At 59.6% G+C, this 109,323-nt stretch carries 112 protein-coding genes, 2 tRNA genes, 2 pseudogenes and 1 riboswitch (1 of these 117 only partly in view); of the genes and pseudogenes, 76 read left to right on the forward strand and 40 right to left on the reverse strand.

Annotated features, from left to right (window positions below; translation table 11 throughout):
• Together HBN63_RS05515 and HBN63_RS05520 are read left to right on the forward strand one after the other, a co-directional pair.
• Positions 1–793: hypothetical protein (locus HBN63_RS05515; protein ID WP_170048698.1), on the forward strand; the 793-nt coding region annotated here is incomplete at its 5' end.
• 367 nt (positions 794–1,160) lie between these two features.
• Positions 1,161–1,772, forward strand: a complete 612-nt coding sequence (locus HBN63_RS05520) for a hypothetical protein (protein WP_170048699.1) — start codon at positions 1,161–1,163, stop codon at positions 1,770–1,772.
• Positions 1,773–2,087: 315 nt separating this feature from the next.
• Here HBN63_RS05520 and HBN63_RS05525 read toward each other — a convergent pair whose 3' ends face one another.
• From HBN63_RS05525 to HBN63_RS05535, 3 genes are all read right to left on the reverse strand, one after another.
• Positions 2,088–3,233 (reverse strand): relaxase/mobilization nuclease domain-containing protein, encoded by a 1,146-nt coding sequence (locus HBN63_RS05525; RefSeq protein WP_170048700.1) that lies wholly within the window; start codon positions 3,231–3,233, stop codon positions 2,088–2,090.
• Positions 3,230–3,520: a hypothetical protein gene (locus HBN63_RS05530; protein ID WP_170048701.1), complete on the reverse strand. Its 291-nt coding sequence runs from the start codon at positions 3,518–3,520 to the stop codon at positions 3,230–3,232. Before HBN63_RS05530 ends, HBN63_RS05525 begins: the two co-directional genes overlap by 4 nt.
• Positions 3,521–4,632: 1,112 nt before the next feature.
• On the reverse strand, positions 4,633–5,169 hold the full coding sequence (locus HBN63_RS05535) for a DUF3087 domain-containing protein (RefSeq protein WP_170048888.1): 537 nt from the start codon (positions 5,167–5,169) through the stop codon (positions 4,633–4,635).
• Between the two features lie 173 nt (positions 5,170–5,342).
• Here HBN63_RS05535 and HBN63_RS05540 point away from each other — a divergent pair, with 173 nt between their 5' ends.
• Positions 5,343–5,915 (forward strand): hypothetical protein, encoded by a 573-nt coding sequence (locus tag HBN63_RS05540; protein WP_167144868.1) that lies wholly within the window; start codon positions 5,343–5,345, stop codon positions 5,913–5,915.
• A gap of 33 nt (positions 5,916–5,948) precedes the next feature.
• On the opposite strand, the gene HBN63_RS05545 is transcribed toward HBN63_RS05540, so the two are convergent.
• Entirely contained in the window at positions 5,949–6,164 is a 216-nt protein-coding gene (locus tag HBN63_RS05545) for a general stress protein CsbD (RefSeq protein WP_090252854.1), read from the reverse strand.
• Positions 6,165–6,417: 253 nt separating this feature from the next.
• Here HBN63_RS05545 and HBN63_RS05550 point away from each other — a divergent pair, with 253 nt between their 5' ends.
• A complete protein-coding gene (locus HBN63_RS05550) occupies positions 6,418–7,146 on the forward strand; it encodes a serine protease (protein WP_262498891.1) in 729 nt (242 codons plus the stop codon).
• 10 nt (positions 7,147–7,156) lie between these two features.
• On the opposite strand, the gene HBN63_RS05555 is transcribed toward HBN63_RS05550, so the two are convergent.
• Entirely contained in the window at positions 7,157–7,711 is a 555-nt protein-coding gene (locus HBN63_RS05555) for a hypothetical protein (RefSeq protein ID WP_170048702.1), read from the reverse strand.
• A gap of 497 nt (positions 7,712–8,208) precedes the next feature.
• Between HBN63_RS05555 and HBN63_RS05560 the strand changes: the two genes are divergently transcribed.
• Together HBN63_RS05560 and HBN63_RS05565 are read left to right on the forward strand one after the other, a co-directional pair.
• On the forward strand, positions 8,209–8,613 hold the full coding sequence (locus HBN63_RS05560; protein WP_241693772.1) for a DUF4398 domain-containing protein: 405 nt from the start codon (positions 8,209–8,211) through the stop codon (positions 8,611–8,613).
• Entirely contained in the window at positions 8,610–9,422 is an 813-nt protein-coding gene (locus HBN63_RS05565) for an OmpA family protein (protein WP_170048703.1), read from the forward strand. Before HBN63_RS05560 ends, HBN63_RS05565 begins: the two co-directional genes overlap by 4 nt.
• Positions 9,423–9,525: 103 nt before the next feature.
• Here HBN63_RS05565 and HBN63_RS05570 read toward each other — a convergent pair whose 3' ends face one another.
• From HBN63_RS05570 to betC, 3 genes are all read right to left on the reverse strand, one after another.
• Positions 9,526–11,091, reverse strand: a complete 1,566-nt coding sequence (locus HBN63_RS05570) for a SulP family inorganic anion transporter (RefSeq protein WP_170048704.1) — start codon at positions 11,089–11,091, stop codon at positions 9,526–9,528.
• Between the two features lie 81 nt (positions 11,092–11,172).
• Entirely contained in the window at positions 11,173–12,096 is a 924-nt protein-coding gene (gene choX, locus HBN63_RS05575) for a choline ABC transporter substrate-binding protein (RefSeq protein WP_170048705.1), read from the reverse strand.
• Positions 12,097–12,149: 53 nt separating this feature from the next.
• Positions 12,150–13,658 carry a choline-sulfatase gene (betC, locus tag HBN63_RS05580; RefSeq protein WP_170048706.1) on the reverse strand — a complete coding sequence of 503 codons (1,509 nt, stop codon included), beginning with the start codon at positions 13,656–13,658 and terminating at the stop codon, positions 12,150–12,152.
• Between the two features lie 112 nt (positions 13,659–13,770).
• On the opposite strand from betC, the gene HBN63_RS05585 reads away from it, so the two are divergent.
• A complete protein-coding gene (locus tag HBN63_RS05585; RefSeq protein ID WP_170048707.1) occupies positions 13,771–14,688 on the forward strand; it encodes a LysR family transcriptional regulator in 918 nt (305 codons plus the stop codon).
• Positions 14,689–14,701: 13 nt separating this feature from the next.
• Here HBN63_RS05585 and HBN63_RS05590 read toward each other — a convergent pair whose 3' ends face one another.
• Complete coding sequence (locus HBN63_RS05590) at positions 14,702–15,283, reverse strand: alpha/beta hydrolase (protein WP_170048708.1); 582 nt, start codon at positions 15,281–15,283, stop codon at positions 14,702–14,704.
• A gap of 259 nt (positions 15,284–15,542) precedes the next feature.
• On the opposite strand from HBN63_RS05590, the gene oscA reads away from it, so the two are divergent.
• The 5 genes from oscA (at position 15,543) to HBN63_RS05615 (ending at position 19,797) form a co-directional block, all read left to right on the forward strand.
• Complete coding sequence (oscA, locus tag HBN63_RS05595; RefSeq protein ID WP_170048709.1) at positions 15,543–15,725, forward strand: sulfur starvation response protein OscA; 183 nt, start codon at positions 15,543–15,545, stop codon at positions 15,723–15,725.
• A gap of 165 nt (positions 15,726–15,890) precedes the next feature.
• Positions 15,891–16,889, forward strand: coding sequence for a sulfate ABC transporter substrate-binding protein (locus HBN63_RS05600; protein ID WP_170048710.1), 999 nt, complete (start codon positions 15,891–15,893; stop codon positions 16,887–16,889).
• A 210-nt stretch (positions 16,890–17,099) separates the two neighbouring features.
• On the forward strand, positions 17,100–17,918 hold the full coding sequence (cysT, locus tag HBN63_RS05605; RefSeq protein WP_090252916.1) for a sulfate ABC transporter permease subunit CysT: 819 nt from the start codon (positions 17,100–17,102) through the stop codon (positions 17,916–17,918).
• Positions 17,919–17,928: 10 nt separating this feature from the next.
• The gene (gene cysW / locus HBN63_RS05610; protein WP_090252919.1) at positions 17,929–18,801 is read left to right on the forward strand and encodes a sulfate ABC transporter permease subunit CysW; all 873 of its coding nucleotides are present in this window, start codon (positions 17,929–17,931) and stop codon (positions 18,799–18,801) included.
• A 3-nt stretch (positions 18,802–18,804) separates the two neighbouring features.
• Positions 18,805–19,797, forward strand: coding sequence for a sulfate ABC transporter ATP-binding protein (locus HBN63_RS05615; protein WP_170048711.1), 993 nt, complete (start codon positions 18,805–18,807; stop codon positions 19,795–19,797).
• An 81-nt stretch (positions 19,798–19,878) separates the two neighbouring features.
• On the opposite strand, the gene HBN63_RS05620 is transcribed toward HBN63_RS05615, so the two are convergent.
• From HBN63_RS05620 to HBN63_RS05630, 3 genes are read right to left on the reverse strand one after another with little or no spacing between them, the layout of a single operon-like run.
• On the reverse strand, positions 19,879–20,223 hold the full coding sequence (locus HBN63_RS05620; RefSeq protein ID WP_170048712.1) for a YdbL family protein: 345 nt from the start codon (positions 20,221–20,223) through the stop codon (positions 19,879–19,881).
• Positions 20,224–20,234: 11 nt separating this feature from the next.
• Positions 20,235–20,426, reverse strand: coding sequence for a YnbE family lipoprotein (locus HBN63_RS05625; RefSeq protein ID WP_090252927.1), 192 nt, complete (start codon positions 20,424–20,426; stop codon positions 20,235–20,237).
• A gap of 15 nt (positions 20,427–20,441) precedes the next feature.
• Entirely contained in the window at positions 20,442–23,030 is a 2,589-nt protein-coding gene (locus HBN63_RS05630) for a YdbH domain-containing protein (RefSeq protein WP_170048713.1), read from the reverse strand.
• A 148-nt stretch (positions 23,031–23,178) separates the two neighbouring features.
• Here HBN63_RS05630 and HBN63_RS05635 point away from each other — a divergent pair, with 148 nt between their 5' ends.
• The 4 genes from HBN63_RS05635 to rmuC all read left to right on the forward strand — a co-directional run bounded on the left by HBN63_RS05635 (position 23,179) and on the right by rmuC (position 26,745).
• The gene (locus HBN63_RS05635) at positions 23,179–23,547 is read left to right on the forward strand and encodes an antitoxin Xre/MbcA/ParS toxin-binding domain-containing protein (RefSeq protein WP_170048714.1); all 369 of its coding nucleotides are present in this window, start codon (positions 23,179–23,181) and stop codon (positions 23,545–23,547) included.
• Positions 23,548–23,603: 56 nt separating this feature from the next.
• On the forward strand, positions 23,604–24,356 hold the full coding sequence (locus tag HBN63_RS05640) for an RES family NAD+ phosphorylase (protein WP_170048715.1): 753 nt from the start codon (positions 23,604–23,606) through the stop codon (positions 24,354–24,356).
• 381 nt (positions 24,357–24,737) lie between these two features.
• On the forward strand, positions 24,738–25,142 hold the full coding sequence (locus HBN63_RS05645; protein ID WP_170048716.1) for an SEL1-like repeat protein: 405 nt from the start codon (positions 24,738–24,740) through the stop codon (positions 25,140–25,142).
• A 241-nt stretch (positions 25,143–25,383) separates the two neighbouring features.
• Positions 25,384–26,745, forward strand: a complete 1,362-nt coding sequence (gene rmuC / locus HBN63_RS05650; protein ID WP_170048890.1) for a DNA recombination protein RmuC — start codon at positions 25,384–25,386, stop codon at positions 26,743–26,745.
• Between the two features lie 83 nt (positions 26,746–26,828).
• On the opposite strand, the gene HBN63_RS05655 is transcribed toward rmuC, so the two are convergent.
• Complete coding sequence (locus HBN63_RS05655) at positions 26,829–27,770, reverse strand: alpha/beta fold hydrolase (protein WP_170048717.1); 942 nt, start codon at positions 27,768–27,770, stop codon at positions 26,829–26,831.
• Between the two features lie 314 nt (positions 27,771–28,084).
• Complete coding sequence (locus HBN63_RS05660; protein ID WP_170048718.1) at positions 28,085–29,344, reverse strand: MgtC/SapB family protein; 1,260 nt, start codon at positions 29,342–29,344, stop codon at positions 28,085–28,087.
• A 148-nt stretch (positions 29,345–29,492) separates the two neighbouring features.
• Between HBN63_RS05660 and HBN63_RS05665 the strand changes: the two genes are divergently transcribed.
• The 3 genes from HBN63_RS05665 (at position 29,493) to HBN63_RS05675 (ending at position 32,533) form a co-directional block, all read left to right on the forward strand.
• The gene (locus HBN63_RS05665; RefSeq protein ID WP_170048719.1) at positions 29,493–30,206 is read left to right on the forward strand and encodes an AzlC family ABC transporter permease; all 714 of its coding nucleotides are present in this window, start codon (positions 29,493–29,495) and stop codon (positions 30,204–30,206) included.
• Entirely contained in the window at positions 30,206–30,535 is a 330-nt protein-coding gene (locus tag HBN63_RS05670) for an AzlD domain-containing protein (protein ID WP_160087466.1), read from the forward strand. Before HBN63_RS05665 ends, HBN63_RS05670 begins: the two co-directional genes overlap by 1 nt.
• A 123-nt stretch (positions 30,536–30,658) precedes the next feature.
• A complete protein-coding gene (locus HBN63_RS05675) occupies positions 30,659–32,533 on the forward strand; it encodes an MFS transporter (RefSeq protein WP_170048720.1) in 1,875 nt (624 codons plus the stop codon).
• 58 nt (positions 32,534–32,591) lie between these two features.
• Here the strand turns inward: HBN63_RS05675 and sugE are convergent, their stop codons facing one another.
• Together sugE and rdgC are read right to left on the reverse strand one after the other, a co-directional pair.
• Positions 32,592–32,906, reverse strand: a complete 315-nt coding sequence (gene sugE / locus HBN63_RS05680) for a quaternary ammonium compound efflux SMR transporter SugE (protein ID WP_090387039.1) — start codon at positions 32,904–32,906, stop codon at positions 32,592–32,594.
• A 153-nt stretch (positions 32,907–33,059) separates the two neighbouring features.
• Complete coding sequence (rdgC, locus tag HBN63_RS05685) at positions 33,060–33,980, reverse strand: recombination-associated protein RdgC (protein ID WP_160087462.1); 921 nt, start codon at positions 33,978–33,980, stop codon at positions 33,060–33,062.
• A 266-nt stretch (positions 33,981–34,246) separates the two neighbouring features.
• On the opposite strand from rdgC, the gene HBN63_RS05690 reads away from it, so the two are divergent.
• From HBN63_RS05690 to HBN63_RS05705, 4 genes are all read left to right on the forward strand, one after another.
• Positions 34,247–34,322, forward strand: a tRNA-Val gene (locus tag HBN63_RS05690).
• 21 nt (positions 34,323–34,343) lie between these two features.
• Positions 34,344–34,420: transfer RNA gene (locus tag HBN63_RS05695), tRNA-Asp, on the forward strand.
• Positions 34,421–34,610: 190 nt separating this feature from the next.
• The gene (locus HBN63_RS05700; protein WP_090252963.1) at positions 34,611–35,318 is read left to right on the forward strand and encodes an FKBP-type peptidyl-prolyl cis-trans isomerase; all 708 of its coding nucleotides are present in this window, start codon (positions 34,611–34,613) and stop codon (positions 35,316–35,318) included.
• 370 nt (positions 35,319–35,688) lie between these two features.
• Positions 35,689–36,144, forward strand: a complete 456-nt coding sequence (locus HBN63_RS05705) for a DUF1232 domain-containing protein (protein WP_170048891.1) — start codon at positions 35,689–35,691, stop codon at positions 36,142–36,144.
• A gap of 18 nt (positions 36,145–36,162) precedes the next feature.
• Here the strand turns inward: HBN63_RS05705 and HBN63_RS21845 are convergent, their stop codons facing one another.
• Entirely contained in the window at positions 36,163–36,459 is a 297-nt protein-coding gene (locus tag HBN63_RS21845; protein ID WP_262498892.1) for a hypothetical protein, read from the reverse strand.
• A gap of 558 nt (positions 36,460–37,017) precedes the next feature.
• Here HBN63_RS21845 and HBN63_RS05715 point away from each other — a divergent pair.
• The 3 genes from HBN63_RS05715 to HBN63_RS05725 are packed head-to-tail and all read left to right on the forward strand — an operon-like array spanning position 37,018 to position 38,170.
• Entirely contained in the window at positions 37,018–37,338 is a 321-nt protein-coding gene (locus HBN63_RS05715) for a helix-turn-helix transcriptional regulator (RefSeq protein WP_170048722.1), read from the forward strand.
• Positions 37,335–37,700, forward strand: coding sequence for a hypothetical protein (locus tag HBN63_RS05720; protein ID WP_170048723.1), 366 nt, complete (start codon positions 37,335–37,337; stop codon positions 37,698–37,700). Before HBN63_RS05715 ends, HBN63_RS05720 begins: the two co-directional genes overlap by 4 nt.
• Complete coding sequence (locus HBN63_RS05725; protein ID WP_170048724.1) at positions 37,700–38,170, forward strand: SEL1-like repeat protein; 471 nt, start codon at positions 37,700–37,702, stop codon at positions 38,168–38,170. Before HBN63_RS05720 ends, HBN63_RS05725 begins: the two co-directional genes overlap by 1 nt.
• 21 nt (positions 38,171–38,191) lie before the next feature.
• Here the strand turns inward: HBN63_RS05725 and HBN63_RS05730 are convergent, their stop codons facing one another.
• Both HBN63_RS05730 and HBN63_RS05735 read right to left on the reverse strand, forming a co-directional pair.
• Positions 38,192–39,952, reverse strand: a complete 1,761-nt coding sequence (locus tag HBN63_RS05730) for a bifunctional diguanylate cyclase/phosphodiesterase (RefSeq protein WP_170048725.1) — start codon at positions 39,950–39,952, stop codon at positions 38,192–38,194.
• Positions 39,953–40,047: 95 nt separating this feature from the next.
• On the reverse strand, positions 40,048–42,129 hold the full coding sequence (locus HBN63_RS05735; protein WP_160087452.1) for a carboxy terminal-processing peptidase: 2,082 nt from the start codon (positions 42,127–42,129) through the stop codon (positions 40,048–40,050).
• Positions 42,130–42,257: 128 nt separating this feature from the next.
• Here HBN63_RS05735 and HBN63_RS05740 point away from each other — a divergent pair, with 128 nt between their 5' ends.
• The 4 genes from HBN63_RS05740 to HBN63_RS05755 all read left to right on the forward strand — a co-directional run bounded on the left by HBN63_RS05740 (position 42,258) and on the right by HBN63_RS05755 (position 46,649).
• Positions 42,258–43,223: an NAD(P)H-quinone oxidoreductase gene (locus HBN63_RS05740; RefSeq protein ID WP_170048726.1), complete on the forward strand. Its 966-nt coding sequence runs from the start codon at positions 42,258–42,260 to the stop codon at positions 43,221–43,223.
• A 116-nt stretch (positions 43,224–43,339) separates the two neighbouring features.
• Positions 43,340–43,903 carry an alkyl hydroperoxide reductase subunit C gene (gene ahpC / locus HBN63_RS05745; protein WP_090252986.1) on the forward strand — a complete coding sequence of 188 codons (564 nt, stop codon included), beginning with the start codon at positions 43,340–43,342 and terminating at the stop codon, positions 43,901–43,903.
• 152 nt (positions 43,904–44,055) lie between these two features.
• Positions 44,056–45,609 (forward strand): alkyl hydroperoxide reductase subunit F, encoded by a 1,554-nt coding sequence (gene ahpF / locus HBN63_RS05750; RefSeq protein WP_090252989.1) that lies wholly within the window; start codon positions 44,056–44,058, stop codon positions 45,607–45,609.
• A 245-nt stretch (positions 45,610–45,854) separates the two neighbouring features.
• Entirely contained in the window at positions 45,855–46,649 is a 795-nt protein-coding gene (locus HBN63_RS05755) for an SDR family oxidoreductase (protein WP_160087448.1), read from the forward strand.
• A 75-nt stretch (positions 46,650–46,724) separates the two neighbouring features.
• Here the strand turns inward: HBN63_RS05755 and HBN63_RS05760 are convergent, their stop codons facing one another.
• Both HBN63_RS05760 and HBN63_RS05765 read right to left on the reverse strand, forming a co-directional pair.
• A complete protein-coding gene (locus tag HBN63_RS05760) occupies positions 46,725–47,303 on the reverse strand; it encodes a TetR/AcrR family transcriptional regulator (protein WP_170048727.1) in 579 nt (192 codons plus the stop codon).
• Positions 47,304–47,342: 39 nt separating this feature from the next.
• The gene (locus HBN63_RS05765) at positions 47,343–47,882 is read right to left on the reverse strand and encodes a PaaI family thioesterase (protein WP_170048728.1); all 540 of its coding nucleotides are present in this window, start codon (positions 47,880–47,882) and stop codon (positions 47,343–47,345) included.
• 120 nt (positions 47,883–48,002) lie between these two features.
• Between HBN63_RS05765 and HBN63_RS05770 the strand changes: the two genes are divergently transcribed.
• Together HBN63_RS05770 and lpdA are read left to right on the forward strand one after the other, a co-directional pair.
• Entirely contained in the window at positions 48,003–49,211 is a 1,209-nt protein-coding gene (locus tag HBN63_RS05770) for an MFS transporter (protein ID WP_170048729.1), read from the forward strand.
• Between the two features lie 16 nt (positions 49,212–49,227).
• Complete coding sequence (gene lpdA, locus HBN63_RS05775) at positions 49,228–50,628, forward strand: dihydrolipoyl dehydrogenase (RefSeq protein WP_170048730.1); 1,401 nt, start codon at positions 49,228–49,230, stop codon at positions 50,626–50,628.
• Between the two features lie 180 nt (positions 50,629–50,808).
• On the opposite strand, the gene zapE is transcribed toward lpdA, so the two are convergent.
• The 7 genes from zapE to HBN63_RS05810 form a co-directional block, all read right to left on the reverse strand.
• Positions 50,809–51,930: a cell division protein ZapE gene (gene zapE, locus HBN63_RS05780; RefSeq protein WP_170048731.1), complete on the reverse strand. Its 1,122-nt coding sequence runs from the start codon at positions 51,928–51,930 to the stop codon at positions 50,809–50,811.
• Positions 51,931–52,003: 73 nt separating this feature from the next.
• Complete coding sequence (locus HBN63_RS05785) at positions 52,004–52,657, reverse strand: HAD family hydrolase (protein ID WP_160087436.1); 654 nt, start codon at positions 52,655–52,657, stop codon at positions 52,004–52,006.
• Positions 52,657–53,646 carry an ABC transporter ATP-binding protein gene (locus HBN63_RS05790; protein ID WP_170048732.1) on the reverse strand — a complete coding sequence of 330 codons (990 nt, stop codon included), beginning with the start codon at positions 53,644–53,646 and terminating at the stop codon, positions 52,657–52,659. The genes HBN63_RS05785 and HBN63_RS05790 overlap by 1 nt, the downstream gene beginning before the upstream one ends.
• Entirely contained in the window at positions 53,643–54,437 is a 795-nt protein-coding gene (locus HBN63_RS05795; RefSeq protein WP_090387003.1) for an ABC transporter permease subunit, read from the reverse strand. Before HBN63_RS05795 ends, HBN63_RS05790 begins: the two co-directional genes overlap by 4 nt.
• Positions 54,424–55,263 carry an ABC transporter permease subunit gene (locus HBN63_RS05800; protein WP_167145738.1) on the reverse strand — a complete coding sequence of 280 codons (840 nt, stop codon included), beginning with the start codon at positions 55,261–55,263 and terminating at the stop codon, positions 54,424–54,426. Before HBN63_RS05800 ends, HBN63_RS05795 begins: the two co-directional genes overlap by 14 nt.
• On the reverse strand, positions 55,263–56,069 hold the full coding sequence (locus HBN63_RS05805) for an alkaline phosphatase family protein (RefSeq protein ID WP_170048733.1): 807 nt from the start codon (positions 56,067–56,069) through the stop codon (positions 55,263–55,265). Before HBN63_RS05805 ends, HBN63_RS05800 begins: the two co-directional genes overlap by 1 nt.
• A gap of 56 nt (positions 56,070–56,125) precedes the next feature.
• Entirely contained in the window at positions 56,126–57,184 is a 1,059-nt protein-coding gene (locus HBN63_RS05810) for an ABC transporter substrate-binding protein (protein ID WP_170048734.1), read from the reverse strand.
• 342 nt (positions 57,185–57,526) lie between these two features.
• Between HBN63_RS05810 and HBN63_RS05815 the strand changes: the two genes are divergently transcribed.
• Positions 57,527–58,243, forward strand: a complete 717-nt coding sequence (locus HBN63_RS05815; protein WP_160015038.1) for a UTRA domain-containing protein — start codon at positions 57,527–57,529, stop codon at positions 58,241–58,243.
• 71 nt (positions 58,244–58,314) lie between these two features.
• On the opposite strand, the gene HBN63_RS05820 is transcribed toward HBN63_RS05815, so the two are convergent.
• Positions 58,315–59,604: a M18 family aminopeptidase gene (locus tag HBN63_RS05820; RefSeq protein WP_170048735.1), complete on the reverse strand. Its 1,290-nt coding sequence runs from the start codon at positions 59,602–59,604 to the stop codon at positions 58,315–58,317.
• Positions 59,605–59,676: 72 nt separating this feature from the next.
• A complete protein-coding gene (locus HBN63_RS05825) occupies positions 59,677–60,387 on the reverse strand; it encodes a 4'-phosphopantetheinyl transferase superfamily protein (protein WP_170048736.1) in 711 nt (236 codons plus the stop codon).
• 368 nt (positions 60,388–60,755) lie between these two features.
• Here HBN63_RS05825 and HBN63_RS05830 point away from each other — a divergent pair, with 368 nt between their 5' ends.
• The 6 genes from HBN63_RS05830 to HBN63_RS05855 all read left to right on the forward strand — a co-directional run bounded on the left by HBN63_RS05830 (position 60,756) and on the right by HBN63_RS05855 (position 66,274).
• The gene (locus HBN63_RS05830; protein WP_170048737.1) at positions 60,756–61,940 is read left to right on the forward strand and encodes an MFS transporter; all 1,185 of its coding nucleotides are present in this window, start codon (positions 60,756–60,758) and stop codon (positions 61,938–61,940) included.
• A 106-nt stretch (positions 61,941–62,046) separates the two neighbouring features.
• Entirely contained in the window at positions 62,047–62,652 is a 606-nt protein-coding gene (locus HBN63_RS05835; protein WP_170048738.1) for an outer membrane beta-barrel protein, read from the forward strand.
• Positions 62,653–62,885: 233 nt separating this feature from the next.
• Positions 62,886–63,563 (forward strand): response regulator, encoded by a 678-nt coding sequence (locus HBN63_RS05840; RefSeq protein ID WP_167144827.1) that lies wholly within the window; start codon positions 62,886–62,888, stop codon positions 63,561–63,563.
• Complete coding sequence (locus HBN63_RS05845) at positions 63,560–64,942, forward strand: ATP-binding protein (protein WP_170048739.1); 1,383 nt, start codon at positions 63,560–63,562, stop codon at positions 64,940–64,942. The genes HBN63_RS05840 and HBN63_RS05845 overlap by 4 nt, the downstream gene beginning before the upstream one ends.
• A gap of 144 nt (positions 64,943–65,086) precedes the next feature.
• Positions 65,087–65,737 (forward strand): hypothetical protein, encoded by a 651-nt coding sequence (locus HBN63_RS05850; RefSeq protein WP_170048740.1) that lies wholly within the window; start codon positions 65,087–65,089, stop codon positions 65,735–65,737.
• Entirely contained in the window at positions 65,738–66,274 is a 537-nt protein-coding gene (locus tag HBN63_RS05855) for a GGDEF domain-containing protein (protein WP_170048741.1), read from the forward strand.
• Positions 66,275–66,494: 220 nt separating this feature from the next.
• Here HBN63_RS05855 and HBN63_RS05860 read toward each other — a convergent pair whose 3' ends face one another.
• Positions 66,495–67,493, reverse strand: a complete 999-nt coding sequence (locus tag HBN63_RS05860; RefSeq protein WP_160087412.1) for an AraC family transcriptional regulator — start codon at positions 67,491–67,493, stop codon at positions 66,495–66,497.
• Positions 67,494–67,863: 370 nt separating this feature from the next.
• On the opposite strand from HBN63_RS05860, the gene HBN63_RS05865 reads away from it, so the two are divergent.
• The 5 genes from HBN63_RS05865 (at position 67,864) to HBN63_RS05885 (ending at position 74,294) form a co-directional block, all read left to right on the forward strand.
• Positions 67,864–69,186 (forward strand): dicarboxylate/amino acid:cation symporter, encoded by a 1,323-nt coding sequence (locus tag HBN63_RS05865; protein WP_170048742.1) that lies wholly within the window; start codon positions 67,864–67,866, stop codon positions 69,184–69,186.
• A gap of 179 nt (positions 69,187–69,365) precedes the next feature.
• A complete protein-coding gene (locus tag HBN63_RS05870) occupies positions 69,366–70,505 on the forward strand; it encodes an acyl-CoA dehydrogenase family protein (RefSeq protein ID WP_170048743.1) in 1,140 nt (379 codons plus the stop codon).
• 135 nt (positions 70,506–70,640) lie between these two features.
• Positions 70,641–72,278: an AMP-binding protein gene (locus HBN63_RS05875; protein ID WP_170048744.1), complete on the forward strand. Its 1,638-nt coding sequence runs from the start codon at positions 70,641–70,643 to the stop codon at positions 72,276–72,278.
• 90 nt (positions 72,279–72,368) lie between these two features.
• Complete coding sequence (locus tag HBN63_RS05880; protein ID WP_170048745.1) at positions 72,369–73,550, forward strand: CaiB/BaiF CoA-transferase family protein; 1,182 nt, start codon at positions 72,369–72,371, stop codon at positions 73,548–73,550.
• Positions 73,551–73,676: 126 nt separating this feature from the next.
• Positions 73,677–74,294 (forward strand): hemolysin III family protein, encoded by a 618-nt coding sequence (locus HBN63_RS05885; protein ID WP_090253058.1) that lies wholly within the window; start codon positions 73,677–73,679, stop codon positions 74,292–74,294.
• Positions 74,295–74,307: 13 nt separating this feature from the next.
• Here HBN63_RS05885 and HBN63_RS05890 read toward each other — a convergent pair whose 3' ends face one another.
• The 3 genes from HBN63_RS05890 to HBN63_RS05900 all read right to left on the reverse strand — a co-directional run bounded on the left by HBN63_RS05890 (position 74,308) and on the right by HBN63_RS05900 (position 76,277).
• On the reverse strand, positions 74,308–74,802 hold the full coding sequence (locus HBN63_RS05890) for a SprT family zinc-dependent metalloprotease (protein WP_170048746.1): 495 nt from the start codon (positions 74,800–74,802) through the stop codon (positions 74,308–74,310).
• 114 nt (positions 74,803–74,916) lie between these two features.
• Complete coding sequence (locus HBN63_RS05895; RefSeq protein ID WP_090253063.1) at positions 74,917–75,516, reverse strand: Yip1 family protein; 600 nt, start codon at positions 75,514–75,516, stop codon at positions 74,917–74,919.
• Between the two features lie 158 nt (positions 75,517–75,674).
• Entirely contained in the window at positions 75,675–76,277 is a 603-nt protein-coding gene (locus HBN63_RS05900) for a DNA-J related domain-containing protein (RefSeq protein ID WP_170048747.1), read from the reverse strand.
• 97 nt (positions 76,278–76,374) lie between these two features.
• Between HBN63_RS05900 and ttcA the strand changes: the two genes are divergently transcribed.
• The 26 genes from ttcA to HBN63_RS06025 all read left to right on the forward strand — a co-directional run bounded on the left by ttcA (position 76,375) and on the right by HBN63_RS06025 (position 99,213).
• Positions 76,375–77,199 (forward strand): tRNA 2-thiocytidine(32) synthetase TtcA, encoded by an 825-nt coding sequence (gene ttcA / locus HBN63_RS05905; protein WP_090253070.1) that lies wholly within the window; start codon positions 76,375–76,377, stop codon positions 77,197–77,199.
• A 31-nt stretch (positions 77,200–77,230) separates the two neighbouring features.
• A complete protein-coding gene (locus tag HBN63_RS05910; protein ID WP_160087402.1) occupies positions 77,231–77,902 on the forward strand; it encodes a DNA-3-methyladenine glycosylase I in 672 nt (223 codons plus the stop codon).
• Between the two features lie 10 nt (positions 77,903–77,912).
• Positions 77,913–78,671: an NAD-dependent deacylase gene (locus tag HBN63_RS05915; protein WP_170048748.1), complete on the forward strand. Its 759-nt coding sequence runs from the start codon at positions 77,913–77,915 to the stop codon at positions 78,669–78,671.
• 76 nt (positions 78,672–78,747) lie between these two features.
• Positions 78,748–79,362 (forward strand): NlpC/P60 family protein, encoded by a 615-nt coding sequence (locus HBN63_RS05920; RefSeq protein ID WP_160087398.1) that lies wholly within the window; start codon positions 78,748–78,750, stop codon positions 79,360–79,362.
• A 160-nt stretch (positions 79,363–79,522) separates the two neighbouring features.
• Complete coding sequence (locus HBN63_RS05925) at positions 79,523–80,047, forward strand: C40 family peptidase (protein WP_167144815.1); 525 nt, start codon at positions 79,523–79,525, stop codon at positions 80,045–80,047.
• A gap of 26 nt (positions 80,048–80,073) precedes the next feature.
• Positions 80,074–80,736 carry a class I SAM-dependent methyltransferase gene (locus tag HBN63_RS05930; RefSeq protein WP_170048749.1) on the forward strand — a complete coding sequence of 221 codons (663 nt, stop codon included), beginning with the start codon at positions 80,074–80,076 and terminating at the stop codon, positions 80,734–80,736.
• A 6-nt stretch (positions 80,737–80,742) separates the two neighbouring features.
• Entirely contained in the window at positions 80,743–81,063 is a 321-nt protein-coding gene (locus tag HBN63_RS05935) for a hypothetical protein (protein WP_170048750.1), read from the forward strand.
• 64 nt (positions 81,064–81,127) lie between these two features.
• The gene (locus HBN63_RS05940; RefSeq protein ID WP_170048751.1) at positions 81,128–82,393 is read left to right on the forward strand and encodes an alpha/beta hydrolase; all 1,266 of its coding nucleotides are present in this window, start codon (positions 81,128–81,130) and stop codon (positions 82,391–82,393) included.
• 106 nt (positions 82,394–82,499) lie between these two features.
• Entirely contained in the window at positions 82,500–83,093 is a 594-nt protein-coding gene (locus tag HBN63_RS05945) for an MliC family protein (RefSeq protein ID WP_170048752.1), read from the forward strand.
• Between the two features lie 67 nt (positions 83,094–83,160).
• Positions 83,161–83,386, forward strand: a riboswitch (cobalamin riboswitch).
• A 108-nt stretch (positions 83,387–83,494) separates the two neighbouring features.
• Entirely contained in the window at positions 83,495–84,106 is a 612-nt protein-coding gene (gene cobO, locus HBN63_RS05950) for a cob(I)yrinic acid a,c-diamide adenosyltransferase (RefSeq protein WP_090253090.1), read from the forward strand.
• Positions 84,103–85,410 (forward strand): cobyrinate a,c-diamide synthase, encoded by a 1,308-nt coding sequence (locus HBN63_RS05955; protein ID WP_170048753.1) that lies wholly within the window; start codon positions 84,103–84,105, stop codon positions 85,408–85,410. Before cobO ends, HBN63_RS05955 begins: the two co-directional genes overlap by 4 nt.
• Complete coding sequence (gene bluB, locus HBN63_RS05960) at positions 85,407–86,054, forward strand: 5,6-dimethylbenzimidazole synthase (RefSeq protein WP_160087384.1); 648 nt, start codon at positions 85,407–85,409, stop codon at positions 86,052–86,054. The genes HBN63_RS05955 and bluB overlap by 4 nt, the downstream gene beginning before the upstream one ends.
• On the forward strand, positions 86,051–86,959 hold the full coding sequence (gene cbiB, locus HBN63_RS05965) for an adenosylcobinamide-phosphate synthase CbiB (RefSeq protein ID WP_170048754.1): 909 nt from the start codon (positions 86,051–86,053) through the stop codon (positions 86,957–86,959). Before bluB ends, cbiB begins: the two co-directional genes overlap by 4 nt.
• Positions 86,952–87,944: a threonine-phosphate decarboxylase CobD gene (gene cobD / locus HBN63_RS05970; RefSeq protein WP_170048755.1), complete on the forward strand. Its 993-nt coding sequence runs from the start codon at positions 86,952–86,954 to the stop codon at positions 87,942–87,944. Before cbiB ends, cobD begins: the two co-directional genes overlap by 8 nt.
• Positions 87,941–89,398 carry a cobyric acid synthase gene (locus tag HBN63_RS05975; RefSeq protein WP_170048756.1) on the forward strand — a complete coding sequence of 486 codons (1,458 nt, stop codon included), beginning with the start codon at positions 87,941–87,943 and terminating at the stop codon, positions 89,396–89,398. The genes cobD and HBN63_RS05975 overlap by 4 nt, the downstream gene beginning before the upstream one ends.
• Complete coding sequence (cobU, locus tag HBN63_RS05980) at positions 89,391–89,912, forward strand: bifunctional adenosylcobinamide kinase/adenosylcobinamide-phosphate guanylyltransferase (protein WP_170048757.1); 522 nt, start codon at positions 89,391–89,393, stop codon at positions 89,910–89,912. The genes HBN63_RS05975 and cobU overlap by 8 nt, the downstream gene beginning before the upstream one ends.
• Positions 89,909–90,964, forward strand: a complete 1,056-nt coding sequence (gene cobT, locus HBN63_RS05985; protein WP_090253108.1) for a nicotinate-nucleotide--dimethylbenzimidazole phosphoribosyltransferase — start codon at positions 89,909–89,911, stop codon at positions 90,962–90,964. The genes cobU and cobT overlap by 4 nt, the downstream gene beginning before the upstream one ends.
• On the forward strand, positions 90,961–91,536 hold the full coding sequence (cobC, locus tag HBN63_RS05990; protein WP_170048758.1) for an alpha-ribazole phosphatase family protein: 576 nt from the start codon (positions 90,961–90,963) through the stop codon (positions 91,534–91,536). Before cobT ends, cobC begins: the two co-directional genes overlap by 4 nt.
• On the forward strand, positions 91,533–92,258 hold the full coding sequence (locus HBN63_RS05995; protein ID WP_170048759.1) for an adenosylcobinamide-GDP ribazoletransferase: 726 nt from the start codon (positions 91,533–91,535) through the stop codon (positions 92,256–92,258). The genes cobC and HBN63_RS05995 overlap by 4 nt, the downstream gene beginning before the upstream one ends.
• Positions 92,259–92,292: 34 nt before the next feature.
• Positions 92,293–93,183, forward strand: coding sequence for a hypothetical protein (locus HBN63_RS06000; RefSeq protein ID WP_170048760.1), 891 nt, complete (start codon positions 92,293–92,295; stop codon positions 93,181–93,183).
• A gap of 155 nt (positions 93,184–93,338) precedes the next feature.
• The gene (locus HBN63_RS06005) at positions 93,339–94,547 is read left to right on the forward strand and encodes an MFS transporter (RefSeq protein ID WP_167144802.1); all 1,209 of its coding nucleotides are present in this window, start codon (positions 93,339–93,341) and stop codon (positions 94,545–94,547) included.
• Positions 94,544–94,669 (forward strand): hypothetical protein, encoded by a 126-nt coding sequence (locus HBN63_RS21850; RefSeq protein ID WP_256665152.1) that lies wholly within the window; start codon positions 94,544–94,546, stop codon positions 94,667–94,669. The genes HBN63_RS06005 and HBN63_RS21850 overlap by 4 nt, the downstream gene beginning before the upstream one ends.
• Before the next feature lie 40 nt (positions 94,670–94,709).
• Entirely contained in the window at positions 94,710–95,261 is a 552-nt protein-coding gene (locus tag HBN63_RS06010; protein WP_170048761.1) for a redoxin domain-containing protein, read from the forward strand.
• Between the two features lie 124 nt (positions 95,262–95,385).
• The gene (locus tag HBN63_RS06015) at positions 95,386–96,312 is read left to right on the forward strand and encodes a triacylglycerol lipase (protein WP_090253124.1); all 927 of its coding nucleotides are present in this window, start codon (positions 95,386–95,388) and stop codon (positions 96,310–96,312) included.
• Positions 96,313–96,360: 48 nt separating this feature from the next.
• Positions 96,361–97,431 (forward strand): lipase secretion chaperone, encoded by a 1,071-nt coding sequence (locus HBN63_RS06020; RefSeq protein ID WP_170048762.1) that lies wholly within the window; start codon positions 96,361–96,363, stop codon positions 97,429–97,431.
• Between the two features lie 3 nt (positions 97,432–97,434).
• The gene (locus HBN63_RS06025) at positions 97,435–99,213 is read left to right on the forward strand and encodes a hybrid sensor histidine kinase/response regulator (RefSeq protein ID WP_167144800.1); all 1,779 of its coding nucleotides are present in this window, start codon (positions 97,435–97,437) and stop codon (positions 99,211–99,213) included.
• Here the strand turns inward: HBN63_RS06025 and HBN63_RS06030 are convergent.
• The 4 genes and pseudogenes from HBN63_RS06030 to HBN63_RS06045 form a co-directional block, all read right to left on the reverse strand.
• Entirely contained in the window at positions 99,182–99,823 is a 642-nt protein-coding gene (locus tag HBN63_RS06030; protein WP_170048763.1) for a response regulator transcription factor, read from the reverse strand. The genes HBN63_RS06025 and HBN63_RS06030 overlap by 32 nt on opposite strands.
• A gap of 118 nt (positions 99,824–99,941) precedes the next feature.
• A pseudogene (locus HBN63_RS06035) lies at positions 99,942–101,185 on the reverse strand (outer membrane protein transport protein).
• Between the two features lie 163 nt (positions 101,186–101,348).
• On the reverse strand, positions 101,349–101,828 hold the full coding sequence (locus HBN63_RS06040; protein WP_167144798.1) for a hypothetical protein: 480 nt from the start codon (positions 101,826–101,828) through the stop codon (positions 101,349–101,351).
• 236 nt (positions 101,829–102,064) lie between these two features.
• Positions 102,065–102,919, reverse strand: coding sequence for a sulfurtransferase (locus HBN63_RS06045; protein WP_170048764.1), 855 nt, complete (start codon positions 102,917–102,919; stop codon positions 102,065–102,067).
• A gap of 306 nt (positions 102,920–103,225) precedes the next feature.
• Between HBN63_RS06045 and HBN63_RS06050 the strand changes: the two genes are divergently transcribed.
• A complete protein-coding gene (locus HBN63_RS06050) occupies positions 103,226–103,903 on the forward strand; it encodes an MnmC family methyltransferase (protein ID WP_170048765.1) in 678 nt (225 codons plus the stop codon).
• A 45-nt stretch (positions 103,904–103,948) separates the two neighbouring features.
• On the opposite strand, the pseudogene HBN63_RS06055 reads toward HBN63_RS06050, so the two are convergent.
• Together HBN63_RS06055 and HBN63_RS06060 are read right to left on the reverse strand one after the other, a co-directional pair.
• A pseudogene (locus HBN63_RS06055) lies at positions 103,949–104,777 on the reverse strand (HDOD domain-containing protein).
• 198 nt (positions 104,778–104,975) lie between these two features.
• Positions 104,976–106,037, reverse strand: a complete 1,062-nt coding sequence (locus HBN63_RS06060; RefSeq protein ID WP_170048766.1) for an SMP-30/gluconolactonase/LRE family protein — start codon at positions 106,035–106,037, stop codon at positions 104,976–104,978.
• Between the two features lie 156 nt (positions 106,038–106,193).
• Between HBN63_RS06060 and rnd the strand changes: the two genes are divergently transcribed.
• From rnd to HBN63_RS06085, 5 genes are all read left to right on the forward strand, one after another.
• Positions 106,194–107,327, forward strand: coding sequence for a ribonuclease D (gene rnd, locus HBN63_RS06065; protein WP_170048767.1), 1,134 nt, complete (start codon positions 106,194–106,196; stop codon positions 107,325–107,327).
• The gene (locus tag HBN63_RS06070; RefSeq protein WP_170048768.1) at positions 107,324–107,617 is read left to right on the forward strand and encodes a YcgL domain-containing protein; all 294 of its coding nucleotides are present in this window, start codon (positions 107,324–107,326) and stop codon (positions 107,615–107,617) included. The genes rnd and HBN63_RS06070 overlap by 4 nt, the downstream gene beginning before the upstream one ends.
• 29 nt (positions 107,618–107,646) lie before the next feature.
• Entirely contained in the window at positions 107,647–108,579 is a 933-nt protein-coding gene (locus tag HBN63_RS06075; protein WP_170048892.1) for a D-2-hydroxyacid dehydrogenase, read from the forward strand.
• A gap of 84 nt (positions 108,580–108,663) precedes the next feature.
• Complete coding sequence (locus tag HBN63_RS06080) at positions 108,664–109,113, forward strand: YcgN family cysteine cluster protein (RefSeq protein WP_160087331.1); 450 nt, start codon at positions 108,664–108,666, stop codon at positions 109,111–109,113.
• Between the two features lie 64 nt (positions 109,114–109,177).
• A protein-coding gene (locus tag HBN63_RS06085) for a hypothetical protein (RefSeq protein ID WP_170048769.1) crosses the window boundary here: on the forward strand, positions 109,178–109,323 show its 5' end (the start). The gene runs 1,081 nt beyond the window's last position; only the first 146 of its 1,227 coding nucleotides appear in the window; it begins with the start codon at positions 109,178–109,180; its stop codon lies off the right edge, out of view.

Here is a 109,323-nt window from a genome sequence, read left to right on the forward strand (position 1 = left end):
CTTGCGGGTTTGCTTGCGCTTGCCAGCGTACTCGGCGTCGGCGAAGGTCATCTGCTTCATCGGGAAACTCGGTGGGTGGGGTCGCGGTATTTTGCCAAATCAGAAAGTCTTTTTCAGAGTTTCCCTAACGCCACGTACGGCAGATGTCGATCAAGCACTTGCAGAGTGCCGATTTCATAAAATTAAGCAGTACCAGTGGATACTTGCCGAAGCTTACGAGGGGTTTGAAGACTTTCTCGAAGAAGCCTATGCGGCAGCTGCGATGCGGAAGCCGAGTGTCTGGTGGATGGCAGATTTCGGGAATGTTACGCCAGGTGAGGTGGATGAAACGGACTTTGAATGGTTGCTGGATCGCGCTCGCCGAAAGAAAGATCGCCCATACAGCATTACTGAAAGGTTCAGAGCCAGCTCAGAGGACTTTAAGAAATTTGAGTGTGGGAATAAAAGGGGGACTAACTTTCGGGTTGGACTAGTAGTGATTGAAAAGCTGCGGCACATTATAGTTCACAACAACGGTTATATCGATGACATTGAATCAGTCGTCTCCAAGTCTGTTGGGCAGGCAGGCAAGGACGGTCGATTCAAAGTTTCGATGAGGGAAATTTTTGATACGTATTGTGAGCTGCATGACGGGCGAAATTTAATTAGCTTGTTAGAGGTGTCGGTTGGTACAGATGATCCTTTGTATCGGTTGAATGCGGTCAACGACACGCTAGATCAGTTGTTAAGAGTTCTAGTTGAGTACGCGGCCCTCATCACCAATACGGTCGAGAAATTTGCTCGTCCGGCTTGATGGCAAACAGTCGTTCCTGCCCGCTCGATAGCTGTCTCATCATGCTGGTGATCCCCCTCCGGCCAATGAAACAATTTTGCCGCAGACCAGGCAGATGAGCTATTTTTTCAACAGAATCGGTCGACTTAGGTCGCTCAAGACCAGCAAGCGTGCGGGGCAAATCCGGCTCTGCCGACAAGTCAAATAAAAGATAAGTGGTCAAGTCAGTTCAACTACGCACTTATCACTTTTCAATAATTTTCTTTTAGGTATATAGGAGTTAAGTGTATAGGTGGTTCTGTCGCTGAGTTGATATAATTAAAATATAAGCGCCCAAAAATAAGAAATGTAAAATAGCAAAAAAACAATAAGAATAAAAGTGATTAGCATGAAAGAAAGGCAATTATTAAAAGACGCATACGACCGGAATCGATGGAAATCTGTCATTACTATCGCAAACTCAATGTCAAACTTGGAAAGAGTTTGCGCGATAGTTGAACTGTCTATGCACATCAAAAGCCGTAGAGCTGATCTAGATTTTGAGCACAAACTTACAGCAGAAGATAAGAGAACACTTGTGGCAACAGCCAGATTCATCGGATATGAATGTGTGCTTTTCGATATCAGTCAGACTCCGGTAATAAATGACATGGAGCTGGTCGCCCATTTGTTGTCAAACCTTGATGAGCGGCATGGATTTAAAGCTCACAAGGCATGCATTGACGCTATCAAAGCTGGACAACACGACATAGCCATCATGCTTGTTGAGTGGCTTATTCGGATTAAATATAGTCACGTTGAAGTATATGGAATCTTCATTTCTGCGTATTCCTCCAGGATAATGTCACGCAAAATATTCGACATCATCGTTATGTCAGGGTATATCGTCCCGATTCTGAATCAAGCTCGCGTTGGTTTGATGGATCTCCATTCTAATTTCATAGAGTTGGTCGCTGGACTTGACGATGAAACGAAGATAAAAGTATTTGAAAAATTGTGAGCAGTAATCTTGGAATTACCCATTCTACGTTTTAGCTGGTTTAGAGGGCGGAACACTTTAATTTATGCTTCACTGGAGTTTCAGGAAGCTTTGTAAGTGATTTTATTCAGGCCGTAGAAAATAAAAAGCTGGTCTAAGTTCGCTGTAGAAAGCCCTTTGAGGCTGTGGTTGATGGAAAGCTTCATTTCGGTAGCGTAACAGCTTTATATGAAGTGGAACTGGCTGGAAAATTCGTAAGCCGGGATATTAAAATCATCTGATTTATGATTTTAAGTGGGTTCTAGTGTGAGTATTAGGCCCGCGCGAGGGCCTTTTTTATGGCTGTGGATTTTGAAAGGTCGGGGTGAAGGGCTTTCCGGGCGTGTAGCGCTGATACCAAGTGCCTTTAGGGGATTCTTCCGGGATGAAAATAATGCCAAAAAGTAGCAGGAGTATCTGGAGAAGGGCATTGATTATGTCCTGTATTTCCTCTTCTTTGGATTTGAAGCTGATGTAGATTCTGCGCCTGCTTGCGACAAAGACGTAGTATCGAGTTCTGACTGTAGTGACTTCATATTCGCCTTCAATTCGTCTTGCAATCTCAGCCTCAAGCTCTGAAATGGTTTCTGGATCATATTCAATACCTTCTTGTGTCGTTAGTTTCTGCCATGTGAGGCGTGATCTTTTTAACTGTCGGCCACTGATTAGCTTGCCGTTGTGCTCAAAAGTTACGCCTTTGGGTTGGCCGTTTTCGTCTTTTGTGAGATGTATATAAACCTTTTGTTGTCTTAATAAGCGTACAAACATAAACATATCACCACTGTGTTCAGTGGTTTTTTCGATGGCGCCTGCAATTTTGGCGATCATTTTGTGTTTAAAAGGCAAGTCGTTATTTGCAATGGCTGACTGCATTTCCGCGTGAGTAATGGCAGTGCCCCAGGTTTCTGTTGGTTTTGGGGCTTTATGAAGACAGTATTCATCTTCAATTTCGGATACTGAGTTGACGTTTTTCTTGCGCTCGTTGCTATCGCTTGTCATGCGAAAGCCGTCTTCAAGTCGAATGCGATTTGCCACGATATGGACGTGTTGGTGATCAGTGTCCTCGTGCAAAACTGCCACATATTTGTTAGTGCCGGTAAAGCCAAGATCACGCATGTATTTTTTAATGGCGTTGTCCCACTGTATTTTCGTCAGTTTTTCGCCGGGGCGCAGTGAAAGCATTGCGTGAAATACGGGCTTAATGTCTTGATTGGAGTCGATAGAAGACTTACGCAGTTTCTCTACTTCGTCGAATTCGGAAATAACGGCTTTGATCTCATCTTTATTTCCGGTCTGAATTTCCGGCAGAGGGTCTCTGGCAAAGAAGTTTCCGCCGACTGTTTTAATCAAAGAAATCGCATGATCGTGCTTAGAGAGACCGAAAATATATTTAATTCGGTTCTCAAAACTGCCAGTGCTCTTTGGGAAGATTTTACCAATCATGACTTCACCGCCATTAAAATGCGGGTGAGTCTCAACAAAAGCGGTTGGGATTCGCGAGAATGACTAGTGTTGTTAAGCATGCCGCTCAAAGTCGAAGCGATGGCAAGGCCTTCAAAAGACTCAGGAGATAGAACTAACTTGTCTTTTGGAGTGCCATTTATAACGTGATCACGAACGTAAGCACTGATGGTGTCATAGCCAGCAGCTTCTGCTTTCTTCTCGGTCTTTTCTTTTTCTTCTGATGAGAGACGGAAAGTTACTGATGAGCTTTTGTTTGCGTGTGCCATGGTAGTACCTTTTTATTATTGTTTTAATAGCGCAACCCACGAAGTGGAGTGAGCAGGCCAGTTGATATTTGGCCAGGGGGCCTTAATATTCGTCTTACATAGACACAACTGGCTAAGAAGATCTTATAGATGTATTATTACATATGAGATGCAGGTTATTCAGGTTTTTTATTGACATATAACCGAAAATAGTTTGCCGTCAATAGCATGAGGGCTCTATCGATATTATTATCCTGCGCGTTTAAATGCCATATGATTCTAGTATCGCAAGCATACTAGCAATATTGATTGTTTTATCGCTATGATCCTGCATGTCTTAATGTCATACGTTTCTAGTATCGCAAGTATACTGGTCATATTCAGCGTTTTATCGTTATCGTCCTGTGCGCTTAAATGTCATACGCTTCTAGTATCGCAAACATACTAGGCTTTTTAAGTGCTTTATCGTTATCATCCTTGTATGTTGGCATGCGATACGATCTTGGTTATAAATAACTAACAAAAGTAGCAATAAAAACACTTGACCTAAGCATTAATATTAGTTGCATTATTTGCCACCTTAATCACCTACACCCCTTGATTTCAGCGGGTTTTGTGTGATTTTAGGGCTCAAAAACACCCCAAAAAGCAGTGCCTCACCGGGCTCTCTGAGTGGCACGTTGGGCATTTTAAGTGGCATTTTGGGCTCTCATAGAGGCAGAATGGGCACTGAAATGACTACTGAACCAGCTGGTCATGCCGCGAGAGCTTTCACCGAAAAGCGGCGTGGGGAGCGCGGGGAGTGTGGGGGAATTTTGGGGGAGCGTTCCCCCATAAGCATGTTGAAGCCTGACGTGTCATGCTTGGTCAAGTCATTGAAAAATAAGGGAAATATTTCTACAGGCCAGTGGTTACGGGGGCTAAAAACGGATTCGAAATCCGTTGTATCAGCGATGGTACCTAGGGTTCAAATCCCTATCTTCCCGCCATATTGAAGTAAGCAAAGCCCGCTGAAGTCTTGATAGATTCCAGCGGGCTTTTTTGTGGGGCGCAGGTTTAGGGTAAAACTGTCCTAAAAATGCTCCATGTCCTTCTTTTTTATGCTGTTCCCTTCGGCAGCGCTTACTTGCAGGTTAGCGGGGCAGGGGCTGGATCTTTTTCACAGCTTCAAGCCAGTCAGCATTGAGTTGCAGTTGGTCAATATCCATATCCAGTTCTTCCATACGTTCCTGGTGTTGGTTGATTTCCGCCACCGCTTCACTCAGGGCGCTGGAGTTGCCATCCAACTGGTGCATTTGGGTCAGGCCCAGGTGGTAGAAGCGCAGGAGCTGCATGGCGGCTGGGTCGCGGGCGGCGACGCCAGCTTTGACGTGGTGCATCAGGTTGGTCACGCGCATCAGGCTGCGTTTCAGGCGCCAGCCGTACACGGCAGCGGCCATAAAGGGCTGTGGCCACAGCACTACGCGCACCAAGACCACGGTCAGAGCTAATGCGGCGATAACCCCACCAAGGTTCCAGCGGAAGTTGTCACCGCCTGGGGTGCCGAATAGCAGCACAGCGCTGCTCGACAGCAGCATGGCCAGGGCGACGAAGATCGCCGCGATAGTCAGGGTGCTGCGGCGGGTTTGCTGACGGTAGATTTCAGGAGTGCGGTGCTGGATTTTGAACATCGGGGCCACGGTAATTCTCACTTGAGCAGGTGGTAGCGGCGTTGCTTACGGGTTGGGGCGGGCAGGCCGGGTTGTCGAGGCATGCTCCCAATGCTGCAAATTATGCGCGATTGCTCGGCAACAGGTATCTTCGCCCATACGTTGACCGCATCGCTTAAGGATTTACCGGGTTTATGAGTCGTACTGTGTTTCAGGTTGTGATTATCTGCGTGGCAGCGCTGTGTTCGAGCACCGCGTTGGCCAAGGTCGAGGTGCAGGCCGGGCAGCACAAGACGCTCGGGCGGGTTTTGCTGGCCAAGGTCTCCGAGGATATTGCGCCGGGCGATTACGAGGCGCTGCTCAAGGGCATCAAAGCCAACCCGGGCAAGTACGCGAAGAAAATCGTCATGCTCGACAGCATCGGCGGCAGCGTATCCGAGGCCATTCGCATGGGGCGTTTGCTGCGTGAAACCGGCTTCGACGCTTTGGTGCCGTCCACCGGGGTGTGCCAGGGCAGTTGCGTGTACCTGCTGGCGGCGGGGCATGGCAAAAGCGTGCGCGGTTATGTGGGGATTCACAGGCCGTATTATGCGGGCAGTGATTCGGTGCATTCGGCATCTGCCTTCGGGCCGAGCCGCGCCACTCAAACCGCCTATTTCAAGGAAATGCAGATTCCGCCGGAACTGCTTGCGGCGATCAACAGCACCGAGCCGCGGCGCATGCGCGTGCTGACGCCGGCTGAGCTGGCGCGCTATCGCTTGAAGTGAGGCGGTCGCTTGCTTGCCAGCGTTGGCGCGCTGTCAGCTGGTGCGGTGCCTTTCGAAGAAGCTCATGACCTGCTTGCTGGCGTCCTCGCGGGGCATGTCGTAGCGCTGCTGCACCAGGTTGGTCAGTTTCTGCGCGTCGCCTTCGGATTTGATCAGTTCATCCAGGGTCAGCTCGTCCCAGACAATCAGGGCGAGGCCGGCCAGTTTGCGCCAGTTTTTCTGGATGATTTCGGCAAGGGGTCTGCTCATGTGTGGTGCTCCTGAGTTTACCGCGCTGGGCCGGTTGCGCGGTCAGAGCGGAATTGTGCTGATGCCAGCCTGTCAAAGCTGAGGTCGTCAGTCGGTGCGCTACAGCGCTTATGCGGGTTTGCGTACCGACGCCATGGCGCTGCGCCGATAGCCTGATTGCCGCGCCGTAGGTGAAATGGCGTGGCAATTGCTCTATTTAGAGCCTCATGGGCCTGTTCTGGCATGCCTGCAGTCAATTCAAGGATATGCCGCAATGTCGATGATCGAACCTGTGCTGCTGACGGCTGCACGCGTCTGTACCTTTGCCGGGGAGCAGTTGCTGACCAACGCCAGCGGCTTTTACTTCGCCCGCGATGAGCGTCTGTTCTTGGTAACCAGTCGGCACGTGATGATTGATGAGCCGAGCCAGCATTTTCCCGATCGTATCGAGATCGAAGTGCACACCGATTTGCACAATGTGGCGCAGACCACCGGCTTCTCCATGCTGCTCTATCGCGATGGCCAGAGCCTCTGGCGGCAGGGCTGCGATGGCGCCGGTGATGTGGATGTGGCGGTGCTGGAGATCGAGCGCGCGGCGCTGCCAGAGAGCATGGTCTATCACGCCTTTACTCCGGAGCATCTGCTGCAGCCGCAAACCCCGGTCGAGGTTGGCACATCCTTGCTGGTGGTGGGTTTCCCACTGGGTTTTCACGACACCCTGCACCATATCGCGGTGGTGCGGCATGCCGTGGTGGCGTCGTCATTCGGCCTGCGTTTTCAGGGCCAGGGGTACTTTCTGACCGATGCCCGCACACACCGCGGTACCAGTGGTGCGCCAGTGGTAATGCGCATACCGGACAGCGAGACAGATGAGTTGCCATGGGTGCTGCTGGGCGTGCATTCGGCGCGGCTTGATCTGGGTAGCCGGGATCTAGAGGTGGACGAGGCCCTAGGGCTCAATTGCACCTGGTATGCCGATATTCTGCTGACCCTGACTCAGTAAGGACCTGGGCTCAACGTTGCTGCTGCAGCTCGGGTGCAGCGGCCATGTTGATGTCCTTGACCAGGCCGGATGTGGCCCTGATCACCTCGCGTGCCATGCGGGTCTCCTGCTCGTTGTGGGTCTGTGCCACTAGCACCACATCACCGTGAGTAATCGCCTTGCTCACCAGCTTGGCAAGGCGTCCGTGATGCTGGCCAGCGCCGGATGAGGCGCCGATCACACTGCCGAGAAAACCGCCGATAAAGCCCCCCATGCCCATCAGGGAGAAGGGCGCAAGGATCGGGCTGGCGTGGAACAGGCTGACTTCACTGACGATCAACGCCACCGCGATCAAGGCACCAATGCCGATACCAATACCGGTATCAATAGCGATGTCGACCAGCATGTCCTTGAGCACCTTGTTGCTTTTCGCCTGCGGTGCAGGAGCGGGTGGGGCATCGGCATTGCCTGCAACGATCTCCAGCTGTTCGTGGTGCATGCCGCGCTGAATCAGCTGGGCAAGCGCCTGTTCAGCAGTGCTGCGTTGGGTAAAGAAGCCTGAAACGTGGTGGCGATAGAGGTCCATCTTGCTGCTCCTGATCGTGAGCTGTCATCGACGACCGAACGCAAGCTTAAGTCGCGTAAATGGGCGTGTCTGTGCGCCTGCGTACGCAGGGCGCATCGCGACACCCGCGATTGTGCGGTCTATGCGCGCCAGCGTACCGACAGGACTGTGCCGAGCTGCGATTGTCGCTCCAGGCGAGCTGCAGCCGTGGCGTAAATGCCGTGTTTCAAGGTGGCGTTTAGCCTGCAGTTGCCTGTGCATTAATCGTCGGAGATGCGCCATGAAAATTCACTACCGCCCGCTCTTGCTGGCGTTTGCCATTGCCTATGCCGTCCTTGCCGTGAGCAGTCTGCTGATTGCCATGAGCCTGGCGCAGAGCGCCATGCCATAGGTCATTGATCTGGCGACCGAGAATGCTGTCTGCCGCGCTGATCGAGCGCTGTGGCTTAGCCCACCTGGGCCCGTGTGCGGCGAAAGCTGTGGCGTGCTTACCCGTAATTGTTTTTGAGGACATTCCTATGAACAGGACTTCATCCATCGTTGATGGCATGGCTGCGTTGCGTTTTGCCGGCCTTTGCGCCGGGCTGCTGATGCTCAGCGCCTGCGCTTCACCGCCCCTGCCGCCAAGCCAGGCGTTGCAAGCTGCCGAATCGGCGATCAGCAATGCCGAACAGGCCCGTGTGGCCGATTACGCCTCACCAGAGCTGGGTGTCGCTCGGGAAAAACTGACCGCCGCCAATATGGCTGTGCAGCGTGAGGAGATGCTGCTCGCCGAGCGCCTGGCAGACCAGTCGCGGGTAGAAGCCGAGCTGGCCCTGGCCAAGTCACAGGCGACCAAAGCCAAGGTAGTCAATGACGAAATGCAGAAAAGCACCAACAGCCTGAAACAGGAAATGCAACGCAACACGGGAGCTCAACAATGAACCTTGCTCATAACGCGAAGCACCTGCTGCTGGTCAGCGCAATCAGCCTTGCGCTGGCCGGCTGCGCCGCTAAACCGAGCATGCCGGAAGGCGCCGCCGATGTGCGCGGCAAACTCACCCGCTTGCAAGCCGATCCACAGCTGAATACTCGCGCGCCTGTCGCGCTCAAGGCTGCTGAAGATGCGGTGATCGTCGCCGAGCAGCCGCGCAAGGATCAGGACGCAGAGCAGGCCCTGGGCCAGCATCTGGTGGTGATGGCTGACCGCAAAGTGGAAATTGCCACGGCGCTGGCGCAGACACGCTTCTACGAGGATCAGCGCAAAATCCTCAGCCAGCAGCGTGAAGGCGCGCGTCTGGATTCGCGCACCCGCGAGGCCGATCAGGCGCAGCTGCAGAACAGCCAGTTGCAGCAACAGATTGATGAGCTGAATGCCAAGCAAACCGAACGTGGCTTGGTCATGACCCTGGGTGATCTGCTATTCGCTACCGGGCGCTCGGAGTTGCGTGCGGGTACGGCCAATAACCTCGGCAAGCTGGCGATTTTTCTCGGCCAGCATCCTGAGCGCCAAGTACTGATTGAAGGGCATACCGATAACGTCGGCAGCGAAGAAATGAACCTGAGCCTGTCGCAACGTCGCGCCGACTCGGTGATGCATTACCTGACCAATCAGGGCGTTTCCCCAAGCCGCCTGGGTGCTTCGGGTAAGGGCGAGAGCATGCCAGTTGCCGGTAATGAGTCGGCTTCAGGTCGGCAGATGAACCGGCGGGTGGAAATCATCATCAGCCATGACATGGCATCACAACGCTGATGCCATGTTCTGACCTGCAGCCTTTGTAGGTCAGCTAAGCGCAGGTCGGAGCCCTTCCGACCTGCACGGCTGTACACCACTGTCTGGCAGCTTTTCCAGGCGGCTAGGCGAACTGCACCGGGCAGCGCTCCGGGCCTTCCAGCTTACGAATTTCGTCGATCACTTGTGGCCGTGCGTAGTGCAACACCAGATGCCGCTGCTGGCTGTGCAGGCGGCGTGCTTCCTGGTGCAGCATGGTGACGCCGGCGTAGTCGATAAAGTTGATATGCCGCGCATCGATCATCACCCACGCTGCGCCGCTACGTTGCAGGCGTTGCTGCAGGTAATGACAGGCACCGAAGAAGATCGAACCTTCGATACACAGCCATTCCTGCTCGCCGTCCTGCCACTGGCGCACGCGCGGCTGTGAAGTGCGCTTGAGGTAGACGATCAGTGAGGCCAGTACGCCGGCGTAGATGGCGCTTTGCAGCTCCAGTACCAGGGTCGCCAGCACGGTCAGCAGCATCACCAGAAACTCACTGCGGCTCACGCGCTTCAGGGCTTTAACGGCCGTGAGGTCGAACAGTCCCCAGCAGATCAGCAGAATGCTCGCCGCCATGGCGGGAATCGGCACATAGGCAAACAGGCGGCTGCCATACAAGGCGAACAATGCCACTAGCAGGGCAGCGAACACCCCGGCCATAGGCGAGCAGGCGCCGGCTTGCTGGTTGAGTGCTGAGCGGGTGAAGGAGCCGGCCGACAGCGAACCGCCGAACCAGGGACCGATGATATTCGACAGGCCCTGGGCACGGACTTCCTGATTGGCATCGAACAGTTGCTGGGATTTATCTGCCAGGGCGCGGGCAATCGACAGGCTGGTGACCAGCCCGAGTAAACCGCAGGCCACTGCCGCGGGCAGCAGTTGCAGGATGTGGGTGAGGTTGAACTCCAGCAGCGCGAAGGGCGGCAGGCTGCCTACAAAACGGCTGACCAGTGCAACGTGGCCAAGCTGCCCCGGCCAGGCCATGACCAGCAGGCTGGCGGCCACAATCCCGATCAGTAAAGCCGGCGCCCGCGGCCACAAGCGCCTGCACAACAGGCTGATGGCCAAGGTGAACAGCGCTACGACCAGGGTGCGCCAGTCACTCTCGGCCAGGTGCTCGCCGAGGCTGAGCAGGCTCGTGAGCGCGGTGGCTTGGCTGGTGACGGTGAGGCCGAGCAGGTTGGGCAACTGGCCGATGCCGATCACCAGTGCGGCGCCCAGGGTGAAGCCGAGCACCACCGAGTGCGAAACGAAATTCACCAGTGCGCCGAAGCGCAGCAGCCCGAGTAGCCATTGGCACACACCGGCTAACAGGGTCAGCAGCAGTATCAGGGCAATAAAGTGGTCGCTGCCCGGTGTCGCCATCGGGCTGACACTGCTGAACAGCACGATGGAGATCGCGGCGGTGGGGCCGCAGATCAGAAAGCTAGAGGAGCCCCACAGGCAGGCGATCAGCACCGGCACGATGGCCGCGTACAAGCCGTATTGCGGCGGTAGCCCGGCGATCAGGGCGTAGGCGATGGATTGCGGCAGCGCGAGAATGGCGCCGTTGAGTCCCACCAGCAGGTCTTTACCGAGGCTGCGTTTGCTGCAATGCGGCAGCCAGCGCAAAAAGGGCAACAGGGTCTGAAGGCGGAGCAAGGGCATGCGTGAGCTTCTTTTGCAGGCGATGGACAAGGCCGCTGCACAGCAGCGGCTCGTCTACTTTAGGGAATCAAGCCGGCCGATTCAAAGCTTGGCGTTAACTGCCGCCAGACCATCACCGCCAGTGCGGCTGGTTACGCCCTCAAGCCAACCGGCAACCACCGCTGGATTGGCCTTGAGCCACGTCTTGATTGCTTCATCGTTGCTGGCTTGCTTGCTCAGCACTTTATCCATGATGGCGTTCTCCATTTCCTGGGTGAATTTCAGGTTGCTCAGCAGCTTGCCGACATTCGGGCACTGCGCGGCATAGCCTTTGCGGGCCAGGGTGTTGACGCTGCCGCTGGCACCGAAGTACTTCTCGCCGCCCTTGAGGTAGCGCATGTCGTATTGCACGTTCATCGGGTGCGGGGTCCAGCCCAGGAACACCACAAATTGCTCGCGCTTCACTGCGCGGCCAACCTGCACCAACATGGCCTGTTCACTGGATTCGACCAGGCTCCAGTCCTTGAGACCGAATTCGTCGGCGGCGATCATCTTCTGGATGGATTCGTTGGCCGGTGCGCCGGAACCGATGCCATAGATCTTGCGGCTGAACTTGTCGGCATGCTGATCGAGGTCAGCAAAGGTTTTCACCCCAGCCTCATAGGCGTAGGTGGGCACGGCCAGGGTGTACTCGGTGCCGCCGAGGTTTTCCACCAGTTGCTCGACTTCACCGCTGCTGACGAACTTGTCGTAGTTGCTCTGCTGCGCGGGCATCCAGTTGCCGAGAAACACATCCACCTGACCTTTCTGCAGCCCGGCGAAAATGATCGGCACGGCCAGGGTCTGCGGCTGCGCCTTGTAGCCCAGGCCGTCGAGCAGGAAGCTGGCGATGCCATTGGTCACGGCAATATCACTCCAACCCGGATCACCGAGTTTCACCGTGGCGCAACTGGCGTCTTCGGCGAAGGTATAGCTGCTGGCGGCCAGTAACAGGCCACCGATAAGTGCTGTGCGAAGTGTGTGCATGGCAATGTCCTCTTGAATTATTAGTTTTGGATCAACGCGGCAGTGGCTTGCAATCAGGGTTGCGGAAAACGGGCGCGACGTTCGAGGTCGTCGAGATCAATGTGGTTGCGCATGTACTGTTGGCTGGCATCGACCATTGGCTGATGGTCCCAGCTGGTCAGGTGCCCCTGGGTCAGGGCGCTGGCAACAAAACGCCGGCGACGCTGGCTGGCCAGAGTGGCCTGATGAATCGCCTGCATGTCCCAGCGCGCCTGGGCCTGGTTGATAAAGTCAGCCAGCCGGCTTTGGTGCTCAGCGGACTCTGCCAGGTTTTCGCGCTCTTGCGGGTCGTGGCGCAGGTTGAACAGCAGCAGGGGGTCGTGTTCTGAATAGATAAATTTCCACTCGCCCTGGCGGATCATCATCAGCGGGCTGATGCTGCCTTCGGCCATGTATTCGCCAATCACTTCATCGTGGCCCTGGCGCCCTTCGAGGTGTGCCAGCAGCGAGCGGCCATCCAGCGGCAGGTCGGTTTGCAGCGTGCCACCAGCCAGTTCTACCAGGGTCGGCAGCAGGTCCATGGTCGAGACGTTCTGGCTTACCCGGCGCGCAGCAAACTGCTTGGGTGCATGCACCAGCAACGGCACGCGGGCGGCCATTTCAAACCAATGCATTTTGTACCAGAGGCCACGCTCACCCAGCATGTCGCCGTGGTCGCCGGAGAACACGATGATGGTGTTGTCGCTCAGGTTGCAGTCCTTGAGGGTTTTCAGCAGCTTGCCGATGTTGCTGTCGATATAGCTGCAGGCACCGAAGTAGGCGCGGCGCGCGTCCTTAATCTTCTGTTCGGGCAGCGGCTTGTCCCACAGGTCGATGACTTTCATCAGGCGTTGCGAATGTGGGTCTTGCTCATTCTGCGCGATGGTGTGGCGCGGCAGAGGAATGTCCTCATCGCGGTAGAGGTCCCAAAACTCGGCCGGGATGGTGTAGGGGTCATGCGGGTGGGTCATCGACACGGTCAGGCAGAAAGGCTGATCACCGTCGCGGCGCACGTGGTCATACAGATACTGCTGGGCCTTGAACACCACCTCTTCATCAAAATCCAGCTGGTTGGTGCGCACGCATGGTCCGGCTTGCAGCACCGACGACATGTTGTGGTACCAGCTGGCGCGCACATCCGGCTCATCCCAGTTCACCGCCCAGCCGTAGTCGGCGGGGTAGATGTCGCTGGTCAGGCGCTCTTCATAGCCATGCAGCTGATCCGGGCCGCAGAAATGCATCTTGCCCGACAGCGCGGTGCGATAACCCAGACGGCGCAGGTAATGGGCGTAGGTCGGTACATCAGCGGGGAAGTCGGCAGCGTTGTCATAAGCGCCGATCTTCGAGGGCAGTTGGCCGCTGACCAGGGTAAAGCGCGACGGCGCGCACAGTGGGCTGTTGCAATAGGCCGCATCGAACACCACAGCCTCGGCGGCCAGGCGCATCAGGTTGGGCATCTGGATCGGTGAGGCGGCATCGTGCAGCGGCAGAATCGGCGCGGCCATCTGATCGGCCATGATAAAGAGGATATTCGGGCGTTTCATGGCAGCCGGTATTCCATATAAAAGATTTATGCGACAGTGCTGGCTTGATCATCCGGCTTAGCAAAAGCTGGGTAAACCTGCTGCCAGTAGATGCATTGGATAACCTGAGCTTATGTTTGAACGCATCGATGGGGTGTCGCTGGATGTGCTGCGGGTGTTCGAGTCCGCCGCCCGCCAGCTGAGCTTTACCGCCGCCGCCAGCGAGCTGGGCACCAGCCAACCGGCCATCAGCCAGCAGATCAAACGGCTAGAGCAGCAGCTAGCCACGCGGCTGTTCGACCGGGTGTACCGGGGCATTGCCCTGACCGATGCCGGTGAGCTTTTGTTGAGTTATGTGCAGGATGGCCTGCAGAGTCTGGATGCCGGGCTGCTGGCGGTTACCGCGCAACAGCAGCATGAGGTGCTGCAGGTGGCGACTGACTTTGCTTTTGCCGCCTACTGGTTGATGCCGCGCTTGCAGCGCTTCCACCAGTTGCATCCGGAGGTGGATGTCAGCCTGATTACCAGCGAGCGTGATCAGGGCACGTTGCCGGCGGAGATTGATGTGGCGATCAACTTCGGCGACGGGCGCTTCAAGCACGCCGAGGCGCAGCTGATGTTTCGCGAAGAGGTGTTCCCGGTGTGCAGCCCGCAGTTGCTCAAGGGGCAAGCATTGCCTTTGCCAGCGGCTGCACTGGCCAGCCTGCCGTTGCTGCACCTGCGCCCGGAAAATCGTTCGCGCTGGTTCGACTGGGCCGGGCTGTTTCGCGCGTTTGGTCTGCAGCAAACCCCAAGCCCCGGCAGCCTACGTTTCGATAACTACACACTGCTGATTCAGGCGGCCATCGCAGGGCAGGGTGTGGCCATCGGCTGGCGGCATCTGGTCGATGAACTGCTGACGCAGAACCTGCTGTGCCGTGTGGGCGATGAAGTCGCGCATTCGGAGCTGGGCTACTACCTGGTACTGCCCGAGCGTAAACGTCGCCAGCGTTTGACCCAGGTATTTGTCGATTGGCTGCAAGCCGAACTGGCCAAGGGGCCTGGGGTTTAACTAGCCGTGACTCTTAGGCAGTTCGGCGCGCGTGCCGCTCGATAAGGCTTTGCAAGCGATACAGGTAGGCAAAGCCCTGTTCCCAGCGCTGATGCCCGGACGCCACGTTGATATGCCCGACGCCGCTGAGGACCACCGCCTCGCTGCCCCAGTTACGGGCCAGTTCGCCAGCACGCGCAGCGCTGGCGGCGGTGTCGTTGTCCGAGCCGAGCAACAGGCTGGGGAAGGGCAATAAGTGCTGCGGAATCGGCGCAAAGTTCTGTAGCGCTGGCGGGCAGTTGGTCCGTTCGACATCGGCTGGGGCGACCAGCAATGCCGCGCGCACCCGGCGCAGCGACTCCACAGGGGCATGAGCTGCCCAATGCGCCACGGTGATGCAGCCCAGGCTATGGGCAATCAGGATGGTCGGGCGCGGATCGCTGGCGATGCTGCGCTGCAGTTCGGCGACCCAGTCTTCACGTTTAGGGTTTAGCCAGTCGGCCTGTTCCACCCGAGCGCTGTTCGGCAGGCTGCGCTGCCAGTGGCTCTGCCAATGGTCGTCGGCCGATCCTTGCCAGCCCGGCACTATCAGATAGCGGATAGCTTGGTTGCGCATCGTGCGCCCTCCTGCAGATGTGAATGGCTGCAGTGTAGGGAGGGCTTTTGAATATCAAAAAGAATAAGAAATTATTTGCTTATGCCTGAAGCTCTTTTTTCGGTGAGCAGAGGGTGCGACTCTTTATATTCTTAAAAGATATATAAATGTTATTAAATGGTATTTTTAAGAATATAAAAGCCTCTCTACTATCCGCTCCACGCCTACTGACTACGGCTGTTCTTCGCCGCTTATAGGGGCTATTTCATGGAGCATCAACATGACCTCAACCCTGCAGAACCTTGAAGAGCAGTACGACGCCAGCATCCTGCGTGAGATCCAGGCTGCGCTGAATGGCCTGAAGTTCGGCTCGGTGGAAATCACCGTGCACAATGGTCAGGTCGTGCAGATCGAGCGTAAAGAGAAGTTTCGCCCGCACGCTCAGAGCAATACGAGCAGCTAACTGACACACCGAACGCTACACGCCGCAAAGCCCGACCGGACCACCGGAGGGCGTGCAATGAAAAGAGTCGAGCCCGCGCGCACCACGCCGGATAGCCACGGCAGGTGGCGAGAGCATCGACCCATTGAACGCCAACCCCGTATTTGTCCCAGTAGGAGCCGCATCATGTCCATTCGTCATTTCGCCCTCGCTGCCCTGGCTAGCGCCATTTTTGCAGGCCCGGTGGCCGCCGCTGAAACCCTGCTCAACGTGTCTTACGACCCGACCCGCGAGCTGTACAGTGAATTCAACGCTGCGTTCAACAAGCACTGGCAAGCCCAGGGCAATGAAGCTGTGACCATTCAGCAATCCCACGGTGGCTCGGGCAAGCAGGCCCGTGCGGTAATCGATGGCCTGCGTGCTGACGTGGTAACCCTGGCCCTGGCCGGTGATATCGATGAGCTGTACAAGCTCGGCAAGCTGATCCCGGAGAACTGGCAGGAGCGTCTGCCGCAATCGAGCACGCCGTACACCTCGACCATCGTGTTCCTGGTGCGCAAGGGTAACCCGGAAGGCATCAAGGACTGGGATGACCTGGTCAAGCCGGGCGTGGAAGTCATCACCCCGAACCCGAAAACCTCCGGCGGTGCGCGCTGGAACTTCCTCGCCGCCTGGGCCTACGCCCAGCAGAAGTACGGCAGCGAAGCGAAAGCCCAAGAGTTCGTCGAGAAGCTCTACAAGAACGTGCCAGTACTCGACACCGGTGCCCGTGGTTCGACAATCACCTTCGTCAACAACCAGATCGGCGACGTGCTGCTGGCCTGGGAAAACGAAGCCTTCCTGGCATTGAAAGAAGAGGGCGGCGACAACTTCGAAATCGTCGCACCGTCGCTGTCGATTCTGGCCGAGCCGCCGGTGGCTGTAGTCGATGAAAACGTCGACAAGAAGGGCACGCGCAAAGTGGCTGAGGCCTACCTCAACTACCTGTATAGCGATGAAGGTCAGCGTCTGGCCGCCAAGCACTTCTACCGTCCGCGTAACCAGGCCATTGCCGGTGAGTTCGCCAAGCAGTTCCCGGAACTGAAGCTGGTGACCATCGACAAGGACTTCAACGGTTGGAAAACCGCACAGCCGAAGTTCTTCAATGATGGTGGGGTGTTCGATCAGATCTATCAGGCGCAGTGACGCTACTGCGCTCGGTCATACTGCGTTGAAAGCCGGCTCGGGACTGCTCATTTACAGCCCGTAAACTCCGCGTCCCTCGCCGGCTTTATTCGCAGGCGCTCACCCTACGGGCCAGCCTCTGGCTGTTACTCCCGTCGGTCGTTGCGCCTTGTCTGACCTTCGCTCGCAACGCGTCATTAGCTCGTCGCTTAACAAGCACAAGGCCAAACCATGTCTCGTCGTACTTCCCCCGTCATACCCGGCTTCGGGCTGACGCTGGGTTACACCCTGGTGTACCTCAGCCTGTTGGTGCTGATTCCTCTGGGTGCCATGTTTGTTCACGCCGCTCAGCTTACCTGGGCTGAATTCTGGGCGATTATTTCAGCACCGCGGGTACTGGCAGCGCTCAAATTGAGCTTTGCTACTGCCTTCGCGGCCGCCGTGATCAACGGCATTATCGGTACATTACTGGCCTGGACGCTGGTGCGTTACACCTTCCCAGGCCGCAAGGTGATAGAGGCGATGATCGACCTGCCTTTTGCCTTGCCCACCGCCGTTGCCGGTATCGCCCTGACCGCCTTGTATGCCCCGAGCGGCCTGGTTGGTCAGTTTGCTACCGACCTGGGCTTCAAGATTGCCTACACGCCCATCGGCATCACCCTGGCGCTGACCTTTGTCACCCTGCCGTTTGTGGTGCGCACCATCCAGCCGGTGCTGGCTGATATCCCACGCGAGGTCGAAGAGGCTGCGGCCTGCCTCGGTGCCAAACCACTGCAGGTGTTTCGCCATGTGCTGCTGCCAGCGTTGCTGCCAGCTTGGCTTACAGGCTTCTCGCTGGCCTTTGCCCGTGGTGTCGGTGAGTACGGTTCGGTGATCTTTATCGCTGGCAATATGCCGATGAAAACCGAAATTCTGCCGCTGCTGATCATGGTCAAGCTTGACCAGTACGACTACACCGGTGCCACCGCGATTGGCGTGTTGATGCTGGTGGTCTCCTTCATTCTGCTGCTGCTGATCAACCTGCTGCAGCGCCAGATTGCCAAGTCCTGAGGAGGTCGCCATGTCTTCTGTAACCCTAAGCGCGTCAGCCTCGGCCAACGCCGCACGACGCGGCAATGTGTTGGGTCGCCGGCTGCTGATCATCAGCGCCTGGCTGGTGTTTGTGCTGTTCCTCGTGTTGCCGCTGTTTATCGTACTGAGTGAGGCGTTAAAGCACGGCTTTGGCACCTTCTTTGGTGCGATCTTCGAGCCCGACGCGATCAGTGCGCTGAAGCTGACCCTGCTCGCGGTGGGCATTTCGGTGCCGCTCAACCTGGTGTTCGGCGTGGCCGCCGCCTGGTGCGTGAGCAAGTACGAGTTCCGCGGCAAGAGCATTCTGGTCACCCTGATCGACCTGCCGTTCTCTGTATCGCCAGTGATCGCCGGTCTGATCTACGTGCTGCTGTTCGGCGCCCAGGGCTTTTTCGGCCCGTGGCTGCGCGAGCACGATATTCAGATCATCTTCGCCTTACCGGGCATCGTCTTAGCCACGGTGTTTGTCACCGTGCCCTTTGTTGCCCGCGAGCTGATCCCGCTGATGCAGGAGCAGGGCACCCAGGAAGAGGAGGCCGCGCGCCTGCTTGGTGCCAATGGCTGGCAGATGTTCTGGCACGTGACCCTGCCCAATATCAAATGGGGGCTGATCTATGGCGTGGTGCTGTGTACCGCGCGGGCCATGGGCGAGTTCGGCGCGGTGTCGGTGGTCTCCGGGCATATCCGTGGTTACACCAATACGCTGCCGCTGCATGTCGAAATTCTCTACAACGAATACAACCACGTCGCCGCCTTCAGCGTCGCCAGCCTGCTGCTGTTGCTGGCGGTGTTTATCCTGCTGCTCAAGCAGTGGAGCGAGTCCCGTATCAACCGCCTGAAAGCCAGTGCTGGCGAGGAATAAGTCATGTCGATTGCAATCTCTAACGTCAGCAAGAATTTCAATGCGTTCAAAGCGCTGAACGATATCAATCTGAATATCCAGAGTGGCGAACTAGTCGCTTTGCTTGGCCCGTCCGGCTGCGGCAAGACCACGTTGCTGCGCATCATCGCCGGCCTGGAAACGCCGGACAGCGGCAGCATCGAGTTCCACGGCGAAGATGTCTCCAACCACGACGTGCGCGACCGTAACGTCGGTTTCGTGTTCCAGCACTACGCGCTGTTTCGCCATATGACCGTGTTCGACAACGTTGCCTTTGGCCTGCGCATGAAGCCCAAGGGCGAGCGGCCGAACGAGAATGCGATCAAGAAGAAGGTTCACGATCTGCTTGATCTGGTGCAGCTTGACTGGTTGGCGGATCGCTACCCCGAGCAGCTTTCCGGTGGCCAGCGTCAGCGTATCGCCCTGGCCCGTGCCCTGGCGGTAGAGCCGAAAGTGCTGCTGCTTGATGAGCCTTTCGGCGCACTGGATGCCAAGGTGCGTAAAGAGCTGCGCCGCTGGCTGGCGCGCCTGCACGAAGAAGTGCACCTGACCTCGGTATTCGTCACCCATGACCAGGAAGAAGCCATGGAAGTGGCCGACCGCATCGTGGTGATGAACAAGGGTGTGGTCGAGCAGATCGGCTCGCCGGGCGAGGTGTATGAGAAGCCGGCCAGCGATTTCGTCTATCACTTCCTCGGTGATGCCAACCGCTTGTACGTCGGCAACGACACCCACGTGCTGTTCCGCCCGCACGAGATTCACCTCTCGCGCCAAGCCGAAGCAGGCCACCAGGCCGGTGAAGTACGCGACATCCGCCCGCTCGGCGCAATCACCCGCGTAACCCTTAAAGTTGCCGGGCAGAGCGAGCCGATCGAAGCTGAAGTGGCTAAGGATCACCTTAGCCTGGCCAACCTCACTCGCGGTGAAACGCTGTACTTCAAACCCAAGGCGGGACAACCGGTGATTCAGCAGCGCTGAGTTCAGGCTGTAAAACAACAAGGAGCGCATTGCGCTCCTTGTTGTTTTTAACACCTAGGCTGCGGCGCGCAGCAGGTCGTGTTATTTGCGCTGCCACTTACCTTCAAGCTGGATGTATTGCCCAGCCGGGGTCTTGTCGATAGCTTTCTGCCCGGCAATCGCTTCCACATCACTGAGCTGGATGCCGTTCTGCGCTGCCAGCTTCTGGTATTCAGCGCGCCGCGCTTGGTTGATCAACTGGGCGATTTCGGCGGCCTGGCCGCCGTTACTCACTACGCCGAGATAGCCATTGGGCATTTCGCCCAACTGGCCGCTGGCTTTGGCGTCGCTCAGTGCGGACATGGCTTCGTTAAGGTTCAGGGCTACGGCCGGCAGGCTCAGGCTGAGCAGCAGTAACAGGCTGGCAAGGCGCTTATAGATATTCATGTTCGGGCTCCTTAGAACAATCCGCTGGATTCGCTGAACATGCTGTCCAGGGCTTTATCCACCTTGATATAGATTTCGTGCTCGATCTTCACATTGAGGTTGATGTTGATCGGCTCATTGGGCATCGCCAGCTGTACGGTCGGGGTGCAGGCCGTACTGAGCAGCCCTAGTAGCAGGACGGCGAAACAACTACGCAAGCGCATGGCGCTTCTCCTTGGTCATGGCTCTGTCGGGGCCGTTTTGGCATTGCGTTCCAGCATACGCTGTTGCACACGCTGCTTGATGATGTCGCTGACCTTATCGGTCAGTTGCAGGCTGGCCAGCAGGGTCGGAATGTCTTCTTCCAGGTTGATATTGAAGTGGATCGGTCGGCCCTGTTCGATGGCCGGGTTCTGTCCCTCCAGGCGCATGGCCAGAGCCAACTTGCCTTGCTGATCGTAGTTGACCTGGCTGCTCAGGGTCGTAAAGCGAAAATCCTCCAGCGATTGGGTCACCAGCTGCATCGCCGGGTTGCTGCGGCCGAGGGCGCGGATGCGCTCGGAGTGGAACTGCAGTTTGCCGCCCGGTGCGCGTGCGCTGAGTTGGCCTTGTTCGATGGTCACGCCCTGGCTGCTGATCTGCAGCGGCAATTCGCCATCCAGGGTGCCTGTGCCGGCCAGGCCCTCTGTGGGATAGAGGATAAACAGCTGCTCAAGTTCCAGGCCCTGCACCTGCACAGGGAACAGCAGCGGTTCGGCGGCCAGGCTCCATTGTCCGGGTGCCAGTTGCAGCTTACCGCCCATCAGCGCTGCTTCGGCCTGGCGCAGCTGTAGCTGGCCTTGGGTCGGTGTTTGCAGGGCTGCGTTGTAGCGGCCGCTGAGCTGCAGCGGCCCCAGCGGTATGCCGGGGTTGGCCTGGGCCAGGCGCAGCTCGCTCAACTCAAGCTGCAGCTGTTTGGGGTCGATTCGCACATTGATGTGGCTGTCCAGGCCCTCCAGCGCGGTGCGGTCATAAATCCCGCCCAGGCCCTTGCCGGTAAGTTCGAGTTTGACCGTGGGCAGCTGTTGATCGCTGGCGAGGGTCAGGCTGGCATTGGCATTCAGGCGACCGTTATTCAGCTCCAGCAGGGCTGGCCATGCCGTGAAGCTGCCTTTTATGGGGTTGCCGCTGCGCAGAAACAGTTCCGCCAGTTGTGCTTGCAGGGTTAGGCCCTTGGCGCTGCTGTGTTGCGCCTGCAGCTTGAGTTGCAGCCCGGCATCGTTGCGCAGTGTGCCGTTCACCTCCGCTTGCTGTTGGCTGGCATTCACAGGGCCTTGCCAGTACCAGCGCTGGGGTTGCAATTGGCTATGTTGCAGCTGCGCACTGAGGTCGAGCGGGCCTTTTAGTTGCCAGTCGAGCAGTGCGCCTGCCGCCAGTTTTGCCTGCAGTTGCAGCTCACTGCTGCTGGCTTTGAGTTGTTGCGCCTTCAAATCCGCACTGCGCAGATGCTGCAGGTTGAGCTGTGAGCCTTTGCCCAGGGCGAGATCCAGCTGCTGTGCATCCAGAAAAGCGTCGAGTTGCAACTGCGTCTGCAGCGCGCCGATTTCCCAGCCCTCCAGCCGAAATGCTGGGGTGGATGCGCTTAGGCGGCCGTCCAGCAATTGCAAACCCCAGGGCAAGCCATTGGCCAGGGCCAGCGTACCCTGCAGCTCGAATTGGCTGCGCCCTTGGCCCTTTAGCAGCAGTTGCAGGGGCAGGGCGCGCTCAACCAGTTGTGGAGCAAGGTTGTCGGGCGTTTGCGTGGCCTGGATCGTCAGCTGCAGCGCTTCGGGGTACAGCTCTGCCGGTACGCCACTGATAAGGTCATTGGCAATCTGCTGGAGGTTGAGGTCGGCGCTCAGGCTATCGGCCAGCCACTGGCCATCCAACGCCTGGGCGGACACATCGAAGCTGCCCTGCAATTGACCGATAGCGGGAATGGGCCAGGGCTCTGGCAGGTTGGCGCTGGCTTGCAACTGGCCGCTGGCCTGCTGCAGTTGCGCCAGGTTAAGTGGGCCAGGGGCAAGCTGCAGTTGCCAGCTTGCCTTCAGCTGCGCTGCCGCCGGAGCCTCAGGCAGTGTGCCTGCGGCGTTGGGCAGCCATTGGCTGAGCCAGCTTTGCAGCACCGCGCTTTGCTGCAAATCACCGGTGAAATCGCCTTGCCAGAGTTGCCCGGCGGCGCTCTGTTGCAGGCTACTGCTGAGCTGCAATTGCCGTTGCTGATTGATCGTAAGGCTTAGCTGCAGCGCTGCAGTTGTGGCGTCACCCTGTAGTTGCGCATGCCAACTCAGTTGGTCCTGCTGATGTTGCAGGTTGAGCTGTGCATCAAGCTGCGCGGCGTCTTTGCGTAGCAGCAGATCGCCGAGCAGCTGGCAGCGCGTGTCGGCGCAGGGCAGCTCGATCTGCAGCGCATCAATCTGAACGCGTTGCGGCAAGAGGCTGATAACGGCTGTGAGCTGTTCAAGCGGCACCTGAAAATCCGTGCTGTCTTCAGATGCAGGCTCGGCTTGAGAGGGCAGATTTAGTTGCAGGCTGGTGATATGCACCTGCTGCCAGAAGGGCAGCGCCAGGCTAAAGCCGCGCCAGTGCAATTGCACCTGTTGCAGCTGCACTGCGCCGCTGGGGTGCTGCAGGCTGAGCTGGTCAAGCTGGATGCCCTGGGTGGATATTCCCAGGCCCTGCCACTCGAAGTTATCGATCTGCTCGCGTTCGAGCAGACGGCTCAGACTTAGATAGCCGTAAGAACCAAGCAGTACGAGCAGTAGAACCAGGCAACTGATAAGTCGCAGCCAGGTGCGCCGGCTGGGCATAAGCACTGATCCATAGTGGGGGAGTTGCGTGGCAGGACGTTAACCCATGTCTGGCAGGCTGCCAATCACAGGTTATTCTCTTCTGTGTAATTGCAGCATTTAGTGGTAGTTTTGCTGTAAACAGACATTGTGAAAGTAGGAGGCCGTGATGAGCGCATTGATTCGACTGGTTGCCGACGCTGATGCGGTGCTGGCCAAAGCGCTACTCAATACCCGTGAACAGTTGGGGCTGACCCAGCAGGAACTGGCGGACATTATTGGCGTACACCGTACGGCCATCTCGCGCTGGGCTGAGGGTGGCCTGCGCGTGCACAGTAAGACCGGTGAGCTGGCCTTGTTGCTGGTGCGTGTATACCGCTCACTGTTTGCCCTGTTCGGCGGCAACCTGGCGGATATGCAGCATTTTCTGCGCACCGATAACCGCCATCTGGATGCTCCGCCCTTATCTCTGATGATGCAGGTACAGGGGCTGGTGCGGGTCGTCGAATACCTCGACGCGATTCGTGGCAAGGGTTGAGTCGTAACCAGTAAGCGCAGCACCCAACAATAATAAAAGTTAAGGACAACGCCACCATGGATATCTGGCAACGCTGCCAAGGCCCGCAGCAGATCAAACCCTTACGCGGGCGCCTGGTGCGCTTGGTTGAGAGCCAGGCCCAGGTCGCCACGCTGCAACTGGTCGATACCCTTGCCGAACAGGCGCTGCTCGAAGAGCTGCTGGAAACCAGCAAGCCGCCGCTGCCGCAGAGCGCCGAGCCGCTGCATTACCTGCTGAAAACCCTGTTCCGTTATCCGCCGCTGCGCTGGGGCTCGCGCTTTGGTTCTGTGCATGAGCCGAGCCTGTTCTATGGCGCGCTGCGTATCGACACCGCCATGGCCGAGGCGGCGTATTACCGCTTTCTGCTCTGGGATGGTATGAGCATCGCGCCGCCCAGCGGGCGCATCCTTTCCGAGCATTGCACCTTCGAGGCGCGCTATCAGGTTGAGCGCGGTATTCAGTTGCAGCATCCGCCGTTTACGGACTTCCAGGCTGAGCTGAGTCACGCCAGTGTTTATCAACCTTGCCAGGCACTAGGCGCGGCGATGCGCGGATCAGGTGTTGAGGCGTTTGAATACCGGTCGGCGCGCTGTCCGCTGCAAGGCAATAACGTGGCGCTGTTTGTGCCCGCTGCGTTGGTGGAGAAGCGCCCGCGTAATTTGTTGAGCTGGTTATGCGAAACCACCGGCGACTATGTGGCATTCAAGAATGCCCAGGTTCCGGATACTCCCAGAGTCTTTCGTCTCGACGCCTATCAAGTGGAGGGACGCCTGCCACGTCCGGCCTAGACAGGGCGGCTTTTTCAGGGCGTTTTGCCCTGAAAAAGAGCAGTGCGACGGCGTGACGCAGCAACTTGTGCACAATTGCGATGCGCCTTGTCAAGCAAGATGCAGTGCTTGACGTAAACCCTTGATTTTTTTTATTGATTTTATAAGTCAATGAAATATATGGATTTTTTACGCTGGTGAAAAAATCACCAGTTTGACCTTGGGCCCCACGCCATAGGCGCTGAGGACGCTTGCTCCCATGTTATCCACGAAGTTATCCACAGCTTCTGTGGATTAACCCGAGCGCTTGCTCTAGACCGCCAGTCAGCGCTTTTTTGCAAGACTTTACCTGGCTGAAAAAAGGAGTAGAGTTGCGCGCCTTTCCGGCTACCGCTGCTTTTTATGCCTCGCGCAATCACTCGACTACCTATTGCTTCAACCTCGGTTCCTCGCCTGCCCACCCGTGTGGCGCTCTGGCTACTGGACAATCCTCGCCTCGGTCACGCCCCTAGCGTCAAACGCTTTGCTGGTCATCTGCTTAAGCAGCCTGCTTTGCAGGGTGTGGTGCAGGCGCAGAGTCGACTGGGACAAATGCTTTGCCGTGATTGCGGCAACCCGCGTGATCGGCGCATGGGTTTTGAGCTGCTGCGCCAGGCCGCCCGCGCCGGCGATATGGGCGCCCAGCTGGAACTCGGCCAGCTGTATAGCCAGCCGCGCAACAATGAACCGCAACAGGCCCGTCATTGGCTGGAGCTAGCAGCGGGACAGGGTTCGCCAGAGGCGCAGCAACTGCTCAAGCAGCTCTAGAGCCAGTGAACCTCTTCTAAATGTCGGCTCTGCTGGATTAAAGCAGGCTCCGTTGGCAGCAGCCGCTCGGTAAGAATACTGGTTATACTGCCAGTACTTTTCTGCGGAGCTGCTTATGCCCATCGATCTCTCCACCGCACTGGCACCTGCGCTGCTCGGTTTTGCCGCAGCAGCAGTTCCTCTTCTATATATGGCTTGGTCGCTGCAACGCCGCCTGGCCAGTCAGCAGCTGGAATTCAGCCTGCTACAAGAGCGTCTGAATAATGCGCAGCTGGCTCAGACCGGCCTGACGGCGCAGCTGGAAGATTGCCGCGAGGAAGTCGCCGAGATCAGCGAGATCAAGGCCGATCAGCAGGCCGAACTGGCGGCGCTGCGTCGTGAAGCCGACTTGCTGCAACAGGAGCGGCAGGTCGCCCGCGAAGCCGCTCAGGCTTGGGCCAGTCAGCGCGAACAGCAAGAAGCTGAAATCCGCCGCCTGGATGCCCAGCGTGCGGCCCTTAGCGCCGAACTTAAAGAACAGCAGGACAGCCATGAACAGCGCCTGAGCGACCTGCAAGGCTCGCGCGATGAGCTGCGCGCGCAATTTGCTGAGTTGGCCGGGAAGATCTTCGATGAGCGCGAGCAGCGTTTTGCCGAAACCAGTCAGCAGCAGCTCGGCCAGTTGCTCGATCCGCTCAAGGAGCGCATCCAGTCTTTCGAAAAGCGTGTGGAAGAAAGCTATCAGCAGGAAGCCCGCGAGCGCTTTTCCTTGGGTAAAGAGCTGGAGCGTTTGCAACAGCTCAACCAGCGTTTGGGCGATGAGGCGACCAACCTGACCCGCGCCCTCAAGGGTCAGAAAACCCAGGGCAATTGGGGCGAACTGGTGCTGGAGCGCGTGCTGGAGCACGCTGGCCTGGAGAAAGGCCGCGAGTACCAGACCCAGGTCAGCCTGAAGAGTGCCGATGGTGAGCGCTTTCAGCCGGATGTGCTGATTCAGCTGCCAGGCGACAAGCAAGTGGTGGTGGACGCCAAGGTCAGCCTCACTGCGTACCAGCAATATATTGCCGCAGAGGACGACGCCAGCCGACAGCTGTCGCTAAAGCAGCATGTGCTGTCGCTGCGCAGCCATTTGAAAGGCTTATCGCTCAAGGATTACCAGCGTCTGGAAGGCCTGCACAGCCTGGATTTCGTCCTGCTCTTCGTGCCGATCGAAGCCGCCTTCGCCGCAGCATTGCAGGCTGATCCGGGTCTGTTTCAGGAAGCCTTCGATCAGCACATCGTGATCGTTAGCCCGACCACGCTGCTGGCTACCTTGCGGGTGATCGACAGCTTGTGGCGGCAGGAGCGGCAAAGCCAGAACGCCCGCGAAATTGCCGAGCGCGCCGGCGCGCTGTATGACAAGTTCGTCGCCTTTATTCAGGATCTTGATGAAATGGGCGCGCGCCTGCAGCAACTGGATAAAGCCTATGCCGGCGCTCGCAACAAGCTCTGTGAGGGGCGCGGCAATATCATCAGTCGGGTGGAAAACCTCAAGCTGCTCGGCGCCCGCGCCAGCAAGAGCCTGCCTGTTGATCTGCTCGAACAGGCGGCCGGAGTGATGATGCTGGATGAAGCCAGCGAGTAGCGCCCTGTGCCCCTGCAAGCGCCGAACCTGCCCGCAGTGCCGAACTGATAAATGGGACTAAGGATTCCCGTCATATTTGAGGTTTACGCGTTTAGCGGCTCTTGCTTCGCAGTCACTGGATGGTGTGCGGTGAACTCGCGCAGCCATACGGCCAATTGCTGCGGCTCCACCAACAGTTGCCAGTGGCTGGCATTGACCTCGCGTCGCTGCAGCCTGGGTGCCCAGTGCTGCAACTGATCAAACAGTTGCGGCCGCACAAAGCGGTCGCGGGTCGGCACAATCAGCTGCACCGGTACCTGAGTGTGGCGCTGACGCGGCGTGAACAGGCTGCGGATAAAGTTGGCGCGGTACAGTTTGACCCCGTGCACACCGTCCGAGCGTTGACTGCTGCTGATTGGCACATTGCGCAGCCCTTCGACTGTGAGCAACAGCCTTGGCCAAGCGCGGTCCAGGCCCAGGCGCCAGGTCAGCTCGGGCAGCAGTGGGGTGTGGAACATCGCGATATACCAAGAGCTGAGCAACTGGCCGAGCACCTGCAGCAGCGAGCGCGGCGTCTTCTGTTTGAGCTTGTCGCGCATCCAGTGGCCAACATGGTCCAGGCAAGGCCCGGAGATGCTGGTGTAGGAGGCCAGTAATGGTTGAATGCGTGGCTCGGTGACCGCCTCCCAGGCCTGAATCGAGCCCCAGTCATGGGCCACCAGATGCACCGGCTGATCGGGGCTGAGGGCCTTGATCACCGCCTCCAGATCATTCGCCAGTTTCTCTAGGTGATAGCCCAGGCGCTTGCGTGGAATATCCGATGCGCCAAAGCCGCGCACGTCGTAGGCGATGATCTGGTAGTTGCCGGCCAGCTCGCGCACTAGGGGTAGCCAGATTTCGTGGTTGTCCGGGTAGCCGTGCACCAGCAGCAGAGTCGGGCCGTTCGGGTTGCCCCAGCGGTAGGCCGCCAGCTGCACACCATCGCCCTGAATCCAAAGCTGTTCGGCCTGCAGCTCTTTATATGGCAGCACTGCTGGCGCGTTCATACGACCGTCCGATGCAGAGCGAGCGTTAGTGAGTGGCGCTGGGTGATAAAGGCGAGGGCAATGGGCATGCGGCGTCTCCGGATTGTCATGGCTGACCGTTACTTCATTCGATGTCTCGGCTAGTGTTGGACGCTCGGGAGGAATCTGACTAGCCAACTTTTGGGCTAATAGCAGGGCCTGTTACGGTGTTACTGAAGAAGCTGGAACCCCTCTGCAATAGGGCTATGCGCGGGTTTTGCGCGGGCAGATGAGCGGCTTGGCAAAGCAAATCCAGCCCTTGGTTAGGGGGATTATTGCCGTACTGCAGGGGGCTGCTATGCAAGCAGCAGTAATGCCGCCGCGCCGGCCAGCAGACCGACAGCCATCACCGGCAGGGTCATCAGCGCCAGCTTGCGGCCACCGATCAATGCGACCAGAAAGCCTTTGACCAGGCTGTTGCTTAGCGCAGCGAGAAAGATTCCCTGCACCGCTACCTGAGCATGCAATTCGCCCTTGGCGCTGCGCGCCAGTGACAGGGTGATGGCATCCACATCGGCTAGCCCCGAGAGTAGTGCCACCAGGTAGACGCCGACATCGCCAAGCCAGTGCTGCGCGCCTTCGACCATCAATAGAATCAGCGCCAGCAACGCGGCAAAACGCAGCGCCGGGCCCAGCTCGAAGGGGTTTTTCAGCGGCGGCTCAGCCTGTTCTTCGCTCTCCGTTCCGGCACGGCGGTAGTACAGCAGCGCGCCGCACGCGTAAACCAGAGTGGCAATGCCCAGCGGCCAGACCAGCTGTGGCAGCAGGCTGGCGTTGACCAGACCGACCTCCAGCAAAACCCGTGGAAACATCAGCGCCGAGGTGGCAAGCAGGCCGCAGGCCAGAATCGCCTGCAGATTACGTCCCGGGGCCAGACGCGCCAGGGTCACGGTCATCGCCGTGGACGACACCACGCCGCCGAGCATCGCGGTGATCAGCAGGCCATGACGCGTACCTACCAGGCGAATCGCCACATAGGCGGCAAAGCCGATACTGGCAATCAGCACCACCATCCACCAGATGGCGTAGGGGTTGAAGGCTTGCCAGGGGCCGTAGCCCTGATTGGGCAGCGCTGGCAGCAACACCAGGGAAATAAACAGTAGCTTCAGCGCGCCGGAAACCTCCGCCTCGCTGAGCCGTTGCAGGGCGCCGTGCAGGGATTGCTTGAGGCTCAGCAGCAGTGCCACCGCCACTGCGCCGGCCGCCGCTAATCCGGCATAACCGGCCATGGCCAGGCTGCCGAGCAGAAAAGTGATCAGCAGCGCTACTTCGCTGGTCAGGCCCAAGTCGCCCAGGCGTTGCAGTTCGCCAAAGTAGGAAGCCACTACCAGCAGGGCGAAACCGGTAAAGATCACCGCCCAGGCCACCATGCCGAAGTGTTCGCCTAGCAGCATGGCAAAGGCGCCGAGCAGGCTGCTCAGGGCGAAGGTACGAATCCCCGCGACCAGCTGGGTGTCCTCGGTATTACGCCCCTGCCAGCCACGCTCGGCACCAATCAGCAGGCCGGCGGCCAGGGCGCTGGCAAAGTTCAGCAAGGTGTCGAGGGCTTCCGGCATGAGCAGATCCTGGGCGGGCAATGCTGGCAGTCTAGCCAGTAGGCGTTGTGCTGTATTGCGGCAGGTCAGCCAGCGGCGTTATTGCTGCGCAAGATTGTTCAAGACGTCGCGATCTGGATGCGCCAGGCTATGCAGCAAAGGAGGGCGCATGAGCCGTTTGCAGCAGTTTCTCTATGGGTGTCGCGACAGCATTCCGATGATTGTCGGCATTCTGCCGTTTGGTCTGATCTATGGCGCGCTGGCCAGCCTGGCGGGGCTTAGCCTGGGGCAGGCGGTCGGAATGTCCCTGCTGGTGTATGCCGGCTCTGCGCAGTTTATTGCCATTAGCTTGCTTACCCTGGGCAGCGGCGCGGTGGTGATCTTGCTCACCACGCTGGTGGTCAATCTACGCCATGTGCTCTATAGCGCCGCATTGCAGCCTTATGTCGGCAAGCTGTCGCAGCGTTGGCGGGTGCCGCTGGCGTTTGGCCTGACTGATGAAACCTTCGCCGTGGTGCAGCGCCGTTATCTGGCGCGCGGCATGACCGAGCACGGCCAGTGGTATCACGCCGGCGTGGCGCTGGCGTTGTACCTGTCCTGGGTGTCCAGCTCGCTGGTGGGGGCGTTGTTTGGTCAAAGTGTGCCGAACCTGGCGGGCTGGGGTTTGGACTTTGCAATGTTGGCGACCTTTATCGGCATTGTGGTGCCAGCGCTGCGCAATCAACCGCAGATTGCTGCCGCTCTTGTAGCCGGCGCAGTGGCGCTGTTGTGCCACGCCTGGCCTTACAAGCTGGGGCTGATGGCCGCTGCGCTCAGTGGCATTGCGGTCGGTGTATGGCTTGAGCGTCGCAAACAGTCGGTGACTGCCGGGGAGGACGCGTGATGGATACCTGGCTGCTGATTCTCGGCATGGCGCTGATCACCTTTGCAATTCGCTACAGCCTGTTTGCCTTTCCCGATCTTCGTTTCCCGCCGCTGGTGCGGCAGGGGCTGCATTACGTGCCAACTGCCGTGCTGAGTGCCATTGTCCTGCCGGGCATGCTGATCCCCGATGGCCAGCAGTGGGCGTTCAGCCTGGATAATGCCTACCTGTTGGCCGGGCTGGCGACTATTGCCATCGCTGCGTTGACCCGGCATCTGCTGGCTACCATCGGCGGTGGTCTGCTGGTGTTTTTTATGGTGCGTTGGTTGTTGGGTCAGTTACCCCTGTAAGCAGGGTTATTTGCCGCCTGGATTTGTAGAAAATGCAGCAAAAGGCATGTTTCGCTGTGGCTTTGTCGGGGGCTCTTGCAGTCAAATGCCTAACACTGGCCACTCTAGACAGGTACACGGACGATGACCGAACACTCTCAATTTGCATTGCTGGGTAAAAAGCGCTTTTTGCCGTTTTTCCTGACCCAGTTGCTGGGGGCCTTCAACGACAATATCTTCAAGCAGTCACTGATTCTCGCCATTTTGTTCAAAATCAGCTCAAGCGCTGACAAGGATCTGTTGGTCAATCTCTGTGCCTTGCTGTTTATTCTGCCGTTCTTTCTGTTCTCGGCTCTGGGTGGGCAGTTTGGTGAGAAATTCGCCAAGGACTCGCTAATCCGCAAGATCAAGTTCGCCGAAATTATCATCATGTTGTTGGGTGCTGTTGGTGTGGTCATCGGCAACCTGCCGCTGATGCTTGCCGTGCTGTTTGCCATGGGCACGCAGTCGGCGCTGTTCGGCCCGGTTAAGTATTCGATCCTGCCGCAGCACCTTGAAGAGCAGGAGCTGGTGGGTGGCAACGCCTTAGTGGAGATGGGTACTTTCCTGGCCATCCTCGCCGGCACCATTGGCGCCGGCATCATCATGGCCAGCAGTGCTTATGCACATATCGTTGCAGTGGCTGTGGTGCTGGTGGCGATACTCGGCTATCTGGCCAGTCGCGGTATTCCTGCTGCCTCGGCGGCCATGCCGCAGCTCAAACTGGACTGGAACATCCTGCGCCAGTCCTGGGCGACGATGAAGCTTGGTCTGGGTCAGCGCCCGGCCGTGTCGCGTTCGATGGTCGGTAACTCGTGGTTCTGGTTTCTCGGCGCGGTGTACCTAACGCAGATTCCGGCCTATGCCAAAGAGTGGCTGTACGGCGATGAAAGCGTGGTCACGTTGATTCTTACCGTGTTCTCGGTCGGTATCGCGCTGGGCTCGATGCTCTGCGAGCGCATGAGCGGGCACAAGGTGGAAATTGGCCTGGTACCGTTCGGCTCCATCGGCCTGACCCTGTTCGGTATTCTGCTCTGGTGGTTTTCCGGCGGCTTCCCCGAAGCCGCAGTGGCGCATGACTGGCTGGCGGTGCTGAGTATTGGCCAGGCCTGGTGGATTCTCGGCTCGATCCTCGGCATCGGCCTGTTCGGCGGCTTCTATATCGTGCCGCTGTATGCGCTGATCCAGTCGCGCACGGTGGAGCATGAGCGGGCGCGGGTGATTGCCGCCAACAACATCCTCAATGCGCTGTTTATGGTGATCTCGGCGATTGTCTCGATCCTGTTTCTCAGCATCGCCGAGCTGTCGATTCCGCAGCTGTTCCTGACCATTTCGCTGATGAACATCGCGGTCAACAGCTACATCTTCAAGATCGTCCCCGAATTCACCATGCGTTTTATGATCTGGCTGCTCAGTCATTCGATGTACCGGGTTGAGCACAAGGGGCTGGAGGCGATTCCTGATGAGGGCGCGGCAGTGCTGGTGTGCAACCACGTGTCGTTTGTCGATGCGCTGCTGATCGGTGGCGCGGTGCGCCGGCCGGTGCGCTTTGTCATGTACTACAAAATCTACAACCTGCCGGTGCTCAACTTTATCTTCCGCACCGCCGGCACTGTGCCTATTGCTGGGCGCAACGAAGACCTGCTGATCTATGACGCTGCGTTCAAGAAAATCGCCGAATACCTGCGCAATGGTGAAGTGGTATGCATCTTCCCTGAGGGCAAGTTGACCACCGATGGCGAGTTGAATGAGTTCAAAAATGGCATCGAGCGCATCGTCGAAGCCAACCCGGTGCCGGTGATTCCCATGGCGTTGCAGGGCTTGTGGGGTAGCTTTTTCAGTCGTGATCCGCATAAGGGCTTGTTCAAGCGCCTGTGGTCGCGCATCACCCTGGTGGCCGGTATGCCGGTTGCGCCCGAGCTGGTCAAGCGCGAGTTGCTGCAGGCTCAGGTGGCTGAGTTGCGCGGTGAGCGGCGTTAAACCCCAGAGATGAAAAAACCCGCGAATTTGGCGGGCTTTTTTGTGCTGCTTAAGCGGCTTAGTGGCTGAGTTTTAGCCCGATCAGGCCGCAAACAATCAGCGCCACGCTGGCTATACGCAGCAGCGTCACGGCCTCGCCAAACAGCATGATGCCGGCAATCACTGTACCCACGGCACCGACACCGGTCCAGATGGCATAGGCGGTGCCCAGCGGCAATTCCTTCATGGCCAGGCCCAGCAGTGCAAGGCTGACGATGATCGCCGCAACAGTCAGGAGAGTGGGGAGAGGGCGGGTAAAGCCGTCGGTGTATTTCAGGCCAACAGCCCAGCCTACTTCGAACAGGCCGGCCAACAGCAGAATGAACCAGGACATACAAACCTCCAAAACAGATAGAGGGGCCGTCCCGTGGTGATCACTCGCAGAGTGGTGAGGTCGTCCTCACGCTGTGCAGTATTTTGTACATTGGCAGGGGTAGGGCAAGCCGCAGAGGACCAGTGGTCTTTTTCTCTGCGGCCGCGCAGTGGTTTAGATCCCCTGCGGAATCTCTTCGCCGCCCAGTGCTTCGAACAGCGCCGGGAGGAAGTCCACCAGGGTCAGCATCATCAGGGTGAAGCTGGCGTCCTGCTGGCCGAGGTCGTCGTCACCGCCGTCCTGTTCTGCCTGATCCTGCAGCAGGTCTTCAAAGCGCAGGCGCTTGACCACCAGCTTGTCGTCGAGCACAAAGGACAGCTTATCCTGCCAAGCCAGTGACAGTTGAGTGACCTGCTTGCCCGAGCTCATGTGCAGCTGAATTTCGTCGCTGGTCAGGTCCTGGCGCTTGCAGCGCACCACGCCGCCATCTTCATGGGTGTCGCGCAGTTCGCACTCATCCAGCACGTGGAAGTCTGGAGCGGCCTGCTGAACCTTGACCCAATCGGTGAGGGTGGCGCTTGGCGCGATCTTCACGGTCAGTGGACGTACTGGCAGCGAGCCGATGGCTTCGCGCAAGGTCGACAGCAGGTCTTCGGCGCGCTTGGCGCTGGCCGAGTCAACCAGGATCAGGCCCTGCTTGGGGGCGATAGCGGCGAAGGTGGCGGATTTACGGATAAAGGCGCGCGGCAGGAAGGTCTGCACGATCTCGTCCTTGAGCTGGTCGCGCTCCTTCTTGTAGACCTTGCGCATCTGCTCGGCTTCGATCTCGTCGACTTTGTCCTTCAGCGCATCGCGCACCACGCTGCCCGGCAGGATGCGTTCTTCCTTGCGTGCGGCGATCAGCAGGAAATCACCGCTGACGTGCACCAGCGGCGCATCGCCGCCTTTACCAAAGGGCGCGATAAAACCGTAGGTGCTGAGTTCCTGACTGGCGCAGGAGCGGGCCGGTTTAGCTAACAGCGCCGTTTCGAGCGCCTCGGCATCAAACGGGATGTCCTGGGTGAGGCGATAGACCAGCAGGTTACGAAACCACATAAGAGGGTGTATCTCCATTAACAGACCTACCGGCAGCGGCAGGTATCACAAGTCGTCAGTACCCTATACGGGTGCTGTTTCAGGTTGGCCGCAGCGCTATGACCCGTTGGGCAACCTGTGCGTTGCATTCGGGGCGCATTATTCCCCCGAGTGGTGCTTGAGGCCAAGTCTGCGCTAAGCCTTTGCTGCATCAATAAAAAATTTTCAAAACAGTGCTTGCCAAGGTGCGGATCGCTCTCTAGAATGCGCCCCACTTCGAGAGTGAAGGGTGATTAGCTCAGCTGGGAGAGCATCTGCCTTACAAGCAGAGGGTCGGCGGTTCGATCCCGTCATCACCCACCAACTCGCTTTTTGAAGTTACGCGCAGCGGTAGTTCAGTCGGTTAGAATACCGGCCTGTCACGCCGGGGGTCGCGGGTTCGAGTCCCGTCCGCTGCGCCATTTTTATCCTCGCTTCATCCCCTCTGTGACATATCGCAATACCTCGCAAAATCCTTTCTGAATAATCAGCTAAACATCTGAACTTATACGCATTTTCTGCCTCCTAACACGGTAGCCAGTGATCGCGGCAGCCTGCTAAGCTCGCGCTTTCACACCATTTGCCCTAGGGCGCACCGGACAAGGAACAAGCATGAAACAGCATCGTTTAGCAGCGGCGGTCGCCCTGGTAGGTTTGGTTCTCGCAGGTTGCGATTCGCAAACCAGTGAAATCACCCTGGAAACCCCAGCACAGAAAGCGTCCTACGGTATCGGCCTGAACATGGGCAAAAGCCTGGCTCAGGAAGGCATGGATGACCTGGATTCCAACGCCGTTGCTCAAGGCATCGAAGACGCCATTGGCAAGAAAGAACAGCGTCTAAAAGACGAAGAGCTGATCGAGGCCTTTGCCTTCCTGCAAAAACGTGCAGAAGAGCGCATGGTTACTCTGAATGAAGAGTCGGCCAAAGCCGGCAAGAAGTTCCTGGAAGACAACGCCAAGCGTGAAGGTGTGACCACCACCGCTTCCGGCCTGCAGTACGAAGTGGTGAAGAAGGCCGACGGCGCTCAGCCGAAAGCTACTGACGTGGTGACTGTTCACTACGAAGGCAAGCTGACCGATGGCAGCGTGTTCGACAGCTCGGTTGAGCGTGGCAGCCCGATTGATCTGCCGGTTAACGGCGTGATCCCGGGTTGGGTTGAAGGCCTGCAGCTGATGCACGTTGGCGAGAAGTACAAACTGTACATCCCAAGCGAGCTGGCATACGGCGAGCAGAGCCCGACTCCGGCCATTCCAGCCAACTCGGTGCTGGTGTTTGATCTGGAGCTGATTGCGATCAAAGACGCCGCCGCTCAAGAGTAATTTTCAGCGTTTCCTGACAACGCCCCGTCTCGACGGGGCGTTGTCGTTTCTGCAGGCTGCTTTCGGCACTTTTCGCTTGACTGGAGTGTCTCAGTGGGTGTGTGAAATGGGGGTGGTGTTACGGTTATGCACATTTCTAAAATTAGCCGTGACGGATTAGGGTAACTTTCTTATAGAAACCCTTTGCCATTTTTAACTTATTGATTTATATGATTTTTTACTGTGTGGGCAAAAAATGTTCGATCTATGGCGAGGCCGCATGGGCTGGGCGTTTGCCAGGGTTATCGAGAAACTGTTCACAAGGTTATCCACAGCTTTAGTGGATAACCATGGCCAGCCCAGCCCGTGCGCGGGTTGCCGGGAGAAAGCGATGAAAGCACCGAAGAATTTCGCGCGTTACCAGTTTTTAGCCAAGCGTTTCCTCAAGCTTGGACGGTTACCGGCCTTGCTATTATCCGTCGCCCGAAAGCGTGAAAAACTTGGCAGCGGCTTTACGGAATTGGCTGATCAGCTGAAATTGCTGCAGGCGCTTTGCCTGGCTTGGTGGCGCGGTGAGTATCGGGCCATCGACTCGCGTGCCTTAATGGCCGTAGTCGCGGCTTTGGTGTACTTCGTGACGCCGCTTGACGCTATGCCCGATTGGCTGTTTGGCATCGGCCTGGTTGATGATTTGGCAGTGCTGGCCTGGGTGTTGCGTACTTGGCAGGAAGAGTTGAACGCATTTCAGCAATGGCGGGCGAGTCAGGCGCCAGAAATGCTGCGGGTCGTTGAGCGGTTACCGGCGGTGGACGAGTCACAGGCACCGCTGCAAGGCCGCGTAGAGTAGGAGTAGAGGGGTGATGCTTTAGATGTCGTTGAGCATGTGCTTGATCAGACCTTGATCGCGCAGGCGCAGCAACGTGCTGTCCATGGCTTCGTCGCTCACGGGCAATTGCGGGCTATAGGTGCAGTACATCTCATAGCGCTCGATCACCCAAGGGTTTGTCTGCAGTGGTGTATCCGGGTGTTTGGCCATTTCGAAGCGCAGTGAGCGGCGCATGTCGATGATCGCGTCCAGCCGCTGCTTACGCAGCAGGTTAAGCCCTGCTCTGTGGTCGCGAAGATCCTGGCGGATGATCTGCTTACTGGCAAATGCTTGCATGAGCTCATGTTGTAGACGTAACCCAGCTGGGTTCCGACAGTTTTACCGTGGAGTTCTTGCAGGCCGGTGATTGGCGCGTGTTCACGGTGCAATAGCAGCACGTCCTCTTCGCTGTAGAGTGGGGCTGACCAGTGATAGCGCTCCGGTTTGTCTATCCATTGCGGGTTACTGTTGCAGATCACATGGATACGCCCGCGCTGCATAAATTCATCAATGCGTTTATTAGGCGTTTCAACAAATGCTGCGTCGAAGCCCAGCTGCTGACTGGCCAATTGGCCCAGCTGGTAGATGAAACCACCACGTAATTGCTGCTCGTGGACATCGACATAGGGCATGCCATCAGCCGTAGCGAAACCCCAGCGCAGCTCATCTGCGCAGGCCCAGCCACCGCAGCTAATCAACAGTATTGTTATCAGTGTGCGCAAACCAGCCCCCAGCTACCGCTTGATAACCTGGTGGCAGTATAGATCACGCTCTTTATCGTGCCGGGCTGTTAAGATGGCCGCCTGTTCTGGAGTTGCCGAGAGTGATGGAAGTGCTCTGCATGGAGATTTACAGATGAATGTGCAAGTGATCGAGCGCGATGGCCAGCCTGAATATGCAGTGCTGCCCTGGGCGCAGTATCAGGCTTTGCTGCAGGCTGCTGGACAGGTGCCTAAGGCAGCCGCTGTGGTAGCCGATAGCAACACGCCGACGTTGGATCAGCTGGCAGCCTTGCGTGAGGCCAAAGGTATGAGTGCTGAGCAGTTGGCGCGCAATGTCGGCATCAGCCCGCATTACCTGGGCATGATCGAGAGCGGCGAACGTCAGCCCGACGCGGCCATCCAGCGTGCGCTGGCCTGGCATCTTGGCGTTGCTGGTTGGGAGGCACAGTCTTGAGCGTAAGCATCAGTCGGCAACACTGGCAGGCGTTGCTCGGTGAGCTTGATGATGCCCAGCGTCAACGTCACCTGCTTACCTATCGCGCCCTGATCGAGCGCCTGGCCCTGCCTAGCCCTGCAATGCAGACGTTGGCCGCCGCGCTGGAGCATCTGGCGGCACTGGATGCGCGAGCCGAGCGCCCGTTGCGCAGTGCACTGGTGATCAGTCAGGGAGCCAGCCGCTTGCCGCGTACTGGCTTCTTCGAGTGTGTAAGCCGTCTGGGCCGCTTCAGTGGTGCATCCGATGGCATAGCTGCTGCCTCCTGGCATGCTGCTGAAGTGGCGCGTGTGTTCGAGTTCAGCTACCCGGAAGAGGCCTGATGTTCGGCGCACTGCGAGCCCGTATCGGCTATCTGATTGCGCGCCGCCTGTTCCACTGGAGCGGGTTGGTTAAGCAGCCGCAGGCCTGGCGTTGGATGGAAGGGCAGTTTGCGCGCATGGCTGCGTTGGGCGATACCCAGGCGCAAAGTTTCTATGGGCATATCCTGCTGTTTCGTGGCCAAGGCCTGGGGGCTCGAAACGAGGGTCGACGGTTACTCAGTTTGGCGGCCACGGCTGGCGATGCCAAGGCCGCTTACCAGCTAGGTGTGTTGAGTCTGTCGGGTGATACTCAGCAGGCAGCAGATGCCGCCAAGGCTGTTGAATGGTGGACGCTGGCTGCGCAGGCGGGGCACCCAGCTGCTGCCTATCGCTTGGCTGAGCTGTACCGCAGCGGTGCTGCGGGTGTCAACGCTGATGCGGTGCAAGCCGTGCATTTCGCGGTGTTATCCAATCGCCTGAGCGGCCTCTGATCTTGCCTCCAGGTACTGCCATCAGGCTGCCGAATCCGCCTGGGTGTCGATGATATGCAGGCTATAGCCCGGCACGGCCTTGGCATGACGCTTGGCCTCTGAGGCCATTGCCGCCAGCTGGCTCGCATCCAATTGCGCACACTGCTCGGGGTGGACGTGAACGACACCTAGAGACAAAGACAGCAGGGCATATTCCTGGCGTTTGCCACTGCGATCATGGGCGATAAAGCAGCCTGCATGCAGGTCTTCTTCACGGTAGAAGCGTCGGCACTGGCTCTGGAAATCCTCCAGTAGGCGATTGAGCCGCGCGCGCCAGTCCTGCGAGCCAAGTACCAAGAGAAAATCATCACCGCCAATGTGGCCAACAAAGTCCCGCGACGGATCAACTCGGTCATTCAGGCACTGCGCCAGGCTCAGCAACACCTCATCACCTTTGGCATAGCCGTAGATGTCATTGAACGGCTTGAAGTTGTCGATATCCACATAGCACACCACCACTTCACGACACTGTTGCAGCAGACGAGTCAGGCACTGCTGGATCGGCACATTGCCTGGTAGCAAGGTCAGCGGATTGGCATAACGGGCCTGCTGGATTTTCAGCTCGGTGATCAGCTTGAGAACATCGATCACCCGGCCGAGCCCGATATAGCCGCCGTCCTCAATGATGATGAAATCTTCTTCGATACGTTGGCGGGCGCGGCTGGTGAGCAGGCGGCTGACTTGTTGTAACGACTGGCTGCATTCCACCGCCAGGTAGTCATCACTCATCAAGCGGCTGATCGGTTTACGGGCGAACAACTCGTTGGCGAAGGGTTTGAGCAAGGCTTCGGCCAGCGAGTGACGGTGAACGATACCGACGGGTTGCTGCGCGGGGTTGAGCACTGCCAGCGAGTTCAGGTTGGCCTGGGCGCGAAACAGTTCCAGCACCTCGCTGGTCGGTGTGCTCAGGGCCACGGCTTGTTGTGTGTTGAGTAGGCCACGCAGGTCGCTGGACTCTTCGCTGAGTGGGCTGCTGGTGGTGGTGCTAGGCAATAGATTGAGGGCATCACGCGGGGGCTGCTCCTGCGGGCGGCAGAGCAGATAACCTTGCAGCAGGTCGACGCCCATTTCGGCGAGTACGGCCAGCTCCTCGGGCAGTTCGATGCCTTCAGCGATGACCTGGGCACGGGAGGCTTTGGCCATTTTCAGGATCGAGCCGACGAACTCGCGTTTGACCGCATCCTGATGAATGCCGTCGATAAAGTGGCGATCAATCTTTACGTAGTCCGGGCGCAGCTCCGACCACAAACGCAGGCTGGAATAACCGGCGCCAAGGTCATCCAGGGCGATGGAAAAGCCCATGGCGCGGTAGTGGTGCAGTGCGGTGTCGAGCAGGGCGAAATCGTCAGTGGGCGATTGCTCGGTCAGTTCGATCACCACTTGGCTCGGTGGAATGCCCAGGGTTTGCAACAGTTGTAAAGTGCGCCCCGGTTGGTGTTTGGGTTCCATCAGCGAGTCGGGCGAGACGTTGAGGAACAGTTTGCCGTCAAGCTTGAGCTGGCTGAACCGCTGGCAGGCATTCTTGCGGCACAGCAACTCCAGTTCACTCAGGCGTCCCGCGCTGCGCGCCACAGCGAACAGGTTGATCGGTGAGTGCAGGGCGCTGTTGGACGGGCCGCGGCTGAGGGCTTCGTAGCCCAGAATGCGTCGTTCGGAGAGCGAAAAAATCGGTTGAAACAAGCTGTGCAGGTCGCCATTGGCGAGGATGGAGTCCAACGCGCTGAACTGCTCGGTGACGATCATGGCGGCTCTCTGTGCATAAAAAAACGGGGACTGGCATTGCTACCAGTCCCCGCATTTCACGACAGTTTGATGACCCTTTGATGACGCTCGCTGTTTTACTGTTTTGCCAGGCGCGTATTCAAGCCCAAGTAGTCGAGCAGGATGCGTCCGCTTTCGGCGAGGTAGGCGTCATCTTCCGGCTTGGTTTTCTCATCTTCAACCGGCAGGGCGTCTTCGTCTTCTTCCTTGAGTTTGTTTAGCAGGCTTTCGCCTTTTGCTTTGCGGCGGCTGTTCTCGATGGCGAGTTGCTGGCCTTCGATATCGGCCTGCTGAGCGCGGCGTTTGGTTTCATTGAGGCTGACGGTGGTTTCTTCCATCAGCTTCTGCGCCAGTTGCAGGCGTTCACGGGCGAAGGTGAAGTCCGGGTTCTGGGCGGTACGGCCTTCAAAACGGCTTTGCAGTTCGGCGAGGAACGGCTTGATTGGGTCCAACTCCGGTTTGATCGCCGGCTTGATGCTGTCCCACGGCAGGGCCTCGGGCAGAGCGCTCTCACCGATTTCCTTGGTGTCCATGATATCCGGGTAGCGAATATCGGGAATCACCCCCTGGTGTTGGGTGCTCTGCCCGGATACGCGGTAGAACTTGGCCAGGGTCAGCTTCAGTTCGCCATGGTTGAGCGGCTGGATGGTTTGCACGGTGCCTTTGCCGAAGGTCTGGCCACCGAGAATCAGTGCGCGGTGATAGTCCTGCATAGCGCCGGCGAAAATCTCTGAAGCCGAGGCCGACAGTCGATTGACCAGCACGGCCATGGGGCCTTTGTAGTAAATGCCGGTATTTTCGTCGGCCAGTACGTCAACGCGACCATCGCTGTTGCGTACCAGCACGGTCGGGCCCTGGTCGATAAACAGGCCAGTCAGTTCTGTTGCTTCCTGCAGCGAGCCGCCGCCGTTGTTGCGCAGGTCAATCACCACGCCGTCGACTTTTTCCTTCTCCAGTTCGGTCAGCAGGCGTTTGACGTCACGGGTGGTGCTTTTGTAGTTCGGGTCGCCGGCACGGAAGGCTTTGAAGTCCAGGTAGAACGCCGGTATCTCGATAACCCCGAGCTTGTAGTCGCGGTTATCGTGCTTGAGGTTGAGAATGGACTTTTTCGCAGCTTGCTCTTCCAGCTTCACAGCCTCGCGGGTAATGGCGACTACCTTGCTGGTTTGATCATTTGGCGCATTGCTCGCTGGAATCACCTCCAGGCGCACTTGTGAGCCTTTCGGGCCACGAATCAGCTTGACCACTTCATCCAGACGCCAGCCGATCACGTCGACCATTTCCTTGCTGCCCTGGGCTACACCGATAATTTTGTCGGCGGGTGCGATCTGCTTGCTCTTTTCTGCCGGGCCAGCCGGTACCAAGCGCACAACCTTGACGTGTTCGTTGTCGCTTTGCAGTACGGCGCCAATACCTTCGAGCGACAGGCTCATATTGATATCGAAGTTTTCCGCGTTGTCTGGCGACAGATAGGTGGTATGCGGGTCGTAGGACATGGCAAAGGCGTTGATGTAAGCCTGGAACACGTCTTCACCGCGGGTCTGCTTGAGGCGCGCGAGCTGGTTGTTATAACGCTTGGTCAGCAGCTCCTGGATCGCCTTGGGCTCTTTGCCGGCGATTTTCAGGCGCAGGACTTCATCTTTAACTCGCTTGCGCCACAGGTCATCGAGCTCGGCAAGATCTTTGACCCAGGGGGCGTTTTCGCGGTCGATCAGTAATGTTTCGTCGGTATTGAAATCGAGCGTGTCGACACCGTTTTCGAGCATATTCAGGGTGAACTGCAGGCGGCTCTGCAAACGCTCCAAGTGACGTTTGTAGATGACAAAGCCTGGCTGCAGGTCGCCGTTTTTCAACAGGTCGTCAAAGCGCGTGCGCCATTGATCGAACTCGGCGATATCGGAAGCAATAAAGTAGCTGCGCGAGGGGTCGAGCATCTTCAGGTAGCCCTGATAGATCTTTTCCGAGCGCTCGTCATTCAGTGGTGGCTTGTTGTAGTGATGGCGCTTCAACAACTCCACGACGTTGAGGCTGGCGATAACCTGTTCGCGGTCAGGCTGCAGGTATTCCCAGGAGTCGTCACTGGTGGTTTTCGCCGCGAGCGGTAGAGCGCTCAGGGCAAACGAAAAGGCGAGGGTGACGCTGAGTAGGGATCGCTTCATGCTAATTCGACGTGTGGGCAGTTGATAACGCATATTAGGCCGTCTTTAAGGGCGCCAGGTTCCATCGGCGCAATGCAAAAGCCCGGCGGTCAGCGCCGGGCTCGGTTCAAATGCACTATGGAGGCAGCGTGAAGGCATTGCAAGGCGTTGAAGGCCGTGTGGAATGGGCGCAACACCCCGCGCCGGCCTGTGATGTAGGGGAAATTCGCATCCGTGTAGCGGCTGCCGGGTTGAATCGTGCCGACTTGTTGCAGCGGGCTGGGCTTTATCCGCCGCCGCCTGGCGCCAGCGAGGTGCTTGGGCTGGAGTGCGCCGGTATCGTCAGCGAAGTGGGTGCCGGTTGCGACTGGAAAGTAGGCGACAGGGTGTGCGCGCTGTTAAGCGGCGGCGGTATGGCCGAAGAGGTCGTGGTTGATGCACGGCACGCCTTGCCGGTGCCCGAAGGCATGACGCTGGCCGAAGCGGCAGCGTTGCCGGAGGTGTACGCCACAGCCTGGCTCAATCTGTTCCAGCTGGCAGCGTTGAAGCCCGGGCAGAAGGTGCTACTGCATGCCGGCGCCAGTGGCGTAGGTTCGGCAGCTATTCAATTGTGTAAAGCCTTTGGCAGCCCATGCTGGGTCAGCGTCGGCTCTGCTGAACGGCTGACCTACTGTGAAAGCCTGGGCGCTCAGGGCGGGGTGCTGCGCGGTGAAGAGCAACTGCAGGCACTGCGCGATTTTGCTCCGTTCGATGTGATTCTCGACCCGGTAGGCGCCAGCTACGCCGCGCTTAACCTGGATTTGCTGGCTGTGGATGGCCGCTGGGTAAACATCGGCTTGCTCGGCGGACGCAAGGCTGAGATCGATCTGGCGGTGGTATTGGGCAAGCGCATTGCGTTGATCGGCTCGACCCTGCGCAATCGTGATGAGCAGTTCAAGGCTGATCTGTTGCGCGATTTGCAGCAGTTTGTCTGGCCACTTTTCGCCGAAGGGCGCCTTAAACCGCAACTTCAGCAGGCTTATGCGCTCAAAGATGCGGAGGCCGCCTTTGCTGCGTTGGCGAGCAATCAGGTCAACGGCAAGCTGGTGCTGGTCATAGACTCAACCTTGGAGTGAAGCCTAGGGTCGATTGGCTTAATCAATCGGAATCATGGCGGCAATCAATAAGCTTTTTTTGCACAAGGCGCTAAGATGCGCCCTGTAAATTTCTAACCCTCAACAAGGAATCAGAGATGAATCTCATCAACACCCAAGTTCAACCGTTCAAGGCTAACGCTTTCCACAACGGCAAATTCATCGAAGTGACCGAGCAGTCCCTGAAAGGCCAGTGGTCGGTACTGATCTTCATGCCAGCTGCCTTCACCTTCAACTGCCCGACTGAGATCGAAGACGCAGCCAACAACTACGCTGCGTTCCGCGATGCCGGTACTGAAGTTTACATCGTCACCACCGACACCCATTTTTCCCACAAAGTCTGGCACGAAACTTCGCCAGCTGTAGGTAAGGCTCAGTTCCCGCTGGTTGGTGATCCAACCCACGCTCTGACCCGCGCTTTCGGTGTGCACATCGAAGAAGAAGGTCTGGCTCTGCGCGGCACCTTCCTGATCAACCCGGAAGGCGTGATCAAGACCGTTGAAATCCACTCCAACGAAATCGCTCGTGACGTATCGGAAACCCTGCGCAAGCTGAAAGCTGCTCAGTACACCGCTGCTCACCCAGGTGAAGTGTGCCCAGCCAAGTGGAAAGAAGGCGAGAAGACTCTGGCTCCTTCCCTGGACCTGGTTGGCAAGATCTAAATCTGCCAACACCCTCCCTGGGCTCAGGCCCTGGGTGGGGAGTACTTAGCGCTGTCAGGGTCGCAACCCGACCCTAGTGGTGCCCGATGCCCGGGCGCGATCCGCCCGGGCATTTTATTGCCCAGAATTTTTGTCATTGAGGACTATCCGCCATGTTGGACGCTAACCTGCAAACCCAGTTGAAGGCCTACCTGGAAAAGGTCACCCTGCCGTTCGAGATCGTCGCGTCCCTCGATGACAGTGCGAAATCTCAGGAACTGCTTGAGCTGCTGCAAACCATCGTCGGCCTGACCGACAAGATCACCCTGAAGACCGATGGTAGCGACGCCCGTCGTCCGTCGTTCTCGCTAAACCGTCCAGGCGCAAACATTGGCCTGACCTTCGCTGGCATTCCCATGGGCCACGAGTTCACCTCGCTGGTGCTGGCGCTGCTGCAGGTGGGCGGCCATCCGTCCAAGCTGGATGCCGAGACCATCGAGCAGATCAAGAGCATCGAAGGTTCGTTCGAGTTCGAGACCTACTACTCGTTGTCCTGCCAGAACTGCCCGGACGTGGTTCAGGCACTGAACCTGATGGCGGTGCTCAATCCGAATATCCGCAACGTGTCGATCGACGGTGCGCTGTTTCAGGAGGAAGTCGAGCGTCGTCAAGTGATGGCCGTGCCGAGCATCTACCTGAACGGTGAGGTGTTCGCCTCCGGTCGTATGGACGTGAAGGAAATCCTCGCCAAGATCGACACCGGCTCCGCCAACCGCGATGCCGAGAAGATGAGCGCCAAGGAAGCCTTCGACGTGCTGGTGATCGGTGGTGGCCCAGCCGGTTCTGCTGCAGCTATTTACGCAGCGCGCAAAGGTATTCGTACCGCCCTTGCTGCCGAGCGTTTCGGCGGCCAGGTGCTGGATACCATGTCGATCGAAAACTTCATTTCGGTGAAGGAAACCGAAGGGCCGAAACTGGTGCGCGCTCTGGAAGAGCACGTGCGTGAATACGAAGTCGACATCATGAACCTGCAGCGCGCCAGCGCTTTGGTTCCTGCGAGCAGCGAAGGCGGCTTGCATGAGGTGAAGTTCGACAATGGCGCTAGCCTCAAGGCCAAGACCCTGATTCTCTCCACCGGCGCGCGCTGGCGCGAGATGGGTGTGCCCGGTGAGCAGGAATACAAGGCCAAGGGCGTGTGCTTCTGCCCGCATTGCGACGGCCCGCTGTTCAAGGGTAAGCGTGTTGCAGTAATTGGCGGTGGTAACTCCGGCGTCGAGGCTGCGATTGACCTTGCCGGTATCGTGGCTCACGTGACCCTGCTGGAGTTCGCCGACACCCTGCGTGCCGACGCCGTGCTGCAGAAGAAACTCTACAGTCTGCCCAACGTTACTGTGATCAAGAGCGCGCAGACCACCGAAGTCAAAGGCGATGGCCAGAAGGTCAATGCGCTGGTCTATAAGGACCGCACCACCGAAGAGCTGCACAGCGTCGAGCTGGAAGGTATCTTCGTGCAGATCGGTTTGCTGCCTAACACCGACTGGCTGAAGGGCAGTGTCGAGTTGTCGCGTTTCGGTGAAATCATCGTCGACGCTAAGGGCGCTACCAATATCCCGGGTGTGTTTGCTGCCGGTGACGTGACGACTGTGCCGTACAAGCAGATCGTCATCGCTGTGGGCGAGGGCGCCAAGGCCTCCCTGAGTGCCTTCGATCACCTGATCCGCAGCTAACACGCTCGACGATCTAGGTCGCACCAGAGCGGACAACCTTTGTGGGTTGTCCGCTTTTTTGTGCTCTGCCATTTGGCGGTTGGCGGTCTTTTTTCGAGTGTTTTTACGTCCCAGGCGTTTGCGGCATGGCTGTCGATAGTATTTATTATGATCGACATATAATATTTATATTATGTGTGTAATATGATTTGGCGCACTATACCTCCAGACGCACTACCTACCCCCGCACAGCCAGGAGACGCACCATGAGCACGCATAACGAGAAAGGCACTGCATTGATCACCGGCGCTTCATCAGGCATTGGTGCCACCTACGCCGAGCGCCTGGCGCAACGCGGTTACAACCTGCTGTTGGTTGCCCGCGATCTGCCGCGCTTGCAGGCGCTGTCTGCGCGCTTGACCGAGCAGTACGGGGTAAAGATCGAAACGCTGAAGGCCGACCTGACTGACAAGGCTGATCTGCATGCCGTTACCCAGCGCCTGCGGACCGACAAGGGCATCAGCACGTTGGTCAACAACGCCGGCATGGCTATGAACGGTCAGCTTGTCGAGGCCGATCTCGACACTGTTGATCGGATGATTCTGCTCAACGTGGTTTCGCTGACTCACCTGTCCACCGCAGCCGCTGCCAACTTTACGGCCGCCGGGCGTGGAGCAATCATCAATATCGCCTCGGTGGTGGCCTTGGCTCCGGAAATGTTCAATGCCGTGTACAGCGCCACCAAGGCCTATGTACTGAGCCTGACCCAGACCCTCAACGGTGAAGTGAAGACGCAGGGCCTGCAGGTGCAGGCCGTATTGCCCGGCATTACCCGCACCGAGATCTGGGAGCGTAGCGGCATGGATGATTCGGCACTGCCGGCGAGCATGATCATGGAGGTCGGCGAAATGGTTGATGCGGCGCTGGCTGGTTTCGATCAGGGCGAGTTGATCACCATTCCATCGCTGCCTGATGCCGCTGACTGGCAGGCCTTTATCGATGCCCGTGGCAAGCTGGCGCCGAACCTGTCCCACAGCAGCGCCGCTGCACGTTACAAGTAAATCGCTGGCCGTAACAAGAAAAGCCCTGGCTGGAGACAGTCAGGGCTTTTGCTGTGGGGCACTAATTTTCTGCAATCAGGTGGTTTGCGCCGCGTCGCCGATGTTCTGTTCGATCAGCAGGCGGCGGGTGGTTTTCAGCAATCGGTCAGACAGTTCCGGGTCGCTTACGCTGCGTGACAGCAGCAGGGCGCCAACCATGGCGCTAAGAATCAGCACGCTCTGTTCATCGGCGTGCTCAACGCCAAGGCCGGATTCGATGGTTTGCAGGCGGTCGCGAACCAGCTCGTCGGTCACCGGGCTGGGGGCGCCGCGCTGGCCCAGTTCGGCGGACATGGTCGGCAGCGGGCAGCCATCGCCCGGGTTGGCGCGGTGGGCGGACGACAAGTAGCCGCTGATCAGATGGGTCAGCGGTTTATCGCTGTTGGCCATCTCGTTGGTGACCGCCGTCAGCTTGTCAGCGCTGTGGCGCAGGGCGGTTTCCACCAGTTCATCTTTCGATTTGAAGTGGGCGTAGAAACCGCCATGGGTCAGGCCCAGGGTTTTCATCAGCGGCTGCAGGCCGGTGGCACCGACGCCGTCGCGGCGAAATAGACGCGCGGCCTCTTCGATGATGCGCTGATGGGTCTGGGCTTTGTGGTCTTCGGAATATCGCATGGAGTACCTGGCCGCTGGTTTCAGATGTTGCCTGCCATCTTACTCGCTTCGCCCCGGTGTTTCAGTGCCGGGTGTAGGCGATATCCCAGGCATGCTGAGAATAAGCCAGGTGGTTGAGCCTACGGCGTACAGGTGGTCGTCGACATCGTAAATGCGCCCTTCGGCGCGGATCGGCCCGACCTTAGTGCTGAGGGCGCGAATGTAGCTGATGCGCAGATCGGTGGTGGTGTAACCCTGGCCGCGCTGCAACCGGGTGTGGATGGCGCAGCCCATGCAGGAGTCGAGCAGGGTGGCCGCATAGCCGCCGTGCACGCTGCCCAGCGGGTTGTAGTGGCGCGTGTCCGGTGTGCCTTGGAAGACAAAGCGCCCGGATGACCATTCCAGCGGAACAAAATCCAGCAGATGACCGATGGGCGGCGAGGGCAGTTCACCGCGGCCGATGCCGTCAAAGAACTCCTGCGGCAACAGTTCGCTGACCTGCGCCAGGCTCATGCTGCCGGGTGCACTGAGGCTGGCGCGCATGGCCTGTTCGGCGGCGAGCCATTCGGCCAGTTTTTCTTCGCGTGATGGGATGCTCATAGGGCGGGCCTCTGTTTGTGGTGGCTGTAAAATTACAAGCGTAATTTAATTGTTTGTATTATGGTTGAAATATTAAAGTTTGGCGAACCACGCCAGCCCGTGATCACAGGACCCACGCCCATGCATCCCTATCCCTTGCCGTCTCGCAGCCTGCTGCTGATTCTGGTGGCCCTGACCGCCCTTGGAGAGATTTCCACCCAGCTGATCATCCCCAGCCTGGGCGTTATCGAGCTGATCATGACGGCCCGCCCCGGCAGCAGCCTGCTGGCTCTATCGGCTTTCGTCGCCGCCTTTGGCCTGGGTCAGTTGTTGCTCGGCCCGCTGTCGGATCGCATCGGCCGGCGTCCGGTGCTGATCGCCGGGTTGCTGGTTTATCTGCTCGCGACCCTGTGGATGCTGCTGGCCAGCAGCACGGGCGAATTCATTGCCGCCCGCGTGCTGCAGGGTCTTGGGGCTTGCGCGGCATTGGTGCTGGCGCGGGCCATCGTCCGCGATGTGTGGCAGGCGCAGGCTGGGCCTGCATTAGCGCTGACGGTGATTGGCATGCTTTGCGCCATCGTCCTGTCGCCGATGCTGGGCGGCGTGCTGACGCTGTATGGCGGCTGGCAAGCGCCGATTGCCCTGGCGCTGCTGATCGGCGTTGCCATCGTTTGTGCGGTGTTGGGCCTGTACCGCGAAAGCAATCGGCAGCTCGACCCTCAGGCTGGGCAACTGAGCCGTTTGGTCGGTAATTACCGCGATCTGCTGCGCGCTGCTTCGTTTCGCGCGCTAGCCCTGACGCTGGCCTGCACATATGGCGCGATGTTCGCCGTGATCGCCGGTTCATCGGCCGTATACATCGGCCTGCTCGGGTTGAGTTCGGCGCAATTCGGTATCACCTTCGCGGCAATTGTTTCGGCGCTGATCGCCGGCGCGCTGTTTACTCAGCGGCGCATTCTGCAGTTGGGCCCCGAGAGAATAGTGGGCATAGGTGTGGCGCTGGTGGCGAGCGGCGCCTTGGTCACCTTGGCGATCTATTTACTGTTTGGCTTGTCGTTGCTCGGCCTGTCGTTGCCCCAGGTATTGGTGACCTTGGGCGGCGGCATGTTGCTGCCGGCATCGGTGGCGGGCGCGGTGATCCCCAATGCCCACCGCGCCGGTCTGGCTGCAGGCTTTATGGGCTTTGCGCAAATGGCCGGTGCTACCTGCAGCGGCGTCTTGCTTAGCTTGCTGGCGGATGGCTCGGCGTGGCCTATGGTGTTGCTGAACAGTTTATTTGCCGTTGCGGCGTTCTGCGTCTTCCACCTGCTGCGCCCAAGGCCAGCAGTGAACGCGGCGCTGGTTGGCTAACCCCAGGAGTAAGTCCATGAGTAACTATGACGTGCTGATTATCGGTGGCGGCCCCGGTGGCTATAACGCGGCCATCCGCGCCGGGCAACTGGGCCTGAAAGTCGCCTGCATCGAGGGTCGCGAGACCCTGGGCGGCACCTGCCTGAATGTCGGCTGTATGCCGTCGAAGGCGTTGCTGCATGCCTCGGAGTTGTATGAAGCAGCGACCAGTGGCGAGCTGAATAACCTCGGTATCGAGGTCACGCCGACGCTCAATCTGGCGCAGATGATGAAGCAGAAGGATGAAAGCGTAACGGCCCTGACCAAGGGCATCGAGTTTCTGTTTCGCAAGAACAAGGTCGAGTGGATCAAAGGCTGGGGCCGTTTGAATGGGCCGGGCAAGGTCACGGTGACTCTCGCCGATGGCAGTGTGCGCGAGTTGCAGGCCAAGGACATTGTGATCGCCACCGGCTCGGAGCCGACGCCACTGCCGGGAGTGACCATTGATAACCAGCGCATTCTCGACTCCACCGGTGCGCTGGCCTTGCCGCAAGTGCCCAAGCACCTGGTGGTGATCGGTGCCGGGGTGATTGGCCTGGAGCTGGGTTCGGTGTGGCGGCGTTTGGGCAGCGAAGTGACGGTGGTGGAGTACCTCGACCGCATCTGCCCAGGCCTGGATAACGAAACCGCGAAAACCCTGCAGCGCACCCTGAGCAAGCAGGGCATGAGTTTCAAACTGGCAACCAAGGTCAGCGCCGCCAAGGCCACGGCCAACGGCGTAACCCTTGACCTGCAGCCGGCTGCCGGCGGCGCTGTCGAGCAATTACAGGTGGACTATGTACTGGTCGCCATTGGCCGCCGCCCCTATACCGCCGGCCTGGGGCTGGAAACCGTGGGTCTCGCCACCGACAAGCGCGGCATGCTGGAGAATCAGCAGCACCGCAGCAGCGTGCCGGGCATCTGGATTATTGGCGACGTGACCTCCGGGCCGATGCTTGCACACAAGGCCGAAGATGAAGCCATCGCCTGTATCGAGCGCATCGCCGGGCATGCTGCCGAGGTCAATTACGATGCGATTCCCGGGGTGATCTACACCAAGCCGGAAGTCGCCACCGTGGGCAAGACCGAGGAGCAGCTGAAGGCCGAGGGGCGCGCCTACAAGGTCGGTAAATTTCCCTTTACCGCCAATAGCCGGGCGAAGATCAATCACGAGGCCGAAGGCTTCGTCAAAGTGCTGGCCGATGAGCGCACCGATCAGATTCTCGGCGTACATATCATCGGTCCCAGCGCCGGCGAGTTGATCGGCGAGTACTGTGTGGCCCTGGAGTTCAGCGCTTCGGCCGAAGATATTGCGCTGATCTGCCATCCACACCCAACCCGCTCGGAGGCGCTACGCCAGGCGGCGATGAGTGTGCATGGCTGGGCCATGCAGGTCTAAGCCTACTTACAGTCTGCTGCGCGTCGGCCCTGCTGCGTTAAAAGCAGGCTCGGAATGCTCATGTACGAAAGTACACTCCGCTTCCTTGCCGCTTTGACCAGCCGGAGGCTGTTACTAACGTAGCGCCTTGCATGGCTCTAGCTCGCAAGACTTCAAAAAGATTCTTAAAGCTCCAAAGCATTACGCGCCGAAACGCTGGAGTTGCATCTCCTGCAAGCGGCTGAGGGTGCGGCGAAAGGCGAAGCTCAGGTAGCCCTCGGTATAGAGTTCGGCGAGCGGCACCAGGGCTTCCAGGTACAGCGGCACCTTGCGGTCGTAGCACTCATCCACCAGGGCAATAAAGCGCCGCACGCTGTCATCCTTGACCGACAGAGCGGGCAGCTGGCGATCACCGGCCTGCACCCGCTCGACGCCATCTTCGGTGCCGCGGGCGATCTTCGCCGCGCGTTGCGGGCTGCTCAGGTTGGGCACTTCGCTGAGCAGAATGGCCTGGAAGCGGTCACACAGGGCGATAAAGTCCGGCGCGGCCAAGGGCTGCTCACACAGATCGGCAAAGCGGCACCAGAGCACGCCGTCGCAGTGGCGCAGGGTCTGTACGCTGCGATTGCCGAGCGTGAGCGGTTGATCGCTGCTGGGCCTACCTGCGGCCAACTGACTGAAGGTCCGGCTGAGCACACTGGGCAGTCCCTGCGTGGCGACCCAGTAACGGGTATGCGCGATGCCTGGGTGCAGGCGATGATCTTCCTCACCGTTGATGCTCACCACCTGCATATGCCGCTGCAAGGCGGCCACCGCAGGCAGAAAACGCTCGCGATTAAAGCCTTCGGCATACAGCAGTTCAGGTGGCTGGTTGGAAGTGGCCACCAGCACCATGCCCTGTTCGAACATCACCTGAAACAGGCGGCCGAGAATGATCGCATCGCCGATATCGCTGACAAACAGCTCGTCGAAACACAGCACGCGCACCTCTTGGCTCAGCTCAACGGCCAGCGCCTGCAGTGGGTCAGGCGTACCGGTGAGCTGAAACAGGCGCCTATGCACCCAACGCATAAAGTGGTGGAAGTGCTGACGCCGCGCCGGGACTTTCAGGCCTTTGTAGAAGCTGTCCATCAGCCAGGTTTTGCCACGGCCCACCGGCCCCCACAGATACACCCCGTTGATCGGATGCGCGGATGTGGCCTGGTGCAAGGCTTGATGGCAATCATGCAGGGCTTGGGCGGCCTGCCACTGCGCAGGGTCGGATTTGAAACCGTCGCGGTCGATGGCCTGCTGGTAGGTGACGAGGGGTGAATTGCTGGGCATGAAAACAGGCGCATGGCGGTGAGGTGACGCGTTATAGCCTGTAGACAGGCCTACGCGCCACATCCAGCCTCAATCAGCGCCAGTTAAGGATCGGCCAACCGGCCTGCTGGGCGTGCGCAAGCAGAGTGGGGTCGGGGTTGACCACATAGGGCTTGTCGACTACCTGCAGCAGTGGCAGGTCGTTGCGTGAGTCGGAGTAGAAGTAGGCGCCGTCTAGAACTTCGCCGTGCTCTTGCAGCCAATCACGCAGGCGCGTGACCTTACCTTCGCGGTAGGTCATGACGCCCTGGGTACGGCCGCTGTAGTGGCCGTGCTGAACTTCCAGGTCGATAGCCAGTACTTCCTCGATCTTCAAGCGCGCCGCAACGGCGCTGACCAGAAAATGCGCCGAGGCGGAAATCACCAGCAGCCGGTCACCGGCGGCGCGGTGGTTGGCCAGGCAGCGGGTGGCGTCGCTGTAGAAAATCGGCTCGATCACGTCTTCGACAAAGGGCTCCACCACATGGGCGACTTCTTCCGGCGTGCGGCCCACCAGGGGCGACAGGGTGAAGGCCATATAGTCTTCCATGGCTAGGCTGCCGGCGGCGTATTGGCGCATCAGCTCCTGCTCATGGGCGATAAAACTGTCGGCGTCGGCCCAGCCGAGCTTGACCATTTCCTGGGTCCACAGGCTGGCGCAGTCGCCGCCGATCAGGGTTTCGTCCAGGTCGAAAATTGCCAGGGCCATCAGGCCACCTCACAGATTGCGTTGTCTTCAATGTTCAGGTTGATGCGCTGCCCGCTGGCGTGCAGGTCCGCCGGGGAGCGGTTGAGCACGTCCACCAGCAATTCGACGCCGCGCGCCTCGATGCGGTAACGGATCACGTTGCCGAGCAGACGATGGCTGCGGATCTGCCCTTCGATGTTGCCCTGGGCGCCAATCTGGATGGCCTCCGGGCGAATTGCCACGCGGCTGTTGACCGGGCGTAGCAGCAGGCGGCTGGCGGTATCGGCGTCGAGCAGGTTGTAGTTGCCGATAAACCCGGCGGCAAAGGCGTCGGCGGGGGCGGTGTAGAGGGTTTCCGCGTCGCCGCTCTGGACGATCTTGCCGGCGTTCATCAGGAAGATACGGTCGCTCATGACCAGCGCTTCTTCCTGGTCATGGGTGACGAAGATGGTGGTCAGGCCCAGCTCCTGTTGGATGCTGCGGATCTGCTCGCGCAGGTGCTTGCGAATCCGCGCGTCGAGCGCCGACAGCGGCTCATCGAGCAGCAGCAGGCGCGGGCGGGTGACCAGCGAACGGGCCAGAGCTACGCGTTGGCACTGGCCGCCGGACAGTTGCTGCGGGTAACGGCCGGCGAAGTCATTCAGCTCGACCAGCTCCAGCACTTCCTTGACCCGTTGCTCGGCTTCGCTGCCTTTGACCTTCTGCATGCGCAGGCCGAAGGCGACGTTCTGCTGCACGGTCATATTGGGGAATAGCGCGTAGCTCTGGAATACCATGCCGATGCCGCGTTTTTGCGGGGCGACGGGCACCAGGTCCTCACCGTCGAGCAGAATCTGCCCGCCATTCACTCCGGTTAGACCGGCGATGCAGCGCAGCAGGGTGGATTTGCCGCAGCCGGACGGGCCAAGCAGGGTGATGAATTCGCCCTTGGCGATCTCGCAGTTGATATCGCTGAAGATCGCGGTATCGCCGTAGCTCTTGTGCAGGCCTTGAATACTCAGATAACTCATGACTTGTCCTTATTCAGGCGGTTGGCCGCCCAGGTCATCAGCAGCACGAACATGAAGTAGGAAATCACCAACGCGCTGGTGAAGTGACCGCTGTCGTTGCGCATGTTGTAGAGGTACACCTGCAGGGTTTCATAGCGGCTGCCGACCAGCAGGTTGGCGAACACAAACTCACCAAACAGGAAGCTGAAGGAGAGAAACACCGAGACCATCAAGCCCTTGCGCAGATTAGGCAGCACCACCATAAAGGCCGCACGCCAGGTGCTGGCACCGAGCAGGTGGGCGGCGTCCATCAGGTCGCGCAGGTTGATTGCCTGCAGGTTGTTGCTGATGGCTCGGTACATAAACGGCAGGGCGATAGTGAAGAAGCAGCCAATCAGAATCCACGGCGTACCGAGGATTGGCAGCGGGCCGCCGGCGAACAACTGCATCAAGCCGACCGAGGACACCACCGGCGGGATGGCGAACGGCAGCAGGATCAGCACGTTCATTACCGCATCGAGCTTGGGGAAGTGATAACTGACCACAAACAGCAGCGGCAGAATCAGCACCAGCGACAGCGCAAGCGCGGCCAGGCAGACCAGCAGCGAGCGGCCAAACGCGGCTAGGAAGCGTGCATCGCTCCACAGCGCCAGGTACCACTTGAAGGTCAGCCCGCTGGGCAGCACGCTGGCCGACCAACTGGTGGAGAACGAGTAGAGCAGGGTGCCGAGCAGCGGCAGCAAAAGGATCAGCAGCAGGCTGTAGACCACCAGCTGGTGGAACAGCGGCGAGCGTTTTTCAGCGTGGGACATGGTAGCTCCGGCGCAGCAGCCATTGGTGAACGATGGTGATCAGGGTCATCAGGCCAACCAGAATCATCGCCAGGGCACTGGCCATATTCGGGTCGAGGAAGATGTCGCCGGAAACCATGGCGGCAATCCGAATCGGCAGAATATTGAAGTTGCCAGTGGTCAGCGCATACACCGTGGCGTAGGCGCCGAGGGCGTTGGCCAGCAGAATCACAAAGGTGCCGAGCAGCGCTGGGGTCAAGACGGGCAAGCCGATATGCCGCCAGAACTGCCAGTTGCTTGCGCCGAGCAATTCAGCCGATTCGCGCCAGTCTTCACGCAAGGCGTCGAAGGCTGGGTAGAGCAGCAGCACACCGAGAGGAATCTGGAAGTAGGTGTACAGCACGATCAGGCCGGTTTTCGAGTAGAGGTTGAAATCCTCGATGATCCCCGCCTGCTTGAGCAGGATGGTCAGTGCGCCGTTAAACCCCAACAGGATGATAAAGGCGAAGGCCAGCGGCACCCCGGAGAAGTTGCTGGTCATGTTGGAAAACGCCATGACGAAGTCGCGCAGCTTGCTGTCGACTTGCCGCAGCGAGTAGCTGCCGAGAATGGCAATGCTGATGCCGATCAGGCTCGACCAGAACGCCACTTCCAGGCTGTGACGCATCGCCTGGCGGTAGAACGGTGAGGAGAAGGCCTGCTGGAAATTGCCCAGGCCCCAGCCTTCAGCGGTGTGCAGGCTGTTGCTGGCCACCCAGAGCAGCGGGGCGATCTGAAAGGCGATAAAGAACAGGGCAAAGGGCAGCAGGCACAGCAGCGCCAGCCATTTGCCGCGCAGGGCAGACATCATGCGAGAAGCTCCCGGCAGACAGGTTTGTCGTGGGCCACGCCGAGCAGCTCGCAGACCGTGCCACACAACTCCAGCTGTTTCGGCTGGGCGTTGGGGTTGAGGCTGAAGGCGCTGCCAAGTACCAGCAGCGGCACTTCGCGTTCTTCCGGCAGCAAGCCGTTGTGGCTGCGATCGTTGTTCATGCCGTGGTCGGCGGTCACCAGAATCTGGTAGCAGGCATCGAGCCAGGGCTGAATATATTCGGCCAACAACACATCGGCCATGCGCGCGCTGTTACGGTACTGCGCGCTGTCGAGGCCGTGCTTGTGGCCGGCGTCGTCGATATTCATCGGGTGCACCAGCAGCAGGTTGGGCGCATGGCGCAGGCGCAAGCTTTCCGCATCGGCGAACAGGTGAGAATCCGGGTAATGGTCGGCGTAGTAGAAGTGGCCGTACTGAATCGGCAGGTTAGCGTCTGCCGTGTGACGGTCGCGCGCTGCTTGGAATGGCGAACGGTTATACAGCTCGCTGACCCAGTGATAGGCCGCCGCAGCGGTAATCAGCCCAGCGTCACGGGCGTAGTGGAACATGCTGCGCTGAGTCGACAGGCGCGAGACATCGTTATTGACGATGCCGCTGTCGATCGGCGCAACACCGGTCAGAATCGCTTCATACAGCGGGCGTGACAGGGCCGGGAGTTCACAGTCGAGTTTGTACAGCGCGGCGCGTCCAGCCTGGCAGTAAGCCTGCAGATGCCCCAGCGCATGCTGAGCCACCTGATAGCTCAAGCCATCCAGAACCACGAGGATGACGTTGTGCGACATGATTGAAAGCCTTAGCAACCGAATCGGCCCCGGAGTGTATCCGGGGCCAGATTGCATTAGTTCATATTGATGATGACGTGTTCCTGCCACAGACGCGGCAGTGCTTTGGACGTGGCTTCCCAGGCAGCAGCATCTTTGATTGGCTGAACCTTGGCGTATTGCTCCTGCGGCAGCAGCTTGGCTTGTACTTCGGCTGGCAGGGTCAGGTGTTCGGCACGGATTGGGCGGGCGTTGCCTTTTGCCAGGTTGATCTGGCCAGCGTCGCTCAAGATGTACTCACGCGCCAGTTTGGCTGCGTTGGGGTTTTTCGCCCACTTGTTGATGATGGTGCTGTAGCCGGAAATCACCGAACCATCGGAAGGAATCAGTACTTCGAAGCGGCTTGGGTCGATCTGGTCGCGGTAGCTCAGGCCGTTGAAGTCCCATACCACGCCCACTTCCACTTCGCCTTTTTCCAGGGTCTGGATGGTTGGGTTAGCCAGCGACAGACGGCCTTGTTTGGCCAGCTCACCGTAGAAATCCAGCGCCGGTTGCACGTTGCTTTCATTACCGCCCATGGCGATGGCGGCAGCCAGTACGCCGTTTACGGCTTGTGCGGCGGTGCTGACATCACCGGCAGAGACTTTGTAGGTGCCCTTTTTCAGGTCAGCCCAGGAACGCGGGATATCCTTGACCAGCTGCTTGTTGACGATAAAGGCAATAGAGCCGGTGTAGGCGAGCATCCAGTGGCCGTCAGCATCTTTGGCCCAGGCTGGAATCTGTTCCCAGGTGCTCGGCTTGTAGGGCTGGGTTACACCCTGCTGCACGGCGATGGGGCCGAAGGCCGCGCCGACGTCGCCGATATCGGCGGTTGCGTTGTCTTTTTCAGCGGCGAACTTGGCAATTTCCTGGGCCGAGCTCATGTCTGTGTCCATATGCTTCAAGCCATACAGCTTGTTCAGGTCAACCCAGGTGTCCTTCCAGTTGGCCCAGCTGTCAGGCATGCCCACACTGTTCACCGCGCCTTCAGCGCGCGCGGCTTTTTCCAGTGCTTGCAAATCCGTTTCAGCAGCCATGGCCGAGGTGGCCAGGGCGATGGCTGAGCCCATCAGTGAAGCCAGCAGCAGTTGTTTCATTGGAAACTCCTTTGCGATTGAAGTGCGTGCAGTGAAAAGTTCTGGTCTAGATCAGCAAGACCTAGGCCAATTTAGGCTTGTTAAATGACAGTTTTATGTACGTTGGTCATTTACCGGCTCGGGCCGGGTTGCACAAACTGGCGCACCACTAGCGTAGACCATGAACAAATTCAGTCATGTAAGGCCTGCAGCCCAAGATTTATAAGCTTTTGCTGCTACTGAAAGAAAGTTGTCATGGCGTGGTCATCAAGACTGCTTAAACTTGAAACATGGTTTTTACTGCTGCACCCACAGGTTGATGCCCCGAAATGGGGCTGGACTAGTCCAATTTTGGAGGTCTTGATGCGCGATGAAGCGCCGCGGGCAGTCACAGCTATATGCCGGGCATTGGAAGAGCAGATCGAACACGGCCTGTTGCCGTCGGGCAGTCAGTTGCCGGCCGAGCGCAAGCTCAGCGAGGTATTCGATACCACGCGCATCACCTTGCGTGAGGCGCTGGGCCAGCTTGAGGCCCAAGGGCTGATCTATCGCGAGGAGCGTCGCGGCTGGTTTGTTTCGCCGCCCCGCGTGGCCTACAACCCGCTGGTGCGCAGCCACTTTCACGCCATGGTCGGTGAACAGGGGCGGGTGCCGGCCACTGAAGTGCTGAGCGCGCGACTGATTCCGGCCAGCGCCGAAATCTGTCAGCTACTGGCTTTGCCGGCGCTGTCCAGCGTCTACCAGATTCGTCGCGCCCGGCGTATCGACGGCCGCCTGGTGCTGTATGTCGAGCACTACCTAAATCCGAATTACTTCGCCGGCATTCTGGATTTCGACCTGACCCGCTCGCTGACCGAACTGTATGCCAGCGAATACGACATTCATTACGGCCGAGTGCGGTTTGATATGGTGCCCACGGCGTTGCACAGCGAAGCCGCATCGGCATTGAAAGTAGCGGTGGGCAGCCCCGCGCTGCGCATTGTAAGGATCAACCGCGACCAGCACGGCCGACTGATTGATTGTGATCTGGAGTTCTGGCGACACGACGCTCTGCATGTGAGCGTCGAGGTGCCGGAGTGACGGTAACAGCGTAGGGCGGATGACGCTTTTTCATCCACCCTACAATGTCGTGAGCTTTTAGATAATGAGCGTCACGGCAGCTCAGCGCTGGCGTAAAACGCCGTCAGCACTTTCACCAAATGCGCCAGATCATGGCTGCCAGCCAGTTCGCGGATCGAGTGCATGGCGAAGGTCGGCAGGCCGATATCCACGGTGCGCACGCCCAGCTGGCTGGCGGTGATCGGGCCGATGGTCGAGCCGCAACCCATGTCGCTGCGGGTGACGAAACTCTGCACCGGCACTTCATTTTCCAGGCACAGGTGACGGAAGAACCCGGCGGTTTCGCTGTTGGTGGCGTAGCGCTGGTTGCTGTTGATCTTGATCACCGGGCCGGCGTTGAGCTTGGGGCCGTGGTTAGCGTCATGTTTGTCGGCATAGTTGGGGTGTACGCCGTGGGCGTTGTCGGCCGAGACCAGCAGCGAGCGTTGAATGGTACGGACGAAGGCATCGCCGTCCGGCAGCACGCGGCGCAGCACCTGTTCGAGCATCGGGCCATCGGCGCCGCAGGCCGAGCAGGAACCGACTTCCTCGTGGTCGGTACACACCAGCACGCAACTTTCTTCATCCGGCGCTGCCATCAGCGCCTGCAGCCCGGCGTAGCAAGACAGTAGGTTGTCCAGCCGCGCGCCGGCGATAAAGTCGCCATTCAGGCCAATCACAGCAGCGCTTTGGGTGTCATAGAAACTCAGTTCGTAATCGAGCACCGCATCGGCGCTGAAGTCGTGTTCGCGGGCCAGTTGATCGGTGATCAGCGCGCGGAAATCGGCCGGTTCATCGCCGGACAGCTGCGCGAGGATTGGCGGCAGCTCGTTCTGCGGGTTGATTGCCCAGCCCTGATTAGCTTCACGGTTGAGGTGAATGGCCAGGTTGGGAATCACGGCAATCGGGCATTGGAAGTCGATCAGCTGGCTTTCCACCTTGCCATCGCGGCGGTACGTGACTCGACCGGCCAACGACAGGTCGCGGTCGAACCAGGGCGCCAGCAAGGCACCGCCATACACCTCAACGCCGAGCTGGAAAAAACCCTGCTTCTGCAGTTCTGGTTGCGGCTTGACCCGCAGGCATGGGCTGTCAGTGTGTGCGCCGACCAAGCGGATACCGCCTTCCAGTGGCGCGCGCTTGCCTAGCTTGAAGGCGATGATCGAGGAATCGTTGCGCGTCACGTAGTAGCGGCCGCCGGCCTCGGTGTGCCAGCTGGCGCGCTCGTCCAGGTGCTGAAAACCGGCCGCTTCGAGGCGTTGAGCCAGGCTGGCGGTGGCATGAAAAGGGGTTGGCGAGGCCTTGAGGAACTCAATCAGGCCTTGATTCAAATCTTCGCGCATAGGGCACTCCAGACGGCAATCGGCCGAGTTTAGCGGATTTGCCTAGCGCTTTGGGCTGCCGCGCTCGACAGATCAGCGCGGGATGCTGACCAGGCTAAGCAGATAACCGTCGAACTCGGCGAATTGGCCTGCCAGCTCACTGCCAGCGGGCCAGTCCGCATGCAGGTCAATCAGCAGACGCATACGCACGTTATTGTCGGTGTCGACGCTGAGTAGCTCGGCATCCTGAAAGTAGAAGTGCTGCTGCACCTGCGGGTAGAGCGCCTTGAACAGGCTTTCCTTGAGCGAAAATGTCAGGCTGATGCGTTGGGCACGCTGTTCGTTCGGTAAGGTTTCTAGACGGAACAGCTCGGAGGGCGTCAGGATTTCCGCTGCCAAGCGTTCGGCGCGGCTGGCTGGCATGATCTGCTCGATGTCCAGACCCAGGCCGCGCCAATCCGTGCTGTTACCCACCACGGCGCCGGCCCAGCCGCTGCCGTGAGTGATCGAACCGACCATGCCGACTGGCCACTGCGGCGCACGGTCTTCACCGCAGGCCGGCGTGGCGGAAATGCCCGTCAAACGCATCAAGGCCTCACGCGCGCACAGCCGACCGGCCAGGTATTCGGCCTGGCGCTTGGCCACGCCGCGCACCGGCTCGATGGCGCAGCGGCTGAAATCCTCTGCATCCAGCAGCTCGGGGCTAAAGCGTGTGCTGATCAGCTGCACCGCCGGCAGCGCATGCGGCAGTGGCCAATGGTCATTCAGCGGGCTGCAGCAGGATGGCAAGTAGGCTGTATTCATCGGCCTATTCTGCCGCGCGCCGGTTTGTACGGCCAGCCGGCGCGGGCGTTTACATTTCTTTGCAAAGCCGCAACAAAGCTAAACGGAGTTGCCGAGGCTTTTTTGCCACACTGCGGCATGCGTTTCTTCGGGGACGCAGGTGAGGTTGTAGCTGGCGCAGGCGTGAGGCTTGTTCCGGCATTTCTCTGAGAATGAGTACGGGAGCCCATTTGGGCTCCCGTTTTTTTTTGCGCTGCGTTTGTCACTGGGCAGGCTTTGTACTCATCGCCTTAAGCACAACGGCTATGCACCGTGCGCAAAACCAGCCCGGCTGGCTGCGTGCTAATCTGCCAGGACGGCTGATTTAGAGCCTTTCTGTGAGCCTGCCGATGCCCGCTGCCAATTCCTCTGCGCACCTGATGCGTGGCACTTCCGCTTACCGGCGCGCGACCCTGGCGCTGTTCTGTGCCGGGTTTGCCACCTTTGCCTTACTCTACTGCGTGCAGCCGCTGCTGCCACTCCTGGCGGCACATTTTTCCGTATCGGCGGCGGGCAGCAGCCTGGCGTTATCGCTGACCACCCTGAGCCTGGCCATCTGCCTGCTGGTGTCTGGCGCGCTGGCCGAGAGCTGGGGCCGTAAGCCGGTGATGGTGGCGGCCCTGGGCTTGGCTTCCTTGCTGGGGATTGCCTGCGCGCTGGTGGATAGTTGGGATCATCTGCTCTGGCTGCGCGCCTTGCTTGGCCTGGCCCTGAGTGGATTGCCAGCGCTGGCCATGGCCTATGTCGGCGAGGAGTTCGATCCCGAGGCGTTGCCGGCGGCTATGGGCCTGTATATCGGTGGCACCGCGTTAGGTGGTTTGCTCGGGCGCCTGCTTGCTGGTTTGCTCAGTGATCTCGGCGGTTGGCCGCTGGCCTTGGCCGGCATTGCCGGCATGGGCTTGTTGGCGTTGGTGCTGTTTGTCTGGCTGCTGCCGCCGTCACGGCATTTCACCGCGCAGTCGCTGTCACTGCGCGGCCTGTTGCGCAACTTTGCTACGCACCTGGGTAATGGTGAGTTGCGCCGTCTGTTTCTCTTGGCGTTTCTATTGATGGGCGGCTTTGTCGCACTGTTCAACTACGTCGGTTTTCGTCTGGCAGCGGCGCCGTTCAACCTGTCTTCCAGCCTGATCGGCCTGCTGTTTACCGTGTATTTGCTGGGTATCGTCAGCGCTGGTTGGGCGGGGCGCCTGGTGCCACGCTTGGGCGCACGCCAGGTGATGCAGGGCGGTATCGCCATCATGCTGCTGGGTGTGGCGCTGTGTGCCACGCCCTGGTTAAGCGCGGCGGTGGCGGGGCTGGCCTTGTTCACCCTGGGCTTCTTTGCCGCCCATGCGGTGGCCAGCGGCCAGGTGGGGCAGCGTGCCCACGGCGCCAAGGCGCAGGCATCTGCGTTGTACATGTGCGCCTACTACCTGGGCTCCAGCGTGATTGGCTACGCCGCTGGGTATATCTGGGAGCACGCCGGCTGGCTGCCAATGCTGGCGGTATTGGCCGTGTTATTTGTCGCAGCCGGTGTTAACGCGCGCAAGTTGTAAGAGGGCGTTCAGCGTTTGTTCAGCAAGGGTTCAGTGGGCGTTCAGCTTGGGGTAGGCAACATGGACCTCGAGTTAAGCAACACCGACTAACCACTGAGGACACACCATGAACCGCACTCTTAGCAAACTGGCCCTGGCAACTTCCCTGACCTTCGCTGCGGCTGCGGCCAATGCCGGCGACAACTTTGTTGGCCTGACCTGGGGGCAGACCGACAACAACATCCAGAAATCCAGCGCGCTCAACAGCAACCTGAACAGCCCCAAGCTCGACAAAGTAATCAACGACACTGGTACCTGGGGCGTACGCGCCGGTCAGGTCAGCGATGCAAACCGTTACTACATGACCTACGAGAATGTCTCGGACACCGATCGCGGCAACAAGCTGCGTCAGCAGAACCTGCTGGGTAGCTACGATGTTTTCCTGCCGGTTGGCGACTACAACACCAAGCTGTTCGGCGGTGCCACCGCTGGCCTGGTCAAGCTGGAGCAGGAGAGCAAAGGCTTCAAGCGTGACAGCGATATCGGCTTTGCCCTCGGCCTGCAGGCTGGCATTCTTCAGGACATCAACCAGAATGCCTCGATTGAAGCCGGCTACCGCTACCTGCGCACCAATGCCAGCACCGAAATGGCGCCACACGGCGCAGGCAAGGTCGGCTCATTGGACCTGCACAGCAGCGGCCAACTTTACCTGGGTGCCAACTACAAGTTCTAAGAACTTGCCTCGGACCTGCTGCGCGTCGGCCAAACTGCGTTGAAAACGGCCTCGGAATGCTCATTTACACCTCGTAAACTGCGCTTCCTCGGCCGTTTGACCAGCCGGAGGCTGTTACTAACGTAGCGCCTTGTTTGGCTCTAGCTTGTGAGATCCGATTCAGGTTCTAAGCGGCAGGTAGGCCAAAAGGGCCGGGCACCATGCCCGGCCGCTTTATGGGAGGAATGTGCAGGATGAAACTGTTGGTCGTGGAAGATGAAGCGCTGCTGCGTCACCACCTCTATAGCCGGCTGGGCGAGCAGGGCCATGTGGTCGATGCAGTGGCCAATGCCGAAGAAGCCCTGTACCGCGCTGCGGAATACAACCATGACCTGGCGGTGATCGATCTCGGCCTGCCAGGCATGAGCGGGCTGGACCTGATTCGCCAGTTGCGCAGTCAGGACAAGAGCTTCCCTATTTTGATACTCACCGCCCGTGGCAACTGGCAGGACAAAGTCGAAGGCCTGGCCGCCGGTGCCGATGATTACGTTGTCAAACCCTTTCAATTCGAAGAGCTGGAAGCGCGCCTGAACGCCTTGCTGCGCCGCGCCTCGGGCTTTACCCAGGCAAGCATTGCCGCTGGCCCGCTTCTGCTCGACCTCAACCGCAAGCAGGCGTTGCTCGATGGCGAAGCCCTGCAACTGACCGCCTTTGAGTACCGTATTCTCGAATACCTGATGCGCCACCAGCAGCAGGTGGTGGCCAAGGAGCGATTGATCGAGCAGCTCTACCCGGATGACGAAGAACGCGACCCCAACGTGATCGAAGTGCTGGTCGGCCGCCTGCGTCGCAAGCTTGAAGGTCAGCTGGATTTCAAACCCATCGAAACCGTGCGCGGCCAAGGCTACCTGTTTACCGAGCGCTGCCGATGAGCGAGGCCGAGTTGAGCAAACCGGTCACTGGCCGTCGCGGCGAGTCCCTGCGCCTGCGCCTGATGCTCGGCACGGCGGTGCTGGCGGTACTGTTTATGCTGGCTCTGCTGCCGGCCTTGCGCGGCGCGTTTGTTATCGCCCTTGAACAGTCCATCGAAAAACGCCTGGCCTCGGATGCGGCTGGATTGGTTTCTGCTGCACGCAACGAGCAGGGCCGATTGAGCATGCCGGAGAAACTACCGGCTGAAGAATTCGACAGTCTTGAAGCCAAGCTGCTGGGCTTTATCTACGACCGTCAGGGCACGCTGGTCTGGCAGTCGCGTTCCTCCCTGGATGAAAGCGTCGACTATCGCCCACGCTACGACGGCCGTGGTCACGAGTTTGTGCGCATCACCGATGCTCAAGGCCACGAGTTCTTTGTCTACGACGTAGAAATCGACCTGCTGCGCGGGCAGAGCGCGGCCTTCAGCGTGGTGACCATGCAGCCGGCCAGCGATTACCAGGCCATGTACGACGGCTTTATAGGCCAGCTCTACCTCTGGCTCGGTGGCGCGCTGTTGGTGTTGCTGGGGTTGCTGTGGTTTGGCCTGACCTGGGGCTTTCGTAGCCTGCGCGGGCTTAGCGCCGAATTGGATCAAGTGGAGGCGGGCACCCGTGCCAGCCTGAGTGAAGAGCACCCGCGCGAGCTGCTGCGCCTGACCGGCTCGCTCAACCGCCTGTTGGAAAGTGAACGCCAGCAACGCGAACGTTACCGGCATTCGCTGGATGACCTGGCACACAGCCTGAAAACCCCCTTGGCCGTGCTGCAAAGCGTGGCTGAAGTGATCGACAAGCAGCCGCAGAACCGCGAGCAGTCGCAGGTGCTGCAGCAGCAGATCGAACGCATGAGCCAGCAGATCGGCTATCAACTGCAGCGCGCCAGCCTGCGCAAAAGCGGCTTGATCCGCCACAGCACACATTTGGCGCCTTTACTCGATACGCTCTGCGGTGCGCTTGCAAAGGTCTACCGCGACAAGCAGGTCCAGATGCTGCGCGATTTTGCCAGCGAGCAGCACCTGCCCATGGAGCGTGGCGCGTTGTTGGAGTTGCTCGGCAACCTGCTGGAAAACGCCTACCGCCTGTGCCTCGGCCAGGTGCGCGTGAGCGTGCGTCAGCAGGGCAGTGTGCTTGAACTCTGCGTCGAAGACGACGGGCCAGGCGTGCCAGCTGATCAGCGCGAGCGCATCCTGCGCCGTGGTGAGCGGTTGGATGCCCAGCATCCGGGGCAGGGCATCGGTACCGCTGTAGTTAAAGACATCATCGAAAGCTACGACGGGGAATTGCTGCTGGAGGATTCGGCGTTGGGTGGCGCGAGTTTTCGTGTACGGTTCAGCGACTGAAACAAGCCCGTGTGTATGCGCAGTGGCAGAAGCGCAGAGATGAATGGCTCTAGTAATCGTATTGGTCGGCTATTGTCAGCGTTAGTGAAATTTCCTTAAACCTTCGCCATAGGCCAGCCGATAAGGCTCGCTGCGAGGTCAGCCATGCCGTCTCAAGCTGAATCAGCCGTTGCCAATCACCACGTCGCCGCTGTAGATCGGTTAGCAACAGGTTTTGCCTTACGCCGCTTCGAGCCTGAGCTTGAGGCCGAATACCGTGATTTCTCTTACCGCAGCTACCGGCAAACCCGGCGCGTGGCTATATGCCTACTGCTAGCCAGCTTTTTGGCCTTCTTCACCTTTGATCTACTGTTGCTCTACAGCGTTGGCGCCAACCCGATAACCCTGCCGGTTATGCTGGTGCGTCTGTGTGCGTTGCTGATTATTGTGTTTGCTGCCTACCGGGTCTTGAAGTCTCCGGATGTTGCCACTGGCTATCGCTGGATACCTATCGGCCTTGGCTGCCTCAGCCTGGGCATGCTGCTGGTGACGCTGATCTATCACCAGGGCCTGGAGCAGATGCAACTGCCCTATGGCCTGGAGGGCATGATGCTGATCCAGATAGTGATCTTCGTGCCCATCGGTTACAGCTACCGCAACAGCCTCTATTTGGGTATCGCTACGCTGTTATGTACCGGCCTGGCATTGCAGCTGACCAGCTCAGGCGAATCGCCTATCCAATACCTGACGTCCCTGGCCTACCTGACGCTAGCGACCATTGCCGCCGCAACGGCTGGTTACTGCCAGGAGCACTAAATGCGCGTGCTGTTTCTAACCAAACGCGACCTGCGAACCATGGCCGATACCGATGGCCTGACCCAACTTTACAACCGCCGCAGTTTTGATCTGTTGTTGCAGCGTGCATTGCAGGAAGCCCTGCGTGAGCAAACGCGTATCGCGCTGATCATGCTCGATCTCGACCACTTCAAGGCTTACAACGATTACTACGGCCATCCGGCCGGAGACCTTGCCTTGCAGCGCATTGCTGGCGTGCTGGCCAGTCATCCGCGTCGCGATCTGGACTTTGCCGCGCGTCTGGGTGGTGAGGAGTTCGCCCTGGTGTTGCGCAACCCGGATAGCGCCTACTTGGTCAGTACCTGCGAAAGCATTCGCCGTAAAATCTGCGACGAACTGGCGATAGAGCACCTTAAAAACCCCGCGCAAGTGATGACCGCCAGTCTGGGTGCGAGCTTCAGCAACGCCAGTGATACGACCGCCAGTCTGTACCAACGCGCGGATCTGGCGCTGTATCGAGCCAAGGCTAATGGCCGTAATCGTGTGGAAATTGACTAGACGGTGAATGTACTGCCCGCCATTCGACTGCAGAGGTTCTGCATCGCTAAGCATTGGCAATAAACGAAGAGGATTTGCGGGCGGTGATGCTGTTAAAGGTCGCTTTTGGGGTTTGGCATTAACCCTTAAACATCGAGACTACTCCACCTCTAGATAGCGTCGGCGCTATGTTTTCTGAGGTTTAACTAATGGGCACAGCACTTTCAGGTGACTTGAAGGTTCACCCCTCCTGCGCCCGATAAGCCCCTGGCGTCAGCCCCGTCCATTTCTTAAACGCCCGATGAAACGCCGACGGTTCCGAAAACCCCAGCTGCTCGGCTATATCCTGAATCGCCAGTTCATCGCGCCCCAGGTGGTAAATCGCCAGGTCGCGGCGTAGATGGTCCTTCAATTCTTGAAAGCTCGAGCCTTCCTCGCGCAAGTGCCGGCGCAGGGTTTGCGGGCTCATGTGCAATTGCTGGGCAACGGCATCCAGGTCCGGCCAGTTGCTGCAGTCGCGGCCGAGTAGGCGGCGGATCTGGCTGATCAGGCTGTCGCCGCCATCCGGGCGGGCCAGCAAGTCGGCGGGGGAGTGTTGGAGGAACTGTTTGAGGGTGCGTTCGTCCTGCAGCAGCGGCATGGCCAGGTAGCGTGCATGGAACAGCAGGCTGGTGCGCCCGGCCGTGAAGCGCCGGGTGCACGGGAATAGCAGTTCATATTCGCCTGCGTGGGTGGGTTGGCTGTAGGTGAAGGTGGCTTCCTCCAGGCGGATGCGTTGGCCGATCAGCCAACTGCCCAATCGATGCCAAATCACCAGCAGGCTTTCCACCAGAAAGTGGTCTGGATCCCACAGGGTGGAGTCGTCCACGCTGAGGCGTGCCCAGTCGCCTTCGCGCTGAATGCTGATAGCCGGAGCTTCCGGGAACAGGCTGTAGAACAGCGCGCCACGACCCAGGGCTTTTTCAAGTGAATGGCAGTGGATGATGGCGTAACACATCATGGCGAAGGTGCCGCGTTTGCTGCGCAGGCGGCCAAAACCGAGGTATTCGTCATCAAGGTTTTCCCACAGCAGCTGCACCAAATGGGCGAACTGTTCGGGTGCGACCCGCGCACGGGGTTCGTCGAGCAGCGCCGGTTGGATACCCAATTGGCGCAGCAGTGGCGTGCAGTCATGGCCCTGGCGTTCGGCGCCGCGTAAGGCGGCACGGACAAAGTGGCTGGCGATGGTGCGTTCGCGCATGGGGGCTCCTTGAAAGTATGCCGATGGTAGCCAGACGCTGGCCTGCGCAACAAGCAAACCCTTTGCTGGGGCCGCTGTCGCTTAAGTCAGGTTACTGGGTGGGCAGGGCGTGGGATATCCGCCAAACCGGAGCAGATGATCGTGCGGGAATCCGCCAGGCTGGCTCTTTGGTAGCCTAGTTATTTTCATAAGGTATTGATATTTAAGGATTTAATTATCTTTCATGGAGTGGCACGGGGCTTGCGACAGGGGCTGCAAGGCTGCGCTGAACGCGCCGATAACAAGTCCCCTCTGTTAAGGGGTTAGCGCTTATTTAGAGTGTTGCGAGCGTCGATGGATGATGCGCCACAACACCATGGAGGATCCTGCCATGACCGCCACGACGCTCGAAGCACCCCGTCAACCCTTCTACCGAATGCTTTATGTCCAGGTGCTGGCTGCCATCACCATCGGCATTCTGCTCGGCCACTTTTACCCGGAAACCGGTGTGGCGCTCAAACCGCTGGGTGATGGCTTCGTCAAACTGATCAAGATGGTGATTGCGCCAATTATTTTCTGCACTGTGGTCAGTGGCATTGCCGGCATGCAAGACATGAAGGCCGTCGGCAAGACCGGCGGGTATGCGCTGTTGTATTTCGAGATCGTCTCCACCATCGCCCTGGTGATTGGTCTGATTGTGGTCAACCTGGCGCAGCCGGGTGTGGGTATGCACATTGACCCGAACACCCTGGATGCCAGCAGCATCGCCGCTTATGCCTCGGCCGGCGCACAGCAGAGCACCATCGGCTTTCTACTCAATGTAATTCCGTCCACCGTGGTGGGGGCGTTCGCCAATGGCGATATCCTGCAGGTGCTGTTCTTCTCGGTGATCTTTGCGTTCGCCCTGCAGCGCATGGGCGACTATGGCCGCCCGGTGTTGGAGTTCATTGAGCGCATCGCCCAGGTGATGTTCGGCATCATCAACATGATCATGAAGCTTGCACCTATCGGCGCGTTCGGTGCCATGGCGTTCACCATCGGCCAGTACGGTGTCGGTTCGCTGGTCCAGCTGGGCCAGCTGATGATTTGTTTCTATATCACCTGCCTGTTCTTCATCCTGGTGGTGCTGGGCGGTATAGCGCGTGGCCATGGCTTCAGCATCCTCAGGTTCATCAAGTACATCCGCGAGGAGTTGATGATTGTGCTCGGCACCTCATCGTCTGAATCAGTGCTGCCGCGCATGCTGACCAAGATGGAGAAACTGGGGGCGAAAAAGTCCGTAGTCGGCCTGGTAATCCCCACCGGTTACTCGTTCAACCTCGACGGTACATCGATCTACCTGACCATGGCGGCGGTGTTTATAGCCCAGGCCACTGATACGCCGATGGACCTGACTCATCAGATCACCCTGTTGCTGGTGTTGCTGGTGGCGTCCAAGGGCGCGGCAGGGGTCACCGGTAGCGGTTTTATCGTGCTGGCGGCCACGCTGTCGGCGGTAGGCCATTTGCCGGTTGCCGGCTTGGCGCTGATCCTCGGCATCGACCGCTTTATGTCCGAAGCCCGCGCGTTGACCAACCTGATTGGTAATGGTGTGGCAACCCTGGTGGTGGCCAAGTGGTGCAAGGAACTAGATGAAGACACCCTGCAGCGCGAGTTGAGCAGCGGCGGTAAGGAGCAGCCTGCTCCAGTAGCGGCCAAGGCCGAACTGAGCTGAGGGAAATACGCTGTCATTCAGCCCGCCTAATGGCGGGCTTTTTTATACCTGGCAAACGCCGGCAAGCCGCGCGTGAGATGACCGAATGAGTCAATCCAGGCTGAGCGCATGGGTCATTGAGGCGGCAGGGGCGTGAGGCCTAACCTGCTGCACGACTTCAGCTCTGGGAGCACATCCGCATGCAGCGCCTTATTTTCGACACCGAACACAACATGTTCCGCGACGCTTTTGCCGCCTTTCTGAAAAAGGAAGTGGTCCCGTATCAGGATGAGTGGGAAGCCGACGGCGTCGTCAGCCGCGAGGTATGGAAGAAGGCCGGCGACATGGGCTTTCTCTTGCCCTGGGCGGATGAAGAGTACGGCGGCGCCGGGCTCAAGGATTTTCGCTATGAGCAGATCATGTGCGAGGAACTGGCGAAGATTAACGAACCGGGCTTTATGTTGCCGCTGCATTCCGCACTGTGCGGCCCCTATATCGCTGAGTACGGCAATGCTGAGCAGAAGGCGCGCTTTATGCCGGGCATCATCAGCGGTGATCTGATTCTGGCGGTGGCGATGACTGAGCCGAGTGCTGGTTCCGACCTGGCCGGTATGCGCACCAGCGCGGTGGATCAGGGCGACCATTACGTACTCAACGGTTCCAAGGTGTTTATCTCCAACGGCCTGCTGGCCGATGTGGTGATCGTGGCTGCCAAGACCGACCCCAATAACAAACACGCCATGGGCCTGTTCCTGGTTGAACGCGGTATGGAAGGTTTCGAGCGCGGCAAGAACCTGGAAAAACTCGGCATGAAGAGTCAGGACACGGCCGAGCTGTTCTTCAATAACGTCAAGGTGCCCAAGGCCAACCTGCTGGGCGACGCCAAGGGCGGCTTCTTCTACCTGATGAACATGCTCGCTCAGGAGCGCCTGACCAACGCCTGCGGCGCAGTGGCGGCGGCCGAGGCGGCGTTGCAGACCACCATCGATTACGTAAAGGAACGCAAGGCCTTCGATCGACCGATTTCGCACTTCCAGAACACCCGTTTCAAGCTGGCGGAGATGCGCACGCAGATCGACGTGGCGCAGGTATTTGTGGACCGCTGCGTAACCGACCACAACGAGAAGAAACTCACCCCGGAAGTGGCCGCAGAGGCCAAGCTGTTTACCACTGAGTTGCTGTGCAAGGTGGTCGACGAAGGCGTGCAACTGCACGGCGGCTGGGGTTATATGTGGGAATACCCGATCTGCAAGATGTACGCGAACGCGCGCATCCAGCGCATCTTCGCCGGTACCTCGGAGATCATGAAAGAGATCATCAGCCGCGGCATGAAGTTGTAGCGCACGCGCCGCCACCTGGCGATCCCGGCGGTTTATCGGGGTCGCCGCCTTTAGGCCGTAGGATATTTTTTACCGAGGAAAGCTGTTCAAACGCTAACGTTCATGTCGGTACAACAATAAGAACGAGGGATTGCGATGACCGATCAACTGCCCCTGGAGCGCCTGGCGCTCTGGGTTGAAAAACGCCCGGATGCGGTCTGGCTCAGCCAGCCGGTAAACGGCCAGTGGCATGACTTCACCTGGGCCCAGGTGGACGACCAGGCGCGGCGAATGGCCACTGCCTTGCATGCGCTGGGCTGTGCGCCGGGGGATCGGGTGGCGCTACTGGCGAAGAACTGCGCCGAGTGGATCATCGCCGACCTGGCGATCATGCTCGCCGGGCTGATCAGCGTGCCGTTGTATCCGCTGCAATCGGCCGAGAGCATCGACTACGTGCTGCGCCATTCGCAGTGCAAGGCGATCTTCCTCGGCAAGCTGGATGAGCCAGCCAAGCTCGCGCCGGGTATTCCGGCCGAGGTCATGCGTATCGCCATGCCGTACCCGACCATCGAGGCCAACCACGGCTGGCATGCCTTGCTGGCAGCGCACCAGCCGTTACGCGATGGTCATTCGCAGTTACCGGATGAGTTGCTGAGCATTCTTTATACCTCCGGCACCACCGGCCAGCCCAAGGGCGTGATGCTCTCGGCCAAGGCGTTTGCCATTGCCGGCGGGCGCTCGGTGAAGGAACTGCAGATTACCGAGCAGGATCAGTATTTCTCCTACCTGCCGCTGTCGCATGCCGCTGAGCGTTTTCTGGTGGAGATGAATGCGCTGTACAGCGGTGGACGGGTGGCCTTTGTCGAGTCACTGGAAACCTTTGCCAGCGACCTGCGCCATGTGCGGCCAACCGTGTTCTTCTCCGTGCCACGGCTATGGACGCGTTTTCAACAGGGCGTGCTGGAAAAACTCCCGCAGCCCAAGCTGGCACGGCTGCTGGGTATTCCGCTGATTGGTGGCCTGGTGGCGCGCAAGATTCGCAAGGGCCTGGGCCTGGATCGTGCACGCATTCTGGTCAGCGGCGCGGCGGCGATTCCACGCGCCTTGCTCGACTGGTATCAGAGCATCGGCATCACCATCTGCGAGGGCTACGGCATGACCGAGCACCTGGCCTATGGCTGTTTCAACCGGCCGGGGCAGGTGCGTTTTGGCACCGTGGGCCGGCCGATGCCAGGTAATGAATTGCGCATCGCCGAGAATGGCGAAATTCTCCTGCGTTGCCCCAGTCTGATGCTGGGCTATTACCAGGACCCGGAGAAAACCGCCGAAACCATCACCGATGGCTGGCTGCACACCGGTGACAAGGGCGAGGTCGACGCGGCCGGTTACCTGAAAATCACCGGGCGTGTGAAAGACATCTTCAAGACCAGCAAGGGCAAGTACATCGCCCCGGCGCCGATTGAGGGTGAGATTGCCAAGAACCTTTGGGTCGAGCAGGTGTGCCTGATGGGCAGCAATCTTGATCAGCCGCTGGCGCTGATCGAGCTGTCGCCGGCGGCCCGCGAGCAATCGCGTGAGCAAGTCACCGCGGACTTGCAGCAGACCTTGCAACAGATCAATGCGCAGCTTCAAGCGCATGAGCGGGTGAGTCACTTTGTGCTGGTGCGTGAGGCCTGGACCGTGGACAACGGCTGCATGACCCCGACCATGAAGATTCGCCGCAACGTACTGGAAGCTCGCTTTGCCGATCAGCTCAGTGAGCTGGATGCCAAGCAGCCGCTGCATTGGCAGTGAGCGCTTAGTAGCCCGGATGCAATCCGGGAGCCTGTTGATATTCCCCGGATTGCATCCGGGCTACGGGATTGAGATCCCTGAGGAGCTGTTATGCAAGGCCCGTTGTCGTCACTGAAAGTGCTGGATTTCTCCACCCTGTTGCCCGGGCCTTTTGCCTCGCTGCTGCTAGCCGACATGGGCGCGGAAGTGCTGCGGGTCGAGTCGCCTTCGCGCATGGATTTGGTGCGTGTACTGCCGCCGCATGACGGCGGCGTATCGGCCAGCCACGCCTACCTCAACCGCAATAAGCGTTGCATCGCCCTGGACCTGAAAAAGCCCGAAGCGGTGGAGATGGTCAAGCAGCTGGTGGCCGAGTACGACATCGTGCTGGAGCAGTTTCGTCCTGGGGTGATGGATAAACTCGGTGTGGGCTACGAAGCGCTCAAGGCGATCAACCCGAAGCTGATCTATGTGTCGATTACCGGTTACGGCCAGAGCGGCCCATACAAGGATCGCGCCGGTCACGACATCAACTACCTGGCCCTGGCCGGCATCGCCAGTTACACCGGGCGACGTGAAACCGGGCCGCTGCCACTGGGCATTCAGGCGGCTGATATTGCCGGCGGCTCGCTGCACGGGGTGATCGGCCTGCTGGCGGCGGTGATCCAGCGTCAGGCCACGGGGCAGGGGCAGCAGGTGGATATCAGCATGACCGACTGCGCCTTCAGCCTGCATGGCATGGCCGGCGCGGGCTATCTGGCCGCTGGCGTGGAACCGGCGATGGAAAACCAGGCGCTGAATGGCGGCAGCTTCTACGACTACTACCGCACCCGCGACGGCCGCTGGTTCTCGGTCGGCAGCTTGGAGCCGCAGTTTATGCAGCAGTTCTGCGCCGCCATCGGCCGCCCGGAGCTGGCTGCGCGCGGGCTGTCGCAGAAGCCGGAGGATCAGCAAGCGCTTAAGCGTGAGATTGAAATCGAGTTCGAGAAACGCGACTTTGCAGAGTGGAGTCAGGTATTCGCCGGCCTGGATGCCTGCGTCGAGCCGATGCTCAACCTCAGTGAAGCGGTCAAACATCCGCAGATCAAGGCGCGCGGTCTGGTCACCGAAGTGCCGCGTACAGGCAACGCCCCACAGGCGCAGATCGCCTGTCCGATCAAATTCTCCAGCGGCTTGCCCGCGCCCCGGCATATCGGCGCAACCCTGGGCGCACATACGGCAGAAGTACTGAAAGAGCTGGGCTACAGCACTGAGCAGATCGCCCAGCTCAAGGCAGCTAAAGTGGTGGTCTGAGCGAGTGATGCAGGCGTTAGCGGAATCCCGTCACCTGCGGGATGCACACTGACACTCGTCAAACGCTGAGTTTTCCGGCATAAGCCTGATGCATTTTCGCCATACTGCGGCTTGGGAACGGAAAACATGTATCACGGGGAACGCTTCAACGCCTGGACCCATCTGGTTGGGGCGCTTCTGGCCTGCGCGGGTGCAGTGTGGCTCTTGGTGTTGGCGAGCCTGGACGGTGAGCTGCGTACGATCATCAGTGTGGCGATTTATGGCCTGACCCTGGTGCTGCTCTACAGCATCTCCACGCTTTATCACAGCGTGCAGGGACGGGCGAAAGTGCTGATGCGCAAGCTCGATCACCTGTCGATCTACCTGCTGATCGCCGGCAGTTATACGCCGTTTTGCCTGATCACCCTCGAAGGTGCCTGGGGGTGGACGTTGTTTGGCATTGTCTGGACGCTGGCAATCATCGGCATGCTGCAGGAGATCAAGCCACGCTCCGAGGCGCGCGTGTTGTCGATTGTGATCTACGCCGTGATGGGCTGGATTGTGTTGATTGCGGTCAAACCGTTGATCGCTGCCCTGGGCATGGAGGGGTTTATCTGGCTGGCCGGTGGCGGGGTGCTGTACACCGTGGGGATCATCTTCTTCGCCTATGACAGCCGCTTTCGCCATTGGCATGGCATCTGGCACTTGTTTGTCATGGGCGGCAGCCTGATGCACTTTGTCGCGGTGTTGCGTTACGTCCTCTAATGCCAACATCGGCTTATTCGACGCGCTGTTCGCCTGTATAGCTCAAGGTCACTTTGCAACGCCGGCAGTAGTAGCGCCGGCCTTTGCTGACCAGTGCATGACGCTGGGCTGAAAACGGAAACTCGCCCTGAGGGCAGCTGCAACGGTAGATATAGCGGCTGACTGTGCGCCGCTGAACTGCATAGCTGTGGCAGCGATTGGGCGGCAGCTCATACACGCCGCGCATGATCAACTGCCATTCCTCGCCATGGGGTTGGATTTTCAGGCCGAATAGCTGATGCGCGATCAGGTGCGCCACTTCATGCGGCACGGTCTGTTTGAGAAAGTCTTCGCGGTTTTCCCGGTACAGCTGCGGGTTGAAGCGCAGCTTGTTTTCCGTCAGGTGAGCCACACCGGCCTTTTGTCCACGCAGCTTGAAACTCACCTCGGCGCGGGCAAAGGGGCGTTTGAAAAAGGCTTCAGCCTGCTGGTAGCACTGTTCTACGCGGCTTAGAAGGTGTTCGGACATAAGTGCGGTGATCAGGATCGGGGCAGCGATTATGCCCAAGCAGCTCAGCGATCACAGCCCTGAAACGACGAAACCACCCGCAGGTGGTTTCATCTTGTGTCATCAAGTGTTGCGTTAGCTGGTGTAGACCGGACCGACCCCAAAGCCCCAGAGAATCACCGAACTGGCAATCATCGCCACCAGCACCACCAAACCTACAGCGAGCACCGAGCTGGAGAACATGAAGCCTTCATCCTCGGGTATGCCCATGAAAGTCGGTATGCCGACGTAGAGTAGATAAACCGTGTAACAGATGGCCGCCGTGCCCACCACCATGGCCAGCCAGAGATGTGGATAGAGCGCCGCCAAGCCACCGATAAACAGCGGTGTAGCGGTATAAGCCGCAAATACCACGCATTGCGTAAGGTTCGGACTGGCATCGTAGGTGCGTGCCATCCAGTGGATAAACGCGCCCATCACTGCAATCCCGGCAAGCATCGCCAGGTAGGTCATGACGGTCATTTGCAACGCACTGGCTTCGGTCAGCATCACCGGCGCTCGATCGCCGATTGCCCAGCCGACCTGGGTGGTGCCGATATAGGCCGAAACTGCGGGAATTGCCGCGAGAATCAGTACGTGGGTGAGATACATGTGGCTGATGGTTTCTTCTTCGCCACGGATTTCCTGCCATTCCTGGTCAGGATGGGTGAATAGCCCCCAAACGTGATGGATCATGCCAGACCTCCTGTTTTTATAGCGGTCGCCCCCCAGCGCAGCGCCTGATTCGCGTGTGCAGCGTCATCAGGTACAGGGCCGAACCTATGCGACCGTATGTCGCAGTATAGGCAGTGGTTACGATTGGCAAAGGCTGGGTGTTAGAGCAAATCGGACTCTCAAGCACGTCCGTAATAGCGTTCGAGGATTTCCATGGCCTTGTTGATCGACTGCAGGCGCGCCGTGTTACCGCCGCGATCAGGGTGATGCAGGCTCACCAGTTGTCGGTAGCGGTGCTTAATCATGGCGAGATTGAGCGTCTGCGCGCTGCCTTCGAGCTCGAACAGCTCCAGCGCCGCCTGTTTCTCTTCGCTGCCTTGCATGCGAGTCCAGAAACTCAATAGCAGCTTGGCTACATCCTGCTCGTCGGTGTTGTTGAGCTGGCTGAGATCGAGGTAATAGTCACGCAGCGGGTCGTGTTCGCTCAGTTCCGCGCTTCCGGGTTGATAGGGCAGCAATTGGATATTCAGCGCACTGATCTGCAGGTGACCGCTCTGCGTCGTCCACAGCCGTTCACGCAGCCGGTAGAGGGCGTTGAACAGCAGAAAGTGGGTGCGGAATAGCACCAGCTTGTCGGTCAGTGGCAGATTGGGGATGTGCACACACTGGCGGGCTTTCAATTGTTGGATCAGCTGGTATTCACCGAGGCCTTCAGGGACCGCGCGCAGCAGCTGGTGCAGTTGTTCGGGCAAGTCGAGACCCGGGTCGAAGTCGTCATTCATCGGTCGAGCCTAGCATTTCAGCAACTCTGGGGTAGGGCACGTCACGCTTTCTGCGTAAAATGTCGTCTCTTCAACGACTTCCGGATTCCAGCGCACCATGGGCACCCTCTCGGTCAATCAGAACAAACTGCAAAAGCGCCTGCGTCGTCAGGCCGGCGAAGCCGTTGCCGACTTCAACATGATCGAGGACGGCGATAAGGTCATGGTCTGCCTGTCTGGCGGCAAGGACAGCTACACCATGCTCGACGTGCTGCTGCACCTGCAGAAGGTCGCGCCGATCAAGTTCGAGATCGTAGCGGTGAATATGGACCAGAAGCAGCCCGGCTTCCCCGAGCACGTGCTGCCAGCCTATCTGGAGTCCATCGGTGTGCCGTATCACATCGTCGAGAAGGACACCTATTCGGTGGTCAAGGAGAAGATCCCGGAGGGCAAAACCACCTGCTCGCTGTGCTCGCGCCTGCGTCGCGGCACGCTGTACACCTTTGCCGATGAGATCGGCGCGACCAAGATGGCCCTGGGGCATCACCGCGACGACATTCTGGAAACCTTCTTCCTCAATATGTTCTACGGCGGCACGCTCAAGGCCATGCCGCCCAAGCTGCGCGCCGACGACGGCCGCAACGTGGTGATTCGCCCGCTGGCTTACTGCAATGAGGCGGATATCGAGGCTTACAGCCAGCTCAAGGAATTCCCGATCATCCCGTGCAACCTCTGTGGTTCTCAGGAAAACCTGCAGCGCCAGGTGGTCAAGGAGATGCTGCAGGACTGGGAGCGCAAGTCGCCGGGGCGCACCGAGATCATGTTCCGCGCTCTGCAGAACGTAGTACCGTCGCAGCTGGCTGACCGCAACCTGTTCGACTTCAAGAGCCTGAAGATCGACGACAGCGCCACACCGCGCTTCCTTGATGTGATGAACCTCTGATCCAGCAGTTTTCCGCCTCAAGGAATGCCCGATGCGTGATTACAAATGGCTGCATGAGTACTGCCTGAACCGTTTCGGCTCGGTCGCTGCGCTGGAGTCGATCCTGCCGCAGCCGCGCACTGCTAATGAGTTGCGCGCGATCAGTGATGATCGCTACCTCTCAGTGCTCAGCCTGCGGGTGTTCCGCGCGGGCCTCAAGCACAGCTTGGTCGATGCCAAGTGGCCTGCATTCGAGCAGGTGTTCTTCGGTTTCGATCCGGAGAAAGTGGTGCTGATGGGCGCCGAGCGCCTGGAAAACCTGATGCAGGATGCGCGCATCATCCGTCACCTGGGCAAGCTCAAGAGTGTGCCGCGCAATGCCCAGTTCATCCTTGATGTACAAAAGGAGAAGGGCAGTTTTGGTGCGCTGATTGCTGATTGGCCCGTGAGCGATATCGTTGGCCTATGGAAGTATTTGGCCAAACATGGCTGTCAGTTAGGCGGGCTGTCCGCACCGCGGTTCTTGCGCATGGTTGGCAAGGACACTTTCGTCCCTAGTGATGACATGGTTGCCGCGCTGAAGGCGCAGAAAATTATCGACAAGGTGCCGACCAGCCTAAAAGAGCGGGCCGCCGTGCAGGCCGCGTTCAACCAATGGCAGGAGCAGAGCGGGCGGCCGCTATGCCAGCTGTCGGTGATGCTGGCGCATACGGTCAACCACTGAGGGGCTGGCGATGGAGCGGGCAATCAAGAAGGTCGCACAGCAGCTCAAGCAGGCTGAACGCATCCTGCTGATTACCGGTGCTGGGCTGTCCGCCGATTCCGGTTTGCCCACTTATCGCGGCCTTGGCGGCCTGTATAACGGCCACACCGCTGAAGGTTTGCCGATTGAGGCGGCGTTGTCCGGCTCGATGCTGCAGCGTGATCCGGCGCTGTGCTGGAAATACCTGGCGGAGCTGGGCAAGGCCTGCCTGGGCGCTCAGGCCAACGCCGGGCATTACGCGATTGCCGAGCTGCAGCGCAGAAAGTCGCAGTGCTGGCTGCTGACCCAGAATATCGACGGCTACCATCGCGCCGCTGGTAGCCCGATGCAGCGGGTGATCGAGATTCATGGCGAGCTGGCGCCGCTGTATTGCCAGTCCTGTGGCGCTGTCGATACCGAGCTGGCGGAACACCTTGAACGGCCGCTGCCGCCCAAATGCCGGCAATGCGCCGGGGTGCTGCGTCCGCCCGTGGTGCTGTTCGAAGAAATGCTCCCAGAGCAGGCCATCGACACGCTCTATACCGAAGTGCGCAAAGGCTTTGAGGTGGTGATCAGCATCGGCACCAGCGCGAGCTTCCCGTATATCGTCGAGCCGCTGCTGCGGACCCACCAGGCGGGTGGTTTAACCGTGGAAATCAACCCGCAACGAACCGACTTGAGTGCCCGGGTGGATGTGCATCTGCAAGGGCGGGCATTAGATGTTTTGCCGGAACTACTGAGTCACATTTAGAGCCATAGAATTTGCAAATGCATGCCATAGAGGGCATAGTCACGCTCTTGTGAAATTCACCGACACGGTCGTGCCCATGCTCAAACGCCTCGCACCCCTCGTGCCTATCGCACTCTCCGTGGTTTTGGCCGCCTGCGCCAACCATGCCCCACAGCCAGAGCTGGCAACCCAGCCTGCGGTGTTCTCCTCGACAGAACTTGCCGAGTTTGACGAACAAGCCAAAGAAGCGGCTCTGGGCGACTTCACTGAAGACAAATCCTACAAACTGCCGCAACTGGCTGACAGCATCCTGACTCATGGTCTGTCGCTGGTGGGTACCCGTTATCGTTATGGTGGCAGCTCGGTGAAATCCGGCTTCGATTGCAGCGGCTTTATCGGTTATCTGTTCAAGGAAGAGCTGGGCATGAAACTGCCGCGCTCGTCCCGCGACATGATCAATATCGACGCACCGCTGGTGTCGCGTGATGACTTGGAGCCGGGTGATCTGCTGTTCTTCAGCACCAGTGGCCGTAATCGCGTCAGCCATGCCGGCATCTACATGGGCGATAACCAGTTTATCCACTCCAGCAGCAGCCGTAGCGGTGGCGTGCGGGTCGATAGTCTGGATGATCGTTACTGGTCGCGTACCTTTATCGAGGCCAAACGTGCCCTGGCGCTGGCGCCAAGCGAGTCGGTTGTACGTCACCCATGAGCCCTGCGAGTGGCGACCGAATCTGTTCGGTCGCTGCGATTAACTGATACTCCAGACCTATCTCGATAATTTTCAACAACCTGCCAAGCAAAGCTAAAGCTTGCACTACGATGTGCAAGTCGGCAGAGTAGGGCGCATCCCGGCTCAGGATCGCTCGTCCATGACCGCTATCACCCGTCTCAGCTTGATTGTGCTTGCCGCGCTTCTCAGTGCATGCGCCAGCAATGCTCCCACGCCAACCCCCAAACCTGTTGTGCATGCACCCATCAGCAGCTTTAACGGCAATGCTGAAGATGTGCTTTTTCGTGCTCTCGGTTTGGTCGGGACACCCTATCGCTACGGCGGCAATACCCCGGATGGCGGCTTTGATTGCAGCGGTCTGATTGGCTATGTCTACCGCGATGCGGCGGGCATCAAACTGCCACGTTCGACCCGCGAGCTGATCAGCATGCGCGCCCCGACTGTCGGCCGTGATCGCCTGCAAAGTGGTGATCTGGTGTTCTTCGCCACTAATGGCGGCAGCCAGGTTAGCCATGCTGGCATCTATGTCGGCGATGGCCGTTTTGTTCATGCACCTTCAAGCGGCGGCACCGTACGCCTGGATAGCCTGAGCAATACGTATTGGCAACGCACTTATCTGAATGCCAAGCGCGTGTTCACCCCGGAACTGGCGCGCAACCCCTGACAGCTTTTGTTTCAGAGGGAGTAGGCATGACCAATCGAACGCTCAATCTCGATTCCGCCCTGTATCAATACCTGCTGGATGCTTCCCTGCGTGAAACACCGCTGCTCAAACGCCTGCGTGAGGAAACCGCGCAGCTGAGTACGGCGCGTTGGCAGATTGCTCCCGAGCAGGGGCAGTTTATGGCCTTGCTGGTGCAGCTAACGGGAGCGCGGCGGATTGTCGAGGTCGGCACCTTTACCGGCTACAGCGCCATTTGCATGGCCCAGGCCATGCCTGAGGGTGGGCGGCTGATCTGCTGTGATATTCCCGGCGAATACAACGCTACAGCTGAGCATTACTGGCGCGAAGCAGGATTGAATGGGTGTATCGAACAGCGTTTGGCGCCTGCTCTCCAGACCCTGGCGGAGCTAGACGCTGAAGGTTTGGCTGGCAGTATCGACCTGCTGTTTATCGACGCCGACAAGGCCAATTACCTCGCCTATCTGGAACATGCCCTGCGCCTGGTGCGCCAGGGTGGACTGATCCTGTTCGATAACACCCTGTGGAGCGGACGTGTGCTTGAGCAGAACCCCGAAAGCGACGACACCCGAGCCATTCAGGCGCTTAACCTGGCGCTGCGGGATGATCCGCGCATCGACCTGTCCCTGTTGCCGTTGGGCGACGGTTTGAGCCTGTGCCGTAAACGCTGAACCCGTATGCCTGAAGCGATTCGTCTGCCCGAACAACCTGATGCCTGCGAGCTCTGCGCCCGTGCGGCCGCTTTGACGCGTCACCATCTGATCCCCAAGGCGCTGCACAACAAGGTTTATGTGCAGAAGCGCTTCGGCAAAAGCGAGCGCATCAGCGCCACGCTCTGGGTCTGCCGCGCCTGCCACAACCAGATCCACCGGTTGTTCAGCGAAAAGGAGCTGGCGCTGACCTATAACAATCGCGACAGCCTGCTCAGCGACGAACGCCTACGTACGTTTGTCGAGTGGCTGGCCAGCAAGCCGGCGGGCTTTATGCCCAGACATTGAATCGCGGCTAGGCTTGCTGCTTGTTTGTGATGACCTTATGACCCCTTAGTAGTGGCGACTGCCGATGACCTGTTTACGCGCGCTGTCATATGTATGCCTTGCTCTGTTGTTGGGCGCCTGTGCTGGGCCAACGCCGCTGATGCTGATGAGTACGCCGGTGATTTATCACCAGGCTGCTATCGATCCTTTCGCCCATTTGTCACCGGCAGAACGGGTGCCCGATGTGGCACTGTTCTACGCCACTACTCGGGCGCCAGAGGGCGTGGGCTATGGCAATCGCGTCAGTCCAACCTTGCAACTGGGGCGTGCCCAGGTGCGTTTGGGCGATCAGCAGAGTGATTGGTCGCAATTGCATTCGGCTTCGGTCAGCGAGCTGCGCGCGCGTGAGCTGCCACTGAGTCTGATTGAGGCTCAGCAAACAGCGATACTGCCGGTGCAGCGGCCGGTTGATGTGCCTTTGGCGCCGGCGGTGCAGAGCTATGTCGATGCGATCAATCTGGCCCTGGACAAGGCCCGCGACAAGGAAATCATCATCTATGTGCATGGTGCAAAGGTGGATTTCGCCAATGCCTGTGAACTGACGGGCGAGCTTGTGCATTTTGCCGGGCGCGACTTTGTCGGTCTGGCGTTCGACTGGCCGTCACACCAGAACATTGCCAGCTATCTGCTTGGCATTGATGTGAATCGCGCTCGTGATTCTAGCCAGGCGTTGGCGCAGTTGATCGAGCTGCTGGCGCGACATACCGCTGCTGAGCGGATCAACCTGATCGCCTATAGCGCCGGTGGGCGCGTGGCATCTCTGGCGTTGCAGACGTTCCAGAATCGTCATCCGGATTTGAATACCGCGCAGTTGCAAGCGCGTTATCGGATTGGCGCGGTGGTGTTTGCCGCTGCGGATGTCCCCGAGGAAGTATTTGAAGGTCGTCTGCCGGCAATCAGCCGCGTCGCTGAGCAGGTGATGATCACTGTGTCCGATCAGGACGAGGCACTGGATTACGCGCAGCGCCTGATGCCCGGTGGCGCAAGGATTGGCAGCAGTCGGGCCGAGCAGAGCCTGCACCAGTTCACCCGCAGGCGGCACTTGAACAATGTCACTCTGCTGGATGTGTCTGGTAATAGCAGCGAGCGCGGTTTTGATATCGTCGGGCATCACTACTGGTACCGTCACCCCTGGGTCAGCAGTGATGTGATCTTGCTGCTGCGTACCAACCTGCCGCCGGATCAGCGAGCGCTCTCTGTCACCGAGCACCCGGCAGTCTGGTACATGAATACTGACTACCCGCTGACGGTACGTGAAGCAACCCGGCGGGTACTCAAGGGGCAGTGGTAGGTGTTCTGGTCTGGCCTTAAGTGACGAAACATGCAGCTTGGTGCCAGCAGGATGTAAGTCTGGATACGGCTAGTAAAAACCAACGGATAGCGGATGAGGAATCAGCATGTTCACCCCTAAGCGTTTTGCCCTTTTGGCTCTGCTCGGCCTGCCGTTAGCGACCCTGCAGGCGGCTGAGCCAGCGTTCAGCTGTGCCAAGGTAGCGGCTGGCAGTATCGAGGAGCTGATTTGTCAGACGCCTGCTCTGGCCGAACTTGATCAGAAAATGGCGAGTGTTTATCAGCAGGCTTCGGCCAAGGCCGCAAACCAGCATCCTCCTGTACTCAAGGCTGAGCAGAGAGGTTGGATAAAAGGCCGCAATGACTGCTGGAAGGCCGCTGACCGTGAGCAGTGTGTAGCCGAGAGCTATCGCCTGCGGATTGCCGAATTGCAGGCGCGCTACGCGTTACTGAAAGGGACCGGTCCGGTGCGTTTTCAATGCGATGGCCTGCCGGCCAAGGAAGTCATCGTCATCTACTACCCCACCGAGCCTGAGACCCTGCTGGCCGAGTTTGCTGACAGCGTGTCGTTGATGTATCAGCAGCCTGCAGCCAGCGGCAGCAAATATCAGGGGCGCAATGAATCATTCTGGGAGCACCAGGGGGAGGCGACCGTGGTGTGGGGCTATGGCTCGCCCGAGATGAAGTGTCAGGCCAAGTAACCCTGGTGGCTTAAGCAGTCTGCGCCAAATGGCGCATTCGTTTGACGCTTAATCATGAACTCTCTAACCTTCGCGCCTTGTAGCAGGTGCCCCCAACGCATTGCGTGTGCGGGGTGAAACAGGGAAGTCGGTGCGCTGTGCGTGTGAACGCCCGCTATTCCGACGCTGCCCCCGCAACGGTAAGTGAGTCAAACGCCGCAAGAACCACTGTGCGTGATGCATGGGAAGGTGCGGTCGTGAGCCATTCGGCTCGCTCACAAGCCCGGAGACCGGCCTGCTGCAGTCCACGGCATCGCGGAGGGCGATGGCTGGCGTGTGGTGTGCGCTGTGCGCAGGCCCGCGCTTTCCCTATCCCCGCATGCTTTTTCCAGCCAGATCGCCCTGTGGCGGTGGAGCATGCGATGACTGAATCGATTGAACGTGACGCCCGGCACAAGGCGCGCATGGCCCGCAAGAAAGCCCTTATCGATGAAAAGATTGCCCAGGCCCAGGATGAGTACGGCCTGCTGCTGGTGCACAGCGGTAATGGCAAGGGCAAGAGCAGCAGCGCCTTCGGCATGGTTGCCCGCGCCCTGGGCCACGGCCTCAAAGTGGGCGTGGTGCAATTTATCAAGGGTGCAGCCAGCACAGGCGAAGAAGCCTTCTTTCGCCGTTTTCCCGATGAAGTCAGCTACCACGTGATGGGCGAAGGCTTTACCTGGGAGACCCAGGATCGCCAGCGTGATATCGACAAGGCGCGCGAAGCCTGGACGGTGGCGGCGCAGCTGCTGAATGACCCGGCCATCGGTCTGGTGGTGCTCGACGAGCTGAATATCGCACTGAAGTACGGTTATCTGGAACTCGACGCGGTGCTCGCCGACATCGAAGCGCGGCCGCTGCTACAGCATGTGGTGGTAACCGGTCGTGGCGCGTTGCCGGGGATGATCGAGGCAGCGGATACCGTGACCGAGATGAGCCTGGTCAAGCATGCGTTCAAGGCCGGGGTTAAGGCGCAGAAGGGCGTGGAGTTTTGAACAGCGCCCACTCTTGCCCCGCGTTATTGATCGCTGCACCGGCCTCCGGTCAGGGTAAAACCACGGTCACCGCAGCCTTGGCGCGCTTGCATGCACGCCAGGGCAAGCGCGTGCGGGTGTTCAAGTGCGGCCCGGACTTTCTTGACCCGATGATTCTTGCTCGCGCCAGCGGCGCGCCGGTGTATCAGCTCGACCTGTGGATGGTCGGTGAAGCCGAGAGTCGTCGTCTGCTCTGGGAGGCGGCGGGTGAGGCTGACCTGATTCTGATTGAAGGGGTGATGGGCCTGTTCGATGGCACGCCTTCGGCAGCCGATTTGGCCCGGCACTTTGGTGTGCCGGTGCTGGCGGTGATCGACGGTTCGGCCATGGCGCAGACCTTTGGCGCTATGGCCCATGGACTGGCGACCTTCCAGGCGGATTTGCCGTTTTCTGGCGTGCTCGGTAATCGGGTTGGCAGTGCGCGGCATGGCGAGATTCTGCGTGATGCGCTGCCAGCCTCGATTCGCTGGTACGGCGCGCTACCGCGCAGCGCCGAGGTCGGTTTACCGAGCCGCCATCTCGGCCTGGTTCAGGCGGGCGAACTGCTCGACCTGGATGCCCGTCTGGATGCCGCCGCCGATGCCTTGGCTGCCAGTGCCGATACCAGTCTGCCGCCGCCAGTCAGCTTCGCCGCGCCCGAACAGGCCAGGCCCGCGCCGTTGCTTAAGGGCGTACGCATTGGCGTAGCGCGCGACAGCGCTTTTGCCTTTCTCTATCAGGCCAACCTCGATTTGCTGCGCGAGCTGGGCGCTGAAATAGCGTTCTTTTCGCCGCTTACAGATGAACAGTTACCGGATATCGACAGCCTGTACCTGCCCGGCGGTTACCCGGAGTTGCACCTGTCCACGCTTGAAGCTAACCAGGCCATGGCCGAGGCAATCCGCGCTCACCATGAGGCAGGCAAACCGATCCACGCCGAGTGCGGTGGCATGCTTTACCTGCTCGACAAACTGACCGACAAGCAGGGCGCCAGCGGGCAGATGCTCGGTTTGTTAAACGGCGAGGCGACCCTGCAACCACGCATGACCGCCATGGCCCTGCAACAGGCTGAGCTGCCAGAAGGGCTGCTGCGCGGCCACAGTTTTCACTACTCCGCGCTCAGCAGCGAACTGCAACCGCTGACCCGTGGTGAGTGCCCGAACTACAAGCGCACCAGTGAGGCGGTCTATCGCCAGGGGCGGATGACCGCCTCCTATATTCACTTCTATCTGCCGTCCGACCCGGTTGCCGCTGCCGCGCTGTTTTGTCCCGGTGCGCCGGCATGAGCGAGCAGGCTTTCAGTCCCGAAGAGCGTGCGGCGGTATACCGCGCCATCGCTGAGCGCCGCGATATGCGCCATTTCAGCGGTGGCGAGGTGGCTCCCGAGTTGCTCGCGCGCTTGCTCGAAGCCGCACATCAGGCGCCCAGCGTGGGCTTGATGCAGCCCTGGCGATTTATTCGCATCACCCGTCCGGCTTTGCGCGAAGCGATCCACGGCCTGGTAGAGGAGGAACGCACGCGCACCGCCGAGGCGTTGGGCGAGCGCAGCGACGAGTTTATGCGGCTGAAAGTCGAGGGTATTCGCGACTGCGCCGAACTGTTGGTGGTGGCCCTGATGGATGGGCGTGAGGCTCATGTGTTTGGCCGCCGCACCTTGCCGGAGATGGACCTGGCATCCCTGGCCTGCGCGATTCAGAACCTCTGGCTGGCTGCCCGCGCTGAAGGTTTGGGTATGGGCTGGGTATCGCTGTTCGAGCCCCAGGCCCTGGCGGATGTGCTCAACATGCCGACCGGCAGCAAACCGTTGGCGGTGCTGTGCCTGGGGCCGGTGACGGAATTCTATGAGGCGCCGATGCTGGTGCAGCAGGGGTGGGCTGAGCCTCGGCCGCTCAGCGAGTTGCTGTTCGAGAATCAGTGGGGCACGCCATGAGCCTGGTGCTGAGTACCTGCGCCGGGGTCGTTCTGGATGCGATTTTTGGCGAACCCAAGGGCTGGCACCCGCTGGTGGCCTTTGGTCGTATGGCCGAGCGTATCGAGCAACGCTTCAATCCGGCGGGCGGCGGTTGGCGCAGCCATGGCGTCAGCGCCTGGTGCCTGGCGGTGTTGCCGCTGACCCTGCTGGCCTGGCTGTTGAGTGAGATCAGCGGGCTGGGTTGGGCGGTGGAGATCATGGCCTTGTATGCCGCCCTGGGTCTGAAAAGCCTGGGTGAGCATGCCATGCCAGTGGCGCAGGCGCTGCGTCTGGGAGATTTGCGCCTGGCCCGCGAGCGGGTTGGCTATATGGTCAGCCGCAATACCGCGCAACTGGATGCCACGGGTGTGGCCCGCGCTGGCAGCGAATCGGTGCTGGAAAACGGCAGCGACGCGGTGTTCGCCGCGCTGTTCTGGTTTGTGTTGGCTGGCGCACCGGGCGTGGTGCTGTATCGCCTGAGCAATACCCTGGACGCCATGTGGGGCTATCGCAATGAGCGCTTTGAACGCTTCGGCTGGGCTGCGGCGAAGATCGACGATGCACTCAATTACCTGCCTGCGCGGCTGGTCGCCTTGACCTACGCGTTGCTGGGTAAAACCCTGTTGGCGCTGCGTTGCTGGCGCACCCAGGCGCCGCTGTGGGACAGCCCGAATGCCGGCCCAGTGATGGCAGCGGGTGCAGGGGCCTTGGGCGTCAGCCTGGGCGGTGCGGCGGAATATCACGGTGAGGTGCATGTGCGGCCTGACCTGGGTGCGGGGCCGCCGCCCCGGGCGCGGGATATCGAACGGGCAGTCAATCTGGTCTACGGCGGCGTGCTGCTGTGGCTGGCGCTGCTACTGCTGTGGGGGCTGTTTTATGCTTGAACATGGTGGTCGCCTGCGCGCGGCCTCGCTGCGTTATGGCATTGCCCTGGCGGAGTGGCTGGATTTGTCCACCGGCATTGCGCCCTATGGCTGGCCCTTGCCCGCCATTCCGGCCAGTGCCTGGACACGCTTGCCCGAGCAGCAGGACGGCCTGGAAATCGCGGCGCGCGATTACTACGGCGTCGCCAACCTGCTACCGGTGGCTGGTTCGCAAGCCGCCATTCAGGCGCTGCCGCGTCTGCTGCGGCACGTCACCGTGGGCATTGTTTCCCCCGCTTATGCCGAGCATGCGGCGGCCTGGCAGCGCGAAGGGCATCGTTTGCTGGAACTCAGCGAAGGGGCCATCGAGCGGGCGCTGGAGCGCATCGATGTGCTGTTGCTGGTCAACCCGAATAACCCCACCGGCCGCTGTATTGAACCTGCACGCTTGCTGGAGTGGCATCGGCGGTTGGCCGAGCGGGGCGGCTGGCTGGTGGTGGACGAGGCCTTTATCGATTGCACGTCGGCGTTCAGCCTGGCGGCGTTCAGTGAGTTGCCCGGGTTGATCGTGCTGCGCTCGTTTGGCAAGTTTTTCGGTTTGGCGGGGATTCGTCTGGGTTTTGTCCTGGCGCAACCGCAGCTGCTGGCGCAACTGGCCGAATTGCTCGGCCCTTGGGCCATCAGCGGACCGAGCCGCGTGGTGGCCACGGCGTTGTTGCAGGACATGGCTGGTCAGCAGGCGCAACGTGAGCGGTTACTCGCCGATGGTGAACGCCTGGCGGCGCTGTTGGCTGCGCATGGGTTCAGCCCCACAGGTGGTTGCGCGTTGTTCCAGTTCTGTTGCACACCGCAGGCTGCCTTGCTGCATGAGTTTCTCGCCCTGCAAGGCATCCTTACCCGCCTGTTTGAAAAGCCGCTGAGCCTGCGGTTTGGTTTGCCACCGGATGAAGCCGGCTGGCAGCGTTTGCAGCAGGCGCTGGCGGTCTTCGCTGGAGAGCTGGCATGAGCACACTGATGGTGCAGGGCACCACCTCCGATGCTGGCAAAAGCACCCTGGTCACCGCACTGTGCCGCTGGCTTAAGCGCCAGGGCGTTAGCGTGGTGCCGTTTAAACCGCAGAATATGGCGCTCAACTCAGCGGTCACCGCCGATGGTGGCGAAATCGGTCGCGCCCAGGCAGTACAGGCCCAGGCCGCCGGGCTGGCGCCGCATACTGACATGAACCCGGTGCTGCTCAAACCCAATAGCGACACCGGCGCCCAAGTGATCATCCACGGCCGCGCCCTGAGCAGCATGGATGCTGTGGCGTACCACGATTACAAAAAGGTGGCGATGCAGGCGGTGCTGCAGTCGCACCAGCGTCTGAGCGCCGCTTATCCGGTGGTGATGGTGGAGGGCGCCGGTTCGCCAGCGGAGATCAACCTGCGCGCCGGCGATATCGCCAATATGGGTTTTGCCGAGGCGGTGGATTGCCCGGTGATTCTGATTGCCGATATCGACAAGGGCGGGGTGTTTGCCCATCTGGTCGGCACCCTGGCATTGCTTTCCGAGAGCGAACAGTCGCGGGTCCAGGGTTTTGTGATCAACCGCTTTCGCGGCGATATAGCCTTGCTGCAACCGGGGCTGGATTGGCTGGAGCAGCGCACCGGCAAACCGGTACTGGGCGTATTGCCTTATCTGATGGATTTCCACCTGGAAGCCGAGGATGCCATTGATGTGCGCCAGAGCGCCAAGACGGCCGAGCGGATTAAGGTGGTGGTACCGGTGTTGCCCCGCATCAGCAACCACACCGATTTCGATCCGCTGCGCCTGCATCCGCAGGTCGAGCTGACCTTTGTCGGCCCGGGCCAGGCCATTCCTGCGGCCGACCTGATTATCCTGCCCGGCTCGAAAAGCGTACGCAGCGATCTGGCCTTTCTGCGTGAGCAGGGTTGGCCGGCGGCCATCACCAGGCACTTGCGCTATGGCGGCAAGTTACTGGGTATCTGCGGCGGGCTGCAGATGCTCGGCCATCAGATTGATGATCCGCATGGGCTGGAAGGCGCGGCAGGTTTCAGCCCTGGGTTGGGGCTTCTGGATTTCCACACGGTGCTGGAGCCGGAGAAGCAGCTGCGCAATGTACGCGGCCAGCTGTGTCTGGAAAATGCCGCGGTCAGTGGTTATGAAATTCATGCTGGGGTCAGCTCTGGCCCGGGGTTGAACGCGGCTGTGCGCCTCGATGATGGCCGCTGCGACGGCGCGCTGAGCGCTGATGGCCAGGTGCTCGGCACCTATTTGCACGGCCTGTTTGAAACCCCGGAGGCGTGCAGCGCCTTGCTGCGCTGGGCGGGGCTGCGTGACGTGCAGTTGGTGGATTACCACGCCCTGCGTGAGCGTGATATCGAGCGCCTGGCCGATCTGGTCGAGGTGCATCTGGATACAGCCCGGCTGCGCGAGTTATGTGGAGTAGGTCATGCATGAACTGATTCTCGGCGGTGCCCGCTCTGGCAAAAGTCGTCTCGCCGAGCGTTTGGCGGCCGAATCCGGCCTGGCCGTGACTTATATCGCCACCAGTCAGCCGCTCGATGGCGAGATGAGTGTACGGGTTCAGCAGCACCGTGCGCGTCGCCCTGCGCACTGGGGACTGGTGGAAGAGCCTGTGGCTCTGGCCCGAGTGCTGCGCGAACAGGCGGGTGCCGACAAGTGTCTGCTGGTCGATTGCCTGACGCTGTGGCTGACCAACTTGTTAATGCTCGATGATCCGGCGCGCCTGAGCGCCGAGCGCGATGCGTTGCTGGATTGCCTCAGCGACTTGCCGGGGCGGCTTCTGCTGGTCAGCAATGAGACCGGCCTGGGCGTGGTGCCGCTGGGCAAGCTGACCCGGCGTTATGTTGATGAGGCCGGCTGGTTGCACCAGGCCCTGGCCGAACGCTGTGAGCGTGTGGTGTTTACCGTGGCGGGTCTGCCGATGGTTCTCAAAGGAGAGGCGCTGTGAGTGAGCAATGGTGGCAGCAGGGCTGTCAGGCGTTGGACAGGCCTGCGCGCAACACCGCCGAGGCGCGGCAGCAGCAGCTGACCAAGCCGGCCGGCTCCCTCGGCCAGCTGGAGCAGCTGGCGATTGAGCTGGCGGCCATGCAAGGCAGCCAGCGGCCGCAGGTCGACCGGCTGTGGATCAGCATTTTTGCCGGTGACCATGGTGTGGTCGCTGAAGGGGTTTCGGCATTCCCCCAAGCCGTCACCGGGCAGATGCTGCGCAACTTCGTCAATGGAGGTGCGGCGATCAGCGTACTGGCCAAACAATTGGGCGCGACGCTTGAGGTGATCGACCTGGGTACCGCGCTGCTGTTGGAACCGCTGCGCGGCGTGCGTCATTTGCATCTCGGTGAAGGTACGCAGAATTTCGTCCAAGGCCCGGCGATGACTGCCGCGCAGTTACTGCAGGCCCTGGCTGCCGGCCAAGCCAGCGTGCAGCGTGCCTGTGAAGCTGGCAGCCAGCTGTTTATCGGCGGCGAGATGGGCATCGGCAATACCACTGCCGCCACAGCCATGGCCTGCCTGCTGCTGGAGTGTCCGGCGCAAGAGTTGGTCGGCCCCGGCACCGGCCTGGATAGCGCGGGTGTGGCGCATAAAGCCAAGGTCATCGAGGCAGCCCTGGCCTTGCATCGCCCGGCGATCAGCGACCCCATCGATATCCTGCAGCGCCTCGGCGGCTTTGAGATTGCGGCGCTGAGCGGCGCTTATCTGGCTTGCGCGCAGCGGGGCATCACTGCACTGGTGGATGGGTTTATCTGCAGCGTGGCCGCGCTCATGGCGGTGCGCCTGAATCCGGCTTGCCGCGACTGGCTGTTGTTTGCTCACAGCGGCGCCGAGCCCGGCCATCAGCGGGTGCTCAAGGCGCTGCAGGCCGAGCCGCTGCTTGATCTGGGCCTGCGTCTGGGCGAGGGCAGTGGCGCGGCTTTGGCGGTGCCACTGCTGCAACTGGCCTGCAGCCTGCACAACGACATGGCCACCTTTGCCGAGGCGGCGGTAGCCGAGCGTCCGCTATGACGGTCTATCTGGAACTGCTGCGTCACGGTGAAACCGAACTGGGCGGCGGCCTGCGCGGTAGCCTCGACGATGCCCTGACCGAAACCGGTTGGGCGCAGCTGCGCACGGCAGTGGCTGACGGCAGCCGCTGGGACCGCTTGATCAGCTCGCCCTTGCAGCGCTGCGCGCGCTTTGCCGAAGAGCTGGCCGCGCAGCATGGCGTGCCACTGAGCCTGGAGCCTGATCTGCAGGAGCTGCATTTCGGTGCGTGGGAAGGGCGCAGTACCGCCGAGCTGATGCAGACCAACGCAGAAGAGTTGGGCCGTTTCTGGAACGATCCCTATGGTTTCACCCCGCCCGAAGGCGAGACCTTGCTGGCCTTCGAGGCGCGGATACTGAGTGCCTTGCAACGCTTGCAGGCCCGGTATGCCGGCGAGCGCTTGTTGCTGGTCACCCACGGTGGGGTGATTCGCCTGCTGCTGGCGCGTGCCCGTGGCTTGCCGCGCAATGATCTGCTGCAGGTTGCTGTGGGTCATGCCGAGCGCTATCAACTGTGCCTGGATGAACAAGGTGAGCTGTGGGAGCGCGCATGACGCCCTGGTGGATTGCCCTGCAGTTTCTTACCCGTTTGCCCGTGACCCTGGCCGGCATGCCGACGCCTGAGCAGGTCGGTCGCTCGCTGTTGTTCTATCCGCTGGTGGGGCTGCTGATCGGCCTGTTACTGCTCGCCGCGCAACATTTGCTGGGCGATAGCGCGGTGCTGCTGCAGGCGGCGTTGTTGCTGGCGCTGTGGGTGGGTATCAGCGGCGGCTTGCACCTGGATGGCCTGGCCGACAGTGCCGATGCCTGGGTCGGTGGTTTTGGCGATAAGCAGCGCACCCTGGCGATCATGAAAGACCCTCGCAGCGGACCGATCGCAGTGGTGGTGCTGGTGCTGCTATTGCTGCTCAAGTTCGCCGCGCTGGTGGCCTTGCTGGAGAGCGGCGCCGGATTGCTGTTGCTACTGGTGCCTTGGCTGGCGCGTTGTCTATTGCCGCTGCTATTTATGACCACACCCTATGTGCGCGCCGGTGGCCTCGGTCAGGCCTTGGCCGAACATCTGCCGCGCCGACAACTGCCTTGGGTGTTGGTTGCCAATGTGCTGGCCATGTTGCTGTTTGGATGGCCGGCGCTGCTCGCCTTGCTGGTGGCCGGGGGCGTGTTTATCTGGCTGCGCAGCTTGATGCTCAAACGTTTGGATGGCACCACCGGTGATACCGCCGGAGCTCTGCTGGAAATCGCCGAGTGCGCGGTGTTGGTGGCGTTGGCCTGCTAGCGTGTAAGGACAGCAAGACACAGCAGGGATGGACATGGGGCGTAGGTTGCTTTACTCGACGCTGGTGACGGCACTGCTTGGGATAGTGCCCTGTGCGGGTGCCACTCAGGCTGAGGAGCTGGTGTGGGGCGTTGTACCGATACCCGGCGCCTTCAATGTGCGTGACGGTGAGGTGGTTGATGGCGTGCTGTACGAGGTCATGCAACTGCTGGCTGCCCGTCTACCCGAGTTGCAGATGCGTTATGAGGTTTTACCCATGGCTCGGGTTGAACAGCGCATGAGCGAGCAGGGTGAGCTGTGCAGCAGTGGCCAGCTGCAGAGCCCCGAACGCGACCAGTTGGGTTACTTCGTACCCTATGTGGCGAGCACACCGATCCATGTGCTGGTACGCAGGCAGACCCTGGACCAACTGCTGATTGAAGACGGTCAGGTCAGCCTTGACTGGCTATTCGCTAATCCTTATTTGCGAGGGGCTCTGGCCAAGAGTCGCGTCTACCCCGCGCCGATTCGTGATCGCCTACTTAAAGCGCACGCCGAAGGCCGCATCCCTGAGCTAGGCGGTAGCCTGGCCGGCGAGAATTTGCTGCTGATGGTCAGCCATCACCGTCTGGATTATGTCTTCGATTACCCCGTGATCTACACCGAGGTAATGCGCCATTTCAGTCTCAGTGATGCGCTGGTCAGCGTACCGCTGCGCGAGAACGCTGAACTGGTGACGGTGGGCATCTATTGCTCGCGCACACCATGGGGCGCGCAGATGGCTCGGCGTCTCGATCAGGCGATTCGCGAGGTTTCCGCCGCGCCCGCCAGCACCCTGGCGATTTACCAGCGTTGGCTGCCGCCTGAGGTGTACAGCCATTACCACGATGCGTTGCTGCAGTTTTTTGCTCAGCGCGCCAGCGACGCGCCGCTGCGGTTCGATTAGCCGATGGTCGGCTTGTCGGCATGGTCAATTCAGCGTGCAATCTGTAACACCGGATTGCCGAGCAGCTGTAGCTGTTGCCAGCGCGGGTAGGGGTATATACCTGCGTCATCTTGCCGATTTATCGAGAGCGGGCCAGGCCCCGCATAGGACACCGTATGACTTCGTTATGGCGCACCAGTGGCTGGTTAATGCTGGGGGCATCGCTGGTGCTGGCGCTGTCACTGGGTATTCGCCATGGGTTTGGCTTGTTCCTGCCGCCGATGAGCGCCGAGTTCGGTTGGGGGCGTGAGGTGTTCGCCTTCGCCATCGCTTTGCAGAACCTGATATGGGGCTTGACCCAGCCCTTTACCGGCGCCCTGGCTGACCGCTTCGGTGCCAAGCGCACGGTGATTGTTGGCGGCATTCTGTATGCCATTGGTCTCGGTTGCATGGGCCTGGCCGACTCACCTTTAAGCCTGTCGCTGAGCGCCGGGTTGCTGATCGGTATTGGTTTGTCCGGCACTTCGTTCTCGGTGATTCTCGGTGCAGTGGGGCGCGCCGTACCGATGGAAAAACGCAGCATGGCCATGGGCATCGCGGCGGCGGCGGGCTCCTTTGGTCAGTTCGTCATGCTTCCTGGCACCCTGGGCCTGCTTAGCTGGCTCGGTTGGTCGGTAGCGCTGATGGCGCTGGGCCTGTTGGTGGCCCTGATCATACCGCTGGCAGCCATGCTCAAGGACACGCCACTGCCGCTCACCGGCCAAGAGCAAACCCTGGGCGAGGCCTTGCGCGAGGCCTGCAGCCATTCCGGCTTCTGGCTGTTGGCGCTGGGCTTTTTCGTCTGCGGTTTTCAGGTGGTGTTTATCGGCGTGCATTTGCCGGCTTATCTGGTCGATCAGCATCTGCCCGCGCTGGTCGGCACCACAGTGCTGGCGCTGGTCGGTTTGTTCAATATCTTTGGCACTTACATTGCTGGTTGGCTGGGCGGACGGATGTCCAAGCCGCGCCTGCTCAGTGCGCTGTATCTGGCCCGTGCGGTGGTGATAGTGGCGTTTATTGTGACGCCGCTGACGGTGTGGAGTGCCTACGCCTTTGGTGTGGCCATGGGCTTGCTGTGGTTGTCGACGGTGCCGTTGACCAATGGCACGGTGGCGACGATGTTTGGTGTACGCAACCTGTCGATGCTCGGTGGTATTGTGTTTCTGTTCCACCAGCTGGGGGCGTTTCTCGGCGGTTGGATGGGCGGCTATCTGTATGACCACACCGGCAGTTATGATCTGGTTTGGCAGATTGCCGTGCTGCTGAGTTTGCTGGCCGCCGCACTCAACTGGCCAGTACGTGAGTTGCCCGTGGCGCGCTTGCAACAACAGGAGGCGAATGCATGAACACCGATTACGGTTGGAATACCGCGCTGGTGATGGGCGGCATGTTGGCTTTGGGCCTAGCCTGGTGGGGTTGGTTACAAAGTGGCCTGGCTTTTCTGCAGCTGGGTTTGGGTGTGTGTTAAAGCAATTACGGCGTCGTGAAAGGGGTTCAAAGTGATTCGGATGTGGCGTTTTACCCTGCTGGTTGTCGCTTTGCTGAGTACTTGGGTTATCCCTGCGCAGGCTGATGAGTGCCCGGTGTTACTGCAAGGCGAAGTACAGAAGTTGCGCAGCGAGGAACGTATAGATCTGTGTGCCCAGTTTGCCGGTAAACCGCTGGTGGTGGTCAATACCGCCAGCTTCTGCGGGTTTACGCCGCAGTTCAAAGGCCTTGAAGCGCTGTATCAACGCTACAAAGCCCAAGGCTTACAGGTATTTGGCGTGCCTTCTGATGATTTTCGTCAGGAATCCGACAGCAGCGAAGAAACGGCGAAGGTCTGTTACGTCAATTACGGCGTAACCTTCCCCATGAGTGAAACTCAACGTGTGACGGGCAGTGAGGCGCTGCCGCTGTTCAAAGAGTTGGCCGCACAAAGCCAGGCACCACGCTGGAATTTTTCCAAGTATGTGATCGATGCTAAGGGCAAGGTGATCGCCAGCTTCCCCAGCAGCACCACGCCGGATGATCCGGCATTTCTGGCCGCGGTCGAGCAGGCCATGGCTTCGCAGCGCTGATACTCAGATGGGTGAGTGCCTCACCCATCTGGGCGATAGTCCACACCGCAGCACCTCCTTAAAGTTGTGAGTACGCCGGACGCAGTTCTCCCGGCGTGCCAACAAGAAAAATAAGGAGGCACCCATGCGTCGCGTTATTACTTCTGCTCTAGCTGTATGCGCCCTGGTCGGCGCGGTTGAGGCTCAGGCCAACTACACCAAGACCAAATACCCAATCGTGCTGGTGCACGGGGTGACCGGCTTTGACACCATCGGCGGTCTGATCAACTACTTCCACACCATCCCCTGGAACCTTGAACGCGATGGCGCCAAGGTCTATGTGGCCAGTGTTTCTGCGCTCAATGACAGTGAGCAACGTGGCGCCTCTCTGGCGCAGCAGATTGTGCCGTGGGCCAGCGCCAATGGCGGCAAAGTCAACCTGATTGGTCATAGCCAGGGGTCGCCAACCTCGCGCGTGGCCGCTTCGTTACGTCCGGATCTGGTGGCGTCGGTGACCTCGGTCAATGGCGTTAACAAAGGCTCGAAAGTGGCCGACGTGCTGCGCGGTGTGATCCCGGCGAACAGCGCCATCGAAGGCGGGGCCAATGGCCTGGCCAACGCCATCGGTTCGTTGATCAACCTGCTGTCGGGTAACAACAACCCGCAGAACGGCTTGGCGGCCCTGAAGACGCTCACCACCGCAGGCACCACGGCACTCAATGGCCGTCACCCATGGGGCGTGAACAGCAGCAGCTACTGCGCCAAGTCCACCGAAGTGCACAACGTGCGCGGGCACAACATTCGTTACTACTCATGGACCGGTAATACCCCGTACACCAACGTCTTTGATGCGGTTGATCCGTTTCTGGCCATCACCGGCCTGGCGTTTGGCAGCGAGAAGAACGACGGCCTGGTTGGCGTCTGTTCAACTTACCTGGGGCAGGTCATTGGTGATGGTTACAACATGAACCATGTGGATGCGATCAATCACCTGTTCGGCGTACGTGGCTGGACCGATCCAGTTTCGCTGTACCGCCAACATGCCAACCGCCTGAAAAGCAAAGGCGTCTGACCATCACCTCAGCGGGCTGCGTCCTGCAGCCCGCATTCTGGAGGTCATATGGCCCTGTCGTTACGTTCAACGGTTCCTCTTTTACTCCTGGCCGGCAGCGTTGCCGGCTTTACGCTGTATTGGCAGTGGCCAGATGCTGCCTCACCCGGTGCGACGGCCATGCCGGTCACTGCTTCGGCGCCTGTAGCTGTTGTCACCCCCTCTCAGTTACCCCTCGCTGAATCAGAGCGCTCAGTCCCTCGTGCGCCGACCAGCCTGCCGGGTTTGCAGGACACGGAGGTGGATGGTGAACTCAAGGCGGACAGCGCCGGCAATCTGCGGCTGAACCTGGCGCTGCGCGATTATCTGGATTACTTCCTTAGCGCCGCGGATCAGGCTGGGTTAGAAACGGTGGTCGAAGCAATGCTGGCCGACGCCCGAGGGCGTTTGCCGGAGCCTGCCCTCGGCCAGTTTATTGGCCTGCTCGGCGACTACATGGATTACAAACGCGCCAGCCTGGCGTTACTGCAACAGCCCTTGAGCACGGCCCAGCAAAGCACCCCAGATGGCCAACTTGTTGCGTTGCAGCGGGCTTTTGAACAGCTTGCCGAGTTACGCCGGGCGCATTTTTCCAGTGCCGCTGCCGAGGCCCTGTTTGGTGCGGAAGAGGCTTATGGCCGCTACACCCTGGATAATCTGGCCTTGATGGCCCGTACTGATCTCAGTGAGCACGCCAAGGCTCAGGCGCAAGAGCGTCTGCGTGCGCAGCTACCCGAGGCCATGCGCGCCAGTGAGGAGCGCCAGGCGCAGGCGCAAGCACTACAAGTTCAGACCGACAAGCTCTGGCAAGACGGCGCCAGTGAAGAGCAGGTGCGCCAGCTGCTTGCCTTGACCTATGATCCGCCCACGGTCGAGCGTGTACTCGACGAACAGCGCAATGAGCGCGCCTGGCAACAGCGTTATGCCACCTACCAGCAGGAACTTGCCGCATTGCAGGCCAATGGCCTCAGTGCTACGGATCAGCAGCAGGAGCAGCAACGGTTACGTCAGCGCCTGTTCAGCGCCGAAGATCAGCACCGGGTGGAAACCTATGACGCCATCGCCGCCAAGCAGCAGGAAAATCAATCCCCCGAGTTGTAAGGCATGAGCCTGGAGCGTCAGGAGTCGCTGCTGTTGGCCCAGCAGCGGCGTGGTTACCGGCGGCTGCGCTTTACTGGTGTTCTGGAGGATGAGTTTCTCGACCATCGGGTGCTGCGTATTCGCCGCCGCCTGCTGCTGATCATCAGTACGGCAGTCATCTTCCAACTGGTCTACACCGCCCTTGACCTGGTGTTACTGCCCCTCAACGCCAGCCTGGCAACTCTGCCCATGCGGCTGTTGGGGATGTGCGGTGCGCTGTTGGCCTTCTTCTACTGTCGCCGCCCGCATACGCCACCGCAAAGCGCCTTGTTGGCCTATGTGGCGGCCTATGCACTCAATGGCGCTTCGGTTGCGGTGATTATTCACCTGTGTTGGAGCCAGGGTGTGGCCATGCCCTATGACGGGCTGTTTCTGGTGCTGCTGTTTGGCTATGTGCTGTTGGGGGTTTCGTTTCGTGCGGTGAGCCTGGCGTCCTGGGGCGTCTGCGGGTTGTTCCTGTGGCTGGGGTGGGTTGTCACGGGTGGAAGCGTGGCATTGGGTTACCAGGGGTTGTTTCTGTTTTGCGCCAACCTGATCGGCAGTGTCGGCGCGTACCTGCAAGAGCATGGCCAGCGCGGTGCTTGGCTTAATCTGCGATTGCTCGATCTGGCGAGGCAGCGTGCGGAAGCGGACGACGCGCGTAAGCTGCGCCTGCTGGCAGCGGCCAGCCATGACCTGCGCCAGCCCCTCAACGCGATGGGCCTGTATGCCCAGCACTTGCTGGAACAAAATCAGGATCCCAACGTACACCGCATCAGCAGCCGCCTGGCGATTGCTGTGGAGCAGCTCAGTCGACTGCTGCAGTCGCTGTTTGATTACACCCGTCTGACCTTGCCCGGCGGCGTGCAGGCCAAACCGGAGGTGTTTGCCTTGCGTCCCTTGCTGGTGCGCCTGAGTGGTGAAAGCCGCGCCGAGGCCGATGCTCAGGGTGTCGAGCTGCAGCTGCAATGCGCGGAGCTCTGGGTGCGCAGTGATCCGCTGCTGCTCGAGCGCGTGCTACGCAATTTGCTGAGCAACGCCTTGCGGCATGCCCAGGCGCGGCAAGTCTGGCTGCATGTCCGTGTCGAGCAGGGCGTAGTGCAGCTGGAGGTCGGTGACGACGGCCAGGGCCTGAGTGAAGAAGAACAGAGTCAGGTCTTTGAAGAGTTCCGCCAGCTGGATAACCCTGGGCGTAATGCCGAACGTGGCCTGGGTCTGGGTCTGGCCATCGTTCAGCAACTGGCGCAGTTGCTAGGGCATCCGCTGCGGCTGGATTCAAGCCCTGGCGGCGGAGCGCGTTTTATCCTGCAACTGTCGCAAGCTGAAGCCGGTGAGTGGCAGCCACCTGCAGCCGTTGCCGCAGCATTGAGCGGGCGGGTGTTATTACTGGAAGACGACGCCGCAGGGCGTGAAGCCCTGTCCGGTTTGTTGCAGCGCTGGGGCTGTGATGTCTGGGCCTGCGCCAACCCCGCAGAGGCCATGCAGTGTTTGCGTGAGGCGCAGCCGCAGGTGCTGATTAGCGACTACCGCCTGGCCGCTACCGAGGACGGCTTGCGCGTGATCGAGCGGTTACGTGAAGAAGCCGGACGCATGCTCCCAGCGTTGCTGATTACTGCCGATGTCAGCGCTGACCTGCAAGAGCGCTGCACCCGTGCCCATGTCACTTTGCTCGGTAAGCCGCTGTTGCCAGCCCGTTTGCGCCAAGCGCTGGCAGTGCTGTTGCCCGCAGAGCTCAGAGCCAGCCCCGTTGCCGCGCCGCACTGACACAGGCTGTTCGGGTGTGCACAGAAAACTCCTGGAACAGTGATTTCAGGTGGGTTTTCACCGTGTCCTCGGAGACCCCCAACTGACGGCTGATCGACTTATTTGGCAAGCCTTCGGCGAGTAGCTGGAGGATTTCCATCTGCCGGGGTGTGAGCTGCGGTTTGTCGCCCGTTTGCGGTGCGGGCAGGGTTTCACCCAGCAGTACGCGGGTTACTGCCTGACGCAGTTCATCGCTATTGGCACTTTTCGGAATAAAGCCCAGCGCACCGGCGGCTAAGGCTGCTTGAGCATCCAGGTTCGAATCGCTGGCGCTGAGGATTGCCACCGGGGTCATGCGGCCTTGTTGTTGCCAACGCTGCAGCAACTCCAGGCCCGGCAGGTCGGGCAAGCGCAGGTCAAGCAGAATCAGGTCGAAGGTGGTGTGTTGCAGGCAGGCTTCGGCGGCGGCAGCGGATTCGGCGGTGCGAATGTGCAGGTCGGCGCAGAGTGGGCCGAGGGCCAGGCTGAGGCCATCAAGAAAAATACGGTGGTCGTCCACCAGGAGCAGGCTGAGCTGTTCGGGCAGGGCAGTGCAGAGTGTGGTCATCAGGGCTGTCTCAGGCGGCTTCATGGCCTGCCATCCATGGCGGCCACCCGCGGGCAGTCGCTACGCGACGTTAGAACGGTTCCAGACCATTCTTCTTATTGTTGTATGCGCCGCGCGAGTGTAACCCAAACTGCAGGGTGATTTAGAAGCGGTACGTCACCTGAGCGCCCAGGCCGTGAGCGGTGTTTTTGTAGGTGGCGCTGTAGTCGTCGCGCTCAATATGTGCGTCGTCTTCCATCAGGTAGGAGTAGGCCAGGTCGATGGTCACGTCATCATTCGGGCTCCAGGCTGTGCCCAGGCTGACGATGGTGCGATCGCCAGTAGGAATGCGCGGCGAACGGTCGGTGTTGTTGGTGGGGGATTGGTCCACGGCCAGGCCGGCGCGCAGGGTCCACTGCGGGTTCAGCTTGTAGGCAGCACCAACGGCGTGAGCCCAGGTGTCGTGCCAGTTCTGCGGTTCGCTGATGCTGCTGAGCTTGCCCGCCAACAAGCCACCGACGCCTTTGTTATTTGCGCGAATTTCTTCCAGACGGCTCCAGCGCGTCCAAGTGCTGCCGGCGTAGAGGGTCCAGTCGGCATTCAGCTCATGGGTGACGGAGACATCCACCGACTCCGGAGTGGTCAGCTCCAGTGACGCATCGTAGGTGCCAGCCGAAGTTGCAATAACGCCTGGGCCAGAGATGTGGTGTCACCCTTCAGGCGGTAGTCCACTTTGGAGTGGTAGGTCAGGCCGAAGCGGGTTTGTGGGGTGATTTCAAACAGTACGCCGAGGTTGTAGCCCAGCGCGGTGTCATCGCCCTTGATTTCGACCTTGCCGTCACCGCCGGCGAACGGGTTTTCGATGGCCGAAGTCAGCTCGCCGTCGATGCGGTTGATGGTTGGGCCGAAGCCGATCGACAGTTGCTCGTTGAAGCGATAGCTCAGGGTCGGCTGCAGGGTAATCACCCGCACTTCACTACGGTCGCCGTGATAGCGGCCCTGGAAGCTGCGCTCATAGTCGGTCACCAGGCCGAACGGCACATACAGGCCCAGGCCGAAGCTCCAGTTGTCGTCCAGCGGTTTGACGTAATAGCCCATGGGCGCGCCGATAAACGGAACCATGTCGCCGTCATTGCTGCCGCGGGCAGAACCGCTGGTGTTGTCGATATCGGTTTTAGCGTGGATCAGGGCAATGCCGCCGCTGACTTGTTCGCGCTTTATGCGGGCCATGCCAGCGGGGTTGCCGAATACGGTGCTGGCATCATCGGCAGACGACGAGCGACCTGCGAAAGCGGTGCCCATGCTGCTGACGCTTTGTTCATTGATGGCAAAGCCACCGGCAACGCTTTGACTGGCAGCAGAAATGAAGGCAATTGACAGGCAGGTCTTGACGACTCTTTTAGGCACGGAGGACTCCTAGGGTTTAGCGGGGGGCGGAAACTAGCAACTTTCCATGACCCTTGCCAAGCCTTTGAAGTTCCCGAGATAGAGCGGTTTTATGCCTTTATCATGACGCTATTTTCTGCTAATCGCGTGGATGTTGTCAGACAATCTGCTAGCCCGTTAGGCTTCAAGCCACTTGGCTGAGGCTGCCGATGCAGCGTTGCCAGGCTGCGATAAAGTCTTTGGTGCGACCGTGCGGTTTGAACACTCGGCGCCAAACGTGCGCCATACCCAGCAGATCATCAGCGGCTGGCAGCTCGCGGTGCTCAGCTTCGATCAGCATCCATGCAATCGCTGTGGCATAACGCAGGTTAACGGTCAGTTCCAAGTGCGGTGCAGCGAGGAAGGCATGCTGGCTGGCGAGGCCGCGTACTTGGCTGGCGAGGTCCGGATCCAACGCCAGGTGCTGATCCCAGAGCTGTTGATGGCGCAGCGCGGCGATCCGGTAGAGGCCGTGGCCGTGTTTGTCATCAAGGGCGGAGCCGAGCCCGGATTGGCTGGCGGCGGCTCCGAGCAACAAGGCCTCGGCGGCGGTGGAGTGGCGGCCCAGATAGAGCAGGGTAGGGCGGATGACGTACTGGCTTAACTCGCAGGCGGCAATTCCCATATAGCCCTCGGCGAAAGGTGACCGATGGGGCCGGGGCGCTGGCAGCTTCGACTTATTCTGATAAAGGCCCCACCGGGAGCGAGGTTAGCCGCTCAAGTTGAAGTGTAGTGCGACCTTTTTACTGTAAAGGGCTGTTTTTAAATTGTTTTCGGCTTTCGGTTATTGCCTATATTCCAGTTGGTGCTTAAGCACGGCTGGCGAGCATGAGTCGCGCGGCCAGCCTGCCTGAACTGAAATCAGTCGCCAGTGGCTACTGGGCGAGCAGGGTCAGTGATCCATTCGCTCCAGGAGCCGGCATACAGCGGCGCCAGCGGGTAGCCGGCGAGGCACAGGGCAAACAGGTTATGGCAGGCTGTCACACCGGAGCCGCAGTAGGCCACCAGTTCACTGGCCTGGCGCTCACCGAGTTGTGATGCAAAGCGCTGGCTTAGCTGCTCTGCGCTGAGGAAGTGGCCGTCGCTGTCGAGGTTGTCCGTGAACGCCGCGCACTGCGCGCCGGGGATATGCCCCGCGATCGGGTCGATCGGTTCGACTTCGCCCCTGAAGCGCGGCAGGCCACGCGCATCCAGCAGTGTCATTTGCTGATCTCCCAAGCGCTGCTGCAGTTGGGCGGCGCTGACCACCAAGTGGGCGTCCGCTTTGCCATTGAATGCCCCTGGCGTTGGCGTAGGTAGGTTCTGAGTCAAGGCGCCGCCTGCTTCGCGCCAGGCTTTGAGGCCGCCATCAAGCAGGTAAACGCCCTCACGTTTGCCTAACCACACCAGCAGCCACCAGGCACGTGCCGCAAAGGCGCCCGGACCGTCGTCGTACAGCACCACTTCGCTGTGATTGTTCAGGCCCCATTCGTGCAGGGCACGCAGCAGTTGCGCCGGTTCTGGCAGGGGATGACGGCCGGTGATGCCTTTGTGGATCGGCCCGGACAGATCTCGCTCTAGATCGGCAAACTGCGCGCCAGGGATATGGCCTTCGCCATAGCTGCGTTGGCCGTAAGTCAGATCCTCCAGGGCAAAGCGGCAATCGAGAATCAGCAGGGCGGGCTCATCAAGGCGTTGCTGCAGCTGTGCGGCACTGATCAGTTGGGCGAGGGGCATACAGTCATCCTGTGGGTAAATAAGAACCTGCTCACGATCTGCTGCGCGTCGGCCCTGCGGCGTTAAAAACAGGCTCGGAATGCTCATGTACAAAAGTACACTCCGCTTCCTCGCCTGTTTTTGCCTTGCATGACTCTAGCTCGCGAGATCCTGAACAGATTCTAGGGCAGGCGGCATCATAAACCCTGGCGTTGGGCTGTCGAGACCGCATGCGCAGAAGAATTTCTGCCGACAGGGCGCTGCATCTTTGGTGGTTTATGGGCATGCTGCATGCCCGTTTTGTTCTGACCCAGGTTGCCGCGACCCATGAAGCGTTTTGTACTGCTCGATACCGCCCCGATTCCTGATGGCTCAGGTGCCTTATGCCTGTTCGAGTACGGCGAGGATTTCGTGATCAAGATTGCCGGCGGCGATGGCGGCCAATTGATGAACACGCGCATGCATGGTTCTGAAGATGCCCTGGCGGCGATCCCCTGCAAGAAGGTCGCCGGTCGGCCGGATTCGCGTGTGCTGATCGGTGGCCTGGGCATGGGTTTTACCCTGGCCGCTGCGCTGCAAAATTTGGGCAAGAACGCCGAGGTGGAAGTGGCTGAGTTGGTTCCGGGCGTGGTGGAGTGGAACCGTGGCCCACTGGGTGCTAAGGCCGGCTATCCAATCCTTGACCCGCGTACCCGGGTGATTCAGGACGACGTGGCTAATTGCCTAAAGAACGCTGATCAGCGTTATGACGCGATCATGCTGGATGTCGATAACGGCCCCGAAGGCCTGACCCAGAAACGCAACAGCTGGCTGTATTCGGCACAGGGCCTGCAGCGTTGTTACCAGGCCTTACGACCCAAAGGGGTGCTGGCAGTTTGGTCGGCCAGTGCCGATCGGGTGTTCAGTGACAAAGTGCGCAAGGCCGGTTTCAAGGTCGAAGAAGTGCAGGTTTATGCCCATGGCAACAAGGGCACCCGGCATACCATCTGGATTGCCAGCAAGTAGTGGTAGCCACCACTGAGCGCAGCCAGGCGCTCAGTGGTGTTCGGATCAGCCAAGCAACTCGGCAAAGCCTTTGTCGGCATCCAGAACAGCGGGCAGTTCATCCAACAAGCTTGGCACATCCAGCCCTTCGAATAGCGGGCCTTGCAGTGTGTCCACCGCTTTGGACATGGCGCCCGGGTGTTCGCGCAGCGCCTCGGCAATCGACACAGCCTGAGCCAGCACACGCGGCAAGGGCATGTCTACCGGTGCTTGGAAAGGGCGGCTCTGGTAGGCGATGGCATGCTGGATCAGTTCCGGCAGCTGCCAGCGCCGAGCCAGTTCAGCGCCCACCTCAGGGAAGCCGAAGCCCAGTTGCAGAGTTTCCAACGCCACCCGCTGGGCTGCTCCCACATCCTTGCCGTTCTGGTTAAGACGTTCTGCCAGCTCAGGCACACCGGTCTGTATCAGCAGTTCCCCGATGTTGTGCATCATTCCGCAGGTAAAGGCGATTTCAACGGCGACACCCCGGGTTTTGGCCAGCAATCGACTGATACTGGCGACTTGGAAGCTGTGTGCCCAGAAACCTTTGAGGTCGAAACCCGGCGGCGCCTGGAAGGCACCCGTTACCGCCGATGCCAGCACCAGGGTGCGCAAGGTATTGAAGCCAAGTCGCATGGCCGCATCCTCAACGCTGGCGGACTCGCGTGCGCCGCGAAAGCGGGCGGAGTTGGCCAAACGTAGCACCTTGGCGGCAATCACGGGGTCGAGGGAAATGTTGCGGGCGATGCTGTCGAGGCTGGTGTGGGGGGTTATCAAACTGCTGGATCAGATCCTGAGCGACTTTGGGAATGCAGGGCAAGCTGTGAACTTGAGAAAATAGGGCGTTTATATCCATGACAAAAGCCTGCAGAGAAGGTGGGAATTATCACGATAGCAGTGATTTAAGCAGGCAAAAGTTTCGGCATACGGCGGACGCTGATTTAGATCAGTAAAACAGTCTTCGTAGAGGCTGGGCTGGGTTTTTTGGCAGGTTTTTTTGCGAAAACGGGCCCGCACTGAGCTGTTAGGCAGCTTGGATGCGGGCCCATCAGGGCTAGCGGATTTTCAGCTTGCCGATACGGTCGTTGTCCAGGCTGCCGAAGTATAGGTAGTCGCCCACTGGCTTGACCGAGGTGATCATGCGCAGGTGGGTGCCGCTGGTGTCGTGCAGGCTCTGGGTGATTTCGCCTTGTTCATTGAGGGCGATGGCAAAGCCGTAAGGCACGGCCTTGGGCCAGAAGGCGCGCGGCAGTTTAGCCAGCTGCGATTTTGCCCAGGGTGAGCGGTGCAGCATGTCGGCGTCGGCTTTGCGCGGAGTTGGCAGGGCTACCCAGAAGTTGCCGTTACGGTCGCCTTGCAGGTTGTCCGGCAGGCCCGGCAGGTTGTCGATAAAGATGTCGTGGGTGCCGGCCTTTTCGCCGCTCAGCCAGTAACGGGTGATGCGGTAGCGGTAGGTTTCGTTAACCAGCACGAAGTCTTCATTGGCCGACAGCGCCACGCCGTTGGCGAAGTACAGGTCCTTGAGCAGCACCTTGGTTTCACCGCTGGCCGGGTTGTAGCTGAGCAGGCGGCCATGGGGGCGGGCTTCGAGCAGGTCGAGCAGGTAATCCGGCTGTTCGAAACGCTGGCTGGCATCGCTGAAGTAAATGGTGCCGTCGCCGGCGATGTCCAGATCGTCGGTGAACTTGAAGGCTACGCCTTCGGCTTCGGTGGTCAGTACCTTGATCTGCCCCTGGGCGTCGATGCTCAGCAAGCCCTTGTAAGCGTCGGCGACGATCAGGTTGCCGGCGGCGTCAAAGTCCATGCCCAGTGGGCGGCCTTTGGTATCGACGAAGGTTTCCACGCTGCCATCGGCTTTGATGCGCACGATCTTGCCGTCATGCAGGCCGGCATACACCAGGCCCTGGGCATCTACGGCGGTGTCTTCCGGGCCATGCACCTGGCCACGGCCGAGCAGTTCGGCCTTCATCAGCGTGTCGTTGGGTTCCAGTATGCCGGTCATCGGCGGGATGGCCGGGGCTTCCCAGGCCAGTGGATCAATCGGGCTGGGTGTGACGACGAGGTAGATCGCCGCCGCAGCAATCAAGGCCACAAGCAGGCCAAGCAGTTTCTTCATTTTTTTATTCCCTGTGATGAAGGTAAGCAGATGCAAGTGCCGGCCAGATTACAGGGTTCATTCGCATCTGTGATGCCCCGGGGGTAAATGGCCGGCAAATGCCCGGCACAGTGCCTGGGCATATATACTGCGCGGCATTCTTGATGGGAGAGCTGTGTGGCGATTGATATTCAGTGGATTGGTGATAACGCCAGCCTGGCGCAGCATTGTGCAACCTGGCGCACGCTGGCGTTTGTGGCGGTCGATACCGAATTTATGCGGGTCGACACCTTTTACCCGATTGCCGGCCTGCTACAGGTCAGCGAGGGCGAGCGGGCTTACCTGATCGATCCACTGCTGATCAGCGACTGGGCGCCTTTTGCCGATCTACTGCAGGACCCTGCCGTGGTCAAGGTGCTGCATGCCTGCAGCGAGGACCTGGAAGTCTTTCTGCGCCTGACCGGCAGCCTGCCTACGCCGCTGTTCGACACCCAACTGGCGGCCGGCTACCTCAACCTGGGTTTCTCCATGGGCTATTCGCGCCTGGTGCAGGCGGTGCTGAATATCGAACTGCCCAAGGGCGAGACCCGCTCCGACTGGCTGCAGCGGCCGTTGTCGGCCACTCAGGTCAGCTATGCGGCCGAAGACGTGCTGCACCTCGCCGAGGTGTATGCGCAGCTCAAGGCGCAGCTGTCTGCCGAGAAATACGCCTGGGTGCTGGAAGACGGCGCCGAGCTGGTCAGCAACCTCAAACGCGAAGTCGATCCCGAGCTGGCCTACCGCGAAGCCAAGCTGGCCTGGAAACTTAACCGGCAACAGCTGGCGGTGTTGAAAGCGCTGTGCACCTGGCGTGAAGAGCAGGCGCGCAAACGCAACCAGCCGCGTAACCGGATTATCCGTGAGCATTCGCTGTGGCCATTGGCGCGTACCCAGCCCGATAACCTGGTGGCGCTGGCGCGGATCGAGGACATGCACCCGAAAACCGTGCGTCAGGACGGCGACTTTATTCTGCAATTGATCCAGCAAACCGCCGCAACCCCGCCTGAGAGGTGGCCCGAAGCGTTGCCTGAGCCCTTGCCGCTGGATGCTGCGACGCTGCTGAAAAAGCTGCGCGCCATTGGCCAGCGTGAAGGTGAGCGCCTGAACATTGCCCCTGAGCTGATGCTGCGCAAGAAAACTCTCGAAGCTCTGCTGAAAACCGGCTACCCGAATGGGCCTTACCAGCTGCCGGAGTCGCTGCGCGGCTGGCGGCGTGAATTGATGGGCCAGGCGCTGCTTGATTGCCTGGCTGCAACCGGAGAGTCCGCGTGAAACGTATCTGTTCAATCTACAAAAGCCCGCGCAAGAGCGAGATGTACCTCTATGTGCTGCGCAGCGATGGCCTCAAGCGTGTGCCGGAAAACCTGCTGCTGGCCTTCGGCCCGCCGGCCCTGGCCTTCGAGATGGTACTGACGCCCGAGCGCGTCCTGGCCCGCGAAGACATCCACAAAGTGCTGGCCAACCTTGATGAGCAGGGCTACCACCTGCAGATGCCGCCACCGGAAGATGAATACATCGAGCATCTGCCGGATGAATTGCTGCGCCGTAACGACCCGATGTAACCGCCATGCCCGCCACTGCGATTGCCCCTGTGCGTGTGTTGATTGCCGAAGCCGAACACGCGCTGTATGCCGAGTTACTGCGCCAGCAGGCACCTGAGCTTGAGCTGTGTGGCAGCGATCGGCCGGCCGAAATAGCCGAATACGCCGCGAGCTGCCCGTTATGGCTGGGCCAGCCCGATCTGCTCGTGCCTTTGCTGCGTCAGGGCAGCCGGCCACAGTGGCTGCAGTCGACCTGGGCGGGTATCACGCCGCTGCTCGCCAAGGACTTGCCAACGGATTACGCGTTAACCCGTGCCGTGGGCATCTTCGGCCAGGTGATGGCCGAGTATGTGCTGTGCCATCTGCTGGCCCATGAGCGCCAACTGTTTGCTGCACTGGCCTCTCAGGTTGAGCAGCGCTGGGACAATCGCCTGCCGCGCAGCCTGGCCGGGCGCAAGGTGCTGATCGTCGGCACCGGTGATATCGGCCTGAGCGTGGCGCAGTTTCTGGCGCCGTTCGGCATCGAGCTACTGGGCATCGCCAGCAGTCCGCGCAATCTTACGCCGTTCCGTCAGGTGGTCGGGCCCGACGAGCTGCCGCGCCTGGTAGGTGAGGCCGATTACCTGATCAACCTGCTGCCGGATACACCGAACACTCGCGATATCTATGACGCCGCGCTGTTCGCCGCCTGCAAGCCCAGTGCGTTGTTTATCAATGCCGGACGCGGTGTGGCGGTGGTCGATCAAGCGCTGGTCAGTGCGCTGGAGCAGGGGCAACTGGCCGGCGCGGTGATTGATGTGTGCCGTGAAGAGCCGCTGCCTGCTGGTCATCCCTTCTGGGATGCGCCGCGTCTGCTGCTCACTGGGCATAGCTCGGCGCCGACTGATCCTCATCTATTGGTGAAGTTGTTTGTCGATAACCTGGCGCGCTGGCAGGTCGGTCATGCACTGCGCGGGCAGGTGGACTTTGTTCGTGGTTATTAATTAACCATTCGGCTCGCCGCCCTTGGCCGTTATTGCCCCAGCCGCTAGACTGCCGGCCTTTTCACCCCTCACCGTACCCTCGCCATGGCCGCCAAAGTCGAACCCTTCTGGAAACGTAAAACCCTCGAACAGCTGGATCAGGACGAGTGGGAGTCGCTGTGCGATGGCTGCGGCCTGTGCTGCCTGCAAAAGCTTGAGGATGAGGACGATGGCAGCGTGTATTACACGCGCATCGCCTGCAAACTGCTGGACCTGCAGACCTGCCGCTGCACCGACTATAGCAATCGGCGCAAATTCGTTGCGGACTGCATCCAGCTCACCCCGGCCCAGGCTGACCAATTCCAGTGGCTGCCGCCGACCTGCGCCTATCGCCTGGTCAGCGAAGGCAAGGATCTGTTGCTCTGGCACCACCTGGTCTGCGGCGACCCGGAGCAGGTGCACAAACAGCGGATTTCCCAGGCTGGGCGCATGCTCAGCGAGAACAGCGTGGCCGAGGATGAGTGGGAAGACCACATGATTTTCCGCGCTGGCTGAACCTCGCCGGTAAATGCCAGCCTAAACTCGCCTGAATCAATGATTTGCACTGTGGAGCTTTGCCATGTTGATGCGCCGTCTGCTGCTGTCCGTTGTTCTGCTGAGCCTGAGTACGCCACTCTGGGCAAAGAAGGTCGACCTGGATTATCACGTGCGCTTTCTGCCAGACACTGAGCAGGCTGAGGTCAGCCTGACCTTGGAAGACGGCGC

Source organism: Pseudomonas sp. WS 5011 (assembly GCF_012985775.1).
GTDB classification, from domain to species: domain Bacteria; phylum Pseudomonadota; class Gammaproteobacteria; order Pseudomonadales; family Pseudomonadaceae; genus Aquipseudomonas; species Aquipseudomonas peli.

What these genes read in the sequence shown, in the direction of transcription:
- HBN63_RS05975 (WP_170048756.1), top strand. Translation starts at nt 87,941, where the DNA reads ATGAGCACACTGATGGTGCAGGGCACCACCTCCGATGCTGGCAAAAGC.
- HBN63_RS05810 (WP_170048734.1), bottom strand. Translation starts at nt 57,184, where the DNA reads ATGAAACAACTGCTGCTGGCTTCACTGATGGGCTCAGCCATCGCCCTG.
- HBN63_RS05805 (WP_170048733.1), bottom strand. Translation starts at nt 56,069, where the DNA reads ATGTCGCACAACGTCATCCTCGTGGTTCTGGATGGCTTGAGCTATCAG.
- HBN63_RS05925 (WP_167144815.1), top strand. Translation starts at nt 79,523, where the DNA reads ATGACCGCTATCACCCGTCTCAGCTTGATTGTGCTTGCCGCGCTTCTC.
- HBN63_RS05555 (WP_170048702.1), bottom strand. Translation starts at nt 7,711, where the DNA reads ATGGACCTCTATCGCCACCACGTTTCAGGCTTCTTTACCCAACGCAGC.
- rdgC (WP_160087462.1), bottom strand. Translation starts at nt 33,980, where the DNA reads ATGTGGTTTCGTAACCTGCTGGTCTATCGCCTCACCCAGGACATCCCG.
- HBN63_RS05585 (WP_170048707.1), top strand. Translation starts at nt 13,771, where the DNA reads ATGTTTGAACGCATCGATGGGGTGTCGCTGGATGTGCTGCGGGTGTTC.
- HBN63_RS05735 (WP_160087452.1), bottom strand. Translation starts at nt 42,129, where the DNA reads ATGAAGCGATCCCTACTCAGCGTCACCCTCGCCTTTTCGTTTGCCCTG.
- cobD (WP_170048755.1), top strand. Translation starts at nt 86,952, where the DNA reads ATGCTTGAACATGGTGGTCGCCTGCGCGCGGCCTCGCTGCGTTATGGC.
- cobC (WP_170048758.1), top strand. Translation starts at nt 90,961, where the DNA reads ATGACGGTCTATCTGGAACTGCTGCGTCACGGTGAAACCGAACTGGGC.
- HBN63_RS05620 (WP_170048712.1), bottom strand. Translation starts at nt 20,223, where the DNA reads ATGAATATCTATAAGCGCCTTGCCAGCCTGTTACTGCTGCTCAGCCTG.
- HBN63_RS05535 (WP_170048888.1), bottom strand. Translation starts at nt 5,169, where the DNA reads ATGTTCAAAATCCAGCACCGCACTCCTGAAATCTACCGTCAGCAAACC.
- HBN63_RS05625 (WP_090252927.1), bottom strand. Translation starts at nt 20,426, where the DNA reads ATGCGCTTGCGTAGTTGTTTCGCCGTCCTGCTACTAGGGCTGCTCAGT.
- HBN63_RS05910 (WP_160087402.1), top strand. Translation starts at nt 77,231, where the DNA reads ATGCGTGATTACAAATGGCTGCATGAGTACTGCCTGAACCGTTTCGGC.
- lpdA (WP_170048730.1), top strand. Translation starts at nt 49,228, where the DNA reads ATGAGTAACTATGACGTGCTGATTATCGGTGGCGGCCCCGGTGGCTAT.
- ttcA (WP_090253070.1), top strand. Translation starts at nt 76,375, where the DNA reads ATGGGCACCCTCTCGGTCAATCAGAACAAACTGCAAAAGCGCCTGCGT.
- oscA (WP_170048709.1), top strand. Translation starts at nt 15,543, where the DNA reads ATGACCTCAACCCTGCAGAACCTTGAAGAGCAGTACGACGCCAGCATC.
- HBN63_RS05725 (WP_170048724.1), top strand. Translation starts at nt 37,700, where the DNA reads ATGTTCGGCGCACTGCGAGCCCGTATCGGCTATCTGATTGCGCGCCGC.
- HBN63_RS05885 (WP_090253058.1), top strand. Translation starts at nt 73,677, where the DNA reads ATGTATCACGGGGAACGCTTCAACGCCTGGACCCATCTGGTTGGGGCG.
- HBN63_RS05560 (WP_241693772.1), top strand. Translation starts at nt 8,209, where the DNA reads ATGAACAGGACTTCATCCATCGTTGATGGCATGGCTGCGTTGCGTTTT.
- HBN63_RS05730 (WP_170048725.1), bottom strand. Translation starts at nt 39,952, where the DNA reads ATGATCGTCACCGAGCAGTTCAGCGCGTTGGACTCCATCCTCGCCAAT.
- HBN63_RS05540 (WP_167144868.1), top strand. Translation starts at nt 5,343, where the DNA reads ATGAGTCGTACTGTGTTTCAGGTTGTGATTATCTGCGTGGCAGCGCTG.
- HBN63_RS05640 (WP_170048715.1), top strand. Translation starts at nt 23,604, where the DNA reads ATGGATATCTGGCAACGCTGCCAAGGCCCGCAGCAGATCAAACCCTTA.
- cobU (WP_170048757.1), top strand. Translation starts at nt 89,391, where the DNA reads ATGCATGAACTGATTCTCGGCGGTGCCCGCTCTGGCAAAAGTCGTCTC.
- HBN63_RS05880 (WP_170048745.1), top strand. Translation starts at nt 72,369, where the DNA reads ATGCAAGGCCCGTTGTCGTCACTGAAAGTGCTGGATTTCTCCACCCTG.
- HBN63_RS06080 (WP_160087331.1), top strand. Translation starts at nt 108,664, where the DNA reads ATGGCCGCCAAAGTCGAACCCTTCTGGAAACGTAAAACCCTCGAACAG.
- HBN63_RS05530 (WP_170048701.1), bottom strand. Translation starts at nt 3,520, where the DNA reads ATGGCACACGCAAACAAAAGCTCATCAGTAACTTTCCGTCTCTCATCA.
- HBN63_RS05930 (WP_170048749.1), top strand. Translation starts at nt 80,074, where the DNA reads ATGACCAATCGAACGCTCAATCTCGATTCCGCCCTGTATCAATACCTG.
- HBN63_RS05755 (WP_160087448.1), top strand. Translation starts at nt 45,855, where the DNA reads ATGAGCACGCATAACGAGAAAGGCACTGCATTGATCACCGGCGCTTCA.
- HBN63_RS05520 (WP_170048699.1), top strand. Translation starts at nt 1,161, where the DNA reads ATGAAAGAAAGGCAATTATTAAAAGACGCATACGACCGGAATCGATGG.
- HBN63_RS05665 (WP_170048719.1), top strand. Translation starts at nt 29,493, where the DNA reads ATGAGCCGTTTGCAGCAGTTTCTCTATGGGTGTCGCGACAGCATTCCG.
- HBN63_RS05855 (WP_170048741.1), top strand. Translation starts at nt 65,738, where the DNA reads ATGCGCGTGCTGTTTCTAACCAAACGCGACCTGCGAACCATGGCCGAT.
- HBN63_RS05845 (WP_170048739.1), top strand. Translation starts at nt 63,560, where the DNA reads ATGAGCGAGGCCGAGTTGAGCAAACCGGTCACTGGCCGTCGCGGCGAG.
- ahpF (WP_090252989.1), top strand. Translation starts at nt 44,056, where the DNA reads ATGTTGGACGCTAACCTGCAAACCCAGTTGAAGGCCTACCTGGAAAAG.
- cobO (WP_090253090.1), top strand. Translation starts at nt 83,495, where the DNA reads ATGACTGAATCGATTGAACGTGACGCCCGGCACAAGGCGCGCATGGCC.
- HBN63_RS05705 (WP_170048891.1), top strand. Translation starts at nt 35,689, where the DNA reads ATGAAAGCACCGAAGAATTTCGCGCGTTACCAGTTTTTAGCCAAGCGT.
- HBN63_RS06025 (WP_167144800.1), top strand. Translation starts at nt 97,435, where the DNA reads ATGAGCCTGGAGCGTCAGGAGTCGCTGCTGTTGGCCCAGCAGCGGCGT.
- HBN63_RS05760 (WP_170048727.1), bottom strand. Translation starts at nt 47,303, where the DNA reads ATGCGATATTCCGAAGACCACAAAGCCCAGACCCATCAGCGCATCATC.
- HBN63_RS05995 (WP_170048759.1), top strand. Translation starts at nt 91,533, where the DNA reads ATGACGCCCTGGTGGATTGCCCTGCAGTTTCTTACCCGTTTGCCCGTG.
- HBN63_RS05545 (WP_090252854.1), bottom strand. Translation starts at nt 6,164, where the DNA reads ATGAGCAGACCCCTTGCCGAAATCATCCAGAAAAACTGGCGCAAACTG.
- HBN63_RS05565 (WP_170048703.1), top strand. Translation starts at nt 8,610, where the DNA reads ATGAACCTTGCTCATAACGCGAAGCACCTGCTGCTGGTCAGCGCAATC.
- HBN63_RS05800 (WP_167145738.1), bottom strand. Translation starts at nt 55,263, where the DNA reads ATGTCTGCCCTGCGCGGCAAATGGCTGGCGCTGCTGTGCCTGCTGCCC.
- HBN63_RS06020 (WP_170048762.1), top strand. Translation starts at nt 96,361, where the DNA reads ATGGCCCTGTCGTTACGTTCAACGGTTCCTCTTTTACTCCTGGCCGGC.
- HBN63_RS05590 (WP_170048708.1), bottom strand. Translation starts at nt 15,283, where the DNA reads ATGCGCAACCAAGCTATCCGCTATCTGATAGTGCCGGGCTGGCAAGGA.
- HBN63_RS05655 (WP_170048717.1), bottom strand. Translation starts at nt 27,770, where the DNA reads ATGAACGCGCCAGCAGTGCTGCCATATAAAGAGCTGCAGGCCGAACAG.
- HBN63_RS05860 (WP_160087412.1), bottom strand. Translation starts at nt 67,493, where the DNA reads ATGCGCGAACGCACCATCGCCAGCCACTTTGTCCGTGCCGCCTTACGC.
- choX (WP_170048705.1), bottom strand. Translation starts at nt 12,096, where the DNA reads ATGCACACACTTCGCACAGCACTTATCGGTGGCCTGTTACTGGCCGCC.
- HBN63_RS06050 (WP_170048765.1), top strand. Translation starts at nt 103,226, where the DNA reads ATGAAGCGTTTTGTACTGCTCGATACCGCCCCGATTCCTGATGGCTCA.
- HBN63_RS05865 (WP_170048742.1), top strand. Translation starts at nt 67,864, where the DNA reads ATGACCGCCACGACGCTCGAAGCACCCCGTCAACCCTTCTACCGAATG.
- HBN63_RS05850 (WP_170048740.1), top strand. Translation starts at nt 65,087, where the DNA reads ATGCCGTCTCAAGCTGAATCAGCCGTTGCCAATCACCACGTCGCCGCT.
- HBN63_RS05765 (WP_170048728.1), bottom strand. Translation starts at nt 47,882, where the DNA reads ATGAGCATCCCATCACGCGAAGAAAAACTGGCCGAATGGCTCGCCGCC.
- HBN63_RS05940 (WP_170048751.1), top strand. Translation starts at nt 81,128, where the DNA reads ATGACCTGTTTACGCGCGCTGTCATATGTATGCCTTGCTCTGTTGTTG.
- HBN63_RS05645 (WP_170048716.1), top strand. Translation starts at nt 24,738, where the DNA reads ATGCCTCGCGCAATCACTCGACTACCTATTGCTTCAACCTCGGTTCCT.
- HBN63_RS05825 (WP_170048736.1), bottom strand. Translation starts at nt 60,387, where the DNA reads ATGAATACAGCCTACTTGCCATCCTGCTGCAGCCCGCTGAATGACCAT.
- HBN63_RS05635 (WP_170048714.1), top strand. Translation starts at nt 23,179, where the DNA reads ATGAGCGCATTGATTCGACTGGTTGCCGACGCTGATGCGGTGCTGGCC.
- HBN63_RS05870 (WP_170048743.1), top strand. Translation starts at nt 69,366, where the DNA reads ATGCAGCGCCTTATTTTCGACACCGAACACAACATGTTCCGCGACGCT.
- HBN63_RS05615 (WP_170048711.1), top strand. Translation starts at nt 18,805, where the DNA reads ATGTCGATTGCAATCTCTAACGTCAGCAAGAATTTCAATGCGTTCAAA.
- HBN63_RS05935 (WP_170048750.1), top strand. Translation starts at nt 80,743, where the DNA reads ATGCCTGAAGCGATTCGTCTGCCCGAACAACCTGATGCCTGCGAGCTC.
- sugE (WP_090387039.1), bottom strand. Translation starts at nt 32,906, where the DNA reads ATGTCCTGGTTCATTCTGCTGTTGGCCGGCCTGTTCGAAGTAGGCTGG.
- HBN63_RS05675 (WP_170048720.1), top strand. Translation starts at nt 30,659, where the DNA reads ATGACCGAACACTCTCAATTTGCATTGCTGGGTAAAAAGCGCTTTTTG.
- betC (WP_170048706.1), bottom strand. Translation starts at nt 13,658, where the DNA reads ATGAAACGCCCGAATATCCTCTTTATCATGGCCGATCAGATGGCCGCG.
- HBN63_RS05700 (WP_090252963.1), top strand. Translation starts at nt 34,611, where the DNA reads ATGAAACAGCATCGTTTAGCAGCGGCGGTCGCCCTGGTAGGTTTGGTT.
- HBN63_RS06060 (WP_170048766.1), bottom strand. Translation starts at nt 106,037, where the DNA reads ATGAAGAAACTGCTTGGCCTGCTTGTGGCCTTGATTGCTGCGGCGGCG.
- HBN63_RS05790 (WP_170048732.1), bottom strand. Translation starts at nt 53,646, where the DNA reads ATGAGTTATCTGAGTATTCAAGGCCTGCACAAGAGCTACGGCGATACC.
- cbiB (WP_170048754.1), top strand. Translation starts at nt 86,051, where the DNA reads ATGAGCCTGGTGCTGAGTACCTGCGCCGGGGTCGTTCTGGATGCGATT.
- HBN63_RS05875 (WP_170048744.1), top strand. Translation starts at nt 70,641, where the DNA reads ATGACCGATCAACTGCCCCTGGAGCGCCTGGCGCTCTGGGTTGAAAAA.
- HBN63_RS06010 (WP_170048761.1), top strand. Translation starts at nt 94,710, where the DNA reads ATGTGGCGTTTTACCCTGCTGGTTGTCGCTTTGCTGAGTACTTGGGTT.
- HBN63_RS05770 (WP_170048729.1), top strand. Translation starts at nt 48,003, where the DNA reads ATGCATCCCTATCCCTTGCCGTCTCGCAGCCTGCTGCTGATTCTGGTG.
- HBN63_RS05895 (WP_090253063.1), bottom strand. Translation starts at nt 75,516, where the DNA reads ATGATCCATCACGTTTGGGGGCTATTCACCCATCCTGACCAGGAATGG.
- HBN63_RS05785 (WP_160087436.1), bottom strand. Translation starts at nt 52,657, where the DNA reads ATGGCCCTGGCAATTTTCGACCTGGACGAAACCCTGATCGGCGGCGAC.
- HBN63_RS05920 (WP_160087398.1), top strand. Translation starts at nt 78,748, where the DNA reads ATGCTCAAACGCCTCGCACCCCTCGTGCCTATCGCACTCTCCGTGGTT.
- HBN63_RS06030 (WP_170048763.1), bottom strand. Translation starts at nt 99,823, where the DNA reads ATGAAGCCGCCTGAGACAGCCCTGATGACCACACTCTGCACTGCCCTG.
- HBN63_RS05945 (WP_170048752.1), top strand. Translation starts at nt 82,500, where the DNA reads ATGTTCACCCCTAAGCGTTTTGCCCTTTTGGCTCTGCTCGGCCTGCCG.
- ahpC (WP_090252986.1), top strand. Translation starts at nt 43,340, where the DNA reads ATGAATCTCATCAACACCCAAGTTCAACCGTTCAAGGCTAACGCTTTC.
- HBN63_RS05815 (WP_160015038.1), top strand. Translation starts at nt 57,527, where the DNA reads ATGCGCGATGAAGCGCCGCGGGCAGTCACAGCTATATGCCGGGCATTG.
- HBN63_RS05600 (WP_170048710.1), top strand. Translation starts at nt 15,891, where the DNA reads ATGTCCATTCGTCATTTCGCCCTCGCTGCCCTGGCTAGCGCCATTTTT.
- HBN63_RS05570 (WP_170048704.1), bottom strand. Translation starts at nt 11,091, where the DNA reads ATGCCCTTGCTCCGCCTTCAGACCCTGTTGCCCTTTTTGCGCTGGCTG.
- HBN63_RS06045 (WP_170048764.1), bottom strand. Translation starts at nt 102,919, where the DNA reads ATGCCCCTCGCCCAACTGATCAGTGCCGCACAGCTGCAGCAACGCCTT.
- HBN63_RS05890 (WP_170048746.1), bottom strand. Translation starts at nt 74,802, where the DNA reads ATGTCCGAACACCTTCTAAGCCGCGTAGAACAGTGCTACCAGCAGGCT.
- HBN63_RS05820 (WP_170048735.1), bottom strand. Translation starts at nt 59,604, where the DNA reads ATGCGCGAAGATTTGAATCAAGGCCTGATTGAGTTCCTCAAGGCCTCG.
- HBN63_RS05630 (WP_170048713.1), bottom strand. Translation starts at nt 23,030, where the DNA reads ATGCCCAGCCGGCGCACCTGGCTGCGACTTATCAGTTGCCTGGTTCTA.
- HBN63_RS05835 (WP_170048738.1), top strand. Translation starts at nt 62,047, where the DNA reads ATGAACCGCACTCTTAGCAAACTGGCCCTGGCAACTTCCCTGACCTTC.
- HBN63_RS05830 (WP_170048737.1), top strand. Translation starts at nt 60,756, where the DNA reads ATGCCCGCTGCCAATTCCTCTGCGCACCTGATGCGTGGCACTTCCGCT.
- HBN63_RS05525 (WP_170048700.1), bottom strand. Translation starts at nt 3,233, where the DNA reads ATGATTGGTAAAATCTTCCCAAAGAGCACTGGCAGTTTTGAGAACCGA.
- HBN63_RS05900 (WP_170048747.1), bottom strand. Translation starts at nt 76,277, where the DNA reads ATGAATGACGACTTCGACCCGGGTCTCGACTTGCCCGAACAACTGCAC.
- HBN63_RS06015 (WP_090253124.1), top strand. Translation starts at nt 95,386, where the DNA reads ATGCGTCGCGTTATTACTTCTGCTCTAGCTGTATGCGCCCTGGTCGGC.
- HBN63_RS05795 (WP_090387003.1), bottom strand. Translation starts at nt 54,437, where the DNA reads ATGTCCCACGCTGAAAAACGCTCGCCGCTGTTCCACCAGCTGGTGGTC.
- bluB (WP_160087384.1), top strand. Translation starts at nt 85,407, where the DNA reads ATGAGCGAGCAGGCTTTCAGTCCCGAAGAGCGTGCGGCGGTATACCGC.
- HBN63_RS06005 (WP_167144802.1), top strand. Translation starts at nt 93,339, where the DNA reads ATGACTTCGTTATGGCGCACCAGTGGCTGGTTAATGCTGGGGGCATCG.
- zapE (WP_170048731.1), bottom strand. Translation starts at nt 51,930, where the DNA reads ATGCCCAGCAATTCACCCCTCGTCACCTACCAGCAGGCCATCGACCGC.
- HBN63_RS05915 (WP_170048748.1), top strand. Translation starts at nt 77,913, where the DNA reads ATGGAGCGGGCAATCAAGAAGGTCGCACAGCAGCTCAAGCAGGCTGAA.
- HBN63_RS06040 (WP_167144798.1), bottom strand. Translation starts at nt 101,828, where the DNA reads ATGGGAATTGCCGCCTGCGAGTTAAGCCAGTACGTCATCCGCCCTACC.
- HBN63_RS05660 (WP_170048718.1), bottom strand. Translation starts at nt 29,344, where the DNA reads ATGCCGGAAGCCCTCGACACCTTGCTGAACTTTGCCAGCGCCCTGGCC.
- HBN63_RS21850 (WP_256665152.1), top strand. Translation starts at nt 94,544, where the DNA reads ATGAACACCGATTACGGTTGGAATACCGCGCTGGTGATGGGCGGCATG.
- cysT (WP_090252916.1), top strand. Translation starts at nt 17,100, where the DNA reads ATGTCTCGTCGTACTTCCCCCGTCATACCCGGCTTCGGGCTGACGCTG.
- HBN63_RS05670 (WP_160087466.1), top strand. Translation starts at nt 30,206, where the DNA reads ATGGATACCTGGCTGCTGATTCTCGGCATGGCGCTGATCACCTTTGCA.
- HBN63_RS21845 (WP_262498892.1), bottom strand. Translation starts at nt 36,459, where the DNA reads ATGCAAGCATTTGCCAGTAAGCAGATCATCCGCCAGGATCTTCGCGAC.
- cysW (WP_090252919.1), top strand. Translation starts at nt 17,929, where the DNA reads ATGTCTTCTGTAACCCTAAGCGCGTCAGCCTCGGCCAACGCCGCACGA.
- HBN63_RS05550 (WP_262498891.1), top strand. Translation starts at nt 6,418, where the DNA reads ATGTCGATGATCGAACCTGTGCTGCTGACGGCTGCACGCGTCTGTACC.
- HBN63_RS05715 (WP_170048722.1), top strand. Translation starts at nt 37,018, where the DNA reads ATGAATGTGCAAGTGATCGAGCGCGATGGCCAGCCTGAATATGCAGTG.
- HBN63_RS06000 (WP_170048760.1), top strand. Translation starts at nt 92,293, where the DNA reads ATGGGGCGTAGGTTGCTTTACTCGACGCTGGTGACGGCACTGCTTGGG.
- HBN63_RS05840 (WP_167144827.1), top strand. Translation starts at nt 62,886, where the DNA reads ATGAAACTGTTGGTCGTGGAAGATGAAGCGCTGCTGCGTCACCACCTC.